Here is a 115,343-nt window from a genome sequence, read left to right as displayed (position 1 = left end):
CGGGGCGTCCGCGCGCCCACCGCGCACAGCCCCAGCGCCCGCACCTTCCCCGCCGACACCAGCTCGGCCATCGCGCCCCAGGTCTCCTCCACCGGAACCTCCGGGTCCGCGCGATGCAGCTGGTAGAGGTCGATCACCTCGGTCTGGAGCCGGCGCAGGGACGCGTCGCAGGCCCGCTTCACATAGCCGGGACGGCCGTTGGCCACGATGTGCTGCTCGCCGACCAGCAGGCCGACCTTCGTCGACACGAACGCCTGCGAGCGCCGCTCCTTCAAGGCCCGCCCGACCAGCAGTTCATTGGTGAAGGGGCCGTACATGTCCGCCGTGTCGAGCAGTGACGAGCCCATGTCGAGGGCCCGGTGCACGGTCCGCAGCGACTCGTCGCCCCGCTGCCGCGAACCGGTGTACGCCCAGCTCATCGGCATGCACCCCAGTCCGACGGCCCCCACATCGAGCGTCGCCGCACCGATCGTCCTGCGCTCCACCTGGCCGAACCCTCCCTCTCCTGGCGCCCCAACCTAACCAATGCGTCACCGCGGCCTTCGCATAGCCTCCTGACCATGACTTCCGATGTGTGGCTTCCGTTCGACGCAGACGACATCGAGGGCCTCCCGGAGGACCTCAACTACCTCTTCTGGGACGGCGACCAGGACTTTCCCGCGGACCCGGCCGAGTGTGCCTTCTACGTGGTGCCGTACATGAAGGGCCCCGACGTCGCCGTACGGCCGCTGCCCGGGATGACGTCCCTGCAAGCACTGCAGACCCTGTCCGCGGGCATCGACCACGTCGAGCCCGGCCTCAAGTACCTGCGCCCGGGAGTGCGCCTGTGCAATGCGCGCGGGGTGCACGAGGCGAGCACCGGCGAACTCACCCTGACCCTGGTCCTCGCGTCGCTGCGCGGCATCCCCGACTTCGTACGAGGACAGGACAAGGAGGAGTGGCGGTCGGGGTTCCGGCCGGCGCTCGCCGACAAGTCCGTCCTCATCGTGGGCTACGGGTCGATCGGGTCCGCCATCGAGGACCGGCTCGCGCCGTTCGAGCTCGCGCGGGTGGCGCGCGTCGCGCGCTCCGCGCGCACCACGGAGCGCGGTCCCGTGCATCCGCTCACCGATCTGCCCGCCCTGCTGCCGGAGGCCGACGTCGTCATCCTGTCCACGCCGCTCACCGAGACCACGCGTGGCCTGGTGAACGCCGACTTCCTCGGGCGCATGAAGGACGGCGCCCTCCTCGTGAACGTCTCCCGCGGCCCCGTCGTGGACACCAAGGCGCTCCTGGCCGAGCTGGAGACGGGCCGGATCACCGCGGCGCTCGATGTCACCGACCCCGAACCGCTGCCCCCGGGGCACCCGTTGTGGCACGCGCCGGGCGCACTCATCAGCCCGCACGTCGGCGGTCCCACCTCCGCGTTCCTGCCGCGCGCCAAGCGGCTCCTGGTGGCGCAGTTGAACCGTTTCGCGCGCGGGGAGCCGCTGGACAACGTGGTGCTCACCACCGGCGCGTAGGCCCCGTTCCGTTCACTCCCCGTCCGCTTCGCGCACGCTCCGCAGTCCCCCGGACGCGGGCAGTACGGGCATTCCCGCTGGTCGTCACGGAGCGTAGAGGAACTATGTCCCTGAGTGACGAGACTGGTGTATCGTCCCGACAGGGGCTGCGCCGTGCACCGTTCGGCGCCGGGGATGGACATCAGACTGTGAGGGGGGCGACGGGCGATGCACGGCCTATGGACGAACGATCCGACGCGGCGGGGCCGCCGACGGCGACCCTGGTGTGCGACGACGCGCAGACGCGGCCACAGCCACACTGGCCATCACCACCACCGCAGGCACAGTGGCCGCAGGAAGCACGCCCATCCGGCGCACCGCGACCAGCGGGACCCGGCAGCGGCACGGACCGGGTGGGCCCGGTGAGTTCCCCGCCCTCTCCCCCCACCGTCCTCGGCGGAGCGCTCCGGATGCAGCGCGTCCTGGGGACGCTGCTGGCCCAACGACCGGGTCCGGGCGGCGGGGTGGGCCTGTGTTCCCAACTCGTACTGGCCCTGGTGTGCGCGGGATACGCCGTCGGTTCCGCGCTCGGCTGGGGCTCCGCGAAGGTCGCCCTCGTCATGGGCGACTTCGGGCTGAGCGCCGCCGCGGCCACCGCGGCGGTCTCCTGCTTCCTCTACGCCCGTAGCCGGCGTATTCGCTTTCGGCCCGCGTGGCTGCTGTTCTCGCTGTCCTCCGCGATGGCGGCGCTGGGCAATCTGGTCTGGGGGTGGTACGAGGTCGTGCTCGGGATCCCCGTGCCCAGTCCCAGTTACGCGGACCTGTTCTTCCTGTGCTTCGCGCCACCCGCCATCGTGGGACTCCTCGTGCTCGCCAAGCGCCCGGTGACGAAGGCGGGTTGGGTCTGTCTGGCCCTGGACGCCTGGCTGATCGGCGGCTCGCTGCTCACGCTGTCGTGGAGTCTCGCGCTCGCCCAGGCGGCGAGGTTCGACGGACCGAGCGTCGCGCACACCGCGCTCTCGCTCGCGTACCCACTGCTGGACATCGCCCTGGTCAGCATGGTGCTCGCGCTGCACTTCAGGCGCTCGGCGGTGAACCGGTCCGCGGTCAACACCGCGATCGGCGCGCTCGCCCTGACCGTGATGTGCGACGCCCTGTTCACCTCGCCCCTGCTGCACAACAACTACCGCTCGGGGCAGCTCCTCGACGCGGGCTGGTTCGCCGGCTCCCTCCTCCTCGCCTACGCCCCCTGGGTCGGCGGCAGCGCCGGGCACCCGGACGGCGAGGGGCACACGCGCGTGGTGCACGAGCACCTCCCCGGACAGCCGCCGCCCGGCCCGCGCCGGACCGGACAGTCCCGCGGAACCCGACCCCCGCAGGGGCACACGCCCCTGCCCGGGCCCGTGCAGGGAGGTGATCACGGCCGGTACCCGGCCACCCGGCCCATCACCGGCTCGCTGGCCGCGCTCACGCCCTATCTGGCCGCCGCCGTCTGCACGCTGGGGATCCTCTACAACGTGCTCAACGGCCACAGCGTCGACCGCGTGGTGCTGATCACCGGCGGCACCGTCGTACTCGCCCTCGTCGTGCGCCAGGGCATCATGCTGCTCGACAACATCACCCTCACCCAGGAGCTGGCCCAGAAGGAGAACCACTTCCGCTCCCTGGTCCAGGGCTCCAGCGACGTCATCATGATCGCTGCACCCAACGGCATCCTCCGGTACGTGAGTCCGGCCGCCGCCGGGGTCTACGGCCGGCCCGCCGAGGATCTCGTCGGCTCCGAACTGGCCTCCCTGATCCACCCGGAGGACCTCGGCTGCGTGGTGCACGAGGTGCGCCGGTTCCTGGCCGCAAGCCACATCGAGGAACCCACCACCCGCATCGAGTGCCGCTTCAAGTCCGGCGACGGCGGCTGGCTCAACGTGGAGTCCACGGTCAACCGGCACCACGGCGGACTCATCTTCAACAGCCGTGACGTGACCGAACGGGTGCGGTTGCAGGCGCAGCTGCAGCACAACGCCGAACACGACCCGCTCACCGACCTGCCCAACCGCGCGCTGTTCACCAAGCGGGTCCAGCAGGCGCTGTCCGGCCGCCGCTCCAGCGACCGCGGCACTGCCGTCCTCTTCATCGACCTCGACGGCTTCAAGGCCGTCAACGACACGATCGGGCACCAGGCCGGCGACGAGCTCCTCGTCCAGGCCGCGCGCAGACTCCAGGACTCCGTGCGGCAGGGCGACACCGCCGCCCGCCTCGGCGGCGACGAGTTCGCGGCCCTCATCGTCGGCGACGGCACCCGTGACCGCAGCGCGCGCGAGCGCCACATCACGGAGCTCGCCGACCGGCTCAGGATCACCCTCTCGCAGCCGTACGCCATCGACGGCAACGATGTCCGGGTCGCCGCGTCCATCGGTGTCGCCTTCGCCGAACCGGGCCTGGGAGCGGGCGAGTTGCAGCGCAACGCGGACCTCGCGATGTACCGGGCCAAGGGGGCGGGCAAGGGCCGCGTCGAGCTGTACGCGCCACAGATGCAGCAGGACGTCGTACGCAAGGCGGAGCTGGCGACACGGCTGCGCGCGGCGCTCCACGACGGTGAGTTCGCGCTGCTGCACCAGCCGGTGGTGTCACTGGAGAACGGCCGGATCACATCCGTCAGCGCCCAGGCGCGCTGGCGCTCCTCCCAAGGGGTGCTCTTCACTCCCGCGGAGTTCCTGCGGGTGGCCGAGGACAGCGACCGCACGGCCGAGCTGGGCCGCTGGATGCTGGAGCAGGCCGTCCAGCAGGCCGCCGAGCGCACTGCCACCGGTCTGTGCGTGCCCGTGACGGTCCGGCTGAGCGGCCGCCGGCTGATCGACCGCTCGACGCCCCTCAGCTCCGTGGAGGCCCTGCTGACCAGGCACGGGCTCGCCTCGGGCGCCTTGGTCATCGAGTTGTCCGACATCGACCCACGGGTCTCCCTGGACGAGCTGGAGCGCCGGCTGAACGCGCTGCGGCGGCTCGGTGTCCGGATCGCCCTGGACGGCTTCGGCAGCGGCTATGCGGCCATAACGGCGCTGCGCCGGCTTCCGATCGACGTACTGAAACTCGACCGGGGCCTGGTCGAGGGCGTCGTCGAGTCCGCGCGGCTGCACAAGATCACCAGCGGGCTGCTGCGGATCGCCTCCGACCTGGGGCTGCAGTCCGTGGCCGACGGGGTGGACCTCCCGGAGCAGGTCATCGCTCTGCGCGCGATGAGCTGCACGCACGGCCAGGGCATGGCGTTCTCCGGACCACTCGACGAGTACCGGCTGCGCCGGGCGCTGTCTTCCGGCCACTATCCGGTGCCGCACGGACCGGTCGAGCCCGCTTTCGCGGGTGGCGGCGCAGGGGTATACACGAGTGGTGTGCCCGCTGTTTATGGAGGCGGTACGGCCCTCCGCTCACATAATGAGACTCCCGTCCCACCCACTTGACAGTCAGTGCGTGCCGGGGGGAGGGTCAATGCCATGCGCACCCGAATTCTCGTACTTGGAAAGCGCGTCGGCTGAAGCTGGGGCACACCGGAGGACGATCCGGAACACCCAGCGACCCGCACCCGGCGCGCTCCCCTCGCTTGCCTCACGGCACGAGGGGTTTTTTGTTGCACAGGTGCCTGTCGAGCAGTAACCGAACACCGTACAAACCTCGCAAAAACCCTCAGCATCGAGAAGAGAATGCCGATGACCGAGCAGGCCACCGGGGCCCACCATCCGCATCCGCGGCCCCGTTCCGGAGGACATCAGTCCGCTCCCGAGCACGTCACGGGTGCGAAGTCCCTCATCCGTTCTCTCGAGGAGGTCGGGGCCGACACGGTATTCGGCATTCCCGGCGGCGCGATCCTTCCGGCCTACGACCCGCTGATGGACTCGACGCGTGTGCGTCACGTGCTCGTCCGTCATGAGCAGGGCGCGGGTCACGCGGCCACCGGTTACGCGCAGGCCACCGGCAGGGTCGGCGTCTGCATGGCGACGTCCGGCCCCGGTGCCACCAACCTGGTGACCCCGATCGCCGACGCGCACATGGACTCCGTGCCGCTGGTGGCGATCACCGGTCAGGTCGCCTCCAAGGCCATCGGTACGGACGCCTTCCAGGAGGCGGACATCGTCGGCATCACGATGCCGATCACCAAGCACAACTTCCTGGTGACCAAGGCCGAGGACATCCCGAAGACGATCGCGGAGGCCTTCCACATCGCCTCCACCGGCCGTCCGGGCCCGGTCCTGGTCGACATCGCCAAGGACGCCCTCCAGGCGCAGACCGTCTTCAGCTGGCCGCCCACCCAGGACCTGCCCGGCTACCGCCCGGTGACCAAGCCGCACGCCAAGCAGATCCGCGAGGCCGCCCGGCTGATCACCCAGGCCAAGCGGCCCGTCCTCTACGTCGGTGGCGGCGTCCTGAAGGCCAAGGCCACCGCCGAACTGAAGGTCCTCGCAGAACTCACCGGAGCGCCCGTCACCACCACCCTGATGGCGCTCGGCGCATTCCCCGACAGCCACAAGCTGCACGTGGGAATGCCGGGCATGCACGGTGCGGTCACCGCCGTCACCGCGCTGCAGAAGGCCGACCTGATCGTCGCCCTCGGAGCCCGCTTCGACGACCGCGTCACCGGCAAGCTGGACAGCTTCGCGCCGTACGCCAAGATCGTCCACGCGGACATCGACCCGGCCGAGATCGGCAAGAACCGGGTCGCCGACGTGCCGATCGTCGGGGACGCCCGCGAGGTCATCGCCGATCTGGTCCAGGCCGTGCAGAAGGAGCACAGCGAGGGCCACCGGGGCGACTACACCGCCTGGTGGAAGGACCTGAACCGCTGGCGTGAGACGTACCCGCTCGGCTACGAGCAGCCCGACAACGGCTCGCTCTCCCCGCAGCAGGTCATCGAGCGCATCGGTCAGCTCGCCCCGGAGGGCACGATCTTCGCGGCGGGCGTCGGTCAGCACCAGATGTGGGCCGCGCACTACATCCAGTACGAGAAGCCCGCGACCTGGCTGAACTCCGGTGGCGCCGGGACGATGGGCTACGCGGTGCCGGCCGCGATGGGCGCCAAGGCCGGTCAGCCGGACCGGACGGTCTGGGCGGTGGACGGCGACGGCTGCTTCCAGATGACCAATCAGGAGCTCACCACCTGCGCCCTGAACAACATCCCGATCAAGGTCGCCATCATCAACAACGGCGCCCTCGGGATGGTCCGCCAGTGGCAGACCCTCTTCTACAACCAGCGGTACTCCAACACCGTGCTGCACTCGGGCCCCGGGGCGAGCGGCAAGGAGCCCAGCGCCGGCACCCGCGTCCCCGACTTCGTGAAGCTGTCGGAGGCCATGGGCTGCTACGCGATCCGCTGCGAGTCCCCCGACGACCTCGACAAGGCGATCGAGGAGGCGAACTCCATCAACGACCGCCCTGTCGTGGTGGACTTCATCGTCCACGAGGACGCGATGGTGTGGCCGATGGTCGCCGCCGGCACCTCGAACGACGAAATCCTGGCCGCCCGGGACGTCCGCCCCGACTTCGGCGACAACGAAGACGACTGAGAGAGAGCCGAGTCAGACCCATGAGCAAGCACACCCTCTCCGTCCTCGTCGAGAACAAGCCAGGTGTCCTCGCCCGGATCACCGCCCTGTTCTCCCGGCGCGGCTTCAACATCGACTCACTCGCCGTCGGTGTCACCGAGCACCCCGACATCTCCCGGATCACCATCGTGGTGAACGTGATCGAGGAACTGCCGCTCGAACAGGTGACCAAGCAGCTCAACAAGCTCGTCAATGTGCTGAAGATCGTCGAGCTGGAGCCCGCCGCCGCCGTTCAGCGTGAACTCGTTCTGGTGAAGGTGCGCGCCGACAACGAGACGCGCTCCAAGATCGTCGAGATCGTCCAGCTCTTCCGCGCCAAGACCGTGGACGTCTCCCCGGAGGCCGTCACGATCGAGGCCACCGGCGGCAGCGACAAGCTGGAGGCCATGCTCAAGATGCTGGAGCCGTTCGGCATCAAGGAGCTCGTCCAGTCCGGCACGATCGCGGTCGGCCGCGGCGCGCGCTCGATCACCGACCGGTCGCTGCGCGCGCTCGACCGGTCCGCATAAGGCCCGGACCGGTCCGCGGCCAACCGTGGACCGGCCCGCGCCCGTCGGAAACGATCCTGATCCGGGCGGCGGACGAACCGCCGGCCGCCCGGATACCGAGACCCGAGAACGTCCCTTCCCCCGCCCGCCGTACGGTGGGACGCAACACCTGCACACCAAGGAGATATCCCAGTGGCCGAGCTGTTCTACGACGACGATGCCGACCTGTCCATCATCCAGGGCCGCAAGGTCGCGGTCATCGGCTACGGCAGCCAGGGTCACGCCCACGCGCTGTCGCTGCGTGACTCCGGCGTCGACGTCCGCGTCGGTCTGCACGAGGGCTCCAAGTCCAAGGCGAAGGCCGAGGAGCAGGGCCTGCGCGTGGTGAGCCCGGCCGAGGCCGCCGCGGAGGCGGACGTCATCATGATCCTGGTGCCGGACCCGATCCAGGCGCAGGTCTACGAGGAGTCCATCAAGGACAACCTCAAGGAGGGCGACGCGCTGTTCTTCGGTCACGGCCTGAACATCCGCTTCGACTTCATCAAGCCGCCGGCCGGTATCGACGTCTGCATGGTCGCCCCCAAGGGCCCCGGTCACCTGGTGCGCCGCCAGTACGAGGAGGGCCGCGGCGTGCCGTGCATCGCGGCGGTCGAGCAGGACGCCACCGGCAAGGCGTTCCCGCTGACCCTGTCGTATGCGAAGGGCATCGGTGGCACCCGTGCCGGTGTCATCAAGACGACGTTCACCGAGGAGACCGAGACCGACCTGTTCGGTGAGCAGGCCGTGCTGTGCGGTGGTACGGCGGCGCTGGTCAAGGCGGGCTTCGAGACGCTGACCGAGGCCGGTTACCAGCCGGAGATCGCGTACTTCGAGTGCCTCCACGAGCTGAAGCTCATCGTGGACCTGATGTACGAGGGCGGCCTGGAGAAGATGCGCTGGTCGGTGTCGGAGACCGCGGAGTGGGGCGACTACGTCACCGGCCCGCGGATCATCACGGACGCCACGAAGGCCGAGATGAAGAAGGTCCTCGCCGAGATCCAGGACGGCACCTTCGCCCGTGAGTGGATGGCCGAGTACCACGGCGGTCTGAAGAAGTACAACGAGTACAAGACCCAGGACGAGCAGTCCCTCCTGGAGACCACCGGCAAGGAGCTCCGCAAGCTCATGTCGTGGGTCGACAACGAAGAGGCGTAAGCCGTACGCGCAGGGGCCGGAGCAAGCCGCTTCGGCCCCTGGGCCGACCCGGGGTAACGGTGTTGTCCATTGAGGCCAGCCACGTCCGGGTGATCCTTCCGCAGAGGCGTAAGACGACCTCCGCGGCGCCACTACACTGCCGTACTACATACGCGTCGGGCCCACAGCGTCGTGCGTCTTCCACGCGGCTACCCTCCACCGCCTGCGGCCGTCGGGACGGCCGTCCGCAATGGACTTGTGAGGACTCACGTGAGCTCGAAACCTGTCGTACTCATCGCTGAAGAGCTGTCGCCCGCGACTGTCGACGCCCTGGGCCCCGACTTCGAGATCCGGCACTGCAACGGCGCGGACCGCGCCGAGCTGCTGCCCGCGATCGCCGACGTCGACGCGATCCTGATCCGCTCGGCCACCAAGGTCGACGCCGAGGCCGTCGCGGCCGCGAAGAAGCTGAAGGTCGTCGCACGAGCCGGCGTCGGCCTGGACAACGTGGACGTCTCCGCCGCCACCAAGGCCGGCGTCATGGTCGTCAACGCCCCCACGTCGAACATCGTGACCGCGGCCGAGCTGGCCTGCGGTCTGCTGCTCGCCACCGCGCGCCACATCCCGCAGGCCAACACCGCGCTGAAGAACGGCGAGTGGAAGCGCTCCAAGTACACGGGCGTCGAGCTGGCGGAGAAGACCCTCGGTGTCGTCGGCCTCGGCCGCATCGGCGCGCTCGTCGCGCAGCGCATGTCCGCGTTCGGCATGAAGGTCGTCGCCTACGACCCCTACGTACAGCCCGCGCGGGCCGCGCAGATGGGCGTCAAGGTGCTGTCGCTCGACGAGCTGCTCGAGGTCTCCGACTTCATCACCGTGCACCTCCCCAAGACCCCCGAGACCCTCGGTCTCATCGGTGACGAGGCGCTGCACAAGGTCAAGCCGTCGGTGCGGATCGTCAACGCCGCGCGTGGCGGGATCGTCGACGAGGTCGCGCTGTACTCGGCCCTCAAGGAGGGCCGCGTCGCGGGCGCCGGCCTCGACGTGTACTCGAAGGAGCCCTGCACGGACTCCCCGCTCTTCGAGCTGGACCAGGTCGTCTGCACCCCGCACCTCGGTGCCTCCACGGACGAGGCCCAGGAGAAGGCCGGTATCGCCGTCGCCCGCTCGGTGCGCCTCGCGCTCGCCGGTGAACTGGTCCCCGACGCGGTGAACGTCCAGGGCGGCGTCATCGCCGAGGACGTCAAGCCCGGCCTGCCGCTCGCCGAGCGCCTCGGCCGCATCTTCACCGCTCTCGCGGGCGAGGTCGCGGTCCGTCTCGACGTCGAGGTGTACGGCGAGATCACCCAGCACGACGTCAAGGTGCTCGAACTCTCCGCGCTCAAGGGCGTGTTCGAGGACGTCGTCGACGAGACGGTGTCGTACGTCAACGCCCCCCTGTTCGCGCAGGAGCGGGGTGTCGAGGTGCGACTGACGACCAGCTCCGAGTCGCCGGACCACCGCAACGTCGTCACCGTGCGCGGCACGCTGAGCGACGGCCAGGAGGTCTCGGTCTCCGGCACGCTCGCCGGCCCCAAGCACCTGCAGAAGATCGTCGCCGTCGGTGAGTACGACGTGGACCTCGCGCTCGCCGACCACATGGTGGTGCTGCGCTACGAGGACCGTCCCGGTGTCGTCGGCACCGTCGGCCGGATCTTCGGCGAGGCGGGCATCAACATCGCGGGCATGCAGGTCGCCCGTGCGGCCGTCGGCGGCGAGGCCCTCGCGGTGCTCACCGTCGACGACACGGTCCCGCAGGCCGTCCTCACCGAGGTCGCCGACGAGATCGGCGCCACGTCGGCGCGGTCGGTCAACCTCGTCTGAGGTTCGCCCTACGGCTTGTCGAGGGCCGGGTCACCTTCGGGTGGTCCGGCCCTTTGCCGTGCGGTGGGCGCGCCTAGGGGGAGCTGGGCGACTCCGGCTCGATCAGGCCCTGTCGGTAGGCGATGGCCACGGCCTCCGTACGGCCCGCGGCGCCCAGCTTGGCGAGGATGTTGGAGACGTGCACGCTGGCCGTCTTGCCGCTGATGAACAGCTCCTCGCCGATCTGGCGGTTGGTGCGGCCGCGGGCGAGGAGACGCAGCACATCGTTCTCCCGGGAGGTCAGGGACGCCGCGCCCTGCGCCGGAGCGGGGGCCGGGGCGAGGCGGCCCCGCCGGATGAGCGTCTCCACGTCCTCGCGCAGGGGTACGGCGCCGAGGCGGACGGCCGTGTCGTGGGCCGCGCGGGCCTGTTCGGCGGCCTCCTCGCGCCGGTCCGCCGTCAGCAGCGCCTCCGCGAGCCGGCGTCTGCAGCGAGCCAGCTCGTACGGATCGCCGTACGCGAACGCGGCGACCGCCTTCTCCCAGGCCGCGACGTCCGGGCCGGAGCGGGCGCGGGTCCACTCGGCCTCGGCGCGGGCGAGCCAGGCGAGGCCCTCGGGACCCTGCTGGGAACCGTCTTCGCCCTTCGTCGCCGTGACGCGGGCCAGCTCGACCAGTTCCGTCGCCGTCTTGGTCCAGTGGCGGGCGCCTGCCGGGTCTCCGGTCAGGCGCAGCTCCTCGGCCCGGTCCGCGACCGCCGCCAGGGCGAGGGCGGCGAGGCGCACTCCGACATCGGGGTGGTTGGTGCCCGCCTCGTCGGTGAGGGTCGCGACCGTCGAATGCACCCGTGCGACGGCCGCTTCGGCGTCGCCCCGGAGCGTGTCGGCGTCGGTCAGCACGATGGAGGCGACGAGCGTGGCCATCCAGTCGAAAGGGCCGGCGATGAGCGCCCGGGCCCGGTCGGCGGCCCCCTGGTCGCCGCGCGCCAGTGCGACGTACAGCGCGGGACCGGTCGCGAAGCCGGCGGCCGTGGGCAGCTGATCGGCGTCGACGGCGGCCGCCCGGGCGCACTCGTCCCAGCGGCCCAGGGTGTAGAGGACCAGGGCCTGGAGGTAGCGCAGCTCCAGCGCGTACGGCGAGGCGAGGGCGCGGGCGCGGCCCGCACGGTCGAGTCCGTCGGAGAGCCAGGTCAGGCACTCGTCCAGCTCACCCGATTCGTAGCACCCGATGGCGAGGTTGAAGAGCGCGCGCATCTCGACGGAGACGTTGCCCGCGCTCCGGGCCAGCTCGCGGGCCTCGCCCAGCCGGACCCGGCCTTCCGCGGCACGTCGGTTGCGGCCCTCCAGGCCGACCTGGGAGATGATCAAGTCGGCCTGGGCGTCGCGCAGTTGCAGCTCCTCGGCGACGATCAGGGCCTGGCGGGCGACGCGCTGGGCGTCCTCCTCGTGGCCCATGTGCCGCGCCGCCATGACATGGGTGGCGGCGGCCCACACCCACGTACGCGACGGCGGTTCGGCGGGGATCATGGCGAGCGCCTCGCTGCTGTACGTGAACGCCGCCTTCAGGCTGTCGACCCGCATCAGGTTGCCCGCGAGGGTGTAGCGGACGCGGGCGGCCAGCTCCGAGTCCGCGTCCGAGCCCGCCCGGGCGAGTGCGGCCCGGGTCAGGGAGACCGCTCGGTGGGACTCGCCGGCGTGCGCGGCCGCACCGGAGGCGCGCAGGGTGAGGGTCACCGTGTCCAGGCCCTCCTGGGGCCGCTCTTCGGGGGCGACCGCGGGCCACAGGTCGAGGGCCGCCTCCAGATGCCGCAACTCCTCGGCGGGGGCGCCGACTCGGGCCGCGTGGTCGGCCGCTTCGAGCGAGGCGGTGAGCGCGTCGGCCAGGTCGTGGCTCTCCCGTGAGTGGTGGGCGCGCTCCGCGCTCTCGGCGGACCGGCCGCGAGCGGCGAGCAGCCCGGCGAAGGCGCGGTGCAGCCGGACCCGCTCACCGGGCAGCAGATCGGCGTACACGGCCTCGCGGGTGAGGGCGTGCCGGAAGGTGTACGTGCCGCCCTCGGCGGGGACGAGGAGCTGTCTGCCGACGGCCTCGCGCAGCGCCGACTCCAGCTCCTCCTCCGGCAGTTGGACGGCGTCGCGCAGCAGCTCGTGCTCGACGCGGCGGCCGGCCACCGCGGCGGTGCGCAGCACCTGCTGGGCCGTGGCGGACAGCTGCTCGAAGCGGATCAGGAGAACGTCGGCCAGACCGCTGGGCACGGCACTGCCCTCGAGGCCGGGCTCGCCCGGTACGGCGTCGGCGGTGGCGGCGAGCAGCTCCTCCGCGTAGAACGCGTTGCCCTCGGCGCGCTCGACGATGCGGCGGACCGTGGTGTCGGGCACGGGGTCGGTGTGCAAGGCGCGCACCAGGCGCGCCACCTCCGCGTCGGCCATCGGCCGCAGCTCCAGGCGGTCGACGGCCGGCAGCCGGACCAGCTCGGCGAGCAGCGGGCGCAGTGGGTGGCGGCGGTGGAGATCGTCCGCCCGATACGAGGCGAAGATCGCCAGGCGGGGTGCGCCGCCTCTTCGGGCGGGGGCGCCGGCCACCGTGGGCGTCCCGCTCGCGCGGGCCGGGCCGAGCGCCTGGGGGCGCTGCAACACCCCGCGGCTGAGCAGGAAACGCAGCAGGTCGCGGGAGGACTGGTCCGCCCAGTGCAGGTCCTCCAGGACCAGCAGCAGGGGGGCGACCTCGGCCGCATCGGCCAGCAGCCCGGCCATGCCCTCGAACAGGCGCAGCCGGCCGCCCGCGTCCGAGCCGCCGTCCGCTCCGCTGCCCAGCAGCCGGTCGACCGCGGGGTGCGCGGCGAGGGCGGGTGCGAACCGCTCGTCCGCGGCGAGGAGGCCGAGGATCTCGGTGAACGGCAGATACGGCAGGCCGACGTCACCGAGGTCGACGCAGTGGCCGGTGAGGACGGTCATGCCGGTGTCCGTGGCGTGCGCGGCGGCTTCCGCCAGGGTGCGGGTCTTGCCGACGCCGGCGTCTCCGGCGACGAGGACGGCGCGGGGGTCGCCTGCGTGGGCGCGGTTCAGCACGCCGGTCAGCCGGGCGAGTTCGTCTGCCCGGCCGATGAACGGTGTACCGAAGGTCTGTGACACGTGACCCATCCTGGCATGCGGCACTGACACGGCACCCCTGCGTTTTGGGGTGGCCACCTGGGGCTCCTCGGTGTGCCCACCCGGGGGCTCCGCCCCCGGACCCCCGATCGGCCTGGACGGCCTTGTCCTCAAGCGCCGGACGGGCTGAAACCTGTTCGGCCGGGGCTGGATGGTTGCGGTTGGCCCGGGTGCCGTCGGGTCGGCCTTGTCCTCAAGCGCCGGACGGGCTGAAACCTGTTCGGCCCGGGCTGGATGGTTGCGGTTGGCCCGGGTGTCGTCGGGTCGGTCTGGACGGCCTTGTCCTCAAGCGCCGGACGGGCTGAAACCAAACCCGCTCGGCCGGGCTGGGGCGTCCAGCCCAGCCCAGCCCGGCCCGGCCCAGAGCGTCCCAGGTTCCCGCAATGCGGCGAGCGGGCTCGTCATACGAGGGCCTCGGTCGGCTCGGGAGCCGTGGGCTCGGCCTCGGGCTCGCGTACGTGGACCTTCCGCAGTGTCGCCGTCGCGAGGGCGGCCGCGCCGAGCAGGAGCAGCGCGCCGGCGATGGCCGCCGCGTTCATTCCACTGGTGAAGGCGGCCCGGGCGGCCGTCGTGAGGGCGTCGCCGGTGCGGCCCGGCAGTTGTCCGGCCACGGCCAGTGCGCCGCCCAGCGTCTCGTGGGCCGCGGCCGGGACGCCCGAGGGGATGTCGTGGCGGTAGACGGCCGTGCCGATGGAACCGAGCACCGCCATGCCCAGCGCGCCGCCGAACTCCGCGCCCGTCTCCAGCAGGGAGGAGGCGGAGCCCGCGTTGCCGACGGGGACCGTGCCCAGGGCGAGGTCCATCATCTGGGACATCACGCTGACGATTCCGGCGGCGAGGACACCCGCGCCGGCGAGGACCAGCCACATCGAGTCCGTACCGGCGAGCGTGAGCAGCCCGTAGCCGCAGGCGGCGACGACGAACCCGCCGGAGACGACGTGGGCGCGGTGCACGCCCCGCTGCACCAACTGCGCGGCGACCGGGGCCGCGACGCCGACCAGGACCGTCGGCAGCAGCGCCCACAGCGCGGCCTCCATCGAGCTCTTGCCGAGGACGGACTGGAGGTACTGGGTGGTGAAGTACGCCGAACCCATCATCGCGAACGAGGAGATGAGGTTGAGGACGACGGCCGGCGCGAAGCCGCGGCCGCGGAAGAGGGCGGGGGAGATCAGCGGGGACTCGGCCGTGCGCTGGCGGTGGACGAAGAGGGCGGCGAAGACCAGACCGACGGCGATCGAGACGACGTACAGCGGCTTCCAGCCCTCGGAGGGGATCTCCTTGACGCCGTAGATCACGGGCAGCACGGCGGCCATCGACAGCGGCACGCTGAGGAAGTCGAAGCGGCCGGGCTCGGGGTTCTTGGACTCGGGGAGCAGGACCGGGCCGAGGGCCAGCAGCAGCACCATCGCGGGCAGGTTGACCAGGAAGACCGAGCCCCACCAGAAGTACTCGACGAGGACACCGCTCATCACCGAGCCGAGCGCGATGCCGCCGGTCATCACGCCGGACCACATGCCGATCGCCTTCGCCCGCTGGCCGGGATCGGTGAACATCGTGCGGATGATCGCCATCGTGGACGGCATCAGGGTCGCGCCGCCGATGCCGAGGAGGGCGCGGGCCGCGATCAGGGTCTCCGGGCTGTTGGCGTACGCGGCGACGACCGAGGCGGTCCCGAAGGCGGCGGCGCCGAACAGGAGCAGCTTGCGGCGGCCGATGCGGTCGCCGAGCGAGCCCATCGTCATCAGCAGACCGGCGAGCACGAACGCGTAGATGTCGAAGATCCACAGCTGTTGGGTGCCGCTCGGCTCCAGGTCCGCGCTGATCGAGGGGATCGCGAAGTAGAGGACGGAGACGTCCATCGAGACCAGCAGCAGCGGAAGCATCAGGACGCCGAGGGCGGTCCATTCACGGCGCCCGGCGCGGGTGCCCGGTGCGGGGGAAGTGCTCGTCGTGCTCGTCGAGTTCGTCATGACAGGGACTGTACGAGCGTCTTAAACGCTTGTCTAGAACGACTGTCTAATACATGCGTCTGGTACGAGCGTCTGAATCGAAGGTACGCTGGCCCGCATGGGACACCGTGAGGATCTGCTCGAAGGCGCCAAGCGCTGCCTGCTGGAGAAGGGGTTCGTGCGCACGACGGCGCGCGACATCGTGAAGGAGTCGGGGACGAACCTCGCGTCCATCGGTTACCACTACGGATCGAAGGACGCATTGCTGACGCAGGCCTTCGTGGAGTTGATCCAGCAGTGGGGCGACCGGTTCGACCCGCCGTCGGCGCGTGAGGCCGAGCCCGGGGGTTCCGTCGAGCGGTTCCAGAACGTGTGGGCGCGGATGCTGGAGTCCTTCGACGACTTCCGCCCCCTGTGGGCGGCGAGCATGGAGATCGCGACGCAGGGGGACAGGGTGCCGCAGCTCCGGGACCTGATGGCGAAGACCCAGGTCGAGGGGCGGTCCGGGCTCGTCGCGATGTTCACCGGGCTGGAGGAGGAGACGCTCGACGAGCGGACCGTGCAGTCGCTCGGCGGCTTCTACCAGGCGCTGCTCAACGGCCTGATGGTGCAGTGGCTCTTCGACCCGGCGAGCGCGTCCTCCGCGGAGGATCTGACGGAGGGTCTGCGCCAGGTGATCGACGCGGCGTCGGTGCCGCGGTCGCGCGACTGAGCCGTACCCGGGCACACAGCCCGAGCGGTTCGTCGGCGCACCGTGCGGGCTTCGGTCCCGGACGACTCGGCCGGTGCCCCGCCGGCGAGTCGTCACACGACCCGACGCTGCCCGCGCCCGTCTCGGTCGCCCGGTCGGTGAAGTGCCGGACCGGGCTCAGTGCCCTCGTCTCGGCGACCTGCTCAACGCGCTTCAGGCGCTGGGTACTTGGGCTCGGTCGACGGTGGCCCTGTCGGGTGGGCTGGGCCGACTGGGCGGGCCGGAGTCGAGCCGGGTGCCGAGAGGGGCGGCGCCGAATCCCGGGGCGCCGACGTGGACGCGCGTACGGCCGAGCCGGCGGGCTCTCGCACGGGGATCCCGTACCAGCGGGCGGCGGTCGTGCCGAAGACCGCCTCGCGCTCCTCGGCGCCGAGGCCTTCGGTGAGGGTCTCGGCGACGGCCAGCACCTCGTCGTACTCGGCCGCGAGCAGGCATACCGGCCAGTCCGAGCCGTACATGAGGCGGCCCGGGCCCAGCGTCGCGAGCAGTACGTCCGCGTAGGGGCGCAGAGCGGCATGGGCCGGCGTCTCCGTGGTCCGGGTGACCAGGCCCGACAGTTTCACGGCGACGTTGGGGCAGTCGGCGAGTTCGGTCAGCGGCGAGGTCCACGAGGCGAGGCCGTCGCCGCCCACGACCGGATTGCCGGCGTGGTCCAGGACGAAGCGGACGTGCGGGAGTTCGCGCACCGCCCGTACGGCGGCGGGGAGTTGGTCCGGTCGGACCAGCAGGTCGTGGACGAGGCCCGCGGCGCCGACCGCCTCGATGCCGCGCCGGACGTCGGGACGCGCCGTCCAGTCCGGATCCGCCTCGTCCTGGATGCCGTGCCGGATGCCGACGAGCGCGGAACCCCCGGGCCCCTCGCGCAGCTCCGCGAGCCGGTCGGCGATGCCGGGGTCCGTCAGGTCGGTCCAGCCCACGACCGCCCGGATGTGCGGATCCCCGGCCGCAAGGGCGAGCAGTTCAGGTGTCTCCCCGGGTACGGCAATGGTCTGTACGACGACGGTGGCGTCGATCGCGTTCCGGTCGAGCGCGGGGCGCAGTTCGGCGGCGGTGAAGGTCCGGCGGAGGACGGGTAGGCCCCGGGTCCACGGCTGGTCCCGGACTTCGAGATCCCAGAGATGGTGATGAGCGTCGATGCGCACCGTTTGATCCTTGGGGATGGGGGGCGGATTCGTAGGGAGACGGATTCCGGAGGTGCGGGCGCGGCGGACGGGGAGTGGCCGGAGGCGTACGGGCTTTGAGGTACGGGCCCGAGGTACGTGCCGTCAGTCGAGGTGGAAGATCTCCTCGGCCGGGGCCCACCACTGTCCCTCGCTCACGGTGTCCAGCGGCTGCTGGCACGGGTCGGTCAGCGCCCACCAGTCCCGGGTGACGGGATCGGCCGCGATCGCCGCGGTGTCGGCGGCGTAGTCGGTCCCCGTGTATTCGAGGTAGCTGAACAGCAGTCCGTCGCGGAGGAAGATGGAGTAGTTGCCGATCTTGGCCCGCTTGAGGGCGGCGAGTACGTCCGGCCAGGCGACGGCGTGGAGTGCGCGGTACTCCGACTCCTTCTCGGGGCGCAGCCGGATCACGGCGGCGAAGCGTTGCATCGTGGTCAGCTCTCCTTGTGCGTTCTCGAAGTCCCGCCGCGTGGGGCGCCGGTGGGCCGCACGGGCCCGCGCTCCGACGGCGGCTCGCGCCGGACGAGGTGCTGGTGGCAGTCGTGCGGCGGGCCGTCCCGGGCGCCGCCGCTCCCCGTTGCGCGAAGAATCTGATTCATCCGGCAAGGATCTGCTTCATCCGACAGGCAGGACCTTAAGGATGGGATCCATCCTGTGCAAGAGTTTCGACGATATGCGGCTTTAGTTGGCTTAAGGAGTAGTTCAACAGGCCCATTAATTAAGTTCTGTTCGCAGTCTTCTCAACGTGTAACACCGATGTCATAGTGGCCACCGCCGATGAACCTGATTAATCCGAACGGACAAGAGGGGGGTACGCAGTGGCCGAACCAGGACAGGTCCCTGGCGAAGGAGATGGCGAGGCGTCGCGTCCTTACCGGCCGGGGTACGAACTGGTCGCCGAGCAGCTGCTGAACTACATCGCCGAACAGAACCTGCGGTCCGGCGACCGGCTCCCCACCGAACAGGGCCTCGCCCAGATCCTGGGCGCCTCCCGCAACGTCACCCGCGAGGCGGTGAAGGTCCTGGCCGCCATCGGCCGGCTGAGCGTGCGGCGCGGCGCCGGAATCTTCGTCGCGGACTCGGCCGGCGGCCTGGTGGACGACCAGCTCTCGCACTTCCGGCCGACGAGCATGGAAGACGTCCTGATGCTCCTGGACTACCGGACGGTGATCGAGTCGGAGACGGCCCGCCGTGCCGCGTCCCTGGCCACGCCGATCGAGGTCCGGACCATCCGGGAGAGTGCCGAGACCTCCCTGGTGGCGGCCGGGAAGGACGACGGGTACGCCTTCGCCAAGGCCGACGCCGCGTTCCACGACGCGGTCGGGGCCGCCTCGCACAACGTGTTCCTGAGATCGAGCGTCGCCGGCGTGCGCCGCCTCGCGTCCCAGTCCGATGTGCTGCTCTTCCACGGCGACGCGCCCGGCTCGCTGGAAGTCGCCGCACGTCAGCATCTCGCCATTGCGGAGGCGGTCGCCGCGGGGGAGACCGACCGCGCCAGTGAGCTGATGGTGGAGCACATCGCCACCACGCAGAGCCAGTTCGAGCGGAAGATCCGCGACCGGCTGTTCAGCCTCGACGACCGCGGCGCCTCCGGGCCGCCCCCGCGCCCTTCGAGGAACACCGACGCCGGGGACCCACCCCTGTCCCCGGAGACAACAGCCTCGTAGACCGGCACCACACACGCAGGCCCCCGCCACGGCAAGAGCACCGAGCACCCGCCGTGGCACGAGCACCGAGCTTCACCCACGCGCCACGGCAAGAACACCGAACCCCCCGCCGTGGCACGAGCACCGAGCTTCACCCACGCGCCACGGCGCGGGCACCGAGCACGTTGCCCGCGCCACGGCTCCCGCACCGAGCCGCTGCTCAACCGAGCCGCTTCGGCACCGAGCCCCCAACGCCCTGGGACCCCGGAGGACGACCGGGTTCCCAGACATCACTCCCCTCAGGCGATTGGATTTCCGTGTCTCTACCGTCTGCTCGCGGGGGCATGTTCGCGCCCCTGCGAAGATGCCTCATAGCCGCCGTGTCCCTGGCCACGGTGGCGGCACCGCTGGCCCTCGCCGTACCGGCCCAGGCCGCGCCGAAAACGTCGGACCTCGACGTCTACGTCTCACCGGCCGGCCGGGACTCCGGCACCGGCACCGCCGCACATCCCTTCAAGACGCTGGAACACGCACGGGACTATGTGCGCGACGCCAGGAAGAAGGTCGGCGGCGACGTCCACGTACGGCTGCTGTCCGGTACGTACCAGCTCAGCCGCACCTTCACGCTGACCGCCCAGGACTCCGGAAGCGACGGGCACAAGGTGGTCTACGAGGCCGCCCCCGGCGCGCACCCGGTGATCAGCGGGGGCAAGCAGGTCACCGGCTGGACCCCGGCCGACTCGGCGGGGAAGGTCTACAAGGCCAAGGTGGGTGACATCGACACTCGCCAGCTCTACGTGAACGGCGAGTTGGAGACCCGGGCGCGTGGCGGCAAGAACCCGTCCGGGTTCAGCAAGACGTCCACCGGCTACACCTTCACCGACACCAGTCTCAGCAGCTACAAGCGTCCCTCGGACCTGGAGGTCGTCAGCAGCTGGGGCTGGAAACTCATGCGCTGCCCGGTGGAGTCGATCTCCGGCACCACGATGACGATGCAGCAGCCCTGCTGGCACAACGCCAACCTCCAGTCGGGCCAGGAGATCACCAACCCGACCTGGCTGGAGAACGCCCGCGAGCTGCTGGACACCCCCGGCGAGTGGTACCTGGACAAGGGCCGGGGCGAGATCTACTACATGCCCAAGGCCGGCCAGAACCTGTCCACCGCGACCGTCACGGTGCCGCGCGTGCAGGACCTCGTCGACCTGAACGGCACCAAGGCCGACCCGGTGAGCAACGTGTCCTTCGAGGGCATCACCTTCTCCTACTCCACCTGGCTCGCCCCCAGTTCGTCCGAAGGCCTCATCGAGGGCCAGGCCGGCTTCCGGATGGTCGGCAACGACCCCGACTTCGACGCCACCCGGCTGAAGTGGCAGAAGACGCCCGGCGCGGTCAACGTGAGCCACGGCCACAACGTCGGCTTCCAGGACAACACCTTCACCCATCTCGGCGCGGTCGGTCTCAACCTGAACACCGGTACTCAGGGCACCGACATCACGGGCAACGTCTTCCGCCAGATCGCCGCCACCGGCATCCAGATCGGCGGCGTCGAGGTGATCGACGCCCATCCGGACGACCCGCGGGACATCACCAAGGACACCACGGTCGACAACAACGTGGTCACCAAGGTCGCCGACCAGTACAACGGCTCGCTCGGCATCCTGGCCGGCTACACCGACCACACGGTGATCACCCACAACAAGGTCTACGACCTGCCCTACTCCGGCATCTCCGTCGGCTGGGGCTGGGGCCTGACCGACAAGGGCGGCGACACCAACTACCCCGGCAACTCCGGCGTACCGGTCTGGGACACCGACACCATCAGCCGGGACAACAAGGTCACCGACAACGACATCTCCGACATCATGAAGTCGCAGGCCGACGGCGGCGCCGTCTACACCCTCAGCACCAACCCCGGCGGCGTGGTCTCCGGCAACTACATCCACAGCGTTCCCACGCCGGCCTACGGCGCCGTCTACCACGACGAGGGCAGCCGCTACTGGAAGAACACCGGCAACGCCTTCTGCGACGTGGCGTACCAGTGGCTGCTGATGAACCACGGCATGGACATCACCGCCACCGGCAACTTCACCACCCAGCCCGCGTTCACCACCCAGGCCAACAGCACGGGCAACGACGTGAGCGGCAACATCACCGTCGGCTCCTGCGACCAGCTTCCGGCCTCGGTCGTCAACAACGCCGGGCTCCAGCCGGGTTACCGTCACCTCGACCCGGGCCCGGCCGTCACCGACACCAAGGCGCCCACCGCGCCCGGCACCCCGGCCGCGGTCACCGACTTCCCGACCGTGGCGGACCTCAGCTGGCCGGCGGCGAGCGACGACACAGGTGTCACGGGCTACTCGGTCCACCGCGACGGCACACTCGTCAGCGCCACCGGAAAGACCTCGGTACGTCTGTCCGGGCTGACGGCCGGGAAGACGTACAGCTTCCGGATCACCGCCCGTGACGCGGCCGGCAACGAGTCCGCGCCGAGCCCGGCACTGCAGGTCACCATGCCCGCCGGCTCCGACCTGGCGCTGAAGAAGCCGGTCACGGCCTCATCGGACTCCGAGGGCAACGTCCCCGAGAAGGCCGTGGACGGTGACCTCTCCACCCGCTGGGCGCAGGGCCTCGGGCTGCCCGACCCGTCCTGGATCCAGGTGGACCTCGGCGCCTCGTACGACGTGAACGGCGCCATCACCACCTTCGAGAAGAGCAGCGGCTACAAGTACCGCGTCGAGGTCTCCCCGGACGAGGTCCACTGGAAGACCCTGGCCGACCACACCTCCGCGAGCACCACGGCGATGACCGACTACGCCCACACCGCCGACCCGGTCGCCGGCCGCTTCGTGCGGCTGACGGTCACCGGCTCCAGCGGCAACGGCGGCAGCATCTTCGACCTCCAGGTCTACGGCACGCCCAGCGCGCCCAGCTCCGACCACACGGCCCCCGCGGCGCCCGGGAAACCCACCGTCAAGCCGCTGCTGCCGAGCCTGGTGGACGTCAGCTGGCCGGCCGCGACCGATGAGACCGGCGTGACCAGCTACGTCGTCTACCAGGACGGCAAGCGGATCGGCGTCACCGACGCCACGACGCTGCGGGTCTCCAAGCTGACCCCGGACAAGGAGTACTCGTTCACGGTCGTCGCCCGCGACGCCGCTCTGAACGCCTCCGACCCGAGCAGCGCGGCCGTCGTCACCACCCCGGCCGACAACGACCTGGCGCTGAAGAAGCCGGTCACCGCGTCGTCGGACTCGGAGGAGAACTTCCCCGAGAAGGCGGTGGACGGCGACCTGTCCACCCGCTGGGCGCAGGGCCTCGGGCTGCCCGACCCGTCCTGGATCCAGGTGGACCTCGGCAAGGACACCAGTGTCTCCAGCGCGGTGACCACCTTCGAGAAGTCCAGCGGCTACAAGTACCGGCTCGAGTACTCCGCCGACGGCGTCAACTGGTCCACGTTCGAGGACCACACCTCCGAGAACACCGTCTCCGCGGCCAACTACTCGTTCAACGACCAGCCCGTCACCGCCCGTTACCTGCGGCTGACCGTCACCGGATCGAGCGGGAACGGCGGCAGCGTCTACGAGCTCCAGGTGTACGGCGACTTCTGAGCCGCCGGCCCCCTGGGCCGGTCGGCAGTCCCCCACAGAAACGAAAGCCAGGAATGAAGATCACCCATGTCGAAGTTCACCGGATCGATGTTCCGGCGGCCAGCCCACCCTTCCGCTGGCGGAACGGGCTGAGCGGTAGCGCTCCGGTGGGCGACGGCGCGGTCCTGCACATCGGCACCGACGAAGGAGCCGAAGGGGTGGCCCTGTTCGCCAGGCCGGGAGCCTTCACCACCCTGCGGGAACTGGTGGACCGGGTCTTCCGCGAGGAGTTGGTCGGAGCCGACCCGTTCCAGCGGGAGTGGCTGTGGCACCGGGTGTGGGAGCTGGACCGTATCCACGAACTCCCGCTCCCCACCCTGGGCCTCATCGACACCGCCCTGTGGGACCTGGCGGGCCGGTACCACGGCCAGCCGGTCTGGCGCCTGCTCGGCGGCTTCCGCGAGGCGATCCCCGCCTACGCCTCCACCTCGACGTTCTCCAGCATCCCGGAGTTCCTCGACGTGGCGGACCAGTGCCTGGCACTGGGCTACGTCGGCATCAAACTGCACGCCTGGGGCGACGCCCGCCGTGACGCGGAGCTGTGTCTGGCGCTGCGCGACCACGTCGGTCCGGCGGTCCCTCTCATGTACGACGGGTCGGCCGGCTTCGACCTGCCCGACGCGATCCGCCTGGGGCGGGCGCTCTCGGAGGCGGACTACCTCTGGTACGAGGAGCCGATGCGCGAGTTCAGCATCTCCGCGTACCAGAGGCTGGCCGAGGCCGTGGACATCCCGCTGCTGGTCGCCGAGACCTCCGACGGGGCGCACATGAACTCGGCGGACTTCATCCGGGCCGGTGCCGCCACCTTCGGTGTGCGGGCCGGCACCACCCTCCGGGGTGGGATCACCGGCGCCATGCGCACCGCGCACCTCGCCGACGCCTACCGGCTACGGGCCGAGGTGCACGGTTCGGACATCCCGAACCACCACCTGTGCATGGCCATCTCCAACACCACCTACTACGAGTCCCTGGTGACCGCGACGAACGTCGTCCGCGAACGCCATGTGGACGACCAGGGCCTGGTGCACGCCCCCACGGGGCCCGGCATAGCCCTCCCCCTCGACTTCGGCTACGGCAGGGAACTCCTGCCGTTCGTCGAACAGACGCGCTGACCGGGCGGTGGCTGTCCGCCAGGACGACCACCGCAGCCGGCGCCCCCCATCCGGCGCGCCACCCGTCTCCCGCAAGAACAGAAAGGCAAGACAATGAGGTCTTCCGGATCTCCGAGAGCCGCCCGACGCCGCACCGTGCTGCGCACCGCGGCGGCCGCGCTCTCCCTGGCCACGGCAGCGGTGCTGACCGGCTGCGCGAGCGCCGACACCGCCACCGAGCCCTCCTCCTCGCAGGCGGCGTTCAAGCCGGCCACGCAGAAGGACGGTTCGCGGATCACGGTCTGGGCCGACTCCACCCGGCTGCCGTCGGTGCAGGCGTACCAGAAGGCAAATCCGGACGTGAAGATGAAGATCGTCACGTACGACGGCGGCGCCGACGGTTCGACGTACCTCCAGTCGAAGGTGCAGCTGTTCGACCGGACCGGCAGCGGCTGGCCGGACGTGGTGTTCGGCTCACCGACCGACGTGACCTGGGCGTCGGAGGCCACCAAGTCCGGCGCGCAGCCGTTCGCCGCGCCGCTGGACGACAAGCTCGTCCCGCAGAGCACGCTGGACGGCTTCGCCAAGGGCTCCCTCACGCCTTGTGAGTTCAACGGTCACACCTACTGCCTGCGCAACGACATCGCGCAGGTCGTGCTCTGGTACAACCAGTCCCTCATGGACAAGTGGGGATACAAGGTCCCCACCACCTGGGAGGAGTACGAGGCCCTCGGCAAGAAGGTCGCCAAGGAGCACCCCGGCTATCTCGTCGGCTCGGTCGGCGACACCAACTCCCACGAGTCGTACTTCTGGTCCGGCCAGTGCCCGGCGTTCCAGCTGACGAAGCCGGACACCCTGCGCAGCGATCTCCAGGACCCGAAGTGCACCCGGACGGCCAAGCTGCTGGACGGTCTGATCGACGCCAAGGCCGTCACCACCAAGGGCTTCTTCAGCCAGGGTTTCGCCAAGGACAGCGGCAGCAAGGTCCTGATGGCGTACGGGCCGTCCTGGTACGGCCAGTACCTCTTCAAGGCCGCCTTCAAGACCCCGGCCAAGCAGATCGCCGCGGCGTCCCCGCTGACCTGGAAGGGTGAGACCACGGCGGCCACCGGAAACGTCGGCGGCGGCGTGTGGATGGTGTCCTCGCACAGCGCCAACCTCAAGGCGTCCACGGACCTCGCGACGTGGCTGACCACCTCCGACGAGAACCAGGCCGCCGCGCCCACCTACCCGGCCTACACCAAGGCCGCGCAGGCCTGGCTTGCCAACCCGGCCAACAGCGACTACTTCGCCAACGACGTCAGCAAGCCGTTCCAGGAGGCCGCGAACGAGGTGTGGACCGGCTGGTCGAACACCAAGTTCCCGGACGCCACCGCCTGGTCCAGCGTCGTCCTGCCGGCCCTGACCGCCGGCAAGAGCCTGACCTCGACACTGCCCGCCTGGCAGCAGGAGATCAGCAACGAGGCGAAGGCCCAGGGATACAAGGTGGTCAATCAGTGACTCTGCTGGAGACCGAGCGCGTCGCCGTCTCCCCCCTCCGCCGCGGCAGCACGCCGCGCCGGAGGGGCCCCGGTCTCGCGGGCTACATCTTCGTCGCCGGATACGCGGTGCTGCTGCTCGCCTTCGGCGTCTTCCCCACCGGTTACTCGTTCTACCTGGCGCTCACCAACGACCGGGGGCAGTTCACCGGCCTCAACCAGTTCGTGAAGGTCGCCCAGGACTACCGGTTCGTGCCGGCCTTCACCCACATGCTGATCTACCTGTCGCTGTGGCTGGTCGTCCTGGTGGTCCTGGTGGTCCTGGTCGCGGTGGTGCTGCGCGGCCGGGTGCGTCCGGGTACGTCGGCGCTCTTCCGCTTCCTTTACTACATCCCCGGCGCCCTCGCCGGAGTGGCGAGCGTGCTGGTCTGGCTGTTCATGCTGGACCCGGACGTCAGCCCGGTGTCCTGGGTGCTCAAGAGCATGGGGCTGCACACCTTCGCGGCCGTGCTCGCCCCCGGCAACCTGCCGCTGATCCTCATGCTGATCGCCTTCTGGACCGGCGCCGGCGGCTGGATGGTCGTGATGTACGGGGCGCTGAACAACATCCCCGACGAGGTGCTGGAAGCCGCCCGGATGGACGGCGCGGGGCCCTGGCGTACCGCCTGGCACATCCAGATCCCGATGATCCGGCAGTGGATCGTCTACATGACGATCATGGCGTTCGCGACCGGCACCCAGTTGTTCGTCGAGCCCCAACTGCTCCAGACCGCCAGCCTCGGCCGGGTGAGCCCCACCTGGTCGCCCAACCAGCTGGCCTACGTCTACGCCTTCCAGCAGGGCGACTTCAACGGCGCCGCCGCCATCGCCGTCTTCCTGCTGGCCGTGGGACTGCTGGCCGCCGGACTGCTGGTCGCCCGATCGAACCTGTTCAAGTTGGATGAGAAATGACGCAATCCACTCTCCCCTCGGCAGCCGTGCCCCGGCACGTCCGGCCTTCCAGGGCCCTCTCCTTCCTGGTGGTCGGCGTCCTGCTCGCCGTCCTGCTGGTGTTCTTCGTGCTGCCGGTGGTCTGGCTGCTGCTCGCACCGTCCAAGACCGCCGGCGAAGTGGTGCGGGACAACCCGCTCTCCTTCGGGTCGTTCCAGCAGATCGGCGCCGCCTGGCGACACCTGTTCGCCTTTCAGGACGGCGTCATGGTCACCTGGCTGCGCAACTCGGCGATCTACTCAGGCGGTTCGCTCGTCCTGACGCTGGCCGTCAGCGTGCCGGCCGGCTACGCGCTCGCCCTCACCAAATTCCGGGGGCGCAAGACGCTCCTCATGATCACTCTGGTCACGATGATCATGCCGCAGGCCACCCTGGTGCTGCCGGTCTTCCTGGAGCTCAACCGCTTCCACCTGATCGGCACCATCTGGTCGGTGATCCTGCCCTTCTCCTTCTACCCGTTCGGCGTGTACCTCGTGTACATCTATTTCGGGAGCAGCCTGCCCAGGGATCTGCTGTCCGCCGCGCGGATCGACGGCTGCACGGAATGGCAGCTCTTCTCGCGCATCGCGCTGCCGCTGGCGAAGCCGGTGGTCGGCCTGGTCGCGTTCTTCAGCTTCGTGGGCAACTGGAACAACTTCTTCCTGCCCTACCTCGTCCTGCCGAACAGCGAGCAGTTCCCGGTCCAGGTGGGCCTGAACCAACTGCTCACCTCCACCCCGTCCTTCAACCCGGTGGCCGGCGCCGGTCTGAACATCACCATCCCGGAACTGGCTCTGGCGATCATCGTCGCCATCCTGCCTGTGCTGGTGCTCTTCCTGTTCTCGCAGCGCACACTCGTCTCCGGGATGCTCGCCGGAGCGACCAAGGAATGAGCGCCCTCCGGCCGCTGGCGCGGTCGCGGGAAGCCGCTCAGAGCCGCGCCCCCTTCAACGCCATGTGCAACAACAGCCGGTCCTCGCCGTCGTCCAGGTCCAGCCCCGTCAGTTGCTCGACACGCGACAGGCGGTAGTAGAGCGTCTGCCGGTGGATGCCCAGCTCCGCCGCCGTGCGGCCGGCTTGCCCCGCGCAGTCGAGGAACACCTCGGCGGTACGGGCGAGTTCGTGGTGGGCGGGGGCCAACAGAGTGCGTACGGCAGGGTCCTGGGCCGCCTCCGGGGGCAGCGAGGTCAGCAGGCGGAAGGGGCCGATGGACGCCCACTCGGCGACCGGGCCGAGGCGCGGCTCGGCCAGCGCGGCGCGCGCGGCGGCGGATGCCTCGTGCCAGGCCGCGCCCAGCTCGGCGAGGCCGACGCGGGCGGCCGCGACTCCGGCCGCCGCCCGCCCCCCACCACGGGTTCCAGCCGCACGGCCACCCATGGCCGCCTTGCCTCCGCCCGCGGCGCCGACGCCTCCGACGGCTGCTTTGCCTCCGCCCGCGGCTGCTTTGCCTCCGCCCGCATCACCCACGCCAACGCCCCCGGCCCCCGGACCCGCCGGGGAGCCGGTGCCGCCGGCCGTGCCGCTTCCGGCGCCGCCCCCCGTGCCCCCGCCGGTGCCGACCCCCTCCCTCAAGCGTGCCCCGGGCGGGTTGTCAGCCTCGCGGACGAAGCGGGCCGCGGCCGAGAGCGCCGGGGTCAGTACGTCCGGGGACCGCAGCCGTACCAGCAGCGCCAGGCTCTGCCCGGCCGCGCCCCACGGCACCGTGCACAGCGCGGTCGCGCCCGGCACCGTACGGACCGAGGGGGCGTCGTCCGGGTCGGCCGAGGGCCAGGGGGCGACACAGACGACGGTGTGCAGTCCGTCGCCGCGCGGGCCGAGGGCCGTGCGCAGTTCGGCCACCGCCATGTCCCGCTGCCAGCCGCGCTCGGCGGTGAGCACGGCCCGCAGCTCACGGGTGAGGTCCGCGCCCGCCTGTGCCTCGTCCCCGAGCAGCGCGCCGATACGGGCGGCGACCTCCATGGCGGCACCCAGCTGCTCGTCCGTGGGCCCGGGATCGTCGTCCAGGAGCCACACGTAACCCAGCACCACCCCCCGATGGCGTACGGGCAGACAGATACGTCCCCGGTACACCCCCGCCTCCGGGGTCGGCGGGATGCGGACCGGGCCGCTCGCGCGGGCGATGCCGAAGCCCTCGAACCAGGTGCGGACCGCCGAGGTCGAGCGGCGCGTGAGGATCGAGCGGGTCCGCACCGGGTCGAGGGAGCCCTCGTCGAAGTCGCGGTCGCTGTCGTAGGCGCCGAACGCGATCAGCTCGAAGTCCCGGTTCTCCAGCGTCGCGGGGGCGCCGAGCAGCGCCGAGATCTCGTCGACCAGCTCCTGGTAGTCACCGCGGCCGTCCGCCCTGCCCGCCTTGAAATCACCCGTCACACGGGCATTCTCCCCTATTTCCCAAGCCCCTTCATACAGATGTCTGAGATCCAGGGCACGGATGCGTGACAGCTGTCGATGGCCCACGATCGGAGGGATCCTTAGGTTTCACGGTGGTTCTCCGTGCCGTACCCGGGCGTTCCGCCTCCGGGGTCCGCGGCCGTCCGTACTTTCCGTGGAGGTGCCCCGTGCTGGGTCCCGTGATTCTCGCCGCATCGCGCAGCGACCGGATGCGCCGCTTCGTGTCGGCCGCCCCCGGCACCAAGCAGGTGGTGGCCCGCTTCATCGCCGGCGAGAACGTCGACCAGGTCGTCCCGGTCGTCCAGGACGCCGTCGCCAAGGGCCTCGCGGTCACCCTCGACGTGGTCGGCGAGGACATCACCACGCGTGAGCAGGCGTACGCCGCCCGGGACGCGTATCTCGAACTGATCGAGCGCCTCCAGTCGCTGGACCTCGGCACCCGGGCCGAGATGTCCGTCAAGCTGTCGATGTTCGGCCAGGCGCTGGAGGACGGCCACGAGCTGGCCCTCGCCAATGTCCGCCCGGTCGTCGAGGCCGCCGCCGCCATCGGCACCACCGTCACGCTGGACGCCGAGGACCACACCACCCTCGACTCGATGTTCACCATCCACGAGGAGCTGCGGAAGGACTTCCCGCAGACGGGCTGCGTCATCCAGGCCTACCTGTTCCGCACCGAGGCCGACGCCCGCCGGCTCGCCGCGAGCGGCAGCCGCGTGCGTATCGTGAAGGGGGCCTACAAGGAGCCCGCCGAGGTCGCGTACCAGGCAAAGGCCGAGGTCGACAAGGCGTACGTTCGGGTGCTGCGCATCCTGATGGAGGGCGACGGGTACCCGATGATCGGGTCCCACGACCCCCGGCTGATCTCCATCGCCCAGGAGCTCGCCCGGCGCGCCGGCCGCAAGCTCGACGAGTACGAATTCCAGATGCTGTACGGCATCCGCGGCGAGGAGCACCTGCGGCTCGCCGCCGAGGGCCACCGGATGCGTGTGTACACCGCGTACGGCACCGACTGGTACGGCTACTTCATGCGCCGCCTCGCGGAGAAGCCGGCCAACCTGCTCTTTTTCGCACGCAGCATTCTGACCAGAAGCTGAAAGATGACGATTGCTGGAGCTTTCGGCCGGGGGTCCGGCCCGCGGCGCAGCCGCAATGGGACACCGCGTCCCCCGGAAAGGCACAGCGCCCGCTCGATCCTCACCAAGGGCTGACCCACCGCTCAGTTAAGGAGTCTCGGAAACCATGGATGCCGTAACCCAGGTCCCCGCCCCCGTCAATGAGCCGGTGCACGGCTACGCGCCCGGCTCGCCCGAGCGCGCCCGCCTGGAGGTCAAGCTCAAGGAGCTGGCCGAGAACCCGATCGAGCTGCCGATGACCATCGGCGGCGAGAAGCGGCTCGGCGGCGGTGAGCGCTTCGAGGTCGTGCAGCCGCACAACCACAAGGCCGTCATCGGCACCGGCGCCCACGCCACCCAGCAGGACGCGCAGGACGCGGTCGACGCGGCCCTCGCCGCCGCTCCGGCCTGGCGCGCGATGTCCTTCGACGACCGCGCCGCGATCATCCTGCGCGCCGCCGAGCTGCTCGCCGGCCCCTGGCGCGAGACCCTCGCCGCCTCCACCATGCTCGGCCAGTCGAAGACCGCCCAGCAGGCCGAGATCGACTGTCCCTGCGAGCTCGTCGACTTCTGGCGCTTCAACGTCAAGTACGCCCGTGACCTGCTCGCCGAGCAGCCGCCGGCGAACTCCCCGGGTGTCTGGAACCGTCTGGACCACCGCCCGCTCGAAGGCTTCGTCTACGCGATCACGCCGTTCAACTTCACGGCGATCGCGGGCAACCTGCCGACCGCGCCCGCGCTCATGGGCAACGTCGTCGTCTGGAAGCCGTCCCCGACGCAGACGCACGCCGCCGTGCTGCTGATGCAGCTCCTGGAGGAGGCGGGCCTGCCCAAGGGCGTCATCAACCTCGTCACCGGCGACGGCATCGAGGTCTCCAAGGTCGCCCTGGAGCACCGCGATCTCGCGGGCATCCACTTCACCGGCTCGACCAAGACCTTCCAGTACCTGTGGAAGACGGTCGGCAACAACATCGAGAAGTACCGCTCCTACCCGCGTCTGGTCGGCGAGACCGGCGGCAAGGACTTCCTGGTCGCGCACCCGAGCGCCGACCGCGCCGTCCTCAAGACGGCGCTGACCCGCGGTGCCTTCGAGTACCAGGGCCAGAAGTGCTCCGCGACCTCCCGCGCGTACGTCCCGGCCTCCATCTGGAACTCCGGTTTCAAGGAGGAGTTCGCGGCCGAGGTCGACTACCTGACCATGGGTGACGTCACCGACCTGTCGAACTTCGTCGGCGCGGTCATCGACGAGCGTTCGTTCGCCAAGAACAAGGCGGCCATCGACCGGGCCAAGTCCGACCCGACCTGCACGATCGTCGCGGGCGGCGAGTACGACGACTCGGTCGGCTACTTCGTGCGCCCGACCGTCGTCGAGTGCTCGGACCCGGAGAACGAGGTCTTCAAGACCGAGTACTTCGGCCCCTTCCTCGCGGTGCACGTCTACGAGGACGACGCGTACGACGAGATGCTGACCCAGATGGAGTCGGCCTCGGACTACGCGCTCACGGGCGCCGTCGTCTCCAACGACCGTGCGGCGGCCGCGTACACGATGGAGAAGCTCCGCTACGCGGCGGGCAACTTCTACATCAACGACAAGTCGACCGGCGCCGTCGTCGGCCAGCAGCCCTTCGGCGGCGGCCGGGCCTCCGGCACCAACGACAAGGCCGGCGCCCCGCAGAACCTGATGCGCTGGACGCTGACCCGCGCCATCAAGGAGACGCTGGTCCCGCCGACCGACTACACGTACCCGCACATGGGCTGACCGCTACCGCGTGAGGTTCCGGGCCAGGAAGTCGCCGATCAGGGCGGCTGCCTGGCCCGCGTGCGTCTCCAGGGCGAAGTGGCCCGTCGGCAGCAGGTGGATCTCGGCCTCCGGAAGGTCGCGGAGGAAGGCGAGCGCGCCCGCCGGGACGAAGATCTCGTCATGGGCGCCCCAGACCGCGAGCAGCGGCACCCGGCTGCTGCGGAAGTACTCGTGGAAGGCGGGGTAGAGCTCGAAGTTGGAGCCGTAGTCGGAGATCAGGTCGAGCTGGATCTCCGGCTGCCCGGGGCGGGCCATCAGCGCGGCGTCGTACTGGTACGCGTCGGGGCTGACCTGATCCTGACGGTCCTCCGGAACGCCGTGCAGGTACTGCCACTTGATGCCGTCCGGGCTGCTGATCTCACGGACCGGTGCCTCGGTCTCGGGTGTGCGCTCCGCGATCAGCGCGCGGACCGGCGCCCAGGCCTCGGTGCCGAGCCCCTCCTCGTACGCGTTGCCGTTCTGCGTGATGATCGCCGTCACCCGGTCCGGGTGCGCGAGCGCCAGCCGGAGGCCGATGGGCGCGCCGTAGTCCTGGACGTAGAGCGCGTACTCCTTCAGGCCGAGCTGCTCGGTGAACTCGCCGGTGATCTCCGCCAGTTGGGCGAAGGTGTACGGGAACTCGGTGGCCGGCGGGGTCGCCGAGCGGCCGAAGCCGAGGTGGTCGGGGGCGATCAGCCGGTAGCGGTCGGACAGCAGCGGGATCAGGTCGCGGAACATGTGCGAACTGGTCGGGAAGCCGTGCAGGAGCAGCAGGACCGGCGCGTCGGCGGGGCCCGCCTGGCGGTAGGCGATCTCGTGACCGCGGACGGTGGCGGTGCGGTGGCGGACCGGGCGGAGGCTCAGGGTGCTCATGGCTGCTAACCCCTCAAAGTTGTTTTGACGGTTAATGCGATGTGCTGAGTCCATCACGTCAGGGCTAACCGGTCAAGATGATTTAGAGGGTTAGCTGGGGACTGGGGGTGCCGACGCGGTCAGGGGTGGATGTCGGTGGTGGCCGCGGGTGGTGGCTGCCAGGGGTGGATGTCGGCGGTGGCTGCCGGTGGTGGCTGGCAGCGGCGGACGTCGGTGGCGGAAGCCTCGGCGGTCGTAGGGGCTCGCGGGAATACTGAGGCGATGACCACGCGACTGCGTACCGCCCACACGGCGGATCTCACCCCCGCCGAGCTCCGCGCCGCCCGCACCCTCCTGGACGCCGCCTTCGACGGGGGCTTCGCCGACGAGGACTGGGACCACGGCCTCGGCGGCATCCACGCCCTGGTCCACGACGAGCGGGGCCTCGCCGCCCACGGCTCGGTGATCCAGCGGCGCGTCCTGCACGACGGGCGTTCGCTGCGGGTCGGTTACGTCGAGGCGGTCGGTGTACGCCCCGACGCCCGCCGTACCGGCCTGGGCGGGCAGGTCATGGCCGCGCTGGAACGGGTCGTCGACGGCGCGTACGACCTCGGTGCGCTCTCCGCCAGCGAGGACGGCGCCACCCTCTACGCGGCCCGCGGCTGGCAGGTCTGGCCCGGCCGGATCTGCGCGCTCGGCCCGGAGGGCGTCGTCCGGCTGCCCGCCGAGGAGGGCACCACCTTCCTGCGCCCCGCCTCCGCGGGGCACCTCGACCCGGCGCACGAGCTGGTCTTCGACTGGCGGGACGGCGACGTGCTGTGACGGATCGCGGGCGGCGGTCCGTCCGCTGTCGTCACGGTTCGAGAGCTGCGGTCCGTCCGCTGTCGTCACGGTTCGCGCGCTCCGGCTCGCCCCCTGCCGTCAGGGCGTTTGCGACGCGTCGCGCACGATGATCTTGCCGGTGTTGCCGCCGTGCAGCATCGACAGGAACGCCTCCACGATCCGCTCGAAGCCGTCGACGACCGTCTCGTCGAGCGCGAGCCGCCCGCTGCGCAGATGCGGTACGGCGAACTCGTACAACTCCTCCTGCACGTCGAGGTGGTTGCGCACCAGGAAGCCCTCGATGCGCAGACTCTTCTCCACGACGTCGGCGTGGTTGAACAGCGCGAGGGGCGCCTCCGGGGTGTTGTACTGGCCGACCGTGCCCACCCGCACCACCCGGCCGCGCTCGCGCAACGCGCCGATCGCCGCGCCGAGATGGTCGCCGCCGACGTTGTCGACGAACACGTCGATGCCGTCGGGCGCGGCCCCGGCCAACAGGTCGGCGACGGGGCCCGCGTGATAGTCGAAGGCCGCGTCGTAGCCGACGTGTTCCTTCAGATACGCCACCTTCGCCGGGCTGCCCGCGCTGCCGACGAGGCGTCCCGCGCCCATCAGGCGGGCCAGCCGGCCGGTCGCCGTGCCTACGCCGCCCGCGGCGGACGAGACGAACAGGTCGTCCCCCTCGCGGAGCCGGGCGATCCGCGTCAGGCCCACGTACGCGGTGAGGCCGGTGCCGCCGAGGATGCTCAGATACGCGGAGAGCGGCACGCCCTCGTGGTGCGGGAGCCGTCTGGTCTCCTCGGGGCGCACGACCGCGTGCGTGCGCCAGCCGTGCCGGTGGAAGACGATCTCCCCCTCTTCGAGCGCCGGGTCCCGGGACGCGATCACCCGCCCGAGCGCGCGGCCCTCCAGCGGGGCGTTCAACTCGAAGTCCCCGTCCATCATTTCGCGGTGGTACGGGTCGACGGACCAGTAGAGGTTCTCGACCAGGACGGTGCCCGGCGCGGGCTCGGGCACGGGGGACTCGACGAAGCGGAAGTGGTCAGGGGCGGGGAAGCCGGTGGGACGGGCGATCTGGTGGACGGTGAGAGCGGTGCGGGTGCGGGTGTTGGTAGCGGGGTCGGTGCTCGTACGGGTGCCCGTATCCGTGCCGGTGCCCGTGCCCGTGCCGGCACCGGTCTTGGTGGCGGGGTCGGAGGGGGTGCCCGTGGCCGGCGTGGCGGGGTGAGTGGCGTTCGTGGCGGGGTGAGTCGCGTTCATGAACGCGACCGTAGGCAGGAATGCGGGGCCCGGGCAGACGGTTGCGCTCATGGAACGGTCGCATCCATGAGCCGTCCTCATACCGCCAGGCGGGAGCCCCGATGACCACACCCGACCTCGCCCCGCGAGAGCTGCGGACCTTGGTCGCCGTCGCGCGGGAGGGCGGCTTCTCGGCGGCGGCGGGTTCACTCGGCACGACCCAGTCGGCGGTCTCGCACGCGGTACGCGGCATCGAACGCAAGCTCGGTGTCGTGCTGTTCGAGCGCGGGCGGTACGGGGCGCGGCCCACGGTCGCGGGGGAGCGGGCGGTCAGCCATGCCCGACGGGTGCTGCGGATGCTGGAGACGCTCACCGCGGAGACGCAGGGGGCCGGGGCGGGGCCGGGCGGACGGGACACCGTGAGCGGGCCGCTGCGCATCGCTGCGTTCCGCAGCGCGGCCCTGTACCTGCTGCCGCCCGCGCTGGAACGGCTGGCCGTCCGTCACCCGGGGGTCGAGCCCACCGTGCGCGTGGTGCGCGAGGTCGGCCCCGGCGCGGCGGGGGAGGTGGCCGAGGGCAGGGCGGACATCGGGATCGCCACGATCGGTACGAGTGCGCCCGTGCCGCCGGAGCTGGTCGGCGACGTGCTGCTGTCGGAGCCGTACGCCCTGGTCCATCCGGCCGGGCACCGGGACCCGCGGTCGCTCCCGCTGGTCGACTGGACGGAGAACTGCTCGTCCTACACCCGGACCTGGTGGGACGCGCAGGACTGGATCCCGTCCGCGACGGTCCGTGCCGAGGACGACGGAGCGGTGCTCTCGATGGTGAGCAGTGGTCTCGGAATGGCCATCATGCCCGCCCTCTCCCTCACGAGTGCACCGCTCACCACCGAGATCACCGACCTCGGCCCGGAACGCCCGACCCGCTCCGTCGGCTACGTCACCACGCCCGAACTGGCCCCGACGGTCGCGGTCCGCGCACTGATCCGAGAGCTCCGGGCACTGCATCCCCGACGGGGATGAGCACCGCTCGCGGGAGAGAGCGGTGCTCTGCGGTGGCAGCGGTGCTCTGCGATGAGAGCGCTGATCTGTAGCGAGAGCGCTGCTCTCGATCGCCCGTCGCGCTGATCGTCGGCCTGGGCGTGGCCGTCGCGACCGTCGCGCTGCGCGCCGGTGCGGTGCTGACGGACGCCCCGGGTTCGGCGTATTCCATGGCGTTTGTGGTGATGGGGGCGGTCTGTCTGCTCGCGACCGTCGGGGCGCTGCGGTTGCATCCGGCGGCCGGAGATGTGGTGCGAGGCGTCGTCGCAGGTCAGGACGGTGTGACGCAAGTCGCCGTCTCAGATAGTAGGAAGTCCGAGTAATTGTGGAGACAGGAGCCCGGTCCTCGCATAGCTTTGTAGAAGCCGAACGTCTCGCTCGATCAAGCGAATGGCGGTCGTGAGCCGGGCCCCGAGCAGGCAACCCCTGCGGCCAGCGCTCCCCGCCCCTTCCGGCGTCTCGTATCCCTCACCGCACTTCCGGTCGGTATGTACCGGAGGCAAGGAGTCGATCATCATGGCCGAGACGACCGTCCGCCGAGTCCGTCACGTTTCCCGTACGAGTGAGTCCGACCGCAAGAACGCCGCGGCGGCCCTGCAGCGCGCCCTCGACCGCCGGGACAACGGCGGAGCGACGGGCCACTGAGGCCCGTTCCGAGCAGCAACATCAGCATCAGCAACGTAAGCATCAGCAACACCAGCACGCGCGGGGCCGTCCCACCTGAAATCGCAGCGCACGCAGTCGCACCACCCGAGTGCCGGGAGCCGCGCCCGCGCGGGGTGCGGCGCGGGCTCACCGTCCGCGCCGCACCTCGAAGTGGTCGATGCGCTCTCCGCTCTCGGCGAGCGCCGACACCCTGAGCCGGGGATCGGCGCCCGCCTGCGCCTCCACCGAGAGGAACGAGAAGCCGGTGTACCGCACCCGGGACCACTCCACGGTGTCGCGGTTGCGCTCGCGTGCCTCGGTCCAGTGGAAGGTGTCCACGGACTCGCGGTCCGCCACCTTGCCCTCGTAGCTGTCCTTGACCCCTTCGGGGAAGCGGTACAGGTCCTTGCCCGCGCCGCCCGCCGTGACGTACACGATCCCGTCCCGGGTCGGATCGGTCGACGCGCCCACCGGTATCGCCTTGCCCACGGCGCCGCCCTTGATGGCGTCGGTCCGCTCGTACACGTGGTTGTGTCCGTTGATCACCAGGTCCACCTGGTGCTTGGTGAAGAGCGGCAGCCAGGCGTCGCGCACGCCCCCGTCGGAGGCGTGGGTCGACGTCGAGTAGGCGCAGTGGTGGAAGAAGACCACGACGAAGTCGACCGTCCCGCGCAGTTCACCGAGCCGCTTGTCGAGCCAGGCCGTCTGCCGGCCGCCCGTGCAGCCCTTGTTGGCGGGGATCTCGTACGACACGTCGTTCGCGTCCAGCGCCACGATCCCGACGTTGCCGTACGTGAACGAGTAGACGCCCGGGGCGTTCCGCGCGTCGAAGCCGCTGTCCGGGAGCGACCAGCGGGCCGCCTGGCCCCCGTAGCCGTTCGGCGAGTACCAGGCCTCCATGTCGTGGTTGCCGGTCGTCACCATCCACGGCACCGACTTCGCCACCGACTCGGTCTGGGTGAGGAACTGGTCCCAGACGGTGGGGTCGTAGACGTCCGAGTCCTCGCCGTGGCCGGTCGTGTCCGCGTAGCAGATGTCGCCCGCGTGCAGATGGAAGGACGGGTGCCGGGCGAGGATCACCCGGTCGTTGGCCAGCGCGTGGGAGCTGACGCCCTGGTCGCCGAAGGCGGTGAACACGAACGTCTCGGGAGCGGCGGGCGCCGTACGGAAGGTGCCGACCGTCGACAGCCGGGTCCGGGACGCGGGGTCGAAGCCGTCGTGGCCGACGCCGTAGTAGTACGTCGTGCCCGGCCGCAGGCCGTCGAGCGCGGCGTGCAGGTAGTACTGGTCCACCGCGAACCGCCGGCCCTCGAGCCCCGGCGTGTGCAGGTCGCGGATCTCGGCCTCGATCTTCCGGCTCAGCTCCTCGGGCTTCAACCCCACCCGCACATACGGCTTCCTGACCGCGAAGGGCACCTGCCAGGAGAGCCGCATCTGGGTCTTCGGGTCGGCGCCGAACGCGAGATGACGGCCGAACGGCGCGGCGACGGATCCGTGCACCTGACCGGTGGCGGGGACCGAGCCCGGCGCGGACGACCGGGTTCCGGTGGCCGTGCCGGACCCGGAACAGCCGGTCAGCAGTCCGCCGGCGACCGCGCCCGCGGTCACCAGCGCGCGTCGCCGGGACAGCTTCGTACGCAGGTACTCGTGCTGCTCCGCCATGCTCATCCGGCGCGCGAGCTGCTCCGGAATGCCGACGTCAGGGGTGTCCATGCCGGGAAACTTCCCAGCAACCCCCAACAACTGTCCAACACCCGGGTGAACACGAGCTGACGGATCGGTGCGCCGCCGGCCGAGGTGAGGTCCCGCCCACGCCCGACGGATCTGTCGCCCGCGGTCGGGGGCCCATCGTCCGCAGTTCGCCGCCGTCGACGGTGTCCGCATCGCGGACACCCCGTGTCATCCCATGGGACAAGGAGTACGGTGCCGTCATGGCTCGCAGCATCAATCTCGCAGTGATTCCCGGTGACGGCATCGGCCAGGAGGTCGTGGCCCAGGGGCTGAAGGTCCTCTCCGCCGTCCTTCCGCAGGATGTGAAGCTGGAGACCAGAGAGTTCGACTTCGGCGCCAAGCGCTACCACGCCACCGGTGAGACCCTCACCGACGCCGACCTCGACGCCCTCAAGCCGCACGACGCGATCCTGCTCGGCGCGATCGGTGACCCCTCGGTCCCGTCCGGCGTCCTGGAGCGCGGCTTCCTGCTCAAGCTCCGCTTCGCCTTCGACCACCACGTCAACCTGCGTCCGTCGAAGCTCCTCCCGGGTGTCGCCACCCCGCTGGCGGGGCAGCCGGAGATCGACTTCATCGTGATCCGTGAGGGCACCGAGGGCCCGTACACCGGCAACGGCGGCACGATCCGCAAGGGCACCGAGCACGAGGTCGCCACCGAGGTCTCCGTGAACACGGCCTTCGGTGTCGAGCGCGTCGTCCGGGACGCCTTCGCCCGCGCCCAGGCCCGTCCGCGCAAGAAGCTGACGCTGGTCCACAAGAACAACGTGCTGACCTTCGCCGGCCACCTCTGGACGAACGTCTTCAACAAGGTGGCCGAGGAGTACCCCGAGGTCACCACCGACTACATCCACGTGGACGCCGCGACGATCTACCTCGTCACGGACCCCGCCCGCTTCGACGTGATCGTCACCGACAACCTCTTCGGCGACATCATCACCGACCTCGCCGCGGCCGTCTCCGGCGGCATCGGCGTCGCCGCCTCCGGCAACATCAACCCGAGCGGCGACTTCCCGTCGATGTTCGAGCCCGTGCACGGCTCGGCGCCGGACATCGCGGGTCAGGGCAAGGCCGACCCCAGCGCCACCGTCCTGTCCGTGGCCCTGCTGCTGCGCCACCTCGGCTACGAGGCCGAGGCCGCCCGCATCGAGGACGCCGTCGCCGGCGACCTGGCGGAGCGGGTCGGCGGGCCCGCCCGTACCACCGACGAAATCGGCGACGCGCTCGCCGTACGAGTAGCCGGCTGACCCGCCGCGCCACTCAAGGCCCTGTCCGGGCCGAATCACCGGACAGGGTGTAGCCGCCGGGGAGCTGCCGCTCCCGGCGGCTTTTCCTATGCCCCGCCGGGGTGTCACCATCATCCCCTGGGCCCGCATTCCCACTGTTTTCGTCCCTGGCTCCGCTCGCGCGATAATCGGACGGGAGCCGCCGCATGACGGAATGCTCGGACGTCCACGTACTGGCCACGGTCAGTACGGACGTGAGCGCGGCCCGTCAGGCACAACCGCTACCGCACCACCCGGGGAGCAATCCCCGGACCCCCGGCCGCAAGAACGGGGTTGCCCCAACGTCCGCCCGGGACATACGCGAAGGACAACCACTCATGACGACGCGCACAATCGAGCTCAAGCCCTCCTCGCAGCCCCGCTCCGCCGCGGAGCGCGCGGCGGTCCTGGCCAACCCCGGGTTCGGCCGCCACTTCACCGACCACATGGTGACGATCCGGTGGACGGAAGGCAGGGGCTGGCACGACGGCCAGCTCGTCCCGTACGGTCCGCTCTCCCTCGACCCGGCGAACATGACCCTGCACTACGCGCAGGAGATCTTCGAGGGACTCAAGGCGTACCGCCAGCCCGACGGCTCCGTCGCCACCTTCCGCCCCGAGATGAACGCCAGGCGCTTCCAGGCCTCCGCGCGCCGGCTCGGCATGCCGGAGCTGCCGGTCGAGACCTTCATCGAGGCCTGTGACGTCCTCGTCCAGCACGACCGCGCCTGGGTCCCGGAGCACGGCGGCGAGGAGTCCCTCTACCTGCGCCCGTTCATGATCGCGACCGAGGTCGGTCTGGGTGTGAAGCCCGCCAACGAGTACCTCTTCCTGGTCATCGCCTCGCCCGCCGGCGCGTACTTCGCCGGGGGCGTGCGGCCCGTCTCCATCTGGCTCTCCGAGGACCGCGTCCGCGCCGTCCCCGGCGGCATGGGCGACGCCAAGACCGGCGGCAACTACGCCGCGTCGCTGCTCGCGCAGGCCGAGGCGGCCGCGAAGGGCTGCGACCAGGTCGCCTACCTCGACGCCGTGGAGCACAAGTGGGTCGAGGAGCTCGGCGGCATGAACCTGTACTTCGTGTACGGGGACAAGATCGTCACCCCTGAGCTCACCGGCTCCCTCCTCGCCGGCGTCACCCGCGACTCCCTCCTCACCGTCGCCCGTGACCTCGGCTACGAGTCGCACGAGAGCCGGGTCTCGATCGACCAGTGGCAGCGCGACACCGAGAACGGCACCCTCACCGAGGTCTTCGCGTGCGGCACCGCCGCTGTCATCACTCCGGTCGGCACGGTCAAGCGCGCCGGCACCGAGTGGCAGCAGTCGGGCGGCGAGCCCGGCGAGGTCACCCTGAAGCTGCGTGAGGCGCTCCTCGACATCCAGCGCGGTGTCACCGAGGACCGGCACGGCTGGATGCACCCGCTGGCCTGACGGACGTGAACGCCGGACGTCAACGCCGCCGGACGTGAACGCCGACGGACGTGAAATGGCCCGCCCCGGATGACCAGGGCGGGCCTTCGCGCGGTGCGGCACCCGCTTCGGCACCACCGCATTTGCGCTGTGCGCCCCCGCGTTACGACACCACCGAGGCCGGCGAGGCCTCCGTGTCCGTGGGTGCCGGGGTGCGCGCCGCCCGTGCCGTCAGGGCGAGGTAGGCCGCGCCGCCCACCAGCCCGGACAGCAGGAAGCTGCAGTCCACCCCGCCCGTCAGCGACAGCAGCGGGCCCTCGTACGACGGCAGGGACACGGCGAGCAGTCCGACCAGGGCGCCCAGGGCCCAGGCCCCCGTGGCCCGGAGGTTCCAGCCGCCGCGGTACCAGTAGATCCCGCCCTGGGAACGGCGGTTGAAGACCTGGAGGGCGTCGGGGTCGTAGACGCCGCGGCAGCGCGCGAAGCCGATCAGGGTGATGACCGCCCACGGGGTGCCGATCGCGGTGAGCAGCAGCACGAAGGACGTCATCGCGGACTGCGCGTTCCAGGCGTAGTGGCCGACGAAGACGCAGACCGTGGCGACGACGGCGACCGTGAGCGTGGCCTTGGCCCGGGACGCGCGCGGCAGGATCGCGTCCAGGTCCAGGCCCATGGAGTAGAGCATCAGACCCGCGTTGCCGACCGAGCCCGCGGAGGCGGCGAGCAGCAGCGGGACCAGGTACCAGGCGGGGGAGGCCGAGACCAGCCCTCCCGCGTAGTCGAGGGCGGCGCGGGCCGCGTACGCCGTGAAGGTGCCGAAGAGCTGCGGGACCAGCAGGCCGGCGATCAGCCCCAGCCAGGTCGCGTGCAGGACCTTGCGCGAGGTGTGCCGGGCCGGCGAGATGTAGCGCGTGTAGTCACCGAGGAGCGTGATGAACGCGATGGGTCCGGAGAGGCCGGCCGCGACCGCCGCGAGCAGCCAGGTCGGCCAGAAGGAACCGAGCAGGTACCCGCCGGCGTCCGGCAGGGCGGCCGTGGTGAAGTGCGGCGCGTAGGCGATCACGCCGACGATCAGCAGCCCCGTCATGCCGACCGCCAGGACCCGCGACATCGCGAGCAGCACCCGGTAGCCGTAGACCGCGCCGGCCACCGTCGCCGCGGCCAGCACCGCGTAGACCACCGCGTACGAGACCCCCGAGGCCGGCAGGCCGACGAGGCGGTGCAGGACGCCGACCATCACATCGCCGCCGATCCAGACGGTCAGCGCGGTGTAGCCGAGGGCGAGCAGCAGGCCGACGACCGAACCGACCAGCCGGCCGCGCACACCGAACTGGGCGCCGGAGGACGTCGAGAGGTTCGTCGCCGTGCGCAGGGACACCAGGGCGAGCGGCGCCGTGACCGCCGTGCCGAGGACCGTTCCCGCCACCACCGAACTCACCGACGCCCACCAGTCGAGCCCGAAGGACGGCGGCAGCCAGCCGAAGATGATCACGCCGAGGCACAGGTTGGACCCGAGCAGGATCGAGACGAGGTCGCGCGGCCCGCTGGTGCGCTCCGCGTCGGGGATGGTGTCGACTCCGCGCTGTTCTATCGGCATGGCTGGTCTCCTTCGATCGGCCGCCTGCGTGCTCGCAAAAGTTTGAGCGACGTTCAATGTGACGTGAGCAGAGGTCGCTCGTCAATGTTTCCGTTTCATGAATCTCGCGGTTAGAGTGATGTTCTAAACCAGGGAAGGCAAGGAGGTGTCGCGTCGTGAGACTGACCCCCACGGAACGTGACCGGCTGCTGCTCTTCGGGGCCGCGGAGCTGGCCCGCGCCCGGCGGGCCCGCGGCCTCAGGCTCAACGTCCCGGAGGCGACCGCTCTCATCGCCGACACCGTCTGCGAGGCCGCCCGCGACGGGCGGCGCCTCGCCGAGGCGATCGCGGCGGCGCGGGCCGTGCTCGGCCCGGACGACGTCCTGCCGGGCGTCGCCGACGTCGTCACCGAGGTCCACGTCGAGGCCGTCTTCGACGACGGCTCGCGGCTCGCGGTGGTCAGCGACCCCATCGGCGCCGGCGCCGGGCTCGGCGACCGGGCTCCGGGTGGGCTGCTGCCGGGACCCGCGCACACCGAACCCGAGGCGGACGTGCGGATCCTGGTCACGAACACGGCCACCGTCCCGGTCTCCGTCACCTCCCACTTCCACTTCTTCGAGGCGAACCCGCGGCTCGACTTCGACCGGGCGGCCGCCTACGGGAAGCGGCTCGCCGTACCCGCCGGGTCGTCGGTCCGCTTCGGGCCGGGCGAGAGCGTCGAGGTCGGACTGCTGCCGATCGGGGGCGAGCGGATCGCGATCGGCTTCGCCGGCCTGGTCGACGGACCGCTGGATGCGCCCGGAGCGCGGGAAGAGGCCCTCCGCAGGGCCGCCGCCTGTGGATATCTCGGAGCCGAAGGAGCCGGCCGATGAGCATCGACCCCTACGCGTACGCAGCCACCCACGGCCCCCGCGCCGGCGACCGGGTCCGCCTCGGCGACTCCGGGCTGACCGTCCGCGTCGAGTCCGACGCGCAGAAGTACGGCGACGAGTTCCTCGCCGGCTTCGGCAAGACCGCCCGGGACGGACTGCACCTCAAGGCGGCCGCCGTCCGCGACACCTGCGACGTCGTGATCAGCAACGTCGTCGTGATCGACGCGGCGCAGGGGATCCGCAAGGTCTCCATCGGCATCCGCGAGGGACGCATCTGCTCGATCGGACGGGCCGGGAACCCCGACACCCTCGACGGGGTCGACGTGGTGGTCGGCACGGGCACGTCCATCGTGTCCGGCGAGGGACTCATCGCCACCGCCGGTGCCGTCGACACGCACGTCCATCTGCTGTCGCCGCGCATCATGGAGGCCTCGCTCGCCTCCGGGGTGACCACGATCATCGGCCAGGAGTTCGGGCCGGTGTGGGGCGTCGGCGTCAACTCGCCCTGGGCGCTGCGGCACGCGTTCAACGCCTTCGACGCCTGGCCGGTCAACATCGGCTTCCTGGGCCGGGGTTCGTCCTCCTCCGACGCCCCCCTGGTGGAGGCGCTCGCCGAGGGCGGTGCCTCCGGCTTCAAGGTCCACGAGGACATGGGCGCCCACACCCGCGCGCTGGACACCGCGCTGCGGGTGGCCGAGGAGCACGACGTCCAAGTCGCCCTGCACAGCGACGGGTTGAACGAATGCCTGTCCGTCGAGGACACGCTGCGGGTCCTCGACGGGCGCACCATCCACGCCTTCCACATCGAGGGCTGCGGCGGCGGCCATGTGCCGAACGTGCTGAAAATGGCGGGAGTTCCGAACGTCATCGGGTCGTCCACCAACCCGACCCTGCCGTTCGGCCGGGACGCGGTCGCCGAGCACTACGGGATGATCGTCTCCGTCCACGACCTGAAGACCGACCTGCCCGGTGACGCGGCCATGGCCCGCGACCGGATCCGGGCCGGGACGATGGGCGCCGAGGACGTGCTGCACGACCTGGGCGCCATCGGGATCACCTCCTCGGACGCGCAGGGCATGGGCCGGGCCGGCGAGACCGTCCGCAGGACCTTCGCGATGGCCGGCAAGATGAAGGCCGAACTGGGCCCGCTCGACGGCTCCTCGGACACCGGCGACGACAACGCGCGCGTCCTGCGGTACATGGCCAAGCTGACCATCAACCCCGCCCTGGCCCACGGCCTCGCCCACGAGGTCGGCTCGATCGAGGTCGGCAAGCTCGCCGACATCGTGCTGTGGCGGCCGGAGTACTTCGGCGCCAAACCGCAGCTCGTGCTCAAGTCCGGCTTCCCCGCGTACGGCGTCGTCGGCGACCCGAACGCCGCGACCGACACCTGCGAACCCCTCGTCCTGGGACCGCAGTTCGGGGCGCACGGCACGACGCCCGCCGACATCTCGGTGGCCTTCGTGGCGCAGGCCGCGGTGGACCAGGGCAACGACCAGATGCCGACCCGCCGCCGCCGGGTCGCCGTCCGCGGCACCCGCGGCATCGGACCGGCGGACCTGCGCCTCAACTCCCGTACCGGATCCGTCGACGTCGACCAGCGCACCGGACTGGTCACCCTCGACGGCGACCCGTTGCGCTCCGAGCCGGCCGACTCGGTCTCCCTCAACCGCCTGTACTTCCTCTGATCTCCACAGCCTCTAAGGACCCCCCGATGTCTGCTGTCGCCGACGGCTTCCGAATGCCCGCCGAGTGGACCCCGCACGAGCGCACCTGGATGGCGTGGCCGGGACCCAACCCCACCTTCGACAACCCGGACGACCTCGCCGAGTCGCGCGCGGCCTGGGCGGCGGTGGCCCGGACCATCCGGCGCTTCGAACCCGTGACGGTGGTGTGCGGGCCGGGGCAGTCGGCCGAGGCGCGGCGGCAGCTGGGCCCGGACGTCGACACCGTCGAGCGGGAACTCGACGACGCCTGGATGCGGGACATCGGCCCCACCTTCCTCACCAACGGCAAGGGCGAACTGGCCGCCGTGGACTGGACGTTCAACGGCTGGGGCGCCCAGGACTGGGCCCGCTGGGAGCACGACTCCAAGATCGGCGCGTACGTGTCCGACCTGGCCGGAGCGCGGACGTACGCCTCGAAGCTGGTCAACGAGGGCGGCGCCATCCACGTCGACGGCGAGGGCACGGTCCTGCTCACCGAGACCGTGCAGCTCGGTCCCGAGCGCAATCCGCACTGGACGCGTGAGCATGTCGAGGCGGAGATCCACGGCCACCTCGGCACCCGCAAGGCGATCTGGCTCCCGCGCGGGCTCACCGGCGACTATCCGCCGCACGGTTTCGGCACGCTCGGCCATGTCGACATCGTGGCCGCCTTCGCGCGCCCCGGTGTCGTCGTCGCCCACTCCCAGCCGGACCCGGCGCACCCCGACCACGAGGTCACCAAGGAGATCATCGGGCTGCTCAAGGCCCAGACCGACGCGCGTGGCCGCCGGCTGGAGGTCGTCGAGGTCCCGGCCCCGACGGTTCTGGAGGCCGACGGACACTGGGCCGACTACTCGTACATCAACCACTACCTCTGCAACGGCGGTGTGGTGCTGTGCGGCTTCGACGACCCGCGCGACGAGATCGCGGCCGGGATCTTCCGCCGGCTGTTCCCCGACCGGACGGTCACGCTCGTGGACGCACGTACGATCTTTGCGGGTGGGGGCGGTATCCACTGCATCACCCAGCAGCAGCCGAAGATCTGAGGAGAACGGGATGGCCGGTGCGCGGAAGAACGCACCTCCGCGTGAGGACGTGCTCGCGGCCGCCATGGACATGATCGCCGAGCGCGGTCTGGAGAAGCTGACCATGGCGGCGCTCGGCCGCGAGGTCGGCATGAGCAGCGGCCATCTCCTCTACTACTTCCGTTCCAAGGACGAGCTGCTGCTGCGCACCCTGGAGTGGAGCGAGGGGCGGCTCGGCGCCGAGCGCGGCCGGCTGCTCGCCGGGCGCGGGTCGGCCCGCTCCCGCCTCGACGCGTACGTCGACCTGTACGTTCCCGACGGCCACCGCGACCCGCACTGGACGTTGTGGCTGGAGGTGTGGAACCGCTCGCAGAACGCCGACGACGACGCCCGCGAGCGCCAGGTCGCCATCGAGAGCGCCTGGCACCGCGACCTGGTGGCGCTGCTCGCCGAGGGGGTCTCGCGCGGGGAGTTCCGCGCCCTGGACCCGGACCGTTTCGCCGCCCGCCTCCGGGCCCTGCTCGACGGCTTCTCCATCCATGTGGCGATCGGCCTGCGCGGCACGGACCGTGGCCAAATCCTTTCCCACGTACGGGAGTTCCTGGACGAGTCACTCGGCTGACGGCCACTCGCGGACTGTCGATCAACGGCCCGGGACTTCGGCCGCCACCAACCTCGTCCCCGGCGACACCAACGGCGTCGCCGACGTCTTCGTCAAGGACCTGGCGACCGGCGCCGTGGAGCGGGTGAGCATGGCCGCCGACGGCACCGAGGCGAACGGCGCCACGAGCACCGCGTCCCTGAGCCGCGACGGCCGGGTCGCCTTCGCCGCCCCGGCCACGAACCTCGTGCCCGGTGACACCAACGACGTGGCGGACGTCTTCCTGCGCCGCACCCGCTGACCGGCCGCGACGCACCCGTGGGGCCCGCGAATCCCCGGCCCCCGGCGTGACGTGCCGCACCCGCTGACCGGCCGCGACGCACCCGTGGGGGCCCCGATCCCCGGTCCCCGGCGTGAAGACGGCGCGTGCCCGCTGTGAACGCACTGAAGAGAATCCGGGCGCCCCTTGCCGGGCCCGGACACAGCGGGCACGTTACGGATCATGGGACGAGAGCAGTGGAAGAAGATCTGGGTCGGCTCGGCCGGCAACATGGTGGAGTGGTTCGACTGGTTCGTGTACGCCAGCTTCGCCACCTACTTCGCGGGGTCGTTCTTCCCGGACGGCAACCCCACGGCCCAGCTCATGAACACCGCGGGCATCTTCGCGGTCGGCTTCTTCATGCGCCCGGTCGGCGGCTGGCTGCTCGGCCGGGTCGCCGACCGCAAGGGCCGCAAGACCGCGCTGACCCTGACCGTCACGCTGATGTCGGTCTCGGCCGTTCTCATCGCGATCGCGCCGACCTACGGGGTCGCCGGGTACGGCGGCGCGGCCGTGCTGCTCGTCGCCCGTCTGCTGCAAGGACTCTCCGTCGGCGGTGAGTACGCGGCCAGCGCGACCTACCTCACCGAGGCGTCCGACCCGCGGCACCGCGGGTTCGCCTCCAGCTTCCAGTACGTCTCGATGACCGCGGGCCAGATCATCGGCCTCGGCCTGCAGATCGTCCTCCAGCGCACGCTGTCCGACGACGCGCTGCACAGCTGGGGCTGGCGCATCCCCTTCATCGTGGGCGCACTCGGTGCCGCGGTCGTCTTCTATCTGCGGCGCGCCATGCTGGAGACCGAGGTCTACGAGGAGGCCGCGGACCACACGGCCGCCGAGGACAAGGGCACCCTGCGCGCGCTGTGGCAGCACCGGCGGGAGGCCTTCCTCGTCATGGCCCTCACCATGGGCGGCACGGTGGCGTACTACACGTACACGACGTATCTGACCAAGTACCTGTCGAACTCGGCGGGTCTGTCCAAGGAGACCGCCACCCTCGTCTCCTTCACCGCGCTGATCGTCTTCGCCGCTCTCCAGCCGCTCGCGGGCAAGCTCTCCGACCGGATCGGCCGCCGTCCGCTGCTGATCACCTTCGCGGTCGGCTCGACGTTCCTGACGGTCCCGATCATGACGATGCTGCGGCACGTGGGCGGCTTCTGGCCCGCGCTGGGCCTCGCCCTGCTCGCGCTCGTCGTGGTGACCGGGTACACCTCCATCAACGCCTGTGTGAAGGCGGAGCTCTTCCCGACCGGCATCCGCGCCCTCGGCGTCGCCCTCCCGTACGCCCTCGCCAACGCGCTCTTCGGCGGCACCGCGGAGTACGTCGCCCTCTGGTTCAAGGACGCCGGCGCCGAGTCCGGCTACTACTGGTACGTGGCGGGCTGCGCGGCGGTCTCCCTGATCGTCTACCTGACCATGCGCGAGACCCGGGACCTGGATCTGAACCGGGTCGGCGATGGCCGGAAGACGTCCCCGGAGCCGGTGGCCCCGCTCGCATCCTGAGACGACCGGGAGCACGGGGGCCGTGCTGTGCCAGACTGCCTCCGTGCTCTCGTTCGCCACGATTATTGGCAGCAGGCGCGCCGGTCCGCAGTGACCGCCACGTACCACCACGTACGGGCGGGCACCGTCGTCTTCGACCCGCGCGCAGACCTCTCGCACCCGCGAGGGGTTTTTCGTTTTCCTGGCCCACCCCAAGCCGGGAAAGGAGCGCGAGGGATCATGGGAGGACGGTGGAGCCGGTCATTCCGGTACAGACCGAGATCCAAATCCTCAGGAGCCAGAGACCATGACGGACACCAGCGAACTCGACGATTCGTTCCACGTCTTCGACACGACGCTGCGCGACGGCGCACAGCGCGAGGGCATCAACCTCACGGTCGCGGACAAGCTGGCCATCGCACGGCACCTGGACGACTTCGGGGTGGGTTTCATCGAGGGCGGCTGGCCCGGCGCCAACCCGCGTGACACCGAGTTCTTCGCCCGCGCCCAGCAGGAGATCGACTTCCGGCACGCCCAGCTCGTCGCCTTCGGCTCCACCCGCCGCGCGAACGCCAAGGCCGCCGAGGATCCGCAGGTCAAGGCTCTTCTGGACTCCGGCGCACCGGTGATCACGCTCGTCGCGAAGTCCCACGACCGGCATGTGGAACTGGCGCTGCGCACCACCCTCGACGAGAACCTGGCGATGGTCCGCGACACGGTCTCCCACCTGGTCTCCCAGGGCCGCCGGGTCTTCGTCGACTGCGAGCACTTCTTCGACGGATACCGCGCGAACCCCGAGTACGCGAAGGCGGTCGTACGGGCCGCCGCGGAGGCGGGCGCCGACGTCGTGGTCCTCTGCGACACCAACGGCGGCATGCTCCCCGCGCAGGTCCAGGCCGTCGTCGCCACCGTCCTCGCCGACACCGGCGCCCGGCTCGGCATCCACGCCCAGGACGACACCGGGTGCGCGGTCGCCAACACCCTGGCCGCGGTGGACGCGGGGGCGACCCACGTCCAGTGCACGGCGAACGGCTACGGCGAGCGGGTGGGCAACTCCAACCTCTTCCCGGTCGTGGCGGCCCTGGAGCTGAAGTACGGCAAGAAGGTGCTCCCCGAGGGCGCCCTGCGTGAGATGACCCGGATCTCGCACGCCATCGCCGAGGTCGTGAACCTCACCCCGTCCACGCACCAGCCGTACGTCGGTGTCTCGGCCTTCGCGCACAAGGCGGGCCTGCACGCCTCGGCGATCAAGGTCGACCCGGACCTGTACCAGCACATCGACCCCGAGCAGGTCGGCAACACCATGCGGATGCTCGTCTCCGACATGGCCGGCCGCGCCTCGATCGAGCTCAAGGGCAAGGAGCTCGGCATCGACATCAGCGGCGACCGCGAGCTGGTCGGGCGGGTCGTCGGGCGGGTGAAGGAGCGTGAGCTCGAGGGCTACACGTACGAGGCGGCGGACGCGTCCTTCGAACTCCTGCTGCGCGAGGAGGCCGAGGGCCGGGCCCGCTCGTACTTCCAGGTCGAGTCCTGGCGGGCGATCGTCGAGGACCGCCCGGACGGCAGCCACGCCAACGAGGCCACGGTCAAGCTCTTCGCCAAGGGGGAGCGCATCGTCGCCACCGCCGAGGGCAACGGCCCGGTCAACGCCCTCGACCGCGCCCTGCGTGTCGCCCTGGAGAAGCTCTACCCCCAGCTCGCCAAGCTGGAGCTCGTGGACTACAAGGTCCGCATCCTGGAGGGCAAGCACGGCACGTCCTCCACGACCCGCGTCCTGATCTCCACCTCCGACGGCACCGGTGAATGGTCCACGGTCGGCGTAGCCGAAAACGTCATCGCCGCGTCCTGGCAGGCCCTGGAGGACGCCTACACGTACGGCCTCCTGCGAGCCGGGGTGGAACCGGCGGCGTAGGCCCCCTCCCCACCCGGGGCTCCGCCCCGGACCCCGCTCCTCAAACGCCGGAGGGGCTGAATCTCTCCCCGACCCGGGTGGAGGTCTTCAGCCCGTCCGGCGTTCGAGGACGAGGCGGTTCAGGCCGATACGCGAGCCTGGCCGGCGGCTAGGCGCCGGTCACTGCAGATGCCACTTCTGATTGGTCGCGCCCGTGCAGGTCCAGATCTGCGCCCGCGTTCCATTGGTGGACGAATTGCCGGTCACGTCAAGGCACTTGTTGGCTGCGGTGTTGACGACGTCGCCGGTGGTGGCGTTGTACGTCCAGCGTTGGGCGTTCGTGCCGTTGCAGTCGTAGAGCTGGACCTTCGCGCCGTCGGCGGTGGAGGCGGAGGTGACGTCCAGGCACTTGCCCAGGGCCTGGACGGTCCCGTCGGCCTTCACGGTCCACTTCTGGGCCGTCGAGCCATTGCAGTCGTAGAGCTGGACGGCGGTGCCGTTCGCGCTCGAAGCGCCCGCCAGATCAAGGCACTTGCCCGCGAGACCGACGAAGGACCCTGACTGGTCCCCGCCGCCGGACTGCGTGCCCGACCAGGTGAACGTCGCCGAGGTCTTGCCGGGCAGTGAGTAGGTCGCGTGCTGCCCACCCCAGTTGATCGTCACCGTCTTCGCCGTGGACGCGTCGTTGTACGCGATCAGCGCCTTCGACCCGTCGGGGTTGCGCCACGCGACGTTCGGCACGGACGAGCTGGCCGTGGAGGCGATGCGCTGCGCGCCCGGCTTCACGAACTTCGTGAGGTGCCCCATCGTGTAGTACTCGATGTTGTAGTCGACCGTCCCGCTCGCGCCGTCCCCGTTGTGGACGGTGATCAGGCCGGTGCAGGTGCCGCAACCGCCGTTGTGCGGCCCCATGTTCTGGTCCACCGCCAGCGACCACTTCGTCACCGACTTCGCCCAGTTCCGGGTGTAGTCGACGATGTTGAGCATGTCCTCCTTCTGCTGATTGGCGATCCAGGTGCCGCCCGAGTGCTCGGTGCCGAAGGCGTCCACCGTCGGGTACTGGTTGTGGACGGTCGTCTGCTTGTTGACGTCGCCGCCGTAGCCGTGCCACGCGATCCCGCCGAAGTTGGGGTGCGAGCGGACGGCCGCGTCGTCGACGGTCGGGGCGGCGTACGAGTCGTACGTGTCCCAGTTCCAGTCGAGTGCCAGCACCTTCGTCGACAGCCCGGCCGCCTGGAGCTTCGGCAGCAGCTCGCTCTTCGTGAAGTAGGCGAGCCCGGAGCCGTTCCAGCTCATCGACGGATAGCCCGAACAGCACGTGGGCTCGTTCTGCACCGTCACGTACTGCACCGGCACGCCCTGGCTCTGGTACGCCTGGAGGTACTTCACGAAGTACGAGGCGTACACCCCGTAGTCCTCCGACTTCAGCCAGCCGCCGTTGAGCGACCCGCTGTCCTTCATCCAGGCCGGCGCCGTCCACGGCGAGGCCATCACGGTCAGCGCCGGGTTGAGCTGCTTCGCCTGCTTGGTCAGCGGCACCACATCGGCCAGGTCGTGTGCGATCGAGAACTCGGAGAGGTCCGCGTCGGTCTGCCCGGCCGGCACGTCGTCGTAGCTGTAGCCGTAGCGGGCCAGGTCCGACGCGCCCATCGGATTGCGGGTGAAGGACAGCCCGATGCCGTCCGTGGGTGAGAACAGCTTCTTCATCGTGGCGTCGCGCGTGGCCTGTGACAGCGCGCCGCTGCTGTTCATCAGCCAGGCCGCCGTGTCCGTGAAGGACGCGCCGCCGCCGGTGAACGTCTGGTAGCGCGTGTTCTCGTCCACGGTGATGTTGTCACCGCTGCCACCGCTGCCGGCCTGGAAAGCGAAGGGAGTTTGCGCCTGCAAGCCGCGGGTCACATGGCGGCCACCGCTGTCGTCGGTGGTGGTCAGCCAGGCCGTGACCTGCTCGCCCGCGGCGTTCGCCGTCGGTACGCCGACGGCGCTGAGCCCGGCGGTGGTCAGCAGACAGGCCAGCAGCAGCCGGGCCGACCGTGCGGGTCTTCTCAGGATGGTCATGGTGCACAGCCCTTCTGGGAGTGGGGGAGTGGGGCGTGCGTGGCGTGAGTAAATGACGGCGCGGAAGGCGCGTCAAGGGGTTGAGCGTTCAGAAAGCGAAGAGACAACGGCCCTGATCCGGCGGGTGATTGGGCGTGTACCGGTTCTGGTGTGAAGTCTTGACGGCTTCCCGTGGCACCAGTTAACTCACGCCGTGATCTAAGTCGTAAATGTATGTCTGAGGATTACGAGAGCCGAGGGAAGGTCCATGCGAAGAACCGCCCTGCTCGTCTCCGCCGCCGTGCTCACCGGGCTGCTGCCGCTGGCAGTTACCGGTGCGGCCGCCGGGGCCGAGGATCCCGCCTCCGCCACGGTGGACGCCTTCGAGGGCGAGGTTCCGTTCGCGAACCCGCCCGCCGAAGGCATCTTCACGTGGGGTGGCGACACCGACGACCCGCCCCGACTGGCCCTGACGGCCAGGGCCGACGCCCCCGAGGGCGCCCAGGTCCTCGCCGGTGACTACGACATCAGCGGATACGGCGGTTTCACCCACGACTTCGCCTCCGGCAAGCCGGCCCACGACTGGTCCGCGCGCCAGGGCATCCGCTTCTGGTGGGACGGACAGAACAACGGCAAGAAGATCAGCTTCGAGATCAAGGACGGCGGCGCCAACGGCGAGGCCTCCGAGCTGTGGACGACGTCCTTCACGGACGACTTCACCGGCTGGAAGCAGATCGAGATCCCCTTCACCGACTTCACCTATCGCACGGACTACCAGCCCGTCGGCGGGATCGACCAGGTGCTCGGCCTGACCGAGATGTGGGGGTACTCCGTCACACTCCCGTCCGGTACCAAGGGCCGCTTCGCCCTGGACGGCGTCGAGTTGTACGGCACGGCCGACCCGGCGCGGAACGCCGGCGTCGTCACCGACTCCGTCATCCACACGGTGAAGGAGGGCGACAAGGCCGCCGTCAAGATCTCCGTCGCCACCACCGGCTCCGTACCGACCGAGGGCCCGGTGACCGTCGCGTACGAGACGGCCGGCGGCACCGCCGCCTCGGGCAAGGACTACACGCCGGTCAAGGGTGAGCTGACCTTCCCCGCGGGCACCGCCTCCGGCGCCTCGCGCACCGTCGAGGTCCCCACCCTGCGCGACAGGTCCGCCGAAAACGCCGAGACCATCCCCCTCAAGCTGACCGTCACCGGAGCCAAGGCGCCGGCCGAGACGCCGCAGGTCGTCATCGACGCCCACGGACTCCCGTACCTGGACCCGAAGTTGTCCGTGAAGAAGCGGGTCGCCGACCTGGTCTCCCGGATGTCCCTGGAGGAGAAGGCCGGGCAGATGACCCAGGCCGAGCGCGGCGCGATGACCTCGCCGGGCGACATCGCCTCCTACGACCTCGGCTCGCTCCTGTCCGGCGGCGGCTCGACACCGACCCCGAACGTGCCCGAGGCGTGGGCGCAGATGATCGACTCCTTCCAGCTCAGGGCACAGGCCACCCGCTTCCAGATCCCGCTGATCTACGGCGTGGACGCGGTGCACGGCCACAACAACCTCATCGGCGCGACGGTCATGCCGCACAACATCGGCATGGGTGCCACCCGGGATCCCCAACTCGCGGAGAAGACCGGCGCGGTGACCGCCTCGGAGGTCCGGGCGACCGGCATCCCATGGGACTTCGCCCCCTGCCTGTGCGTGACGCGCGACGAGCGCTGGGGCCGGTCGTACGAGTCCTTCGGTGAGGACCCGGCCCTCGTCAAGTCCATGGAGACCGTGCTCCAGGGCCTCCAGGGCGCCCGCAACGGCAAGGACCTCAAGGACGACGACAAGGTGCTGGCCACCGCCAAGCACTTCGCCGGCGACGGCGGCACCGTCTACGGCTCGTCCACGACGGGCAAGTACACGATCGACCAGGGCGTCACCAAGGTCACCCAGCAGGAGCTGGAGGCCGTGCACCTGGCGCCGTTCCAGACCGCGGTCGACCGGGGTGTCGGCACGGTCATGCCGTCCTACTCGTCGGTCGACATCATCGGCGACGACAAGGCTCCGGTGAAGATGCACGCCGACGCCGCGCTGATCAACGGTGTGCTCAAGGACCGCATGGGCTTCGACGGCTTCGTCATCAGCGACTGGAACGGCATCGACCAGATCCCCGGTGACTACGCCTCCGACGTCCGTACGTCCATCAACGCGGGCCTCGACATGGTCATGGTCCCGTACGCCTACAAGGACTTCCGAACGACGCTGGTCGACGAGGTGAAGGCGGGCCGGGTCGGCGAGAAGCGGATCGACGACGCCGTCTCGCGCATCCTCACGCAGAAGTTCAGGCTGGGCCTCTTCGAGAAGCCGTACGCGGACACGAGCGGTGCCTCCGACATCGGTTCGTCCGCGCACCGGGCCGTCGCCCGCAAGGCGGCAGCCGAGTCGCAGGTGCTGCTGAAGAACGCGGGCGGTGTGCTGCCGCTCAAGAAGAACCAGAAGGTGTACGTCGCCGGGTCCAACGCGGACGACCTCGGCAACCAGAGCGGTGGCTGGACCATCACCTGGCAGGGCTCGTCCGGGAAGATCACGGACGGGACCACGATCCTCCAGGGTCTGAAGAAGGCGGCACCGGGCGCCACCATCGACTACTCCAAGGAGGCCTCGGCCCCGACCGTCGGATACGACGTGGGCGTGGTCGTCGTCGGTGAGACCCCGTACGCCGAGGGCGTCGGCGATGTCGGCAACGGCAACGACCTGGAGCTGACCGCCGCCGACAAGGCCGCCGTCGACAAGGTGTGCGGCGCCATGAAGTGCGTGGTGCTGACCGTCTCCGGGCGGCCCCAGCTGATCGGCGACCGGCTCGGCGACATCGACGCCCTGGTGGCGTCCTGGCTGCCGGGCACGGAGGGTGACGGCGTCGCTGACGTGCTTTACGGGAAGCGGGCCTTCACCGGTCAACTCCCGGTCACCTGGCCGAAGTCGGAGTCCCAGCTGCCCATCAACGTGGGCGACGCGTCGTACGACCCCCAGTTCCCGTACGGCTGGGGCCTGACGACGCTGACCAAGGTCCCGGAGGGCGGCTCGGGCACTCTCAAGGCCCTGGCCCTCGTGGCCACGGCGGCGGAGCGCACAGGCGCCGACGAGATCGGCCGTGCCGTCGTGAACAAGGCGCGGCTGCTCGTCCAGCAGAAGGTCGGCTCGGGCATCACGGCAGCGACCGCGAAGCCCTTCGCCGACGCCGACCACCTGCTGCTCACCGGCCGCTACGGAGCCGCGCTGGCCAAGCTGACGGAGGCATACCGGGCAGCGTGACAACGCGGGGCCGCTCACGAACGCCGGACGGGGTGCAGTCAGCCCGTCCGGCGTTTGGAGTTTTCAGCCGGCCGGGGCTGGAGATCTTCAGCCCGTCCGGCGTTTGAGGACGAGCGCGCAAGCGCGATACGGGGGTCTGGGGGCGGAGCCCCCAGGTACGGGAAGGGCAGGGGCGGAGGGGGCGAAAACCATCCACCCCGATGCCCACCTTTGTGCACCTTCGGGTAGCTTCGAAGTATGAAGGCCGTGCTCACCCGGGGCCTCCCGGGACTGCTGATCGCGCTGACACTCGCCGCCCTCGCGGCGCTCTGGGGCCCGGCGCCCCGAGCCCACGCCGCCACCGACGTCTCCACCGTCGCGGACGCCCTCCGCAAGAACCCGGTGTACGTCGACCCGGCCGCCTCCGGGCAGCTCTCCACGGCGGACGCCGACGCCCTCGCCGCGAAGATCGAGAAGGCGGACAAGCCGGTCTTCGTGGCCGTCCTGCCCACCGACTTCCCCATCAAGAACCTCTTCCAGAACCTGCGCACGTCCACCGGCGTGACGGGCCTGTACGCGGTGCGGCTCGGCGACCGGTTCGACGCCCGCGCCGACTCCTCGGTGATGTCACGCACCGCCGTGCAGAACCTGGTCACCAGCGTGCAGGGCGAGGACACCAACGCCCAGCTGAACGACTTCGCCGACCGCGCGCTCGCCAACATCGGCGGCTCGGCGCCCGCGAGCTGGGGCTCCGGCGGCGGCGGGGACGGCGTCTCGGCGGGCGCGCTGATCGGGGTCGGCGCCGTCGTCGTGGCGGGCGGCGCCGGTGCGTACACCCTCGTACGGCGCAACCGGCGGCGTAAGGAGGAGGAGCAGCGGGCCGCGCTCGACAAGCTGCGCGTGGTCGTCGACGAGGACATCACCGCCTTCGGCGAGGAGCTGGACCGGCTCGACTTCCATCCGGCCGAGGCCGGCGCGGACGACGCGATGCGCGCGGACTACGAACGCGCGCTGGACGCGTACGAGCGGGCGAAGGCGTCCATGGCGGCCGCCGGGCGCCCCGAGGGCGTCCGCCCGGTGACCGAGGCCCTGGAGGACGGCAGGTTCTCGCTCGCCGTACTGGCCGCCCGCCGCGAGCGGCGACCGCTCCCCGAGCGCCGCGCCCCCTGCTTCTTCGACCCGCGCCACGGCCCCTCGGTCGCCGACGTGACCTGGACGCCGGCCGGCGGCGCGACCCGCGAGGTCCCGGTCTGTGCGGCGGACCGGGCCCGGCTGGCCGACGGACTCGACCCGGCCGTCCGCGAGGTCGACACCGAGTACGGGCGCCGCCCCTACTGGGACGCCGGACCGGCCTACGGCCCCTGGGCCGGCGGCTACTTCGGCGGCGGCATCCTCCCGGGTCTGCTCGTCGGCACGCTGCTCGGCAGCATGATGGCCACCCCCTCCTATGCGGCCGACTACGGCTCCGGCTACGGCGACTTCGGCGCCGGCGGCTACGACGGCGGCGACGTCTCGGGCTCCGACTTCGACCCCGGCGACTTCGGCGGCGGCTTCGGGGACGGCGGCGGAGGCGGCGACTTCGGTGGCGGCGGCGACTTCGGCGGCGGCTTCTGAGACCACGCGCCGTCCGACCACTGCCTCCGTCCGGCGACCCGGCCCAGCGGGCGCACCTCGCCCGACCCCTTGGCGGAATCCACGCCACCGCCCCACGATGAGAGCGTGACGAGTCTCCACGAACACGCCGGGGGCGCATCCCCTGCGCGAAGTCCCGCACTGGGACTGGTAGTTCGACCGGGACCGACGGCCGCGCGGAGCGGGCCCCGGCGCCCGCTCGGGGCCGGCCGCCTCACGCCAGCCGTGGCACGACCAGACCCGTCTCGTACGCCGTCACGACGGCCTGGGTGCGGTCGCGCAGGCCCAGCTTGGACAGGACGCGGCTGACGTGCGTCTTCACGGTCTCCTCGCCCACGTGCAGCCGGACCGCGATCTCGGGATTGGACAGCCCCTCCGCCAGCAGTCGCAGTACCTCCGTCTCGCGCGGGGTGAGGACGCCGAGCGCCCGCTGCGTGGGTGCCCGCGGTTTGAGGCGGGCGAATTCGGCGATCAGCCGCCGGGTGATGGCGGGCGCGAGCAGCGCCTCTCCGCCGGCGATGACACGTACGGCCTCGAAGAGCCGTTCCGCGGTCACGTCCTTGAGCAGGAAGCCGCTCGCACCGGCGGCCAGGGCGTCGTACACGTGCTCATCGAGGTCGAAGGTGGTCAGGATCAGCACGCGCGGGGCGTCCGGGCCCACGAGATCGGTGGTCATCAGCTCCGCGGTCGCCCGGATCCCGTCCATCACCGGCATCCGTACGTCCATCAGCACGACGTCCGGCCGCTGCTCCCGGCAGATCCGCACCGCCTCGGCACCGTCGCGCGCCGTGCCGACGACGGCGAAGTCCGGCTGGGTGGCGAGGAGTCCGGCATAACCGGCGCGGACGACCTCGTGGTCGTCGGCGACGACGATACGGACGCACCGGCCGGCTGCGGTGTCGGCGCCCGGGCCGGTCCCGGAGGAGGGGTGGTTCGGCGTGGTGGGGTCCGTCATACGAGCACCTCCGCCGCGCCCAACGGCAGGCGGGCCTCGACCAGGAAGCCGCCGCCGGGCGCGGGCCCCGTGTGCAGGATGCCGCCGACCGTGATGGCACGTTCGCGCATGCCGAGCAGCCCGTGACCCGTCGGCGCACCGGCCGCCCCCGGCCCGTTGTCGCGCACGCGTATCGCCAGGTCGGCCGCCGCGTAACGGAGTTCCACGTCCACCGCGGCACCGGGCGCATGACGGCGGGCGTTGGTGAGCGCCTCCTGGACGATGCGGTACGCGGTGACCTCGATGCCCGGATCGAGCCGGGCGACCGGGCCGCTGACGATCAGCCGGGTGCGGGAGCCTGCCGCGTCGCGGGACTCGTCGACCAGCTCCATGAGCTGGTGCAGTCCCGGCTGCGGGCGCCGCGTGACACCGGCGTCGGCGTCCTCCCGCAGTACGCCCAGCAGCCGGCGCATCTCCGTCAGCGCGGTCCGCGCGGTGTCGCCGATGGCGAGCAGCCGGGTGGCGCCGTCGGCGGGCAGTCCCGGTGTCGTCAGCCGGGCGGTCTCGGCCTGTACGGCGATCATCGAGATGTGGTGCGCGACGACATCGTGCAACTCGCGTGCGATCCGCGCCCGTTCACCGCGCGCGGCATGCGCGAGGAGCGTGTCGGCGAACGCCCGCTCGGTGGCACTGTGCGCCAGGGCCGCGCTGCGCACCCGACGGGTGATCCCGGTCGCGGCCGCCGCCGAGGCGAGCGTGGTCACCAGGACAGCCACGACCCGTGTGGTGGAGTCGTCCCGGCTGCCAAGCGCCAGCGCGACGTACGGAAGCACCAGCGCCACGCTCAGCCGCGGCGCGCCGGCCCGCCCGAGCCAGTACACACACGCCAGCTGGGCCACCACTCCCGCGAGGGTCAGCGCCCGGAACGGCGCCAGCGCGAGCACCCCGGCCGCGGTCACGGCGACGGCGGCCCCGCCGCGTGCCACCGCCCCCCGCCCGGTCCCGAGGACGAAGGCGAGCGGCAGGGTCGTACAGAGCCCGAGCAGCAGGGCGAGCCCCAGGTTCTCCCGCAGGCTCCCGGCACGGGCGAGGATCTCGACGCAGGCGAGGACGGCCAGACCGCCCGGGTACGAGACCCAGGCCGGTAGTCCGCGCACCCACCGCCACGGCACCGCGCTGCGCCCTGTCCGCTCCCCGCTCACGCCCGCTCCCCGTTCACGCTCGCCATTGTGCCGTCGCGAGCGGCGCACCGCGTCACCCTCGGGTGTCCCTCACGTGGGGGAGCCGTCCCCCGCGCCAGGGGCACGCAAGACGGCTCCCCGGCGGGACGACGCCGCGGTCCCCGGTCCCTAATGTCGCTGACCATGAGTGACGCAACCATCGAAGTCCGCGATCTGCGCAAGCGGTTCGGGAGGACCGTCGCGGTCGACGGGCTCTCCTTCACGGTCGAGCCGGGGCAGATCACCGGCTTCGTCGGCCCCAACGGGGCGGGCAAGTCCACCACCATGCGAGCCGTCCTCGGCCTGGACACCCCCGACGAGGGCCACGCGCTCGTCGGCGGCCGTCCCTACCACGCCCTGCGTTCCCCGCTCCTTGAAGTCGGCGCCCTGCTGGACGCCGCCGCCCTGCACCCGAGCCGCCGCGGCCGTGACCATCTGCGCTGGCTGGCGCACTCGCACGGACTGTCCCTGCGCCGCGTGGACGAGGTGCTCGAACAGGTCGGCATGGCCAAGGCCGCCCGCCGCCGCGCCGGTGGCTACTCGCTCGGCATGCGCCAACGCCTCGGCATCGCCGCCGCGCTGCTCGGCGACCCTCCGGTCCTGCTCCTCGACGAACCGGTCAACGGCCTCGACCCCGAGGGCATCCAGTGGATCCGCGGCCTGCTCCGGCACCTCGCGTCGGAGGGCCGGGCCGTCCTCGTCTCCAGCCATCTGATGAGCGAACTGGAGGACACCGCCGACCACTTGGTGGTCATCGGCCGCGGTCGCCTGATCGCCGACACGGCCGTCGCCGACCTGCTCGCCGCCGCGTCCGGCGACCGGGTCGCCCTGCGCACCGGCGCCCGTACGGAGGCCATGGAACTGCTCGCCCGCGAAGGGGGCAAGGTCGCCGTGACCGGCCGCGACACGCTCACGGTCACCGGCCTGCCGGCCGAGCGGATCGTGGAGCTCCTCGGCGGGTCGAGAATCCCGTTCGCCGAAATCGGCTCGCACCGGGCCACGTTGGAGGAGGCGTACATGGAACTCACCAGGGACGCGGTCGAGTTCCACGGTGCCCCGCAGGACGACGAGGTGTCCCCGTGACACCGCCGCCGACCCTGACCCCGTACCGCTCCCAACTCCAGCCCGCCCGCGACGGCTTCGGACATCTGCTGCGCGCGGAGTGGACCAAGTTCTGGACGGTGCGCACCTGGCCGGCCGGTCTCGTCCTCGCCGCCGTGGCCACGGTCCTGATCTCCCTGCTCGGCGCCGGTGGCGGCACCGACGATTCCAACGGCGATCCCGGCCTCACCCTCGGCCCGGACGGCACCCGCGTCAACGACACCTTCCGCTTCGTGCACCGGAAGCTGACCGGTGGCGGCAGCGTCACCGTCCGCGTCTCGGACCTCAAGGGGCGCGACGGGGTGGTGGACGCGGAGCCCTGGGCGAAGGCCGGCGTCCTCGTCAAGCAGGGCACCGAGCCGGGCAGCCCGTACGCGGCGCTCATGGTCACCCCGGACCACGGCGTACGGTTCCAGTGGAACTTCACCCACGACGAGGCCGGCAGCACGGCCCCGGGGGACGCGCGCTGGCTCCGGCTGACCCGTGCGGGCACCCGGCTGACGGGGTACGAGTCCGCCGACGGCAGCCACTGGACGAAGGTGGGTTCGGTGACGCTCGCCGGCCTTCCGCGCACCGCCGAGGCCGGCCTCTTCGTCGCGTCTCCCCTGCACAGCACTCTGCGCCGCTCCTTCGGCGGCACCTCGGAGACCGCGGGCACCACGGCCGTCACGGCGCACTTCGACCAGGTCGCCCTGCGCGCCGACGGTGACGCGAAGGACACCTCGTGGACCAGTACGGACGTGGGAGCCGCGGGCCCGGACAGTCCCGACAACCCGCAGTCCGGCCCCGCGCGCCGCGAACCCGGCAGCACGACCGTCTCCCCGGCCGGGGTGTACACCGTGACCGGCGCGGGCGACATCGCCCCGGACGAGACCGGCGGCGACATCGTCCAGATGAGCTTCCAGGGCGTCTTCGTCGGGGTGCTGTTCATGGTCGCGCTGGGGGCGCTGTTCATCACCTCCGAGTACAAACGGAACCTGATCCGTACGACGTTCACGGCGAGCCCGCGCCGGGTCCGGGTGCTGACGGCGAAGGCCCTGGTGACCGGCGGCATCACCTTCGCCGTGGGACTCGCGGCGACGGCGGTCACGTTCCCCCTCGCCCAGAGCGCCATGCGCTCCCACGGCTTCAAGCCCCCGGCCTATCCCGATCTGTCCCTGTTCGACGGGCCGGCCCTGCGGGCGGTGGTCGGCAGCGCGGCGCTGCTCGCACTCGTCGCGGTCCTCGCGCTCGCGGTCGGCGCGACCCTCCGCAGCAGCGCGGGCGCGATCACGGCGGTCGTGGTCCTGGTGATCCTTCCGCAGATCCTCGCCTTCGCCCTGCCGCTGCCGGTCGCGCACTGGCTGCTCCGGGTGACCCCGGCGGCGGCCTTCGCGATCCAGCAGGGTGTGACGTACTACCCCCAGGTCGATCACAACTGCCTTCCGGAGAGCGGCTGTTACCCACTCGACCCCTGGAACGGCCTCGCCGTCCTGTGCGCGTACGTGGTGGTGGCGCTGGCCCTGGCGGCGTGGCGTCTGCGCAGGAGGGACGCGTGACGCCCTCGCTCCCCGCCCGCACCGGGTCGTCCCCGCGCGCCGACACGAAGTCACCGCCCCGGGCCGGGATGACATCCTCGCTGCACGCCGAATGGACCAAACTCCGTACGCTGCCCAGCAGTTGGCTGCTGCTCGCCGCGGCCGTCGTCCTGACGGTCGCGGTGGGCACGGCGGCCGTCTCCGCGGTGACCACGCGGGTGTGCGAGTCGGCGGCCGCCTGTCACGAGGACACCGTGAAGCTGAGCCTGACGGGCGTATGGCTCGGCCAGGCCGCGGTGCTGGTGCTGGGCGCGCTGTCGATGGGCGCGGAGTACACGACGGGCACGATCCGTACCGCGCTGACGGCCGTCCCGCGCAGAGGGACCCTCCTGACGGCGAAGTCGGCGGTCCTCGCCGCGCTGACAGCGGCGGCGGGAGCGGTGGCGGTCTGCGCGTCGCTCCTGACCGCCCGCCTCATCCTCCCCGGCAACGGCTTCACCCCCGAGGCGGGCTACCCGCTCCCGTCACCGGCCGACCTCACGACCCTGAGAGCGGCCCTCGGCTCGGTCCTCTGCCTGGTCCTCATCGCCCTGCTGGGCCTGGGCCTGGCCACCCTCCTCCGGGACACCACGCGCGCCATCACCACGGGCCTCGGGCTCCTCTACGTCGTCCCGCTGCTCGCGGACCTGCTGGGCGACCCGGCCTGGAAGGACCGTCTCGAACGCTGGGCCCCCATGCCGGCGGGCCTGGCCATCCAGGCGACCCGGGACCTCGCCCGCCTGCCGATCGGGCCGTGGCCGGGCCTCGGCGTGCTGGCCGCGTACGCGCTGGGGCTGCTGTGCGTCGGCGCGGCGGCCTTCCGGCTGCGGGACGCGTAGAGGTCGTACGACGGTGGCGGACCCCCGGGTCCGGGGCTCGGCCTCCGCCCTCGGGCGCCAAGAAGCGCCCGCCCTCGGACACGGGGAGTCACGAGGGCGGGCGCGTCCGGGGTGAGGCCGCGCGAACGTACCGAACCGGCGTCAGGCGCTCTTGATCGCCGAGATGTCGAAGTTCAGCTTGATCTTGTCCGAGACGAGGACGCCACCCGTCTCCAGCGTGGCGTTCCAGGTGAGGCCCCACTCGGAGCGCAGGATCTCGGACTTGCCCTCGAAGCCCACGCGCTCGTTGCCGAACGGGTCCTTCGCGGCGCCGTTGAACTCGACGTCGATGGCGAGCGGCCTGGTGGTGCCCAGGACCGACAGGTCACCCGTGATCCGGTAGTCGTCGCCGCCCAGCGCCTCGACCTTGGTGGAGCGGAAGGTCATCGTCGGGAACTCGTCGGTCTTGAAGAAGTCGGCGCTCTTGAGGTGGCCGTCGCGGTCGGCGGACCCCGTGTCGACGCTGTCCATCTTGATGTCGATGGTGGCGGTGGACTTGGCCGGGTCGCTGCCGTCCAGGTGCAGCGTGCCCTCGACGTCCTTGAAGCTGCCCTTCACGTTCGTCACCATCGCGTGCCGGGCGACGAAGCCGATCGTCGAGTGCGCCGGGTCGATCGTGTAGTCGCCGGTCAGCGCTGCCAGATCCGCGGAGGGAACCGTGGCGGCGGCCGCGGCGGCCGGAGTGTCGGTGTCGGTCTTGCGGCCGAAGATGCCCATGTCGTGCTCCTTGGGGGGACGAGTCGCGTTCCACCCGGAACCGCGACTACGGAGTCTGTTTAACTTTCAACGAGGTCAACAAGGCCGACCGTAGACCTATTCCGTTCAAGTTTCAACATCATTGCCCGCGTGTTGATGGCATTACGGAGTGTTTTGCCCGGGGCGTCTCGGACGCTCACCGGTCGTTCACCGATCGCCCTCTGGTGGACACGCGTAGACCTCGGGCACCATCGCCTTGCTCCACCTGCACAGCCGCTCCTCAGGAAGCCCGGTCACCAGCAGGAAGGACACCCATGAAAATCCGCTCCGCCCTGACCGCTCTCGCCCTGCTCCTCGCTCCCGGCGTCGCCGTCGTCGGCAGCGCCGGCGACGCCTTCGCCGTCACCAAGGTCAGCCACGCCACGGCCACCTCGATGTTCCGCCAGGTCGGCATCACCTGGTCCTCCTCCGGCAACTGCTCCGACCGCAACAACTCCACCTGTACGTCCTTCGAGCAGCTCAACCTCGCCACCGCCCAGGGCGCCCAGACCCTCAAGGGGGCAACGGGCTGCGCGCTCAACATCACGGGCGGCACCGAGACCGGCCACGCGAGCGGCACCTACTCGCACTGGAACGGCTACAAGCTCGACTACGCCAAGAGCACCTGCGTCACCAACTACATCAAGAACACCTTCACTTACATCGGCCTGCGCGGCGACGGCGCACCGCAGTACAAGTCCGGCTCCGGCAACATCTACGCGGACGAGGGCAACCACTGGGACGTCCTCTACTACAACTGCGGCGGCTGCTAGCAGCCGCACCGCGACGCCTGGTTCCCCCGCGGAGGGTGAGGTGGTAGACGGCATGGACATGACTCCCACGCGCCGTACGTTCCTGCTCGCGGCGGCCCTGACGGCCACCGTCATCGCCTCACCCCCCGCGGCCGCCGCCGCGGCAGCGGCCGACGAGTACGACACCCTGCGCCTGCGCTGGCTGGGCATCGCCCTCGGCGCCGGCTACGACCCGGCCGCCGAGCCGTACGCCTCCCGGCTCCGCGAGACCGGTGAACTCGCCCGTGGCTTCCGCGCGACCATGGCGCCGACGGCCGCCTCCCTGTGGCCGGGCCAGCCCTTCGACCCGCCGGCCGGCATCACCCAGAGCTACAGCAGGCTGTGGACGATGGCCCAGGCGTACGTTCAGGACGGCACGGGCTCGACCGGCGACGCGGCCCTGCTCGCGGACGTGATCCGGGGCCTCGACCACCTCACGGCGACGGTCTACAACCCCTCCACCACCCGCTACGGCAACTGGTGGGAGTGGCAGATCGGCAGCCCCCGCCTCCTCATGGACATCGTCGCGGCCCTCCACGACGAGCTCACGGAGCCCCGGCGGGCCGCCGCCTGCGCCGCCGTCGACCACTTCGTCCCGGACGCGATGCTCGGCGACTACACGGGCACCTCGACCGGCGCCAACCGTGTCGACCTGTGCCGCTCGGTGGCGCTGCGGGGCATCCTCGGCCGCGACCCCGGCAAGATCGCGCTCGCCAGGGACGCCCTCTCGCCCGTCTTCCCGTACGTGACGAAGGGGGACGGGCTCTACGCGGACGGCTCGTTCGTCCAGCACACCTGGATCGCCTACTCGGGGACGTACGGACAGGTCATGCTCGACGGACTCGGCCGGCTCTTCGCGCTGCTCGCGGGGTCCGGCTGGGAGGTCACCGACCCGAACCGCAGGATCGTCCTCGACGGCGTCGAGCACGCCTACGCGCCCCTGATCCACGACGGTCTGGTGATGGACGGCGTCAACGGCCGAGCCATCAGCCGCGGGTACCTCAAGAGCGACGACCAGCACGTCATGCGCAGCGACCACTTCCACGGTCAGGGGCTGATCGCCGCGATCGCGCTGCTGGCCGCCGGCGCGGACCCGGACGCGCGGGAGCGCTGGCACGGGCGGATCAAGGGGTGGATCGCCCGCGACACGGTGACCCCGGTCCTGACGGCTCCCCAGTTCGGGGTCGCCGACCTGGCGCGGCTGCACGCCGTCGCCGACTCCGCCACCGCACCCGCCCCCGAGCCCACCGGGCACCGGCTCTTCGCCGCCATGGACCGGGCCGTGCACCGCGGCGCCGGCTTCGCCGCGCACCTCTCCATGGCCTCGGAACGGATCGCCCACTACGAGTGCGGCAACGGGGAGAACCCGCGCGGCTGGCACACCGGGGCCGGGATGCTGCTGTGGTGGGCGGGGGACTCGGGCCAGTACACGGACTGGTACTGGCCGACGGTGGACTGGTACCGGCTGCCCGGCACCACCGTCTCCACCCGGCGGCTCGCCGACCGGGCGGGCGGCGAGTGGGGCGAGCCCAAGCCCGCGGTGCGCTGGACCGGTGGGACCACGGACGGCACCTTCGCGGCCGTCGGCCAGCACCTCAAGGGGCTCGGCTCGACCCTGGAGGCCCGCAAGTCGTGGTTCTGCGTCGCGGACTCCGTGATCTGTCTGGGCGCGGGCATCACCGCCACCGACGGCGTGCCCGTCGAAACGGTGGTGGACAACCGCAACCTCGGCGAGAACGGCGCCCAGCGGTTCACGCACGCCCGCGGCTGGGCCCACCTCGAGGGCCACGGCGGCTGGGTCTTCCCCGGCCGCGGCGGTACGACGGCCCTGCGCACCCTGCGCGAGGACCGCACCGGCGCCTGGGCCGACATCAACACCACGAGTACGACCGAGCGGCGCACCCGGCGCTGGCAGACGCTCTGGCTCGACCACGGCACCGACCCCGCCGGTGCCACGTACGCCTATGTCCTGATGCCCGGCGCCTCGCCGCGCGCCGTCGCCGCCCGCGCCGCCGACCGTCACTGGCTGCACGTCCTCGCCAACGACGTCCGGAGCCAGGCCGTCCATGTCGACTCACTGGGGCTGACCGCAGCGAACTTCTGGGAGGGCGGTACCGCCGGTCCGCTCACCGCCTCGGCGGGCGCGAGTGTGCTGGTCCGGCGCAGCGGGCGCACCGCTACGGTCTGCGTGAGCGAGCCCCCGCGCACGGGAGGTCCCCTGGAGATCGTCTGGGACCGGCCGGTGCGCGGGGTAGTGCGAGCGGATCCGTCGGTCGATGTACTCGCCACGGGCCGCCGTCTGCGGCTGCGCGTCACCCCAGGGATGGCATGTGCCACTCACGAATGTGAGGTGACTCTCAGCTGACCTCTTTGTGTGACCCCTACAAGCCGACAGGCCCCTGAGCAGTCAGATCGCCTGCATGTGGCTGTGGTTCTGTTCAGGGGTACCAGGAAAACGGGCCGGAGACTGTACGGAGTCGACGGCCCGCTTTCCTTGGTGGACTTCGTAAGGTCGCTACATGACCGTTTTGGACGAGGCTGAACCCACCGGGGGCGAACCCACGGACGCGCGCGGGCGTGTGGCCGAACTGCACGCGATCCGTGCGGAGGCGCTGCGTGGACCCAGCGACAAGGCGACCGAGGCGCAGCACGCCAAGGGCAAGCTGACCGCCCGGGAGCGCATCGAGCTGCTGCTCGACCCCGGGACGTTCCAGGAGGTCGAACAGCTGCGCCGGCACCGGGCGACCGGATTCGGCCTGGAGAACAAGAAGCCGTACACCGACGGTGTCATCACCGGCTGGGGCACGGTCGAGGGCCGCACGGTCTTCGTCTACGCCCATGACTTCCGCATCTTCGGCGGCGCGCTGGGCGAGGCCCACGCCACGAAGATCCACAAGATCATGGACATGGCCATCGCGGCCGGGGCGCCGCTGGTCTCCCTCAACGACGGCGCGGGCGCCCGTATCCAGGAGGGCGTCTCCGCCCTCGCGGGCTACGGCGGCATCTTCCAGCGCAACACCAGGGCGTCCGGCGTCATCCCGCAGATCTCGGTCATGCTCGGCCCGTGCGCGGGCGGCGCGGCCTACAGCCCCGCGCTGACGGACTTCGTGTTCATGGTCCGCGAGACCTCGCAGATGTTCATCACCGGACCGGACGTCGTCAAGGCGGTCACCGGCGAGGAGATCACCCAGAACGGCCTGGGCGGCGCGGACGTGCACGCCGAGACGTCGGGCGTCTGCCACTTCGCCTACGACGACGAGGAGACGTGCCTCGCCGAGGTGCGCTACCTGCTGTCGATGCTCCCGCAGAACAACCGGGAGAACCCGCCGACGGTCGCCTCCGAGGACGCCGCCGACCGCCGCTCGGAGGTCCTGCTGGACCTGGTCCCCGCGGACGGCAACCGCCCGTACGACATGACCAAGGTCATCGAGGAACTCGTCGACGACGGCGACTACCTGGAGATCCACGAGCGCTGGGCCCGCAACATCATCTGCGCGCTGGCCCGTCTCGACGGCCAGGTGGTCGGCATCGTCGCCAACCAGCCGCAGAGCCTCGCCGGTGTCCTGGACATCGAGGCCTCCGAAAAAGCTGCGCGCTTTGTCCAGATGTGTGACGCTTTTAACATCCCGATCGTGACGCTTCTGGATGTCCCCGGGTTCCTCCCGGGCGTCGACCAGGAGCACGGCGGAATCATCCGCCACGGCGCCAAACTGCTGTACGCGTACTGCAACGCGACCGTGCCGAGGATCTCCCTGATCCTGCGCAAGGCCTACGGAGGTGCGTACATCGTCATGGACTCCCAGTCCATCGGTGCCGATCTCACGTACGCCTGGCCGACGAACGAGATCGCCGTCATGGGCGCCGAAGGTGCCGCCAACGTCATCTTCCGTCGTCAGATCGCCGAGGCCGAGGACCCCGAGGCCATGCGGGCCCGCATGGTCAAGGAGTACAAGTCCGAGCTGATGCACCCGTACTACGCGGCGGAGCGAGGCCTGGTCGACGACGTCATCGACCCGGCGGAGACCCGCGAGGTGCTCATCCGCTCCCTGGCGATGCTGCACAGCAAGCACGCGGACCTGCCCTCCCGCAAGCACGGCAACCCCCCGCAGTAACCCTGCGGATCCTCCGCGGTACCACCGCGGAAACCTCTCTCACGGAGACTGACACCCATGAACACCCCTGACATCCGCGTCGAGAAGGGCCACGCCGAGCCCGAGGAAGTGGCTGCCATCACGGCCATCCTGCTGGCTCGCGCCGCCACCGCCCCGGCCGATGCCCCGGCCCACCGCGGCCGCCTCAAGGCCGGCTGGCGCCGCCTGGAGCGCGAGCCCGGCTTCCGGGCCCCGCACAGCTGGCACGGCTAGGCCGCGCCGGCAGCAGCGCTACGAAGGTGGCCCCCTCCGATCCGTCGGAGGGGGCCACCTTCCTGTCTGCCGGGCTCCCTGACGGCCTGGACGGCGCCGTGCGTCACGGCATGCAGATGGGCCCCTCCGGTGACCGGAGGGGCCCATCAGTACGAGCGGGGGCGGTGCGCGCGAGGTGTCAGCGCAGGCGAGCCATCAGCGCGTGCTCGACCAGCGTGATCAGCGCGCTCTTGGCGTCGGCGCGGTGCCGGGCGTCCGTCGTGATGATCGGGGTGTCCGGGCCGATCTGGAGCGCCTCGCGCACCTCGTCGGGGTTGTACGGCTGGTTGCCGTCGAAGCCGTTGAGGGCGATGACGAACGGCAGACCCGAGTTCTCGAAGTAGTCCACAGCCGGGAAGCAGTCGGCGAGCCTCCGGGTGTCGACCAGCACGATGGCGCCGATGGCGCCGCGGACCAGGTCGTCCCACATGAACCAGAAGCGGTCCTGGCCGGGGGTGCCGAACAGGTACAGGATCAGGTCCTGGTCCAGGGTGATGCGGCCGAAGTCCATGGCGACGGTCGTCGTCGTCTTGTCTCCGGTGTGGGTGAGGTCGTCGATGCCCGCGGACGCGGACGTCATGACGGCCTCGGTGCGCAGCGGGTTGATCTCCGAGACGGCCCCGACGAACGTGGTCTTGCCCACGCCGAAGCCGCCCGCCACCACGATCTTCGCGGACGTGGTGGAGCGGGAAGGCCCTCCGCTAGAGCTTGCGAAGTCCACTGAGCACCCTTTCGAGCAATGTCACGGCTGGCTGGCCGCCGGCGCTCTCGTCGCCGCCCGGCTGATGAATGGCGACCAGGCCCGCCTCCGCCAAGTCGGCGACGAGAATCCTGGCCACACCGAGAGGGATGGTCAGCAGGGCCGAGATCTCGGCCACCGACTTGATCTCCCGGCAGAGATTGCAGATCCGCTGATGCTCGGGCAACTGGCCCTGCATCTGGTGCGGTTGAGCTGTGGTGTGCACCAGCGCCTCGATGGCGAGCTGGTAGCGGGGCCTGGTACGGCCACCCGTCATGGCGTACGGACGGACCAGGGGATTGCTCGCGGCCCCCGCGGGGGCCGCCTCAGGGGTGCGTCGCTGCGGCTGCACGGGCTGGATGCGCGGCGCCGCGGGCTGGTCGTACGGCGAGGGCCCGGGGCCCTGGGGCGCGTACGGCTGCTGCCGGCGGTGGCTCGGCGCGGAGGGGAAGTTGTACCGGTTCGGGTTCTGCGAACCGTCACCCTGGCCGCCCTGCCCCTGGCCGGGACCGTACGACCAGTTGCCCGAAGACGAACCGCCTGGGGGTGTTGCCACTTTCTCCTCCTCCGACTGTGCCGGGCACCCATCACTGTGGGACCGCGTCCCGAAACCTTACGGCCACGGAACGCCAAAACGCACCGTCCGTCTGTTAGTTGAGAAGGCTCCCCTGGAGCTCCGCACGGAGATCCGGGGTCAGGACCGTACCTGCGCGGTCCACCAGAAGTGCCATCTCGTACCCGATGAGACCGATGTCCGCCTCGGGGTGTGCGAGGACCGCGAGCGACGAACCGTCGGAAACGGACATGATGAAGAGGAATCCCCGCTCCATCTCCACAACCGTCTGGTTCACGCTGCCACCCTCGAAGATGCGGGAGGCACCCGCCGTCAGCGAGGTCAATCCTGATGCGACGGCCGCCAGCTGGTCGGCACGGTCGCGGGGAAAGCCTTCGGACATCGCCAGAAGGAGTCCGTCGGCGGAGACCACCACCGTGTGGGACACCCCGGGGGTGTTGTCCACGAAGTTGGTGATCAACCAGTTCAGGTTCTGCGCCGCCTGGCTCATCGGGCTCACACTAACGCTCCTGGTTGTAGGTGCTGTCAGGACCGAGGCCCTGGCCGTTCGTCTCACTGCCTGCGTTCCGCCCCCGCTGCACACCCCGGCGCAGGTTGCTCAGCCTGCCCCGGACGTCCTCGGGAGCGCGGGAGACCTGGGGGCCGCCCTGAGGGGTCGATTCCGCGGTGCCCTCGACCAGGTTGGCCTTGGGTACCCGCCGCGGCAGACCGGACGAGGTGACCCCGCCGGCCTTGGGCTTCTTGAGCTGTTCGGCGCGCTGCCACCGGTCGTCGTTCGACGAGCGCCAGTCACCGTTGCTCTGCGCGACCGGGGCCGGAGCCGGGGTCGGAGCCGGTGCCGGCTCCTGGGCCGCGCGCTGCCGACCGTCATTGCCGCTCGCGGTGGATCCGCGGCGGGGCAGCCCGGCATCGGTCAGCGCGTGGGCGGCGGAGGGGGCCGGACCCGGACGGGTGAAGCCTACGCGGTCCTGCTCACTTGCGTCAGCGGCCTGTGGGGATTCCGTTTCCGGAGCGTAATCGGACCGGTACCCACTCTGGTAGCTGTCCTGGCGCGGCCAGTCGTCCTGGTAGGACTGCTCTTCGAAGGCAGAGAACGGCTCCGGGGCGGCGGTGTGGCCGGCCGGGCGCTCGTCCTGCGCCGGCTCCGCGTAAGCGGGTTCCGGATAGCCGCCGTTCGGCGCGAAGTACGTCTCGTCGTACGCAGGCTGCTGCTGCTCCTCGTACGCCGTCTGCTGGTCGTACGCCGCCCGCTGCTCCTCGTACGGGCTCTGCCCGTTGTCGTAGGCAGGTCCGGTCTCGTACGACGGCTGTCCGCTGTCGTAGGACGGTTGTCCGTTGTCGTACGCGGGCTGCTGCGCGTCGAAGTCGTCCTGGTACCGGGGGGCCTCGATGGCCTCCTGGCCCTGCGCCTGGGCCTCCAGGGCCGCACGGCGCTCCTCACGCATCAGCGAGCGCCCGACGGGGTCCAGCTCCCGTATGTCGTCCGGGACCTCGGTGTAGCGGCTGTCGTCGAAGCCGAGCTCGGCGGCTGTCCGCAGGGGCTCCTGGGCCTGGAAGGGCTCCGGCTGGAAGGACTGCTGCTCCGGCATGATCTGCGAGACGGTGAACTCGTCGCGCTGGAGCTGCTGCTCGCCGCCACCACCATGGGTGATCGCGTCGGGGAGCATGACGAGCGAGGTCGTACCGGCCTGCTCGCCCGAGGGGCGCAGCTGGACGCGGATGCCGTGCCGGTCGGACAGCCGGCCGACCACGAACAGGCCCATGCGCTGCGAGATCGCGACGTCCACGGTGGGCGGGTTGGCCAGCTTGTGGTTGATGTCCGCGAAGTCCTCGGCGGTGAGGCCGATGCCCTTGTCGTGGATCTCGACCATGATGCGGCCGTCCGGCAGCCGGGTCGCGGTGACGCGGACCTTGGTCTGCGGGGAGGAGAACGTGGTGGCGTTCTCCAGGAGCTCGGCGAGCAGGTGTACGAGGTCGGTCACGGCGCGGCCGTGGATCTCGGCCTCCGGGACACCGGACAGCTCGATGCGCTCGTACTGCTCCACCTCGGAGGAGGCGGCACGCAGCACGTCGACCAGCGGCACCGGCTGGTCCCAGCGGCGGCCCGGCTCCTCGCCGGCGAGGACCAGGAGGTTCTCGCCGTTGCGGCGCATACGGGTCGCGAGGTGGTCAAGCCGGAAGAGGTTCTCCAGCTGGTCCGGGTCGGCCTCGTTGTTCTCCAGGTCGGTGATCAGGGTCAGCTGGCCCTCGATCAGCGACTGGTTGCGGCGCGAGAGGTTGGTGAAGATCGCGTTGATGTTGCCTCGCAGGAGTGCCTGCTCGGCGGCGAGTCGTACGGCCTCGCGGTGGACCTGGTCGAAGGCGCGGGCGACCTCGCCGATCTCGTCCGTGGTGGTGATGGGGATGGGCTGCACCCGGGTGTCGACGCGGCCCGGATCCGTGCGCGAGAGCTGGTCGACCAGCATCGGCAGCCGCTGCTCGGCAACGCTGAACGCGGCGTTGCGCAGCTGGCGCATGGCGCGGCTCATCTGGCGGGCCACCATGCCGGCCAGGATGAACGCGGCGAGCAGGGCGACGACGACCGCGGCACCGGTGATGAAGGTGGACCGCTTGGCGTCGTCGGCGATACCGGCGGCCTCGGTCACGGCCTTGTCGGCGAGGTTCGACTCGATCGTGCGGTAGGCGTTGAACTTGCCCGTGTTGACCGCCCACCAGTTCTGGGCGGTGATGCCCTTCGCGGCGAGCGTCTGGCGGGCGGCGGGCTCCGTGGACTGGAGGTTGGCCAGCGCGGAGACCATCTGGGTGGGGTCGGACGGCGGCGGGACGTAGGTCTGACCCTTGGCCGCGGCGGCCGCGGCCGCCTCCTTGGCCTGGGCCGCGCCGTCGGACTTCAGCTTCTTGGTGGCCGTGTCGAGCGTGGCCGCGTCCTCCGCGGTACCACCACCGACGTACTCCTCGACGGAGATGCCTTCGAGGTACGCGTACGAGGAGATGGCGAGCCGCTGGCTGGCCAGGCTGCCGTCACCGGGGCCGGGCTTGACCAGCAGGTGCATGCCGATGGAGCGCTCCAGGGAGAGCGCCGCCTTCGCCAGCGAGATCGCATAGACGGTGCGGCCGTAGCTGGTGATGTTTCCGGTGCCCAGACCGAGCTCGTTGGCGAACTCCATCAGCGGGTGCTGGATCTGGACATAGCTCTCCTCGGTCTTCACACCGGGGAGCTTGGAGGTGTACGCGGCCTTGCGCAGTCCGTCCAGGCCGGGCTCGACCTTGCGGAAGAGAGTGAGACGGCGCTCCAGACCAGCCTTGTTCGGCATGTTCCGGGCAGCTGCGTCGAATGCGTCGGCGGCCTTGTCCGTGGCGGCACGTGCCTTCACGACGGTCGCGTCCTTCTGTCCCGCGCCGGACAGCAGGGGAGCGGCGGTGACGTCGCGCTCCTCGATGAGCTGGTTGGCGTAGGACAGCGAGGCCTGCACGAGCCGTGCGGTCTTCTCGGCGTCCTGGGCTTCCTGCCAGGTGTCGACCGAGCCCTTCACCTGGAAGCCGCCCATGACCAGGCCGACCAGCACGGGTATGAGCAGAATCGCGTTCAGCCGGGTCGGCACGCGCCAGTTGCGGGGGGAAAAACGTCCGCCGCTCGGAGCCGGCGCCGCAGTCGGCTCCGGGCCGGACACTTGTGCGGGCGCCGCTCCGCGCGGCGGCGGGGTGAAGTTGCCCCGTGCCGACGGCTCGGGACCGTTCTTGCTTCGCCTCACTCGACCAACAACCTCTCGGCGTCGGCACCTACGTTGTGCCGCGGTGTCTCAGCGCCCTCGTCTACTGGGCAGTTCAGGCATTCCAGCACGTCAGGCAGCGCTCTTCCAAACACTCGGAACCGAACATTCCGAGTGATGCATGCCCTAGATAAAACGGTCATAAAGAACGAGCCCCGCCAAAAGGCGGGGCAACCATGAGCGCAGTGACACCGACTGACCGCGACGCGTTGCGGTGCCAGTGGATTTCTCTGTCGAAACGTTATGAACACTGAGGCCGACCGTGTCAAAAGACACAGTCGGCTCCAGAGTATCTACGACAACTGCCGTATTGCGTTACCGACTTGAGTGCTGTGTGACCGCTCCGCTACCTCAAGCGAGCCATCAGCGCGTGCTCGACCAGCGTGATCAGCGCGCTCTTCGCGTCGGCGCGGTGCCGGGCGTCCGTCGTGATGATCGGTGCGTCCGGGCCGATCTGGAGCGCCTCGCGCACCTCGTCGGGGTTGTACGGCTGGTGCCCGTCGAAGCCGTTGAGGGCGATGACGAACGGCAGACCCGAGTTCTCGAAGTAGTCGACCGCGGGGAAGCAGTCGGCGAGCCTGCGGGTGTCCACCAGGACCACCGCGCCGATGGCGCCGCGGACCAGGTCGTCCCACATGAACCAGAAGCGGTCCTGGCCGGGGGTGCCGAACAGGTACAGGATCAGGTCCTGGTCCAGGGTGATGCGACCGAAGTCCATGGCCACCGTGGTGGTGGTCTTGTCCCCGGTGTGGGTGAGGTCGTCGATGCCCGCGGACGCGGACGTCATGACGGCCTCGGTGCGCAGCGGGTTGATCTCGGAGACGGCGCCCACGAAGGTGGTCTTGCCGACGCCGAAGCCACCCGCCACCACGATCTTGGCGGAGGTGGTCGCGCGGCCCCCTCCGTCAGAGCTTGCGAAGTCCACTGAGCACCCTTTCGAGCAGTGTCACGTCCGGCGCGCCGCCGTTGCTCTCGTCGCCACCAGGCTGGTGGATGGCGACGAGTCCGGCCTCTGCGAGGTCCGCGACAAGAATCCTGGCCACACCCAGAGGCATGGACAGCAGGGCCGACACCTCGGCCACCGACTTCACCTCTCGGCAGAGGTGGCATATTCGCTGGTGCTCGGGGAGCAGCCCCATCAGCTGCGCCGGGTCGGCCGTGGTGCTGATCAGCGCCTCGATGGCGAGCTGGTAACGCGGCCGGGTCCGGCCGCCGGTCATCGCGTACGGACGTACCAGCGGCTGGTCGCCCTCTTCCTCGTACGACGGTGCGTACGGATCATGAGAGGCGTTGGGCGGGGTCATGAATCCTCCGGGCGGGACAGCAAGTCGGTCAGTCGAGCCGTCTAGAGAGGGCCGGTGGGGGGATTGTGGCGGCCGGACGGTGATTGCGTGAGTTCGCTGGAACCAGAGCCGTCAGTGGAGCAGACTGCCCTGTAGTTCGGCGCGCAGGTCGGGCGTGAGCACAGCGCCCGCGCGGTCGACGAGCAGTGCCATCTCGTAGCCGACAAGGCCGATGTCGCACTCGGGGTGGGAGAGGACCGCCAGCGACGATCCGTCCGAGACGGACATCAGGAAAAGAAAACCGCGTTCCATCTCGACGACCGTCTGGGCCACCGTGCCGCCCTCGAAGATCCGGGATGCCCCGGCCGTCAGTGAGGTGAGCCCGGACGCGACCGCCGCGAGCTGGTCGGCGCGGTCGCGCGGGAATCCTTCGGACATGGCCAGAAGGAGTCCGTCGGCGGAGACCACCACTGTGTGGGACACCCCGGGGGTGTTGTCCACGAAATTGGTGATCAACCAGTTCAGGTTCTGTGCCGCCTGGCTCATCGGGCTCAACTAGTGCTCCTGCTGGTGAGTGGGGCTGGGGAAGCTGCCGGTCTGGCCGGTACCGGCCTGGCGACCCTGCTGGATGCCCCGACGGAGATTGGTCAGCCGGCCGCGTACGTCATCGGGCGCACGCGAGACCTGCGGACCGGGCTGGTGCTGTTGCTGCTGAGCCGTGCCCGCGACGAGGTTCGCCCGCGGGACCCGGCGCGGCAGGCCGGAGGTGGTGACCCCGCCCGCCGACGGCTGACGGACGCGCTCTGCCTGCCGGACGAGATCGTCGTTCGGCGAGGTGCGCCAGGAGGAGGATGCGGCGGCCGGAGTGGCGGCCGGTCGCGAAGGTACGACCGGAGCCTGCGGCGCCTGCTGCTGGAAGGGCTGCGAGGGGCTGCTCTGGGCGCCGTTCTGCCGGGCGCCGTTGCTCTGCGTGCCGTTGCCGCCCTGGACACCTTCCGGCCGGCCGCCGGTGCTCTGGCCGTCCTGACCCTGGTGGAACCAGTTGGTCTCGAGGGTGTCGTACAGCGGCGTACGCCCGTCGCCGGGGCCCGTCGCAGGCGGCAGGGCCTCGGGCTCCTGCGGACGCGCGGGCCGCTGCTGCGGCGCCTGCTGGCGCTGCGGGAACGGCTGGCGGGGCGCACCGAAGTCGGCCGCGTTGCCGGCCTGCGGCCGTGCGAACTGGCCGGTGGCCGACGGGTCCTGGCGGTTGCCGGTGCCCGGGGCCGCGAACTGGCCGGTGCTTGACGGGTCCTGGGAGGCGCCGTAACCCGGGGCCGGGAACTGGCCCGTCGAGGACGGCGACGTCTGGTCCGGGGTGCCGAAGACGTCCGGTCGGACATATCCGCCGGTGTTCTGCGGAGCGGTCGTGCCGGGACGCTGGGCGTTGAAGTCGGGGCGCGCGAACTCCGAGGTGGAGCCGGGACCCTGGCGGTCGTCGATCCGGGGGATCTCCGAGGTCGCACCCGGTCCCTGACGGTCGTCGACACGCGGCATCCGCGAGGTCGAGGACAGGGAATCCGGCTCCTCGTGGCCCCGCGGGGTGTCGAGCGAGGCGCGCGGCACCGGCGGCTGGGCGTTCTCGTCGCTCCAGCTCGGCACGCGCTGCTGCGGGCTGCCACCGGGCAGCTCGGCGCGCGCACCACCACCGCGGCCGGGCAGCTGCGGCCTGCGGCGGCGCGACTCCTTGGCCGGCTGCGGGGGTGCGGCCGCGGGGTTGCCCTGGTGCGTACCGGACCCTCCGTCGCCGAAGCCGCCCTGCTGGGTACCGGATCCACCGTCACCGAAGCCGCCCCGGCGGGTGCCGGTTCCGGGCTCGTTGTAGCCCTGGGGCGCGCCGGTCCCGGCGGCCTGCAGACCCTGCGGGGCGCCCGGCGCGCTCTGGCCGTAGCCACCGGCGCCGGCACCGGCCGGAGCCGGCCTGCCCTGCGACGGGTTGCCCTGGGGCGGCAGACCCTGCGGTCCACGCGCGCCACCCGGTGCTCCCGGGCGACCGCCCTGGTTGCTGCCGGGCAGTGCGGCTCGCGGACCCTGGCCCGCGCCCACCTGGCCGCGCTGCGGCGGGGCGCCGAGAAGTCCGCCGCCGGCGGCGGGAGCGCCGCCGAGGGCGGGGCCGCCCGGCTGGGCGCCACGGCGTGCCGCGGCGACACCGGCGGCTGCCTGCGCGGCGGCCGGACCGCCGACGCCGGGGGCACCCTGACCGGCCTTGCCCGGAAGCTTCTTGCCGCCCTGGGCGACATCGACGGGGAGCATGACGAGCGCGGTCGTACCGCCGGAGTCGGACGGGCGCAGCTGAATGCGGATGCCGTGGCGCTGCGACAGCCGGCCGACCACGAACAGACCCATGCGGCGGGAGACGGAGACGTCCACGGTGGGCGGCGAGGCGAGCCGCTCGTTGATCGCCGCGAGGTCCTCGGGGGACAGGCCGATACCGGTGTCGTGGATCTCGATCAGCACCCGGCCGTCGGGCAGCGCGTGACCGGTGACCTTGACCTTGGTCTGCGGCGAGGAGAACGAGGTCGCGTTCTCGAGCAGCTCGGCGAGCAGGTGCACGAGGTCGTTGACGACCCGGCCGGCGACCTCGGTCGTCGGGACCGAGGAGAGTTCGATGCGCTCGTACTGCTCCACCTCGGAGGCGGCGGCGCGGAGCACGTCGACCAGCGGGACCGGACGGGTCCAGCGGCGGCCGGGCTCTTCACCGGCGAGCACCAGGAGGTTCTCACCGTTACGGCGCATGCGGGTCGCGAGGTGGTCGAGCTTGAAGAGCGAGGACAGCTGGTCCGGGTCGGCCTCGCGCGACTCCAGCTCGGAGATGAGCGAGAGCTGGCGCTGGATGAGGCCTTGCGAGCGGCGCGAGAGGTTGGTGAACATCGCGTTGACGTTGCCTCGCAGGAGGGCCTGCTCGGCGGCGAGTCGGACGGCCTCGCGGTGCACGTCGTCGAAGGCCGCGGCCACCTGGCCGATCTCGTCCCGGGAGTGCACACCGACCGACTCGACGGAGGTGTCGACGTCCTGCGGGTCCGACTCCGAGAGCTGCTTGACCAGCTCGGGCAGCCGGTCCTGGGCGACCTTGGTCGCGGTGTCCTGGAGGCGGCGCAGCGAGCGGATCATGGACCGGGCCACGACGAAGGCGCCGACGAGCGAGACACCGAGGACGAGCAGGATCAGCGCACCGGAGATGATCGCTTCGCGCTCGGACTCGCTGCGCAGCTCACGAGCCTTCTGCTCCATCTGGTTGAGCAGGGTGAGCTCGATCTTGGTCATCTGCTCGATCTTGGCCGAGTCGTCGTCGACCCAGTCCTTGTACGAGCGCTTGTCCTGCGAGCGCATACCGGTCTCGGTGCCGAGCACCCGGTCGGCGTAGGTGTCCGCGGCGACGATCGTCGGGTTGTTGCCGTCGATGGGCTTCGTCAGGTCCTCGGCGCCGTCGCCGTAGATGTTGTCGAAGCTCTCGAGTTCGGACTTCTGGCTGCTCTCGGCCGAGAGCGCGTACTGCCGGTCGTTCTCGGACAGCGAGCCGAAGGTCTTGTCGCTCGCGGGCAGCGCGGCCGCGATGACGGCGCGCTGGACGGAGGCGTACTCCTTGGCGGTGGAGAAGGCCGACAGCGCGCGGGTGCGCTGGATCATGTCCGGGTTGCTGGTCGCCTCTGCCATGTCCTGCGAGAGGTTGAGCAGCTGGGAGATCAGGCGGTGGTACGCCTCGACGGTCTGCGTGGAGTTCTTGGGGTCGTTGAAGGCGTTGTTGCGGACCGTGCTGAGGCTGCCCAGCTCGCTCGCGATACCCACGATGCTGTCGCGGACGCCGGTCAGCTGACCGTTCCCGCTCGCGTCGTCGATCTCCTGGGTGCCCTGGAGGAACGCGGTACGGGCGGTGTCCGTCTTCTCGCGGGCGCCCTTGACGGTGAAGTCGGAGGCCGCGGCGCCGTGCGTGAGCGGGCCGGCCGACTGGTCGCGCTCGTCCTGGAGCGCGGACGCGAGCTCGGTCGCCTGCTTGGTCATGTCCGTCAGCAGCTTCATGTTGTCGAGCTGCTGGATGCTGTCCATCGACTGGTTGATGCGCAGTGCGCCGAGCGAGGTCGCGGCGACCACGGGGAGCGCGAGCAGCGACACCAGGCGGGTGGAGATGCGCCAGTTGCGCAGCGCTATTCGCGAGCCGGGGCCTTCCGGACCCTGCGGCTTCGCGGCCGGCTTGGCGGAACCCGCCGTGCCGGGGCGCGCGGAGCGCTCACCGCTGCCGACGGTCCCTCCCGGTCCCTGGTTCTGGGCGTGCTGGGGCGAGGAGCCGGCTGCCATCGGGCCAGTCCCGCCGTGCGGCTCCGACTCCGCCGAAGCGCTGCCATCCCTCTTGAAACGTCCCTGCACTAGCGTCGCAACCTCTGGACCAGGCGCCTCTCCGTGAAACGGCGAGGCGGTGTCGGCGTCGTTCAGGGGCGCAGTGCGCCCCCTGGTGGTCGTGAGTGACCGGCGCTGCTTCCCCCTTTCCGCCGCCACCCGGCGCTGCGTTGCGCCCTTGCGCGCCGGATCGATCCCGCGGCGGTCCGTGGAATTCCAGCACAGTGCCGGATCTCCAACAAGGCCCGAGTGTCAGGCTGTGACCTCCGTGACAGCTTGTGAGTGGCGCGTCACGAGACGTAGAAAGCGACCCCGCCCATATGGGGCACATGCCTACGAACCGCCGGGCCGGGGCGGGTGTCCCAGTCGACATGATCAGGAGCGGAATGCGACCTTCAGTGGAGCAATGTCCGTTTCGCCGGGCTGGATTGGGGGTCTGAATTGACCTTTTTGCCCACTACGCCGTGAGCAAACTCACACGGAAATCATGGCGTCTTCACGTCTTCGCCAGGGAATTGGATGTTTAGCCTGACGCTTTACAGGGATGGCGAATCCGACAACCAGCGCTTGTGCGACGGCCCTTGGGGCCCGCCCGGCGCCCACACCGACAAGGTCACGAACAACAGTGAAGACGACGATGATGTTCCACAACATAGCCAACCCGCGGCGCACGACGCTGGCGCACCTCACCGACGCGGAGGAGCTGCAGACGCCGGAGCAGCCGGAGCACTCCGTCGACCTTCCCATGCAGACCGCCAATCCCCGTCGCACCGTTCTGATGGAAGCCCCCGTCGCGGTGGCCTTCACGGAGTAGTACGCGGCGGGACCGCGGTCCGCTCACTCCGCCGAGCGCACTCCGGCCCCTCGCCGACCGCACTCCGGCGGGGCGCCCGTGTCACTCCGGCGGGGCGCCGCGGTCGCTCCGGTGGGCCGGCCGCCCGCGGATGTGCGCGAGGTGACCGCCCCTTGCCGCGTTAGCCTGGAGCGTCAGACTTCAGCCAGCTCAGTGAGGGGCGCAAGGATCCCGTGCGCATCGCCAGATTCTCCATCGACGGCAACGTCGCGTTCGGCGCGGTCGAGGGCGACAAGCCGGACGAGCTCGTCCTCGACATCATCAAGGGCATCCCGTTCACGGACTTCGAGCTCTCCGGTACGAAGGTCCCGCTGAGCAAGGTCCGGCTGCTGCCGCCCGTGCTCCCGAACAAGGTCGTGGCCTTCGGCCGCAACTACGCGGAGCACGCGAAGGAGCTGGGCAACGAGGTGCCCGACGCCCCGTTCGCCTTCTTCAAGCCGTCGACCTCCGTGATCGGCTCCGGCGACGAGATCGCCTACCCCTCCTTCTCGAACGACCTGCACCACGAGGCGGAGCTGGCGGTCGTCATCGGCCGCATGTGCCGCGAGGTCCCGCGCGAGCGCGTCAAGGACGTCATCCTCGGTTACACCTGCGCCAACGACATCACCGCGCGTGACGTCCAGAAGCGCGAGAAGCAGTGGGCGCGGGCCAAGGGCTTCGACACCTCCTGCCCGCTCGGCCCCTGGGTGGAGACGGACCTCGACCCGAGCGACCTCACCATCCAGCTCACGGTCAACGGGCAGCAGCGCCAGCTCGGCCGCACCAGCGAGATGATCCACTCCATCGAGGATCTGATCGTCAACATCACCGAGGCCATGACGCTGCTCCCGGGCGACGTGATCCTCACGGGCACTCCGGCTGGGGTCGGCCCCCTGAACGTCGGCGACGAGGTCGCCGTCTCCATCGAAGGCATCGGCACTCTCACCAACAAGGTGATCAAGCGTGGCTAACGCGAACGTCCGCGTACGTTTCTGTCCGTCCCCGACCGGCAACCCCCACGTGGGCCTGGTCCGCACCGCCCTGTTCAACTGGGCGTTCGCCCGGCACAACGAAGGCACTCTGGTCTTCCGCATCGAGGACACCGACGCGGCCCGCGACTCCGAGGAGTCGTACCAGCAGCTGCTCGACTCGATGCGCTGGCTGGGCTTCGACTGGGACGAGGGCCCCGAGGTCGGTGGCCCGCACGCGCCGTACCGCCAGTCGCAGCGCATGGACCTCTACCAGGACGTCGCGCAGAAGCTCCTGGACGCCGGTCACGCGTACCACTGCTACTGCTCGACCGAGGAGCTGGACGCCCGCCGCGACGCCGCCCGCGCCGCCGGCAAGCCGTCCGGGTACGACGGCCACTGCCGCGAGCTGACCGCCGAGCAGAAGACCGCGTACGAGGCCGAGGGGCGGACCCCGATCGTCCGCTTCCGCATGCCCGACGAGGCGATCACCTTCACGGACCTGGTCCGCGGCGAGATCACCTACCTCCCGGAGAACGTCCCGGACTACGGCATCGTCCGCGCGAACGGCGCCCCGCTCTACACGCTGGTCAACCCGGTCGACGACGCCCTGATGGAGATCACCCACGTCCTGCGCGGCGAGGACCTGCTCTCCTCCACCCCGCGGCAGATCGCCCTCTACAAGGCGCTGACCGAACTGGGCATCGCCAAGGAGACCCCGGCCTTCGGCCACCTGCCGTACGTCATGGGCGAGGGCAACAAGAAGCTCTCCAAGCGCGACCCGCAGTCCTCCCTGAACCTCTACCGGGAGCGCGGCTTCCTCCCCGAGGGCCTGCTCAACTACCTCTCCCTGCTGGGCTGGTCGCTCGCGGCGGACCGCGACATCTTCGGCATCGACGAGATGGTCGCCGCGTTCGACATCGCGGACGTGAACCCCAACCCGGCCCGCTTCGACCTGAAGAAGGCCGAGGCGATCAACGCCGACCACATCCGGCTGCTCGACGTGAAGGACTTCGCGGAGCGCTGCGCGCCCTGGCTGAAGCCCCCGTTCGCCCCCTGGGCCGAGGCGGACTTCGACCAGTCCCTCTTCGACGCGATCGCGCCGCACGCCCAGACCCGCCTCAAGGTCCTCTCCGAGATCACGGACAACGTCGACTTCCTGTTCCTCCCGGAGCCGGTCTTCGACGAGGCGTCCTGGACGAAGGCCATGAAGGAGGGCAGCGACGCCCTGCTGCGGACGGCCCGCGAGAAGCTGGCGGCCGCCGACTGGTCCTCGCCCGAGTCCCTCAAGGAGGCCGTCCTGGCCGCCGGTGAGGAGCACGGCCTGAAGCTCGGCAAGGCCCAGGCCCCGGTCCGGGTCGCCGTCACCGGCCGCACGATCGGCCTGCCGCTCTTCGAGTCCCTGGAGATCCTGGGCAAGGAGAAGACCCTGGCCCGCATCGACGCGGCCCTGGCCCGGCTGACCGCGTAACCGTACGACCTGTACGAAATGGGGCGGCGTCCGGACCGGACGCCGCCCCATTTCGTTCTCGTGCGAGCGGCGGACACGGGTGCCCGTCCGGAGTTACCGTCGGCTCATGAGCATCAGGGCCGTGGTCTGGGACGTCGACGACACGCTCTTCGACTACACGGCCGCCGACCGGGCGGGAATGCGCCGGCATCTGTCGGCCGAGGGACTCCTGGAGCGGTACGAGACCGTCGAGCGCGCCCTCGCGCACTGGCGGGAGATCACCGACCAGCAGTGGGCGCGGTTCTCGGCGGGCGAGACCGACTGGGTGGGCCAGCGCCGCGACCGCGTCCGTGTTTTTCTCGGATCCCCCGGATCCCTCGGCCGGTCCCTGACCGACGCCGAGGCCGACGCCTGGTTCGACCGCTATCTCGCCCACTACGAATCGGTCTGGGCCCTCTTCCCCGACGTACTGCCGGTGCTGGACGCCCTCGCGGACACCCACCGGCACGCGGTCCTGTCCAACTCCAGTCTCCTGGTGCAGGATCGCAAGCTGCGCGTCCTCGGTGTGCACGACCGCTTCGAGGCGATCCTGTGCGCGGCCGAGCTCGGTGTCTCCAAGCCGGCCGCGGAGGCGTTCCACGCGGCCTGCGACGCGCTCGGGCTGCCACCGCACCAGGTCGCGTACGTCGGTGACCATCCGGAGATCGACGGCCGCGGCGCCTCCGACGCCGGACTGCTCTCGATCTGGATCGACCGTGACAGCGCTCACACCGTCACGGTCGCCGCGTCCGGCGGCCCGCGCCGGATCGCCTCGCTGGCCGAACTCCCCGCGATCCTCGGCGCGGATACCCGTTTTGGAGCGCCGTCCACCTTCGGGTAATGTTCTTCCTGCGCCGCCGGAGAGCGGGCCGAAAGGCCGGAACCCGGAGGCGCAAACTAAAACAAAATCCCCGTAGGGGGTTGCGTTTCAGTGGCCTATGGTGTAATTGGCAGCACGACGGTTTCTGGTTCCGTTAGTCTAGGTTCGAGTCCTGGTAGGCCAGCTCGCAGAGCTTATCTGCATCGCAGAGGCCAACTCTGCAAGGCCCCCGTTGTGTAGCGGCCTAGCACGCCGCCCTCTCAAGGCGGTAGCGCCGGTTCGAATCCGGTCGGGGGTACAGATCCTTCCCAGGGGGACAGTCCGGGTCGCACCCGCTGACTCTCATGCAGGATCGCTAGGGCCCCCGTTGTGTAGCGGCCTAGCACGCCGCCCTCTCAAGGCGGTAGCGCCGGTTCGAATCCGGTCGGGGGTACGCGGTGGTCTAGACCACCATTGGGCTATGGTGTAATTGGCAACACGACGGTTTCTGGTTCCGTTGTTCTAGGTTCGAGTCCTGGTAGCCCAGCTGGATCACTTGTGGTCCTTGCCCCCGTTGTGTAGCGGCCTAGCACGCCGCCCTCTCAAGGCGGTAGCGCCGGTTCGAATCCGGTCGGGGGTACGCGAATCGATGGCCTCTCACTTCGGTGAGGGGCCATCGTCTTTTGTGCGTCAACTCCGCTTACGGCGCAGTGAGTTCGTCATCCGCCGTACGTCTCCGCCATGAGCCATGAGCCATGAGCCATGAGCCAGGCGTCGCCCGTCGTCCGGGGGAGGGCCTGCCGCGGCGTTGAGGCGGCCCGATCCCGGCGTGGGTCAGCCCGTGCGGCGCAGGGCCTCGGAGAGGCGGCCGGCGGCGTCGATGACCGCCTGGGCGTGCATCCGGCCCGGGTGGCGGGTCAGGCGCTCGATCGGTCCGGAGACCGAGACGGCGGCGACCACGCGGTTCGACGGGCCGCGGACGGGGGCGGAGACGGACGCGACGCCCGGCTCGCGCTCGCCGATCGACTGGGCCCAGCCCCGGCGTCGTACGCCCGAGAGGGCCGTCGCGGTGAAACGGGCGCCCTGGAGGCCGCGGTGCAGGCGCTCCGGCTCCTCCCAGGCCATCAGGATCTGGGCCGAGGAGCCGGCCTTCATGGTGAGCGTGGAGCCGACCGGGACGGTGTCCCGAAGGCCGGACAGGCGCTCGGCCGCGGCGACGCAGATACGCATGTCGCCCTGGCGGCGGTAGAGCTGCGCGCTCTCGCCCGTGAGGTCGCGCAGATGTGTGAGCACCGGTCCCGCCGTCGCCAGCAGGCGGTCCTCGCCGGCCGCCGCCGCGAGCTCGGCGAGCCGGGGACCGAGAATGAAACGGCCCTGCATGTCGCGCGCCACCATGCGGTGGTGTTCCAAGGCCACGGCGAGGCGATGTGCCGTGGGTCGTGCCAGCCCGGTCGCCGCGACCAACCCTGCGAGGGTGGCCGGACCGGACTCCAGTGCGCTCAGGACAAGGGCTGCCTTGTCCAGAACTCCTACGCCGCTACTGTTGTCCATGAAACGATACTCGCGTCTCACTCTGTGAAACGCAAGTTCAATTTTCCCGGGAACGCGCCACCCTTGTACGCATAGCGGCCCGCAGACCAACGGGCCCGGCGGAAGACGTCCGGTACGAGGGGTACGAACGCTGCCGCCCCGGAAATCTCTAGTTGGGCCGGCGCCACACAGGCCGGCCGGAGGGAAAGCGATGGGTAGGACACTCGCGGAGAAGGTCTGGGACGACCATGTCGTCCGGCGCGCCGAGGGCGAGCCCGACCTCCTCTTCATCGATCTGCACCTGCTGCACGAGGTGACCAGCCCGCAGGCCTTCGACGGCCTCCGCCAGGCGGGGCGCCCCGTGCGCCGTCTCGACCTCACCATCGCCACCGAGGATCACAACACCCCGACCCTCGACATCGACAAGCCCATCGCGGACCCGGTCTCCCGGGTACAGCTGGAGACGCTGCGCAAGAACTGCGCGGAGTTCGGCGTACGGCTGCACTCCCTCGGCGACGTCGAGCAGGGCGTCGTCCACGTCGTGGGACCGCAGCTGGGCCTGACCCAGCCGGGTACCACCGTGGTCTGCGGCGACTCGCACACCTCCACGCACGGCGCCTTCGGCGCGCTGGCATTCGGCATCGGCACCTCGCAGGTCGAGCATGTGCTGGCCACCCAGACGCTGCCGCTGGCCCGCCCCAAGACCATGGCCATCACCATCGACGGTGAGCTGCCCGAGGACGTCACCGCCAAGGACCTGATCCTGGCGATCATCACCCGGATCGGCACCGGCGGCGGACAGGGCTACATCCTGGAATACCGCGGCTCGGCCATCGAGAAGCTCTCGATGGAAGCCCGGATGACCATCTGCAACATGTCGATCGAGGCGGGCGCCCGGGCCGGCATGATCGCCCCGGACGAAACCACCTTCGACTACATCAAGGGCCGCGCCCACGCCCCCGAGGGCGAGGACTGGGACGCCGCGGTGGCGTACTGGAAGACCCTGAAGTCCGACGACGACGCGGAATTCGACGCGGAGGTCGTCATCGACGCCACCGAGCTGGCGCCGTTCGTCACCTGGGGCACCAACCCGGGCCAGGGCGCGCCGCTTTCGGCGTCCGTCCCCGATCCCGCTTCGTACGAAGACGCTTCGGAGCGCTTCGCCGCCGAAAAGGCCCTGGAATACATGGGGTTGAGCGCCGGACAGCCGCTGCGCGACATCAAGGTCGACACCGTCTTCGTAGGTTCGTGCACCAACGGCCGTATCGAGGACCTGCGGGCCGCGGCCGCGATCGTCGGGGGCCGCAAAGTCGCCGACGGTGTACGGATGCTGGTCGTTCCCGGTTCCGCGCGGGTCGGTCTGCAGGCCGTTTCCGAGGGCCTGGACGTGGTTTTCAAGGAGGCCGGCGCCGAATGGCGGCACGCGGGCTGCTCGATGTGCCTGGGCATGAACCCCGACCAGCTGGCCCCCGGTGAGCGCTCCGCGTCCACCTCCAACCGCAACTTCGAGGGCAGGCAGGGCAAGGGCGGCCGTACGCATCTGGTCTCGCCGCAGGTCGCCGCCGCCACCGCCGTGCTGGGCCATCTGGCCTCCCCGGCCGACCTGTCCGACGCCGACGCTCGTACGCCCGCTGGAGTCTGATCAGTCATGGAAGCATTCACCACGCACACCGGCCGGGCCGTCCCGCTGCGCCGCAGCAATGTGGACACCGACCAGATCATCCCTGCTCACTGGCTCAAGAAGGTGACCAGGGACGGCTTCGAGGACGGCCTTTTCGAGGCCTGGCGCAAGGATCCGTCCTTCGTCCTCAACCAGCCCGAGCGCAAGGGCGCCACGGTGCTGGTCGCCGGGCCCGACTTCGGCACCGGTTCCTCGCGCGAGCACGCCGTCTGGGCGCTGCAGAACTTCGGCTTCAAGGCCGTCATCTCCTCCCGTTTCGCCGACATCTTCCGCGGTAACTCGCTCAAGAACGGCCTGCTCACCGTGGTTCTGGAGCAGAAAATCGTGGACGCGCTGCAGGAGCTGGCGGAGCGCGACCCGGGGGCCGAGATCACGGTCGACCTGGAGGCCCGCGAGGTACGCGCCGAGGGCGTCACCGCCGCCTTCGAACTCGACGAGAACGCCCGCTGGCGGCTGCTGAACGGCCTGGACGACATCTCCATCACCCTCCAGAACGAGGGCGACATCGCCGCGTACGAGGCCAAGCGCCCCGCTTACAAGCCGCAGACCGTGCAGGTCTGACGGGCGAGCGCCCCGCACGGGCGATCGCACGGCTGATTTCAGCCACCGCAACACCCCTCTGTACCCCCAATCGTGGACGGTTGGGGGTACAGCTGTATCTGCCTCCCGGCGGCCGTGCGGGCCGCCGCCGGAGCCCTCAACTGCCCACGTTACGGCGGAGTTTGGCGGGGTACGCGAACTTCGAAGCCGCGTCGCGCCGAAGCGTTCGAGAGGCCGTCGGAGGCCGCAGTTGCCCCCTGCGCAGGCGACAACTCGCCCCAGATGGCACAATCTGTGCATGGGACACGACGGCCAACTCGAGCTCTATGCGGCAGTCGCGGCCCAACTCAAGGAAGCGCACACAAGAGTGCGCGCACTGCAAGTCCCGGAGGGCGTACGGATGGCGCTGACCCGGAAGCTGCTGGTCATTACGGCCGCGGCCAAGCACGATCTCGCCGATGCGACAAGGCGTCTGGAGCGGTTCACCACCGACCTCGACGAGGGTCGATTCCTCGAAGAGGAACGCTGAGTTACTCCACGACAGTCCGAGTTCGTTGCGGCACAAGGGTGATTAGCCCGTTTCGTGTTTGATTTGCGGTATATATCTGCCTAACGTGCGAAAAAGCTTGAACACTTTCGTTCTGGCAATGTCTCCGAAGGGGAAGACGTGAACAAGGCGCAGCTCGTAGAAGCGATTGCGGACAAGGTCGGCGGGCGTCAGCAGGCCGCCGAGGCGGTCGACGCCGTACTGGACGCCATCGTCCGTGCAGTTGTCAGCGGGGAAAGGGTCTCGGTCACCGGCTTCGGTTCCTTCGAGAAGGTCGACCGTCCGGCCCGTTACGCCCGCAACCCGCAGACCGGGGAGCGTGTTCGGGTCAAGAAGACCTCCGTGCCGCGCTTCCGTGCCGGCCAGGGCTTCAAGGACCTGGTGAGCGGCTCGAAGAAGCTCCCGCGCGGCGGCGAGGTCTCCGTCAAGAAGGCGCCCAAGGGCAGCCTGACGGGTGCGGCTTCGGCGACGGTCAAGAAGGCCGCGGCCAAGAAGACCACCGCCAAGAAGGCGACGGCGAAGAAGACCACCGCCAAGAAGGCGACGCCGGCGAAGAAGACCACGGCCACGGCGAAGAAGGCCACGGCGAAGAAGACCACGGCGACGGCGAAGAAGACCACCGCCAAGAAGACCACCGCCAAGAAGGCGACGGCCAAGAAGACCACCGCCAAGAAGGCGACGGCCAAGAAGGCTCCGGCGAAGAAGGCGACGGCCAAGAAGGCCCCCGCCAAGAAGTCGACGGCGCGCAAGACCACCGCCAAGAAGGCCACCGCCCGCAGGTAGTAGGGGCGCGAGGGCACCTCACGCACCGGGCCGGACTCCCACTGGGAGCCCGGCCCGCGGCGCGTTCAGGGGCGGCCCGGCCGCGCCCTGCGCCCGCTCAGAACGTGTGCAGGGTGACGAGGGTGATCCGGCGGGCCTCGCCGTCGCCCTCGACGTCGACGCGCACCCGCTGCCCGGGCCGCAGCAGTCGCAGTCCGCCCGCGTCGAACGCCGGCGCGTCGAAGGGCACGGGCGTGCCGTCGTCGAGCAGCACCTGGCCGCTGCGGGTCTCGGGGTCGTAGGTGTACGCGGTCGCCTGCATGAGGGGAAGCCTAGGGCCTGTTCCGGTGGCGCACTTCCCGGGGACCTGCGGCCGGTTCGCCCGCGGGTGAGCGGCCGGGGCGTCCGGGATCAGCAGCCGGACTGCCCGGGGATCAGCAGCCGTGCGGCCGCCGCGGCCGTGCGCGGGCCCACGCCCAGCGCCAGCGCCGCCCGCAGATCGTCCCCCGTGTCCACGTCCTGACGTACGGAGTCCACGGCGTCGAGGCCCAGTTCCACGGCACCCGAGGCGCGGTGGCGGGCGCGGGATGCCGTGCCGAATGCCGGCAGCAATTCCCGGCCCGGCGCGGCGGCCAGCAGAGTGGTGCCGATTGCGGCGGCATCGGGGAGAAAAGAGCGGGGGAATTCCGCGGCCGCGTCCAGTACCCGGGCCAATTCCAACGGGCGCAGCGCCGGGAGATCGGCATTCAGGGCCGCCACGGCGCTTTCGGGACTTCTGGAGCGTACGACCGAGGCCGCGTGCGCCAGAGCCGCGTTCAGGCCGCCTTCCGGCTCGTCGGGGACGATTCGGGCGCCCAGGGCGGCCAGCTCCCGCCCGGCCAGCGAATCGTCCGTGACGACCGCCACATTCCGCACCGCGGCGCAGGCCAGCGCGGCTGCCACGGTGTCCTGCGCGAACGCGAGGGCGAGCCCGGGGCGCAGTCCGTCCCCGGCGGTGTCCGCGAGCCTGCTCTTGGCTCGCGCCAGGGCTTTGAGGGGTACCAGCAAGGTCCACTGCACAAGCGCTCCGTCCCTCCCTTGTCGCGCCCATTGTGACCCGGCGCCCGGGGCGGGCCCGCGCCCGGGGCGTACGGTGTTCTCGACAGACCGGCGGCCCGGGGCGACACTTGTGCGGGCCCCCAGGCCCAAGAGGAAGGTGTCCGCGTGTCCCGCCGCAGAATCGGCTTCTGGTACCGCTTCGCAGCGGTCCTGTGCAAACCGCCCCTGGTGGTTCTGATCAAGCGGGACTGGCGTGGAATGGAGAACATTCCGGCTGCGGGAGGATTTATCACCGCGGTGAACCACAATTCGCATGTGGATCCCTTCGCGTACGCGCACTATCAGTACAACACCGGGCGGGTTCCGCGATTCCTGGCGAAGGCCGCGCTTTTCAAGAAGGGGTTCGTGGGGGCCGCCATGCGCGGCACCGGGCAGATCCCCGTCTACCGGGAGAGCACCGACGCGCTGAGCGCCTTCCGCGCCGCGATCGATGCCGTGGAGCGCGGCGAATGCGTGGCGTTCTACCCCGAGGGCACCCTCACCCGCGATCCCGACGGCTGGCCGATGACCGGCAAGACCGGTGCCGCCCGGGTCGCCCTGCAGACCAAGTGCCCGGTGATTCCGGTCGCCCAGTGGGGCGCCAACGAACTGCTGCCGCCGTACGCCAAGAAGCCCAACATCCTTCCGCGCAAGACCAGCCACGTCCTCGCGGGTCCGCCGGTCGACCTCTCCCGCTTCTACGGCCAGGAGATGAGTCCGGACGTCCTCAAGGAGGCCACCGAGGTCATCATGGCCGCCATCACCACGCTGCTGGAGGAACTCCGCGGCGAGCGGGCGCCCGAGAAGCCGTACGACCCGCGCACGGTGCGCGTCGAACAACGCCGCAGGGCCGCGGCGAAGCAGAAGGCACAACAGGAAGAGGGGCAGGGCGCGTGAGCAAGCCGGTCAAGGCGGCCGTCTTCGGGACCGGATCGTGGGGCACGGCCTTCGGGATGGTGCTCGCCGACGCGGGGTGCGACGTCACCCTGTGGGCGCGCCGCGCCGAACTCGCCGAAGCGGTCAACTCGACGCGTACGAACCCGGACTACCTCCCGGGTGTCGAACTCCCGGCGAACCTGCGGGCCACCGCGGACGCCGCAGAGGCCGCGCGCGACGCCGACTTCACCGTGCTCGCCGTGCCCTCGCAGACGCTGCGCGCAAACCTCGCCGAGTGGGCGCCGCTGCTCGCCCCCGACACGGTTCTCGTCTCGCTCATGAAAGGCGTCGAACTCGGTTCCGCCATGCGGATGAGCGAGGTGATCGAGGACGTCGCCAAGGTCGGCGCGGACCGTATCGCCGTGGTCACCGGACCCAACCTCGCCCGGGAGATCGCGGCGCGCATGCCGGCCGCCGCCGTGGTCGCCTGCAGCTCCGAAGCCGTCGCCCGGCGACTCCAGGGCGTCTGCCACACGCCGTACTTCCGCCCGTACACCAACACCGACGTCGTCGGCTGCGAACTCGGCGGTGCCGTCAAGAACGTGATCGGTCTCGCCGTCGGCATCGCGGACGGCATGGGCCTCGGCGACAACGCCAAGGGCTCGCTCATCACGCGCGGCCTCGCCGAGACCACCCGACTCGGCCTCTCCATGGGCGCCGAACCGCTGACGTTCTCCGGACTCGCGGGCCTGGGCGACCTGGTGGCCACCTGCTCCTCGCCGCTGTCGCGCAACCACACCTTCGGCACCAATCTGGGCAAGGGCATGACCCTCCAGGAGACCATCGCGGTCACCAGGCAGACCGCCGAGGGCGTCAAGTCCTGCCAGTCCGTGCTGGATCTGGCGCACCGGCACGGTGTCGACATGCCCATCACGGAGACGGTCGTGGACATCGTCCACGAGGGCAAGCCGCCGGTCGTCGCCCTCAAGGAGCTGATGTCGCGCAGCGCCAAGCCGGAAGTGCGCTGACCGACGCCGAAGGGGCCGCCGCCCACGCGGCTGCCGACGCCGAAAGCACCGCCGGCCGCCCGGCGGGGCGACGCTCCGCGACCGTCCGTACGACGCTGAGCAACGCCCGCCGTGGGGCGCTGACTCACCGCCTACCACCGGGTACGCTCAACGCGATATGAGCACCGAGAACCTCCCCCAGAGCCCCGAGCAGCCGCCTCGTAAGCCGCGCGTGGCCGTCGTCTTCGGCGGACGCAGCTCCGAACACGGGATCTCCGTGGTCACGGCCGGCGCCGTCCTGCGCGCCATCGACCGTACGAAGTACGACGTACTGCCGATCGGCATCACCCAGGACGGCCGCTGGGCGCTCACGGCGGACGAGCCGGAACGCATGGCGATCATCGACCGCAAGCAGCCGAGCGTCGACCAGCTCGCCGAGTCGAGCGAGGGCGGCGTGGTGCTCCCCGTCGACCCGGCCAGCCGCGAAGTCGTCTACTCCGAGCCGGGTTCGGTCCCCAAGGCGCTCGGCGAGGTCGACGTCGTCTTCCCCGTGCTGCACGGCCCCTACGGCGAGGACGGCACCCTCCAGGGCCTGCTGGAACTGTCCGGAGTTCCGTACGTGGGCGCGGGCGTGCTCGCGTCGGCGGTCGGCCAGGACAAGGAGTACATGAAGCGGGTGTTCACCTCCTTCGGGCTGAAGGTGGGCCCGTACGTGGTGATCAGGCCGCGAGAGTGGGAGCTTGACGAGCCGGGTGCCCGCAAGAAGATCGTCGACTTCGCGGGCGAGCACGGCTGGCCGCTGTTCGTGAAGCCCGCCCGCGCCGGCTCCTCGATCGGAATCACCAAGGTCGACGACCTCGGCGGTCTGGACGAGGCGATCGCGGAGGCACAGCGCCACGACCCGAAGATCATCGTGGAGGCGCTGCTGCGCGGCCGCGAGATCGAGTGCGGGGTGCTGGAGTTCGAGGACGGCCCGCGGGCCAGCCTGCCCGCCGAGATCCCGCCGGCGCAGTCGCACGCGTACTACGACTTCGAGGCGAAGTACATCGACTCGACGCCCGGCATCGTGCCCGCCCCGCTGACGCCCGAGGAGACCGCCGAGGTCCAGCGGCTCGCGGTCGAGGCCTTCGACGCCGTGTCCTGCGAGGGTCTGGTGCGCGCGGACTTCTTCCTCACCGAGGACGGGGAGTTCGTGATCAACGAGGTCAACACCATGCCCGGCTTCACGCCGATCTCGATGTACCCGCAGATGTGGCAGGCCAGCGGGGTCGAGTACGCGGAACTGGTGGACCTCCTGGTGCAGGCGGCGCTGCGGCGGTCGACGGGACTGCGCTAGCCGTCCACCGGTGCGTCAGTCGGCGATCCCCTTCGGGATCGCCTTCTTGACGGACGCGGCCAGGTCGACCAGCACGCCGGAGGTGTCCCGTCCCTTCGGCACACTCACCTCGACGTACGCCAGGCGCGACGCCGTGGTGAAACGGACCGAGCCGTCGTCCTGCTTCTCCATCAGCCAGTCGACGCCGTTCACGCCGCCGCCGACCGCGTCCGGATCGTCGCCGAGCGCCACCTTCGGATCGACCATCTTCGGGGGCCGCTCGACACCGCAGCGCAGTATGATCGCCGGGCTTCCCCAGCCCGCGGTCAGTGCGGACCGGGGCTCGGGATCCTCCCGACCGAGGCCGTCCACCTTCTTCGGCAGCACCTTGTCCAGGTTCTGGCACAGCTCGGTGACCTTCGTGTCCGGGCTGGGAACCGCAGTCGAGGCGTTGTCGTCTGCTGAGGAGCAGCCCGTGGCGCCGATCAGCAGTACGAGCACGGGCAGCCCGAAGAAAGTGTTGAGCCGGTGACGGAAGAAGTTCACCGGCCAAGGGTAGACGGGGGCTAGAGGTGCACGACCGGGCAGGTCAGAGTACGGGTGATGCCGTCCACTTGCTGGACCTTCGCGACCACCATGCGGCCGAGTTCATCGACTGTGTCGGCCTGGGCGCGCACGATCACGTCGTACGGTCCTGTCACGTCCTCGGCCTGAATCACCCCCGGGATCTTGCTGATCGTGTCAGCGACGGTCGACGCCTTGCCGACCTCCGTCTGAATCAGGATGTACGCCTGTACCACGGAACCTCCAGGGCGGCCACGAGGATCATGTGGGGAAAAGGAACGCCACGGTATCGCGTCGCCGCTCGCCGCGGGGAGACCTGCGGGGGCCGTGGCTTGCGCGCCGAGGTGCACGGACTGCACAAGTTGACGGTCAACTCGACCGTACCGAGTACAGAGACGGCTCGCGACCGGGCACCGGTCGTGGCAGAGGGAGCAGTACGACGATGCTGTGTCTTCCCGGGGGACCACCCCCGGACCCCCGGCCGAACAGCAGGTTGGAAGGGGTCGGCCGGGATGAAAGGAACAGGTGAGAACCGGTGAAGGGAACCGTGGGCGAGTTGGGGGAGTTCGGGCTCATCCGAGAGCTCACCTCGCGTCTCACCACCACCCCGGCGGTCCGGGTCGGCCCCGGTGACGACGCCGCGGTGGTGGCCGCGCCCGACCGCAGGGTCGTGGCGAGCACCGACATTCTCCTGGAGGGGCGGCACTTCCGCCGTGACTGGTCCACGGCGTACGACGTGGGACGCAAGGCGGCCGCGCAGAACCTCGCGGACATCGCCGCGATGGGTGCCGTACCGACGGCGCTGCTGCTCGGCCTGGTCGTCCCCGCGGAACTCCCGGCCACCTGGGCCTCCGAGCTGATGGACGGTCTGCGCGACGAGTGCCAGGTCGCGGGCGCGGCCGTGGTGGGCGGCGATGTCGTACGCGGCGAGACGATCACCATTGCGATCACCGCGCTCGGCGATCTGCGCAACCACGAGCCGGTGACCCGGGGCGGTGCGCAGCCCGGCGACGTGGTCGCCGTCACCGGCTGGCTGGGCTGGTCCGCGGCCGGGTTCGCGGTGCTCTCGCGCGGCTTCCGCTCGCCGCGCGCCTTCGTCGAGGCCCACCGGCGGCCCGAACCGCCGTACCACGCGGGTCCCGCGGCCGCCGGGCTCGGCGCGACCTCGATGACCGACGTCAGCGACGGGCTGATCGCGGACCTCGGGCACATCGCCGAGGCCAGCAAGGTGCGCATCGACGTGCGCTCCGGTGACATCGACATTCCCTCGCAGATGAACGACATCGGGCAGGCCGTCGGTGTCGACCCGATCCAGTGGGTGCTCAGCGGCGGCGAGGACCACGCGATCGTGGCGACCTTCCCGCCGGACGTGAAGCTGCCCGCCCGGTGGAAGGTCATCGGCGAGGTGCTCAACCCGTCGGCGCTGCCGCAGGTGACGGTCGACGGGGCGCCCTGGACCAGCAAGGGGGGCTGGGACCACTTCGGCGACATCGAGCCGTGATGCCGTGGGCCGGTGATGTCGCTTACGCGACCGGGTAGTTCCGCAGTTCGACGTCGGTGGCCGCCTTCTCGGTGAGCTTCTTGAAGAAGCCCGCCAGAAGGCGCGAGCCGAGCAGCCGGTACATCCGGTCGCGGCTGCGGATCCTCCTCTCGGTCGACGGGGCGAAGAACGGGCCCGCGTTGCCGGAGATTTTCTGGCACCCCTTCGCGAAGTCCCGGATCAGGGACTCGTACTCGGCGAAGGCGGTGCGGTGGTCGCCGTCGGCGAGGGCCAGTTCACCGGCGAGGACATACGCGCCGACGAGCGCGACCCCGGTGCCCATGCCGCCCATGGTGGCGCCGTAGCCGGCGTCCCCGAGCAGCACCACGCGCCCCTGGGTGAGGCGGTCGACATGGATCTGGGCGATCGGGTCGAAGTAGAGGTCGTCGGTCTGTTCGAGGGCCTTGAGGACCCTCGGCGCCTCCCAGCCCATGCCGGCGAACCGTCCGGCGAGGATCCGTTTCTGCGCCGCGACGTCCCGGCGGTCGTACGTCAGCAGCTCGGAGTGGAAGACGAGCAGTGCTCCCGCGCGGTCCGGGTCGCCGTCGGAGTTGCCGAGGCAGACCGCCCGGCCCGGTTCGCTGTAGAGGCGTCCCGTGCGGTTCAGGCCGAGGTGGTTGGGGACGGGGAAGGCGGCCACGTAGTAGCCGAGGAAGCGCAGGTAGCGGGACTCGTCGCCGAAGGCCAGGCGGCGGGTGAGGGAGTGCAGTCCGTCCGCTCCCACCACGAGGTCGAAGCGCCGGGGCGCCCCGCGTTCGAAGGTCACCTCGACGCCGTCGGGTGACTCGGTGAGCGTGGCGATCGAGTCGCCGAAGACGTACTCCACGTTGTCCTTGGTGCGTTCGTACATGATCCGTGCCAGCTCGCCGCGCAGGATCTCCACGTCACCGCTCATCAGCTCCGCCGGGAGGTCGACGCGCGGGGTGCCGTCGGCGTCGACGACGGTCTGGCGGCCCATACGGGTCTGGTGGGCGTGGACCTCGTCCAGGATGCCCATCGCGGTCAGCACGGTCCGGTGGACGTGCCCCCGGAAGTCGACGGCGAAGCCGCCCCCGCGCAGATCGGGTGCCTTCTCGACGACGGTGACGCGGGCGCCGTAGCGGGCGAGGTTCAGGGCGAGGGCCGGTCCGGCGATACTGGCACCGGAGACCAGGACACTGAGGTGGGTCAGGTTCTTCGTCATACGCAGCAGCCTCGGGGGAGGCGCTGACCGGGCTCCTACCGCTCGCTGACCGTCGCTGACCGTCCTCCGGGCGGTCGCTCACGGCCCTCGGAGTCCGCCGTCGACGGTCCCTTCGTACCCTCCGTGACGGCCACCGCTCCGAGCCTTCGGCCCTGGGCGAAGGCCTTTTCATACGCCTCGGAGGAGACCGCTGCGCGGATCTCGCGTGCGGTGCGTACGGCTTCGGGGTCGCCCTGGAGTGCGGCCCCGCGCAGGGCCACGGCGGCACCCAGGAGGACGGCGGCGCGTTCGGGGGAATCTGCGACACACGCCAACGCTTCGGCGGCATCGGCCAGTTCGAGGGTGCCGGGGCTCTCGACGGCGAGGGCGGCCGCCTGCCGGAACCAGTCGCGGGCCGCGTCGGCGTCGCCCTCGGCGAGCGCCGTACGGCCGAGGCCGATGAGGATGCGTACGCTCTCGCCGATGCTGAACCAGTTGGCCGCACAGGCCTCCAGGGCGCTTTCGTACTGCACGCGCGCGTGGGCGGTGTCTCCGGACAGCCGGGCGGCGTCGCCCAGACCGCGCCGGGCACTCGCCACCTTGTCGGGCGCGCCGGCGGTACGGGCGAGGGGCAGCGCCCGGGCGAAATGGGCCGCCGCCTCCGTGAGTTCGCCCCGGTGCAGCAGGACGGTCGCCCGGATGCGCAGGAGATCGGCGGTCTCCTCCGGAGCGGCCAACTCCCGCACGTATGCCAGCCCTTCGTCGAGCAGTGCCAGGGCGCGGTCGTGTTCGCCGCGCCAGTCGGCCCACATGCCGAGCGGATCGAGGCAGTTGGCCATGCCCCAGCGGTCACCGGTCGCCCGGAAACCCTCCAGGGCCCGGGCGAACGACTCCGCGGCCGCCTCGGGTCGCCCGGTGAACTGCTCCTGGTAGCCCGTGCCGACATCGAGGAGCGCCCGCCCCCAGGCGCCGTCGCCGACCTGGGCGCGTACGCGTTCGTCGGCGACGGGCTGCGGGCCGCCCGCCACCGACCACAGCACGACGGTGAACGGCAGGCGCAGCGGCCCCTCCAGCGCTGCCAGCGTGGTCTCCACGCGCGCGAGGCGGTTCCGGTCCGCCGGGTCACCGCCGGCCCCGTCCCCGGAGACTGCGTTGATCGCGCACAGGACGTACTCCTCCGCCAGGCCCTCGGGCGGCTCGTCGCCCACGGCCGCCAGCAGGGCACGGGCGAGCGGCACGTGGGCGCCGTACAGCCCGCGCAGCCGCCAGAACCAGGAGAGCTCGGCCATGAGCCGCAGCGCGCTGTGCGGGTCGGTGCGCACGAGGTGGCGCAGTGCCGAGTCCAGGTTGCCCTGCTCGGCGGTCAGGAGGGCCAGCCACGGGAGCTGGTCGCCGCCGCGCAGGAACGGCTCCGCCCGCTCGGCGAGCCGCCGAAAGTACCGGGCGTGGACGTCCCGCAGCCCGTCCTCCTCGTCCGTCCGGGCAAGGTGCTCGGCGGCGAACGCGTGGATGGTCCGGAGCATCCCGTAACGGCCTTCCGTCACCTCCAGGAACGACTTCTCCACCAGAGAGGCCAACACGTCCTCCGGATATGGCACCCCGCACACCGCTTCCACGGCCTCCGCCGTCGCGCCTCCGGAGAACACGGTCAGCCGCCGGGCGAGCTCCCGCTCCTCCTCGTCCAGGAGGTCCCAGCTCCACTCCACGACAGCGCGCAGTGTGCGGTGGCGTGGGGCCTTGGTGCGGTCTCCCCGCGACAGCAGGCGGAAACGGTCGTCCAGGTGAGCACCCAGCCGGTCGGCGAGCTCGTCGGGTGTCAGGGTGCGCAGCCGGGCCGCGGCCAGTTCGATGGCCAGCGGCAGCCCGTCGAGCGCGGCGCAGATGTCGGCCACGCGCGCGTGGCCCTCGAAACCGGGCCGTACGGCCGCCGCCCGGTCCAGGAACAACCGGGCCGCCGGCTCCGGCGGCAACGGCGGCACCGGGCACAGCTCCTCACCGGTGATCCCGAGGGACTCGCGGCCGGTGGCGAGGATCCGCACGCCGGGACAGGCGCCGAGCAGCAGCACCGCCGTCCGCGCCACGTCCTCGATCAGGTGCTCGCAGTTGTCGAGGACGAGCAGCAGCTCGCGGTCCTCCAGAGCGGCGAACAGCCGTTCCGTGGTGTCCGTCGCCGGGCCGCGGAAGCCGTCACGGACTCCGAGCGCGGCGAGAACGGCATACGGGACCTGGGATCCGTCGGTGAGAGGAGCCAGCTCGACATAGCAGACACTGCCGCCGTAAACGCTTGCGCAAGCGTTTACGTGGCTGTGGGCGACCTCGATGGCGAGCCGCGTCCTGCCCGCGCCGCCGGGACCGGTGAGCGTGACCAGCCGGGCCTGCACGAGCAGTTCCCGGATCCGGCGGAGCTCGGTGTCGCGGCCGATGAAGCGGGTCAGCTGGGCGGGCGGACGGCGCTCCGTGGTTCCCGCGGGTCCGGCGCCGCGGAGCAGCTCCACATGGAGCGCGGACAGCTCGGGCGACGGATCGGCGCCCAGCTCGTCCGCGAGCGTGCGCCGCGCCTGCTCGTACACCGACAGCGCCTCCGCGGGCCGCCCACCCGCGTGCAGGGCCCGCATCAACTGCCCGTACAGCCGCTCGCTCAGTGGATGCGCCCCGATCAGTGCCCGCAGCTCCGGCACGAGCTCCGGGCCGCCACCGAGCGCGAGATCCGCATCGACCCGGTCCTGTACGGCGGTCAGGCGCAGTTCTTCGAGCCGGGTGACGTGGGCCCGTGCGTCCGGGAGGTCGATGAGGGCCGGGCCGCGCCACAGGGCGAGCGCCTCCCGCAGCAGCGTCGCGGCCTGTGCGGGGTCGCCTCGGGTGAGGGCGGTGTGCCCGTCACGTGCCAGCCGCTCGAAGCGATGGGCGTCGACGGAGTCGGGAGATACGGCGATCCGGTATCCGGCCGGGGAGGTTGCCACCTCCGCATGCGGGCCCAGACGTCTGCGCAGCCGCGAGATCTGGGACTGCAGGGCGTTGGCGGCCCCGGCGGGCGGCCGGTCGCCGTACAGCCCGTCGGTGAGGCGCTCCGTGGGGACGGTGCGACCGGCGTCGAGGAGCAGCAGCGTGAGCAGGGCGCGGGGGCGGGGGCCGCCCGGGTCGAGCGGGGTGCCGTCTTCGGTGCGGATGTCGAGGGGGCCGAGGATGCCGAAGCGCATTCGGCAGATTCTGGCAGGTGCGGGAGCGGACGGCGGCGGTGCCGGTCCCAGCTGGGCCCGGCGGTGTCGGTCCCAGCTGGGCTCAGGGGTGCGGGCTCATGCCTGTGATCACGCGCCGTCTCACGTCGATGCCCGTGAGCCCCGGCCCATGAGGGTGGGCACAGCAAAAAGCCGGTCCACGGTGAAGTGGACCGGCTCAGAGCAGCGAACCGGCATGGCCGCGCGCTTGGCGTGGTGTCAGCGCGAAACCTTGCCGGCCTTGATGCACGAGGTGCAAGCGTTCACGCGCTTCGGCGTCCCGCTCACTACGGTACGGACGCGCTGGATGTTCGGGTTCCAGCGACGGGACGTACGGCGGTGAGAGTGCGAGATGCTGTTGCCGAAGCTCGGCCCCTTGCCACAGACGTCGCAGTTGGCAGCCACGGGTCACTCCAAAGACTTCAGATGCTCTTACGGTGGATCCCGGCATGCCGGGATCAAGATCTAGGATCTGAGTGGCGGTGCCAGGGGGAAGGCCCGATCGGATCGGGCAACTGGAGCAGCATACAACGACTGCGTCCGGAGAACGAAACTACCATGGCTGCCCGGGGCCCCGGCCCGGCTCCCGTCAGGCCCCCTACCGCCAGTAACCCCGCTCTGGGTCTACGCTGCGTCCCACGTCCAGCAGCTTGAGGAGGCCCAGGTGCCGCAGGTGCCGCAGACATTGGACGCTCTCGCGGTGCGGACCTGGTGCGGTCTCGCTCTGGAGGCGCTGGGGCGGGCGCGCGAGGAGATCGACGCCATCAATGTCTATCCCGTAGCCGACGGGGACACCGGGACGAACCTGTATCTGACCGTGGAGTCGGCGGCCGCGGCGGTCGAGGCGGTCTTCGCGGGGCACGAGGCGGTCTCCGCGGGCGCAGGACACGACGCGGTCGCCGAGGGCGCCGGGGGCGACTCGGCTTCCGTACGGGTCGGCGGCCCCTCTCTCGCCGAGGTGACGCGGGCGATGGCGCACGGAGCGCTGATCGGTGCACGGGGGAACTCGGGGACGATCCTCGCCCAGCTGCTGCGCGGCATGGCTCAGGTGCTCGCGGCCGACAGCAACACGGGCGGTGCCGGCGGCCGTGACGCCTCTCACACGGACGCGCAGGGACTGCGGCTGGCGCTGCGGCACGCGGCCGACTCCGCCCGGCAGGCCGTCGCGCATCCCGTCGAGGGCACGGTTCTCACCGTCGCCTCGGCCGCCGCCGACGCCGCCACGGGCGCAGAGGGCGACTGCGGGACGGTGGCGCGGGCGGCGTACGAAGGTGCGCGGGCGGCCCTGGCGGCGACGCCCGGGCAACTGGCCGTCCTGGAGCGTGCGGGTGTCGTCGACGCCGGCGGACGGGGTCTCGTGGCCGTGCTGGCGGCGCTGGTGGAGACGTTCACCGGGGAGGCGCCGCGCGGCAGCGCGGCGGTCCCCGTGCTGGCCCCGCACACGGTGGACGCCACCGCGCCGGCTGCGTGGGACGACCTCCACACGCGCGTGAACGACGAGGTCCACGCGCGCCGGGGCGAGGCGACCGGCGTCGGGGGAGCCCACCCCGAGGCGTGCGCCGACGGGACCCCGGGCAAGGACGGTCCCGCGTTCGAGGTCATCTATCTCCTGGAGGCGGACGACGCGGCCGTGGCCCGGCTGCGGGACCGCCTCGACCGGCTGGGGGACTCCCTCGTGGTGGTCGGCGGGGACGGGCTGTGGAACGTCCACGTGCATGTCGACGACGCCGGTGCCGCCGTGGAGGCGGGCGTCGAGTCGGGCCGGCCGTACCGGATCCGGATCACGCACTTCGGGGTCGGAGACGTCCACACAGGGGGCGCCGGTGTGCGGCGGCCGCCTCGGGAGCGGGCGCAGCGGGCCGTCGTGGCGGTCGTGCCCGGCGAGGGACTGGCCGGGCTGTACACGGAGGCCGGGGCGACCACCGTGCTCGCGCGGCCGGGGGAGCCGCCCGCCAGTGGGGAGCTCGTCGAGGCGGTGCGGCGGGCCCACGCGCGCGAAGTGATCCTGCTGCCGAACGACGGGGATCTGCGTCATACCGCCGCGGCGGCCGCCGAGCAGGCGCGTACGGAGGGTGTCCGGGTCGCGCTGATCCCGACCCGTTCCGCGGTCCAGGGGATCGCCGCGCTCGCCGTGCACGAACCGGACCGCCGCTTCGACGAGGACGTCGTCGCGATGACCTCGGCCGCCGGCGCGACCCGCTACGCCGAACTCGCCGTCGCGGAGCGGCAGTCCTGGACCATGGCGGGGATCTGCCAGGCCGGGGACATCCTCGGCCTCATCGACGGGGACGTCGCGGTCATCGGATCCGACCTCACCGAGACGGCCGAGACCGTCCTCAACCGCATGCTCTCCGCCGGCGGCGAGATGGTCACCCTCGTCCTGGGCGACGACGCCCCCGACTCCATCGCCCCGCACCTGGAAGCGCGTGTTCGGGAGTCCTACCTGGCGGTGGACACGGTGGTGTACCGGGGCGGCCGGCAGGGAGCGCTGCTGTTGATCGGGGTGGAGTAGGGGTGGTTCAGCCCCTCCGGCGTTTGAGTATTTGAGGAGCGGGGTCCGGGGCGGCGCCCCGAGCCGGGACGGCAGGGGGCGCCGGGGCCCGGGCGGACCCCCGCCGTCACCCCTCCGAAGGCGCCTCCGCCAGCCCCCGCATGCGCTCCGCCTCGGACCGCCGTGCCTCGGGAAGCTCCCCCGCCATCCCCGCGTACGCGGAAAGGACGGCACGCGCGCGTGCGGCAGCCGCCGCAGGCCGCCGCAGGTCGGCCTCCAGCCACCCGGCGGAGAGTTCGGCCCCCGTACGAAGATCGAGCCCACCCTCCCCGAGCGAGCCGAACGCGGTGATCGCCTGCGTGACGTGGGCCAGGGCCTCCTCGAACGCGGCGCGGGCGTCGGCCTCCTCCGCTTCGTCGGAGACGGACCGGGCGACAAGGTCCCCGAACTGCCGGTGGGTCTGCCCGAGTTCGGCGAGCAGACGCTCGCGCGCCTCTTCGTCCTCGGGGGAGCGGGACGGGCCGGTCGAGCCGGGAGAGCCGGATGCGCCCGAGACCTCCACGAGCGCCCGCTCGCACTCCCGTACCGCCTCCGCCATCAATTCCCGGCCCCCGTCGAGCCCCGCCTCGCCGCGGGCCGCGAGCCACGCGCGGGCGCGCAGGGAGCGGATGAGCCCGTGGACGTTGCCCAGGGAACGCCAGAGGTCGCCGGCACGGGCGTACGCCTGGTCGGCCTGGGCGGGCAGTTCGGCCTGCCCGAGGGCCTCGGCCGCGAGGTGGGCGAGCATCGCGTGGTCGCGCTGCTCGGGCCAGTGCCGGGCGATGTCGGCGGCCTGCAGCCAGCGTTCGGCGGCACCCCGGTGCTCGCCGAGTTCGGTGAGGCAGTCGCCGAGCCACCACTGGGTCTGCACAATGGCACCGTCGCCGTGCGTCTCGGCCGTCAGATCGGGCAGTGCCGACTCCAGCACCTCCGCGGCCTCCGCCCAGCGCTCCTGGCGCAGCAGGAAACCGCCGAGCCGATGCCGGGCCCACGCGCCGAGCGTCGCTCCCTGGCCCCCCTCGTCGGCCCAGTGCGCCGCCTCCAGGGCGTGTTCCGACGCGGGCCGGAACTGTCCGGTGGCGGCGAGCGTGTCGGCCAGTTGCAGGTGCAGCTGGGCGTGACCGGCCGGCTCCAGGCGGCGGCCGCCGTACTCCAGCGCCGCCCGTACCGCCCGCTCGGCGGCCTCCGCGTCGCCGACGTGCCGCGCGATCCCGGCGAGCCGGGACTGGTACTCCACCGCGAACCACGGCAGCCCCGCCGCCACGAACGCCCGCGAGGCCTGCGTGAACAGCTCGGCGGCCGTCTCCACGTCCCCGCCGTGTGCGGCCAGCTCCGCGAGCATCGCCCGCGCCTCGGCGGCCCGCGCGGCGAGCCGTACTTCACCGGTGCACGGCTCTTGGGCCCCGACGACCGCGGCCGTCTCCACCGCATCCGTCGCCCCGGCTTCAGGCACCCGTGCCGCGTCGAGCCGTATTTCACCGGTCTCCGGGCCGACGGGGCCCCGCGTCCCGTCGGCTGCGCCTGCCGTCTCCGCGTCCGCCGCCCCGGCCCCAGGCACCCGTGCCCCGTCGAGCCCAACAGCCCCGCCGGTGTACGGCTCGACGAGCGCCAGCAGCTCTCGTGCGCCCGCCTCGGCCTCCCGTACGGCCTGCTCAGCGGCGGCCTGCGCCGCTTCGGTGTCCGTCTCCGCCCCGGCCTCCTCCGCCCTGCCTGCCTCCGCCCCGGACTCGTGCACCCGCAGCATCAGAATCCGGGCGCGTGCCACCAGCACGGACGCCGTCTGGCGCACCCCGGTGCCGTCCGCGGCGAAGAGCGCGAGGACCTCGTCGTAGGGCTCCTGGACGGACTCCAGGGCCTCCTGGGTCCGGCCGGTGCCGGCGTGCGCGTACGCACCCCGCGCGCGTGCCGCCAGCGCCTCACCCGGGTCACCGGCCTCCGCGTACAGCTGGGCCGCCCGTTCGAAGAGTGCGATGCCCTCGGGGCCGCGGCCCATCGCCTCGTGGTCCGCGATCTCCGCGCGGTCGCGGGCGCCAAGTTGGCCGTCCTCGGCGGCGCGCGCCACCGCGGCCCACGCCTCGACGGCCTCGGGGTCCATCGACTCGGTCAGCCGTCGCGCGACCACGAGCAGCGCGGTCAGGTCCGGCTCGGTGGCCGCCGCGGTCTCCGCCACCGGGGGCCGCTTCGGGTCGGTGACGGGACGGGCACTGCGTACGCCCAGCGGCAGCCGGTCGATCAGCGGACGCCGGTCCATCCGGGCGCGGGCGCGCTCGCTGACGTACGACGTGCCATTGCGCTCGTCGAAGCGCGCGGCCAGCGACAGCGCCTCCACGCGCGCGTGGAGGGCGAGTTCGCGGGCGGTCCACGCGCGCCCCGCCGGGCCGGGGACCGTCTGCTCACCCAGTCCGCGCTCGGTGAGGCGGTCCATCAGCAGCGCCACCACGGCCATGAAGTCGAGCCGGCTGCGCGGCTCCCCGGAGTCCGTGAAGTACGCGGGCCGCTCGGCCAGCAGCTCCAGGGCGCGCGCCTCGTTGCCGCTCAGCGCACAGAACTCGACGTGGTCCGCGTACGCCCCGCGCATGCTCTCCATCGCGCGGACCAGCCGGAAACCACGCAGGTGATGGGCGCGCGCCTCGTCCGCGCGGCCCAGCCTCAGCAGTGGGAGCAGCGAGGACGCCAGGACCGCGTGCGGCTCGTGGGCGCAGGTGTACTCGCCCTCCAGGACCGGCCGCCACAGCTCCAGCGCCTCCGCGTCCGCCCCCCGTTGTACCTGCCACCAGCCCTGGTCGTGCAGCTCGCAGGCGTGGCAGTCGGCCATGGTGTCCCGGTCCGCGGCCAGCCACGCGGCGTACGCCCGCTCGGCGCGCGCCAGATCCCCGATGTGGTGCGCCACGCTGAACTCGGCGCCGCGCACGGCCCGTTCGGAGTGCCCGGCGAGGCGGTAGCGGTGCTCCATCTCGCCGAGCCACTTCTCTATGGAGGCGAGGGGAATGTGCGGCTGGCCCAGCATGCCGGCCGACATCCACTTGAAGACCCAGTGCAGGGAGTGGATCTCGTACTGGTCGAAGTCCTCCGGGCGTTCGTCCCACATGCGCAGCAGGCGCGCGAAGGGGACGAACATCTTGCCCTTCTCGGAGCTGTAGTTGTAGACCTTCAGCTGGTGTCCGAGCGCCTCGATCACCGCGAGCGGGATGTTCAGCTTCTCGGCCTCGGCGAGCAGTTGCTCCGCGCGGGCGTTGCGGGCCGGCCCCTCGGGCTGCTCGTAGTTCTCGGCCATGGCCTGGCGCAGGGTGTCGAAGTCCGTGATCCCGCTCATCGGCGGCCGCCCTCCCCGGAGTCGGTGTGCGTGGCCCATTCGAGGAGGCCGATGAAAGCGCGGTTGAGCAGGGCGCTGTCCGCGGGCCGCAGCGGGCGCTGCGCCATCAGCAGGGCCTGCCCGTAGAGGGACTCCGTGGCCGTGCCGATCAGCTCGGGGTCGTTCAGTGAACTGATCCTGCGGATCAGCGGGTTGAGGTGGTTGAGCACCAGCCGCGCGCGGGGCGCACTGCCGCGCAGCGAGCCGAGGATGCCCGCCCACAGGTCGTCCGCCTGCTCCTCGGCGTCCGCGCGGGCCTGCTCGTGGCGTGCCGCCCGGTCGTCCAGGTGCAGCGCGGGCACGGAGAGCGGATGGAAGGCGCGCAGCGTGACATCGCAGCCCAGGGGGTCGAGCTTCGCCCGGGCCGCCCCCAGGAAGCCGGCCAGGGCCAGTTCCTCGGCCGGGTCGACCGCGTCCAGATGCGCCGTCACGGTGTCGGCGTCCAGTTCGGCCACGACCGTGCCCGGACGCACCGACGGGAGGGCCTCCACGAGCTCGCTGTCGTACGTGTAGCCGCCATTGACGACGCCGACGCCCTGCGCGGACGCGATCGGCGCGACCTGCCGGTACTCCTCCACGGTCCGCGTGAAGTGCACCACCGGGTGGCGCTGCGCGAACTCCTCCAGGGAGAGCCGTCCGTCGGTCGTCTCGAAGGGCAGCCACGGCAGCATCGTGCGCAGCATCTCGCTGTCGTGCCGGGCCAGCGACTTCACGCCCAGGTAGTGCACCGACAGGAAGGCGGCCAGCCGCTCCGGATCGCCCGCGGCGAGCCCGGTCAGCCAGCCGCGGATCCGCTCGCCCAGCGCCTCCCGTACGGCCGCCAGGGTCTCGTCCTCGTACAGCGACTCGCGTGACGCGGTGGGCCGCAGGCTGTCCGTGTCGAGGACGCAGCGCACGAAGAACGCCCAGTCGGGCAGCAGTTGTTCGCCCCGCTCGGTGAGCAGCATGCCCTTCAGGTGCACGCGGTGCCCGGCGCGCTGGGCCGGGCTGACCGAGGACGGGAGCACGTACGCGACACCCCGGATCCCCGCCAGTGGCACGTCCAGGTCGATCGAGTCCAGCGGTGTGAACCCGAACAGTTCGTGACAGTGCCGCGCCAGGGCCACTCGCCGGGTGGCGGGACTCGGGTGGGCGCGGTCCCAGGGCGCCGGCAGATCCGTGATCGCCTCGTCGCCGACCCGGACGTCGTACGGCAGCAGTGAACCGAAGTCCCGGGCCAGCGACCGCACCCGGTCCTCGGTGAGCCAGTCGCCCGCCCCCGCGCGCGCGACCAGGTGCACGGTCGTGCCCGGTTCGGGGCGGGCCTCGTGAGGCAGCGTCCGCACGGTGTATGAACCGTCGTCCGTGGCCGTCCACTCCACGGGGGGCGCATCGGGTGTACGCGCGCTGCGGCTGACGACGCGGATGCGCTCGGCGACGACGAAACAGGCGAGCAGACCGATGCCGAACTGCCCCAGGAAGTCGGAGCGTGCCGACTCCAGACCCTCACCGCGCTTGGAACTGCGGCCGATGGTCGCCAGGAGGCTGTGCACGTCCGACTCGGTGAGCCCCACGCCGGAGTCCTCGACGCGCAGCACGCCACCGCTCTCGGCGTACAGCCGGACCGTGGCCGGCGCGTCCGGCTGCTCGTTGCGGCGCGCGGTGATGGCGTCCACGGCGTTCTGCAGCAGCTCGCGCAGATAGACCTTGGGACTGGAGTACAGGTGATGGGAGAGCAGGTCGACGAGACCGCGCAGGTCGACCTGGAACGTATGAGGTGACTGAGGTGACTGGGATGACTGAGAAGTCTGAGAGTCCATCGTCGCAGCGCCGGTGGGGGGACGGGCGACGGCGCGGGGTCGGGCGGTCCCACGCGAGGGTGACCGCGAAGAGGGAGGGGCGCGCCATCCTAGGCCTCGAACGACCTGCCTGACCAGCGGATTTCCCGGACGTATACGGCATTGTCAGTCCTGTGGTGTGCAATGGATCTCGTGCCCGCGCTCGAAGAACCACTGAAGAAGACGCTCGGACCCGCCACCGCGAAGGTGATGGCCGAGCACCTCGGCCTGCACACGGTCGGCGACCTGCTGCACCACTATCCGCGCAGGTACGAGGAGCGCGGGCAGCTCACCCACCTCGCCGACCTGCCCATGGACGAGCATGCGACGGTGGTCGCCCAGGTCGCCGACGCGCGCCTGCTCACCTTCGCCTCCTCCAAGGCGCCCCGGGGCAAGGGCCAGCGTCTCGAAGTGACCATCACGGACGGCAGCGGCCGCCTCCAGCTGGTCTTCTTCGGCAACGGCGTGCACAAACCCCACAAGGACCTCCTGCCGGGCACGCGCGCGATGTTCTCCGGCAAGGTCTCGGTCTTCAACCACCGCCTCCAGCTGGCCCATCCGGCATACGAGCTGCTGCGCGGCGACGGCGACGAAGCGGCCGAGACGGTCGACAGCTGGGCCGGATCCCTCATCCCGATCTACCCCGCCACCGCCAAGCTGGAGTCCTGGAAGCTCGCCAAGGCCGTGCAGACGGTCCTGCCGAGCGCCCAGGAGGCCGTTGACCCGCTGCCCGAATCGCTCCGTGACGGCCGGGGCCTCGTCGCCCTCCCCGAGGCCCTCCTGAAGATCCACCGCCCGCACACCAAGGCGGACATCGCCGACGCCCGCGCCCGCCTCAAGTGGGACGAGGCCTTCGTCCTCCAGGTCGCCCTGGCCCGCCGTCGGTACGCGGACGCCCAACTCCCCGCGGTGGCCCGCAGACCCGAGCCCGACGGACTCCTCACCGCCTTCGACGCCAAGCTGCCCTTCACCCTCACCGAGGGCCAGCAGAAGGTGTCCAAGGAGATCTTCGACGACCTCGCGACCGAGCACCCGATGCACCGGCTGCTCCAGGGAGAGGTGGGCTCAGGGAAGACGATGGTCGCCCTGCGCGCCATGCTCGCCGTCGTCGACGCCGGCGGGCAGTCCGCGATGCTGGCGCCCACCGAAGTGCTGGCCCAGCAGCACCACCGGTCGATCACGGAAATGATGGGCGAGCTGGCCGAGGGCGGCACGCTCGGCGGCATCGAGCACTCGACGAAGGTCGTACTGCTCACCGGCTCCATGGGCACGGCCGCGCGCCGGCAGGCGCTGCTCGATCTGGTCACCGGCGAGGCCGGCATCGTCATCGGCACGCACGCGCTGATCGAGGACAAGGTCCAGTTCCACGACCTGGGCCTGGTCGTCGTCGACGAGCAGCACCGGTTCGGGGTGGAGCAGCGCGACGCCCTGCGGAGCAAGGGCAAGCAGCCCCCGCACCTCCTGGTCATGACCGCCACGCCGATTCCGCGCACGGTTGCGATGACCGTCTTCGGTGACCTGGAGACCTCGGTCCTCGACCAACTCCCCGCCGGGCGTTCGCCGATCGCCAGCCATGTCGTCCCGGCCGCCGACAAGCCGCACTTTCTTTCGCGCGCGTGGGAGCGCGTGCGCGAAGAAGTGGAGAACGGCCACCAGGCGTACGTCGTCTGCCCCCGCATCGGTGACGAGGAGGACGAGTCCAAGAAGGGCGCCAAGAAGAAGTCCCCCGAGGACGAGGCCGAGAAGCGGCCGCCGCTCGCCGTAATCGATGTCGCCGCCCAGCTCGTAAAGGGCCCTCTCCACGGGCTCAAGGTCGAGGTCCTGCACGGGCGGATGGCGCCCGACGACAAGGACGCCGTGATGCGCCGCTTCGCCGCCGGCGAGACGGACGTCCTCGTCGCGACGACGGTGATCGAAGTCGGGGTGAACGTACCGAACGCGACGGCGATGGTGATCATGGACGCCGACCGGTTCGGCGTCTCCCAGCTCCACCAGCTGCGCGGCCGGGTCGGCCGTGGTTCCGCGCCCGGTCTCTGCCTCCTGGTCACCGAGATGCCCGAGGCGAGCCCCGCGCGCCAGCGGCTGACCGCGGTGGCGTCCACGCTCGACGGCTTCGAGCTCTCCCGCATCGACCTGGAACAGCGCCGCGAGGGCGACGTCCTCGGCCAGGCCCAGTCCGGAGTCCGCTCCTCGCTGCGCATGCTCACGGTCATCGACGACGAGGAGATCATCGCCGAGGCCCGCGAGGAGGCGGCCGCGGTCGTCGCCGGGGACCCGGAGCTCGAGCGGCTCCCCGGGCTGCGCACGGCTCTGCAGGCCCTGCTCGACGAGGACAGGGAGCAATACCTGGACAAGGGGTGAGCACACGCCCCCTTCAGGGGTGCGGGGCTGTGTCGATATGCGGCTCCACCGGCTGGGCGCGAGGAACCAGCGCGAGCGCCGGTACGACCCCCCGGCCGCCCCCGCCGCACAGCACCCCCCGCCCCCGCCTGCCAGACTGGATCCGTAACCGCCCCTCGAACAAGGACCCCAGATGACCCGCGTGATCGCCGGCACAGCCGGCGGACGCCGCCTAGCCGTCCCGCAGGGAACCCGCACCCGGCCCACCTCCGACCGGGCGCGCGAGGGCCTCTTCTCCACCTGGCAGTCCCTGCTCGGCGGCCCCCTGGAGGGCGAGCGCGTCCTCGACCTGTACGCCGGCTCGGGCGCCGTCGGCCTGGAGGCCCTCAGCCGCGGTGCGGGACACGCCCTGCTCGTCGAGGCCGACGCCCGGGCGGCCCGCGTCATCCGGGAGAACGTCGGCTCGCTCGGTCTGCCCGGCGCCGAGGTCAGGCCGGGCAAAGCGGAACAGATCGTCCAGGAAACGGCGCCCGCGGAACCGTACGACCTGGTCTTCCTGGATCCCCCGTACGCCGTCACGGACGGCGATCTTGGCGAGATCCTCCTCACACTCCGCACCGGGGGCTGGCTCGCGGACGAAGCCCTCGTCACCGTGGAGCGCAGCACCAGAGGCGGGGAATTCCGGTGGCCGGACGGCTTCACAGCGCTCCGGTCCCGGCGTTACGGCGAGGGAACGTTTTGGTACGGTCGCGCCGCCTCTACGTGCGAAGACGCACGATGACCGGACCGGAGAGCGAGGGACCACAGTTGCGCCGCGCCGTCTGTCCCGGGTCGTTCGACCCCATCACCAACGGACACCTCGACATCATCGCCCGCGCCTCCAGGCTCTACGACGTCGTGCACGTCGTGGTGATGATCAATCAGTCGAAGCAGGGCCTGTTCACCGTCGAGGAGCGGATCGACCTGATCCGCGAGGTCACCGCCGAGTTCGGCAACGTCCAGGTCGAGGCCTACCACGGCCTCCTCGTCGACTTCTGCAAGCAGCGCGACATCCCCGCCATCGTCAAGGGCCTGCGCGCGGTCAGCGACTTCGACTACGAACTCCAGATGGCCCAGATGAACAACGGCCTCTCGGGTGTCGAGACGCTGTTCATCCCGACCAGCCCGACCTACAGCTTCCTCTCCTCCTCGCTCGTGAAGGAGGTCGCCCAGTGGGGCGGCGACATCTCCCACCTGGTGCCGGAGGTCGTCCTGGAGGCGCTCAAGGGGCGGCTCGGGAAGAGCTGAGCACCTGACGGTGCGTCACCAGGTGTCGGGCGGGGCGGGTGTGGTCGTACAGTCGATCCGTCCGTCTCCATCACAGCTGTAGAGAGTGGCGAGCACACGGTGGACGTGCAGAAGAAGCTCGATGAGATCGTCTCGGCGGTCGGCAGCGCCCGCTCGATGCCCATGTCGGCCTCGTGCGTGGTCAACCGCGCCGACCTGCTCGCGATGCTCGAAGAGGTGCGCCAGGCCCTGCCCGGCTCCCTCGCCCAGGCGCAGGAGCTGATCGGCGGCCGGGAACAGCTCGTCGAGCAGGCCCGCCAGGAGGCCGAGCGGATCATCGAGACCGCCCACGCCGAGCGCGGCTCCCTGATCTCCGACACCGAGGTCGCCCGCCGCTCCCAGAACGAGGCGGAGCGCATCCTCGCCGAGGCCCGCCAGGAGGCCGAGGAGGTCCGCGCCGAGGCCGACGACTACGTCGACTCCAAGCTCGCCAACTTCGAGGTCGTCCTCACCAAGACCCTCGGCTCCGTCGGCCGCGGCCGCGAGAAGCTCCTCGGCACCGGTCCCGGCGTCGACGAGCAGGGATACGAGGACGAGGACGCCCCGGAGCGCAGCCACGACCCGGAGACGCTGCGCCGCACGGCCGACGACTACGTCGACGTCAAGCTCGGCGCCTTCGAGGCCGTCCTCGCCAAGACCCTGGAGGCCGTCGGCCGCGGCCGGCAGAAGCTGCACGGCCGGATCGCCAGCGACGACCTGGGGCTCCTCACGGACGACGACGGCGCGCCCGTCCAGCACGCCAACGACTCCGACTACCTCGCCGGCCTCGCCGTCGCGGAGGCCCCCGAGCAGCCCGCGCAGGTCCCTGAGGTGCCCGCCCAGCCGTCCTACGGACAGCAGGACCAGTACGCGTACCAGCAGCAGCCCGATCCGTACGGCTACCAGCAGCAGCAGTACGTCCAGCAGGACGCCTACGGCTATCAGCAGGCCGACCCGTACGCCGCCTACCCGCAGCAGTCGTACGACCAGCAGGCGCAGCAGGCCGCGTACGACCAGGCGCAGCAGCAGGCGTACCAGCAGCAGACGCACGCCCTCGACGAGACCAGCCTCTTCGACACCGGCATGATCAGCGCGGAGCAGCTGCGGGCGTACGAACAGGGGCGCGGCGGCCACTGACCGCGGGGAGCGCACACCGGATTGGGCCGTGAGCGAAAGGTCCAGTATCCTGGCTCTTCGGTCGCGCGTACGTCCGTGATCACTGCTGCCCGGAACATCAGGGCGGCGCCCCCCAAGCATCGAACAAGCATCGAAGATCGAAAGCAGGAATGGTTCTGAACGCCCACCTCGACCACCGAAACCCCCTCGTGTTCGACACACACGAGCTGGGTCGGCGTCCTGGTGCGCTGCAGCGCCTGACCCGCACGATCGACGCTCCCAAGGACCTCGGTCTCCAGGGAGTCATCGGAGTGCCGGAAGGCGCTCCGGTGAAGCTCGAACTCCGGCTCGAGTCGGTCATGGAAGGGGTGCTTGTCACAGGCACCGCCCGTGCATCGGCCGAGGGGGAGTGCGTAAGGTGTCTGGAGCCGCTTGAGCAGCAGCTCGCAGCGGACTTCCAGGAGATGTTCTCGTACCCTGACGCCGACGACCGGGGCCGTGTCAAAGCGGAGCCGGCCGACGACGCCGAGGGATCCGCAGAAGACGAGGACAGGCTCTTCATCGAGGACGGCTTGTTCGACCTCGAACCCGTGCTGCGTGATGCGGTGGTGCTCGCACTGCCGATGCAGCCGGTGTGCCAGGACGACTGCCCCGGCCTGTGCTCCCAGTGCGGAGTTCGGCTCGCGGACGACCCGGACCACCACCACGACGCCGTCGACATCCGTTGGGCGGCACTGCAGGGACTCGCTGGTTCATCCGGAGACGGCGAGAAGGACGAGTTGAGCGGCGGCGCGCTTCCAACAGCGCACGTCGACGAGAAGCAGGAGAAGTAGCCGTGGCTGTTCCGAAGCGGAAGATGTCGCGCAGCAACACGCGCCACCGCCGGTCGCAGTGGAAGGCTGCGGTCCCCACCCTGGTTGCGTGCGAGCGCTGCCACGAGCCCAAGCAGCAGCACATCGCCTGCCCTGCTTGCGGCACCTACAACAAGCGCCAGGTCCTCGAGGTCTGAGCGGCCGGTGAGAGGTCTGATGTCTGACGCCAAGGCGGATTCAAACGCCAAGAACAAGGCGGACACAGCCTCGTCCCACACGCTTCTGGAAGGGCGGCTCGGCTACAAGCTGGAGTCCGCCCTTCTGGTGCGTGCGCTGACCCACCGTTCCTACGCGTACGAGAACGGCGGCCTGCCCACCAACGAGCGCCTGGAGTTCCTCGGGGACTCCGTCCTTGGCCTCGTGGTGACGGACACGCTGTACCGCACCCACCCCGACCTCCCAGAAGGCCAACTGGCCAAGCTGCGGGCCGCGGTGGTCAACTCGCGTGCGCTGGCGGAAGTGGGCCGCGGCCTCGAACTCGGCTCCTTCATCCGGCTCGGCCGGGGCGAGGAAGGCACGGGAGGCCGGGACAAGGCATCCATCCTCGCCGACACCCTTGAAGCGGTGATCGGCGCGGTCTATCTCGACCAGGGTCTGGACGCGGCGGGCGAACTCGTCCACCGGCTCTTCGATCCGCTGATCGAGAAGTCCTCGAATCTGGGTGCGGGCCTGGACTGGAAGACCAGTCTCCAGGAGCTCACCGCGACCGAGGGGCTCGGCGTTCCCGAGTACCTGGTCTCGGAGACGGGCCCGGACCACGAGAAGACCTTTACTGCTGCCGCCCGCGTCGGAGGCGTCTCGTACGGCACCGGCACCGGCCGCAGCAAGAAGGAGGCGGAGCAGCAGGCCGCGGAGTCCGCGTGGCGCTCCATCCGCTCCGCCGCGGACGAACGTGTGAAGACGGCGGCCGCCGAGGCCGCCCAGGCAGCCAAGGTCCAGGCAGCCGAAGCCGTTCAGGCGGCCGAGGTCACCCGGGACGCTGAAACCGCTCAGGCGGCCGAGGCCGCCCGGGACGCTGAAACCGACGCCGCCGAGCACGACGAGGCGGACGCCGACGCCTCCTCGACGTCCGCCTGACAAGTCGACCGAGCGCCCGCCCCGCAAGGGGCGGGCGCTATGGTGCGTGGGGGAGCCCGATATGCCTGAACTGCCCGAGGTCGAGGTCGTACGGCGCGGACTGGAGCGCTGGGTCGCCCACCGGACCGTCGCCGAGGCCGAGGTGCTGCATCCGCGTGCCGTCCGGCGCCACACCGCGGGCGGCGACGACTTCGCGCACCGGCTCAAAGGGCAGCGCGTCGGCACCCCGAGCCGCCGCGGCAAGTACCTCTGGCTGCCGTTGGAGACCACCGGCACCGCGATCCTCGCCCACCTCGGCATGAGCGGTCAGCTGCTGGTGCAGCCGCACGAGGCCCCCGACGAGAAACACCTGCGCATCCGTGTCCGGTTCGCCGACGCCCTCGACACCGAGCTTCGCTTCGTCGACCAACGCACCTTCGGCGGCCTCTCGTTGCACGAGACCACCCCGGACGGTCTGCCGGACGTCATCTCCCACATCGCGCGCGACCCCCTCGACCCGCTCTTCGACGACGGCGCCTTCCACGAAGCGCTGCGCCGACGCCGTACGACCGTCAAACGGGCCCTGCTCGACCAGTCGTTGATCAGTGGCGTCGGCAACATCTATGCGGACGAGGCGCTTTGGCGCGCGCGGATCCACTACGAGCGCCCCACCGCCGGCTTCACCCGCCCGCGCACGGCCGAACTCCTCGGCCACGTACGGGACGTGATGAACGCGGCCCTCAGCGTGGGCGGCACCAGCTTCGACAGTCTGTACGTCAACGTGAACGGCGAGTCGGGCTACTTCGACCGCTCGCTCGACGCGTACGGCCGTGAGGGACTCCCGTGCCGGCGCTGCGCCACCCCGATGCGGCGGCGCGCCTGGATGAACCGCTCCAGCTACTTCTGCCCGAAGTGCCAGCGGGCGCCACGCATCACGGCTTAGACGCCTGCGCCGCGCATCACGCCTCAGACCCTTGCGGCGCGCCTCGCGTCGTAGCGCTTCCGCGCCTCCAGCACGTCGTCCATCCGGCCCTCCATGAAGCGGATCAGGGTCAGCAGACGCTCGGCGACCTCGTGTCCCAGCGGCGTCAGTTCATAGTCCACGCGCGGGGGGTTCGTCGGCTGCGCCTCGCGGTGCACCAGACCGTCCCGCTCCAGGGCGTGCAGCGTCTGGGAGAGCATCTTCTCGCTGACCCCGTCGACCCGGCGGCGCAGCTCGTTGAAGCGGAACGGTCCCTCATGCAGAGCTCCGAGGGTGAGTGCGCCCCAGCGGCCGGTGACGTGCTCCAGCGTGCCGCGGGACGGGCAGCTGCGCGCGAACACGTCGTACGCCAGGTCGGGACACTCGCCGCTCTCGGTGACCTCGTCGGCCTGTGCGTTGGGTTCCATGGTCGCGAGCATACTCCGGCGCAGCGCCAACCACGGGGTTGCGCTAACTCTGAGTTAGCGCAGCCCTGCGACTGTCCAAAGTGAAGGCAAGGGCGGGGGCAAGTGAAGGCGACGCAAACGCCTCGGGGGGCGGCAACAACTTTGCCACCACTCTCCTCCGTCCAAGCGCCCACTTCTCTCCACCAAAATCCTCCGCCCCCCCGAGGAACTACA

The 115,343-nt window shown here is 70.8% G+C and carries 89 protein-coding genes, 5 tRNA genes and 2 pseudogenes (1 of these 96 only partly in view); 63 read left to right on the top strand and 33 right to left on the bottom strand.

From position 1 onward, the window contains the following. Positions 1 to 485: the start of an aldo/keto reductase gene (locus ACFWM2_RS20875; protein ID WP_383281737.1), read on the bottom strand. Its footprint begins 514 nt before the window's first position; 485 of the gene's 999 nt are visible here — the first part of the coding sequence; the start codon lies at positions 483 to 485; its stop codon lies off the left edge, out of view. Positions 486 to 560: 75 nt separating this feature from the next. Between ACFWM2_RS20875 and ACFWM2_RS20870 the strand changes: the two genes are divergently transcribed. The 6 genes from ACFWM2_RS20870 to serA all read left to right on the top strand — a co-directional run bounded on the left by ACFWM2_RS20870 (position 561) and on the right by serA (position 10,590). Beyond that, positions 561 to 1,502, top strand: a complete 942-nt coding sequence (locus tag ACFWM2_RS20870; protein ID WP_383281734.1) for a 2-hydroxyacid dehydrogenase — start codon at positions 561 to 563, stop codon at positions 1,500 to 1,502. Positions 1,503 to 1,903: 401 nt separating this feature from the next. Beyond that, positions 1,904 to 4,933: a putative bifunctional diguanylate cyclase/phosphodiesterase gene (locus tag ACFWM2_RS20865; RefSeq protein ID WP_383281731.1), complete on the top strand. Its 3,030-nt coding sequence runs from the start codon at positions 1,904 to 1,906 to the stop codon at positions 4,931 to 4,933. A gap of 240 nt (positions 4,934 to 5,173) precedes the next feature. Next, a complete protein-coding gene (locus ACFWM2_RS20860; protein ID WP_383281728.1) occupies positions 5,174 to 7,030 on the top strand; it encodes an acetolactate synthase large subunit in 1,857 nt (618 codons plus the stop codon). Positions 7,031 to 7,050: 20 nt separating this feature from the next. Then, on the top strand, positions 7,051 to 7,578 hold the full coding sequence (ilvN, locus tag ACFWM2_RS20855) for an acetolactate synthase small subunit (RefSeq protein ID WP_383281725.1): 528 nt from the start codon (positions 7,051 to 7,053) through the stop codon (positions 7,576 to 7,578). A 171-nt stretch (positions 7,579 to 7,749) separates the two neighbouring features. Further along, complete coding sequence (ilvC, locus tag ACFWM2_RS20850) at positions 7,750 to 8,751, top strand: ketol-acid reductoisomerase (protein ID WP_383281722.1); 1,002 nt, start codon at positions 7,750 to 7,752, stop codon at positions 8,749 to 8,751. A gap of 249 nt (positions 8,752 to 9,000) precedes the next feature. After that, positions 9,001 to 10,590: a phosphoglycerate dehydrogenase gene (gene serA / locus ACFWM2_RS20845; RefSeq protein WP_383281719.1), complete on the top strand. Its 1,590-nt coding sequence runs from the start codon at positions 9,001 to 9,003 to the stop codon at positions 10,588 to 10,590. A 73-nt stretch (positions 10,591 to 10,663) separates the two neighbouring features. On the opposite strand, the gene ACFWM2_RS20840 is transcribed toward serA, so the two are convergent. After that, positions 10,664 to 13,705, bottom strand: coding sequence for an AAA family ATPase (locus ACFWM2_RS20840; RefSeq protein WP_383281716.1), 3,042 nt, complete (start codon positions 13,703 to 13,705; stop codon positions 10,664 to 10,666). 410 nt (positions 13,706 to 14,115) lie between these two features. Next, positions 14,116 to 15,684, bottom strand: coding sequence for an MFS transporter (locus tag ACFWM2_RS20835; protein ID WP_383281713.1), 1,569 nt, complete (start codon positions 15,682 to 15,684; stop codon positions 14,116 to 14,118). Positions 15,685 to 15,781: 97 nt separating this feature from the next. Between ACFWM2_RS20835 and ACFWM2_RS20830 the strand changes: the two genes are divergently transcribed. Next, the gene (locus tag ACFWM2_RS20830; RefSeq protein ID WP_383281710.1) at positions 15,782 to 16,375 is read left to right on the top strand and encodes a TetR/AcrR family transcriptional regulator; all 594 of its coding nucleotides are present in this window, start codon (positions 15,782 to 15,784) and stop codon (positions 16,373 to 16,375) included. Between the two features lie 353 nt (positions 16,376 to 16,728). Here the strand turns inward: ACFWM2_RS20830 and ACFWM2_RS20825 are convergent. After that, positions 16,729 to 17,556, bottom strand: a pseudogene (locus ACFWM2_RS20825) (amidohydrolase family protein); the annotation flags it as partial. Between the two features lie 123 nt (positions 17,557 to 17,679). Continuing rightward, positions 17,680 to 18,003, bottom strand: a complete 324-nt coding sequence (locus ACFWM2_RS20820) for an L-rhamnose mutarotase (protein WP_383281707.1) — start codon at positions 18,001 to 18,003, stop codon at positions 17,680 to 17,682. A gap of 389 nt (positions 18,004 to 18,392) precedes the next feature. Here ACFWM2_RS20820 and ACFWM2_RS20815 point away from each other — a divergent pair, with 389 nt between their 5' ends. The 6 genes from ACFWM2_RS20815 to ACFWM2_RS20790 all read left to right on the top strand — a co-directional run bounded on the left by ACFWM2_RS20815 (position 18,393) and on the right by ACFWM2_RS20790 (position 27,298). After that, positions 18,393 to 19,241 carry a FadR/GntR family transcriptional regulator gene (locus ACFWM2_RS20815; RefSeq protein WP_383281704.1) on the top strand — a complete coding sequence of 283 codons (849 nt, stop codon included), beginning with the start codon at positions 18,393 to 18,395 and terminating at the stop codon, positions 19,239 to 19,241. 323 nt (positions 19,242 to 19,564) lie between these two features. Further along, the gene (locus ACFWM2_RS20810) at positions 19,565 to 22,828 is read left to right on the top strand and encodes a discoidin domain-containing protein (RefSeq protein WP_383281701.1); all 3,264 of its coding nucleotides are present in this window, start codon (positions 19,565 to 19,567) and stop codon (positions 22,826 to 22,828) included. A gap of 53 nt (positions 22,829 to 22,881) precedes the next feature. Further along, the gene (locus tag ACFWM2_RS20805; RefSeq protein ID WP_383281698.1) at positions 22,882 to 23,979 is read left to right on the top strand and encodes an enolase C-terminal domain-like protein; all 1,098 of its coding nucleotides are present in this window, start codon (positions 22,882 to 22,884) and stop codon (positions 23,977 to 23,979) included. 93 nt (positions 23,980 to 24,072) lie between these two features. Further along, positions 24,073 to 25,458, top strand: coding sequence for an ABC transporter substrate-binding protein (locus ACFWM2_RS20800; RefSeq protein ID WP_383281695.1), 1,386 nt, complete (start codon positions 24,073 to 24,075; stop codon positions 25,456 to 25,458). Further along, the gene (locus tag ACFWM2_RS20795; RefSeq protein WP_383281692.1) at positions 25,455 to 26,387 is read left to right on the top strand and encodes a carbohydrate ABC transporter permease; all 933 of its coding nucleotides are present in this window, start codon (positions 25,455 to 25,457) and stop codon (positions 26,385 to 26,387) included. The genes ACFWM2_RS20800 and ACFWM2_RS20795 overlap by 4 nt, the downstream gene beginning before the upstream one ends. Continuing rightward, on the top strand, positions 26,384 to 27,298 hold the full coding sequence (locus ACFWM2_RS20790) for a carbohydrate ABC transporter permease (RefSeq protein WP_383281689.1): 915 nt from the start codon (positions 26,384 to 26,386) through the stop codon (positions 27,296 to 27,298). Before ACFWM2_RS20795 ends, ACFWM2_RS20790 begins: the two co-directional genes overlap by 4 nt. Before the next feature lie 37 nt (positions 27,299 to 27,335). Here the strand turns inward: ACFWM2_RS20790 and ACFWM2_RS20785 are convergent, their stop codons facing one another. Further along, on the bottom strand, positions 27,336 to 28,790 hold the full coding sequence (locus ACFWM2_RS20785) for a PucR family transcriptional regulator (RefSeq protein ID WP_383282000.1): 1,455 nt from the start codon (positions 28,788 to 28,790) through the stop codon (positions 27,336 to 27,338). A 170-nt stretch (positions 28,791 to 28,960) separates the two neighbouring features. On the opposite strand from ACFWM2_RS20785, the gene ACFWM2_RS20780 reads away from it, so the two are divergent. After that, on the top strand, positions 28,961 to 29,887 hold the full coding sequence (locus ACFWM2_RS20780; protein WP_383281687.1) for a proline dehydrogenase family protein: 927 nt from the start codon (positions 28,961 to 28,963) through the stop codon (positions 29,885 to 29,887). A gap of 145 nt (positions 29,888 to 30,032) precedes the next feature. Beyond that, entirely contained in the window at positions 30,033 to 31,664 is a 1,632-nt protein-coding gene (gene pruA, locus ACFWM2_RS20775) for an L-glutamate gamma-semialdehyde dehydrogenase (RefSeq protein WP_383281684.1), read from the top strand. A 3-nt stretch (positions 31,665 to 31,667) separates the two neighbouring features. Here pruA and ACFWM2_RS20770 read toward each other — a convergent pair whose 3' ends face one another. Beyond that, positions 31,668 to 32,558 carry an alpha/beta fold hydrolase gene (locus ACFWM2_RS20770; protein ID WP_383281681.1) on the bottom strand — a complete coding sequence of 297 codons (891 nt, stop codon included), beginning with the start codon at positions 32,556 to 32,558 and terminating at the stop codon, positions 31,668 to 31,670. A gap of 261 nt (positions 32,559 to 32,819) precedes the next feature. Between ACFWM2_RS20770 and ACFWM2_RS20765 the strand changes: the two genes are divergently transcribed. Further along, positions 32,820 to 33,359, top strand: a complete 540-nt coding sequence (locus tag ACFWM2_RS20765; RefSeq protein ID WP_383281678.1) for a GNAT family N-acetyltransferase — start codon at positions 32,820 to 32,822, stop codon at positions 33,357 to 33,359. Between the two features lie 99 nt (positions 33,360 to 33,458). Here the strand turns inward: ACFWM2_RS20765 and ACFWM2_RS20760 are convergent, their stop codons facing one another. Further along, complete coding sequence (locus ACFWM2_RS20760; RefSeq protein ID WP_383281675.1) at positions 33,459 to 34,619, bottom strand: NADP-dependent oxidoreductase; 1,161 nt, start codon at positions 34,617 to 34,619, stop codon at positions 33,459 to 33,461. Between the two features lie 101 nt (positions 34,620 to 34,720). Between ACFWM2_RS20760 and ACFWM2_RS20755 the strand changes: the two genes are divergently transcribed. The 3 genes from ACFWM2_RS20755 to ACFWM2_RS20745 all read left to right on the top strand — a co-directional run bounded on the left by ACFWM2_RS20755 (position 34,721) and on the right by ACFWM2_RS20745 (position 36,283). After that, on the top strand, positions 34,721 to 35,620 hold the full coding sequence (locus ACFWM2_RS20755; RefSeq protein ID WP_383281672.1) for a LysR family transcriptional regulator: 900 nt from the start codon (positions 34,721 to 34,723) through the stop codon (positions 35,618 to 35,620). Positions 35,621 to 35,739: 119 nt separating this feature from the next. Further along, on the top strand, positions 35,740 to 35,961 hold the full coding sequence (locus ACFWM2_RS20750) for a hypothetical protein (protein ID WP_383281669.1): 222 nt from the start codon (positions 35,740 to 35,742) through the stop codon (positions 35,959 to 35,961). A 193-nt stretch (positions 35,962 to 36,154) separates the two neighbouring features. Further along, complete coding sequence (locus ACFWM2_RS20745; protein ID WP_121406138.1) at positions 36,155 to 36,283, top strand: hypothetical protein; 129 nt, start codon at positions 36,155 to 36,157, stop codon at positions 36,281 to 36,283. A 147-nt stretch (positions 36,284 to 36,430) separates the two neighbouring features. On the opposite strand, the gene ACFWM2_RS20740 is transcribed toward ACFWM2_RS20745, so the two are convergent. Continuing rightward, positions 36,431 to 37,996: a purple acid phosphatase family protein gene (locus ACFWM2_RS20740; RefSeq protein ID WP_383281666.1), complete on the bottom strand. Its 1,566-nt coding sequence runs from the start codon at positions 37,994 to 37,996 to the stop codon at positions 36,431 to 36,433. 218 nt (positions 37,997 to 38,214) lie between these two features. On the opposite strand from ACFWM2_RS20740, the gene ACFWM2_RS20735 reads away from it, so the two are divergent. Together ACFWM2_RS20735 and ACFWM2_RS20730 are read left to right on the top strand one after the other, a co-directional pair. Beyond that, a complete protein-coding gene (locus tag ACFWM2_RS20735) occupies positions 38,215 to 39,258 on the top strand; it encodes a 3-isopropylmalate dehydrogenase (RefSeq protein ID WP_383281663.1) in 1,044 nt (347 codons plus the stop codon). A gap of 356 nt (positions 39,259 to 39,614) precedes the next feature. Further along, positions 39,615 to 40,703, top strand: a complete 1,089-nt coding sequence (locus ACFWM2_RS20730; protein WP_383281660.1) for a branched-chain amino acid aminotransferase — start codon at positions 39,615 to 39,617, stop codon at positions 40,701 to 40,703. Between the two features lie 142 nt (positions 40,704 to 40,845). Here the strand turns inward: ACFWM2_RS20730 and ACFWM2_RS20725 are convergent, their stop codons facing one another. Then, positions 40,846 to 42,279, bottom strand: a complete 1,434-nt coding sequence (locus ACFWM2_RS20725; RefSeq protein WP_383281657.1) for a cytosine permease — start codon at positions 42,277 to 42,279, stop codon at positions 40,846 to 40,848. Between the two features lie 155 nt (positions 42,280 to 42,434). Between ACFWM2_RS20725 and ureA the strand changes: the two genes are divergently transcribed. The 7 genes from ureA (at position 42,435) to cimA (ending at position 50,175) form a co-directional block, all read left to right on the top strand. After that, the gene (gene ureA, locus ACFWM2_RS20720; protein ID WP_383281654.1) at positions 42,435 to 43,130 is read left to right on the top strand and encodes an urease subunit gamma; all 696 of its coding nucleotides are present in this window, start codon (positions 42,435 to 42,437) and stop codon (positions 43,128 to 43,130) included. Next, positions 43,127 to 44,818, top strand: coding sequence for an urease subunit alpha (locus ACFWM2_RS20715; RefSeq protein ID WP_383281651.1), 1,692 nt, complete (start codon positions 43,127 to 43,129; stop codon positions 44,816 to 44,818). Before ureA ends, ACFWM2_RS20715 begins: the two co-directional genes overlap by 4 nt. Positions 44,819 to 44,844: 26 nt before the next feature. Further along, a complete protein-coding gene (locus ACFWM2_RS20710) occupies positions 44,845 to 45,882 on the top strand; it encodes an agmatine/peptidylarginine deiminase (RefSeq protein WP_383281646.1) in 1,038 nt (345 codons plus the stop codon). Between the two features lie 10 nt (positions 45,883 to 45,892). Continuing rightward, the gene (locus ACFWM2_RS20705; RefSeq protein ID WP_383281643.1) at positions 45,893 to 46,483 is read left to right on the top strand and encodes a TetR/AcrR family transcriptional regulator; all 591 of its coding nucleotides are present in this window, start codon (positions 45,893 to 45,895) and stop codon (positions 46,481 to 46,483) included. Next, positions 46,431 to 46,763: a hypothetical protein gene (locus ACFWM2_RS20700; RefSeq protein WP_383281640.1), complete on the top strand. Its 333-nt coding sequence runs from the start codon at positions 46,431 to 46,433 to the stop codon at positions 46,761 to 46,763. Before ACFWM2_RS20705 ends, ACFWM2_RS20700 begins: the two co-directional genes overlap by 53 nt. A 201-nt stretch (positions 46,764 to 46,964) precedes the next feature. Further along, a complete protein-coding gene (locus ACFWM2_RS20695) occupies positions 46,965 to 48,284 on the top strand; it encodes an MFS transporter (RefSeq protein ID WP_383281639.1) in 1,320 nt (439 codons plus the stop codon). A gap of 286 nt (positions 48,285 to 48,570) precedes the next feature. Beyond that, positions 48,571 to 50,175 (top strand): citramalate synthase, encoded by a 1,605-nt coding sequence (gene cimA, locus ACFWM2_RS20690; protein WP_383281636.1) that lies wholly within the window; start codon positions 48,571 to 48,573, stop codon positions 50,173 to 50,175. Between the two features lie 159 nt (positions 50,176 to 50,334). Here cimA and ACFWM2_RS20685 read toward each other — a convergent pair whose 3' ends face one another. Then, on the bottom strand, positions 50,335 to 52,212 hold the full coding sequence (locus ACFWM2_RS20685) for a ricin-type beta-trefoil lectin domain protein (protein WP_383281633.1): 1,878 nt from the start codon (positions 52,210 to 52,212) through the stop codon (positions 50,335 to 50,337). Between the two features lie 247 nt (positions 52,213 to 52,459). On the opposite strand from ACFWM2_RS20685, the gene ACFWM2_RS20680 reads away from it, so the two are divergent. Together ACFWM2_RS20680 and ACFWM2_RS20675 are read left to right on the top strand one after the other, a co-directional pair. After that, a complete protein-coding gene (locus ACFWM2_RS20680; protein ID WP_383281631.1) occupies positions 52,460 to 55,486 on the top strand; it encodes a glycoside hydrolase family 3 N-terminal domain-containing protein in 3,027 nt (1,008 codons plus the stop codon). 237 nt (positions 55,487 to 55,723) lie between these two features. Then, the gene (locus ACFWM2_RS20675; RefSeq protein WP_383281628.1) at positions 55,724 to 57,079 is read left to right on the top strand and encodes a hypothetical protein; all 1,356 of its coding nucleotides are present in this window, start codon (positions 55,724 to 55,726) and stop codon (positions 57,077 to 57,079) included. Between the two features lie 232 nt (positions 57,080 to 57,311). Here ACFWM2_RS20675 and ACFWM2_RS20670 read toward each other — a convergent pair whose 3' ends face one another. Next, positions 57,312 to 58,052 carry a response regulator gene (locus ACFWM2_RS20670; RefSeq protein WP_383281625.1) on the bottom strand — a complete coding sequence of 247 codons (741 nt, stop codon included), beginning with the start codon at positions 58,050 to 58,052 and terminating at the stop codon, positions 57,312 to 57,314. Next, the gene (locus ACFWM2_RS20665; RefSeq protein WP_383281997.1) at positions 58,049 to 59,188 is read right to left on the bottom strand and encodes a sensor histidine kinase; all 1,140 of its coding nucleotides are present in this window, start codon (positions 59,186 to 59,188) and stop codon (positions 58,049 to 58,051) included. Before ACFWM2_RS20665 ends, ACFWM2_RS20670 begins: the two co-directional genes overlap by 4 nt. A 207-nt stretch (positions 59,189 to 59,395) precedes the next feature. Here ACFWM2_RS20665 and ACFWM2_RS20660 point away from each other — a divergent pair, with 207 nt between their 5' ends. Genes ACFWM2_RS20660 through ACFWM2_RS20650 form a run of 3 tightly spaced genes read left to right on the top strand, consistent with a single transcriptional unit; the run spans position 59,396 to position 62,747 of the window. Continuing rightward, the gene (locus ACFWM2_RS20660; RefSeq protein ID WP_383281623.1) at positions 59,396 to 60,334 is read left to right on the top strand and encodes an ABC transporter ATP-binding protein; all 939 of its coding nucleotides are present in this window, start codon (positions 59,396 to 59,398) and stop codon (positions 60,332 to 60,334) included. Further along, on the top strand, positions 60,331 to 61,890 hold the full coding sequence (locus ACFWM2_RS20655) for an ABC transporter permease subunit (protein ID WP_383281620.1): 1,560 nt from the start codon (positions 60,331 to 60,333) through the stop codon (positions 61,888 to 61,890). The genes ACFWM2_RS20660 and ACFWM2_RS20655 overlap by 4 nt, the downstream gene beginning before the upstream one ends. Then, positions 61,887 to 62,747, top strand: a complete 861-nt coding sequence (locus ACFWM2_RS20650) for an ABC transporter permease subunit (RefSeq protein WP_383281617.1) — start codon at positions 61,887 to 61,889, stop codon at positions 62,745 to 62,747. Before ACFWM2_RS20655 ends, ACFWM2_RS20650 begins: the two co-directional genes overlap by 4 nt. Positions 62,748 to 62,888: 141 nt before the next feature. On the opposite strand, the gene ACFWM2_RS20645 is transcribed toward ACFWM2_RS20650, so the two are convergent. Further along, complete coding sequence (locus ACFWM2_RS20645; protein WP_383281615.1) at positions 62,889 to 63,503, bottom strand: YceI family protein; 615 nt, start codon at positions 63,501 to 63,503, stop codon at positions 62,889 to 62,891. A gap of 293 nt (positions 63,504 to 63,796) precedes the next feature. Between ACFWM2_RS20645 and ACFWM2_RS20640 the strand changes: the two genes are divergently transcribed. From ACFWM2_RS20640 to ACFWM2_RS20625, 4 genes are all read left to right on the top strand, one after another. Further along, positions 63,797 to 64,294, top strand: a complete 498-nt coding sequence (locus ACFWM2_RS20640; protein WP_383281612.1) for a hypothetical protein — start codon at positions 63,797 to 63,799, stop codon at positions 64,292 to 64,294. A 52-nt stretch (positions 64,295 to 64,346) separates the two neighbouring features. Then, positions 64,347 to 66,677 carry a polysaccharide lyase 8 family protein gene (locus ACFWM2_RS20635; RefSeq protein WP_383281610.1) on the top strand — a complete coding sequence of 777 codons (2,331 nt, stop codon included), beginning with the start codon at positions 64,347 to 64,349 and terminating at the stop codon, positions 66,675 to 66,677. A 154-nt stretch (positions 66,678 to 66,831) separates the two neighbouring features. Beyond that, on the top strand, positions 66,832 to 68,424 hold the full coding sequence (locus tag ACFWM2_RS20630) for an acyl-CoA carboxylase subunit beta (protein ID WP_383281607.1): 1,593 nt from the start codon (positions 66,832 to 66,834) through the stop codon (positions 68,422 to 68,424). Between the two features lie 57 nt (positions 68,425 to 68,481). Then, positions 68,482 to 68,676 carry an acyl-CoA carboxylase subunit epsilon gene (locus tag ACFWM2_RS20625; RefSeq protein ID WP_383281605.1) on the top strand — a complete coding sequence of 65 codons (195 nt, stop codon included), beginning with the start codon at positions 68,482 to 68,484 and terminating at the stop codon, positions 68,674 to 68,676. 178 nt (positions 68,677 to 68,854) lie between these two features. Here the strand turns inward: ACFWM2_RS20625 and ACFWM2_RS20620 are convergent, their stop codons facing one another. From ACFWM2_RS20620 to ACFWM2_RS20585, 8 genes are all read right to left on the bottom strand, one after another. Next, positions 68,855 to 69,436, bottom strand: coding sequence for an ATP/GTP-binding protein (locus tag ACFWM2_RS20620; protein WP_026248371.1), 582 nt, complete (start codon positions 69,434 to 69,436; stop codon positions 68,855 to 68,857). Then, positions 69,417 to 70,010, bottom strand: a complete 594-nt coding sequence (locus ACFWM2_RS20615) for a DUF742 domain-containing protein (protein WP_383281602.1) — start codon at positions 70,008 to 70,010, stop codon at positions 69,417 to 69,419. The genes ACFWM2_RS20620 and ACFWM2_RS20615 overlap by 20 nt, the downstream gene beginning before the upstream one ends. Before the next feature lie 94 nt (positions 70,011 to 70,104). Next, positions 70,105 to 70,518 carry a roadblock/LC7 domain-containing protein gene (locus ACFWM2_RS20610; protein ID WP_005479603.1) on the bottom strand — a complete coding sequence of 138 codons (414 nt, stop codon included), beginning with the start codon at positions 70,516 to 70,518 and terminating at the stop codon, positions 70,105 to 70,107. A gap of 10 nt (positions 70,519 to 70,528) precedes the next feature. Next, on the bottom strand, positions 70,529 to 73,780 hold the full coding sequence (locus tag ACFWM2_RS20605) for a nitrate- and nitrite sensing domain-containing protein (protein WP_383281599.1): 3,252 nt from the start codon (positions 73,778 to 73,780) through the stop codon (positions 70,529 to 70,531). A gap of 364 nt (positions 73,781 to 74,144) precedes the next feature. Continuing rightward, a complete protein-coding gene (locus ACFWM2_RS20600; RefSeq protein ID WP_383281597.1) occupies positions 74,145 to 74,723 on the bottom strand; it encodes an ATP/GTP-binding protein in 579 nt (192 codons plus the stop codon). Beyond that, positions 74,704 to 75,102 carry a DUF742 domain-containing protein gene (locus tag ACFWM2_RS20595; RefSeq protein ID WP_383281594.1) on the bottom strand — a complete coding sequence of 133 codons (399 nt, stop codon included), beginning with the start codon at positions 75,100 to 75,102 and terminating at the stop codon, positions 74,704 to 74,706. Before ACFWM2_RS20595 ends, ACFWM2_RS20600 begins: the two co-directional genes overlap by 20 nt. 111 nt (positions 75,103 to 75,213) lie before the next feature. Further along, entirely contained in the window at positions 75,214 to 75,627 is a 414-nt protein-coding gene (locus ACFWM2_RS20590; protein WP_010984127.1) for a roadblock/LC7 domain-containing protein, read from the bottom strand. A 9-nt stretch (positions 75,628 to 75,636) separates the two neighbouring features. After that, complete coding sequence (locus ACFWM2_RS20585) at positions 75,637 to 79,479, bottom strand: nitrate- and nitrite sensing domain-containing protein (RefSeq protein ID WP_383281591.1); 3,843 nt, start codon at positions 79,477 to 79,479, stop codon at positions 75,637 to 75,639. Positions 79,480 to 80,074: 595 nt separating this feature from the next. On the opposite strand from ACFWM2_RS20585, the gene ACFWM2_RS20580 reads away from it, so the two are divergent. From ACFWM2_RS20580 to ACFWM2_RS20540, 9 genes are all read left to right on the top strand, one after another. Then, a complete protein-coding gene (locus tag ACFWM2_RS20580) occupies positions 80,075 to 80,263 on the top strand; it encodes a hypothetical protein (protein WP_383281588.1) in 189 nt (62 codons plus the stop codon). Between the two features lie 212 nt (positions 80,264 to 80,475). Beyond that, complete coding sequence (locus ACFWM2_RS20575; RefSeq protein WP_383281585.1) at positions 80,476 to 81,252, top strand: fumarylacetoacetate hydrolase family protein; 777 nt, start codon at positions 80,476 to 80,478, stop codon at positions 81,250 to 81,252. Further along, a complete protein-coding gene (gene gltX, locus ACFWM2_RS20570) occupies positions 81,245 to 82,720 on the top strand; it encodes a glutamate--tRNA ligase (RefSeq protein ID WP_383281582.1) in 1,476 nt (491 codons plus the stop codon). The genes ACFWM2_RS20575 and gltX overlap by 8 nt, the downstream gene beginning before the upstream one ends. 106 nt (positions 82,721 to 82,826) lie before the next feature. Beyond that, positions 82,827 to 83,579 (top strand): HAD family hydrolase, encoded by a 753-nt coding sequence (locus tag ACFWM2_RS20565; protein WP_383281579.1) that lies wholly within the window; start codon positions 82,827 to 82,829, stop codon positions 83,577 to 83,579. A gap of 91 nt (positions 83,580 to 83,670) precedes the next feature. Then, positions 83,671 to 83,742: transfer RNA gene (locus tag ACFWM2_RS20560), tRNA-Gln, on the top strand. 41 nt (positions 83,743 to 83,783) lie between these two features. Beyond that, positions 83,784 to 83,856, top strand: a tRNA-Glu gene (locus tag ACFWM2_RS20555). Between the two features lie 62 nt (positions 83,857 to 83,918). Continuing rightward, a tRNA-Glu gene (locus tag ACFWM2_RS20550) sits at positions 83,919 to 83,991 on the top strand. Positions 83,992 to 84,012: 21 nt separating this feature from the next. Next, positions 84,013 to 84,084 (top strand) — tRNA-Gln (locus ACFWM2_RS20545). Positions 84,085 to 84,104: 20 nt separating this feature from the next. Beyond that, positions 84,105 to 84,177: transfer RNA gene (locus ACFWM2_RS20540), tRNA-Glu, on the top strand. A gap of 194 nt (positions 84,178 to 84,371) precedes the next feature. Here the strand turns inward: ACFWM2_RS20540 and ndgR are convergent. Beyond that, positions 84,372 to 85,088 carry an IclR family transcriptional regulator NdgR gene (ndgR, locus tag ACFWM2_RS20535; protein WP_006383662.1) on the bottom strand — a complete coding sequence of 239 codons (717 nt, stop codon included), beginning with the start codon at positions 85,086 to 85,088 and terminating at the stop codon, positions 84,372 to 84,374. Positions 85,089 to 85,278: 190 nt separating this feature from the next. Between ndgR and leuC the strand changes: the two genes are divergently transcribed. From leuC to ACFWM2_RS20515, 4 genes are all read left to right on the top strand, one after another. Continuing rightward, on the top strand, positions 85,279 to 86,709 hold the full coding sequence (leuC, locus tag ACFWM2_RS20530) for a 3-isopropylmalate dehydratase large subunit (protein WP_383281575.1): 1,431 nt from the start codon (positions 85,279 to 85,281) through the stop codon (positions 86,707 to 86,709). Between the two features lie 6 nt (positions 86,710 to 86,715). Then, positions 86,716 to 87,309, top strand: coding sequence for a 3-isopropylmalate dehydratase small subunit (gene leuD / locus ACFWM2_RS20525; protein ID WP_383281572.1), 594 nt, complete (start codon positions 86,716 to 86,718; stop codon positions 87,307 to 87,309). 277 nt (positions 87,310 to 87,586) lie between these two features. Beyond that, complete coding sequence (locus ACFWM2_RS20520; RefSeq protein WP_365428986.1) at positions 87,587 to 87,817, top strand: hypothetical protein; 231 nt, start codon at positions 87,587 to 87,589, stop codon at positions 87,815 to 87,817. Positions 87,818 to 87,955: 138 nt separating this feature from the next. Continuing rightward, the gene (locus tag ACFWM2_RS20515) at positions 87,956 to 88,618 is read left to right on the top strand and encodes an HU family DNA-binding protein (protein ID WP_383281569.1); all 663 of its coding nucleotides are present in this window, start codon (positions 87,956 to 87,958) and stop codon (positions 88,616 to 88,618) included. A gap of 97 nt (positions 88,619 to 88,715) precedes the next feature. Here the strand turns inward: ACFWM2_RS20515 and ACFWM2_RS20510 are convergent, their stop codons facing one another. Then, positions 88,716 to 88,919, bottom strand: a complete 204-nt coding sequence (locus tag ACFWM2_RS20510; protein WP_383281566.1) for a hypothetical protein — start codon at positions 88,917 to 88,919, stop codon at positions 88,716 to 88,718. An 89-nt stretch (positions 88,920 to 89,008) separates the two neighbouring features. Continuing rightward, positions 89,009 to 89,656, bottom strand: a complete 648-nt coding sequence (cofC, locus tag ACFWM2_RS20505) for a 2-phospho-L-lactate guanylyltransferase (RefSeq protein WP_383281563.1) — start codon at positions 89,654 to 89,656, stop codon at positions 89,009 to 89,011. 144 nt (positions 89,657 to 89,800) lie between these two features. Here cofC and ACFWM2_RS20500 point away from each other — a divergent pair, with 144 nt between their 5' ends. The 3 genes from ACFWM2_RS20500 to ACFWM2_RS20490 all read left to right on the top strand — a co-directional run bounded on the left by ACFWM2_RS20500 (position 89,801) and on the right by ACFWM2_RS20490 (position 92,893). Further along, the gene (locus tag ACFWM2_RS20500) at positions 89,801 to 90,571 is read left to right on the top strand and encodes a lysophospholipid acyltransferase family protein (protein WP_383281560.1); all 771 of its coding nucleotides are present in this window, start codon (positions 89,801 to 89,803) and stop codon (positions 90,569 to 90,571) included. After that, positions 90,568 to 91,578, top strand: a complete 1,011-nt coding sequence (locus ACFWM2_RS20495; protein ID WP_383281557.1) for an NAD(P)H-dependent glycerol-3-phosphate dehydrogenase — start codon at positions 90,568 to 90,570, stop codon at positions 91,576 to 91,578. Before ACFWM2_RS20500 ends, ACFWM2_RS20495 begins: the two co-directional genes overlap by 4 nt. A 157-nt stretch (positions 91,579 to 91,735) precedes the next feature. Beyond that, on the top strand, positions 91,736 to 92,893 hold the full coding sequence (locus ACFWM2_RS20490; RefSeq protein WP_383281554.1) for a D-alanine--D-alanine ligase family protein: 1,158 nt from the start codon (positions 91,736 to 91,738) through the stop codon (positions 92,891 to 92,893). Positions 92,894 to 92,908: 15 nt separating this feature from the next. Here the strand turns inward: ACFWM2_RS20490 and ACFWM2_RS20485 are convergent, their stop codons facing one another. Both ACFWM2_RS20485 and ACFWM2_RS20480 read right to left on the bottom strand, forming a co-directional pair. After that, positions 92,909 to 93,418 (bottom strand): DUF3515 domain-containing protein, encoded by a 510-nt coding sequence (locus ACFWM2_RS20485; RefSeq protein ID WP_383281552.1) that lies wholly within the window; start codon positions 93,416 to 93,418, stop codon positions 92,909 to 92,911. Positions 93,419 to 93,438: 20 nt separating this feature from the next. Beyond that, the gene (locus tag ACFWM2_RS20480) at positions 93,439 to 93,672 is read right to left on the bottom strand and encodes an Lrp/AsnC family transcriptional regulator (RefSeq protein ID WP_017947604.1); all 234 of its coding nucleotides are present in this window, start codon (positions 93,670 to 93,672) and stop codon (positions 93,439 to 93,441) included. A gap of 299 nt (positions 93,673 to 93,971) precedes the next feature. Between ACFWM2_RS20480 and ACFWM2_RS20475 the strand changes: the two genes are divergently transcribed. Next, entirely contained in the window at positions 93,972 to 94,937 is a 966-nt protein-coding gene (locus ACFWM2_RS20475) for a thiamine-phosphate kinase (protein ID WP_383281547.1), read from the top strand. A gap of 22 nt (positions 94,938 to 94,959) precedes the next feature. On the opposite strand, the gene ACFWM2_RS20470 is transcribed toward ACFWM2_RS20475, so the two are convergent. From ACFWM2_RS20470 to rpmB, 3 genes are all read right to left on the bottom strand, one after another. Next, positions 94,960 to 96,159, bottom strand: coding sequence for an FAD-dependent monooxygenase (locus tag ACFWM2_RS20470; protein ID WP_383281545.1), 1,200 nt, complete (start codon positions 96,157 to 96,159; stop codon positions 94,960 to 94,962). Between the two features lie 35 nt (positions 96,160 to 96,194). Continuing rightward, a complete protein-coding gene (locus ACFWM2_RS20465) occupies positions 96,195 to 99,335 on the bottom strand; it encodes a BTAD domain-containing putative transcriptional regulator (RefSeq protein ID WP_383281542.1) in 3,141 nt (1,046 codons plus the stop codon). A gap of 237 nt (positions 99,336 to 99,572) precedes the next feature. Further along, positions 99,573 to 99,758, bottom strand: coding sequence for a 50S ribosomal protein L28 (rpmB, locus tag ACFWM2_RS20460; RefSeq protein ID WP_107021922.1), 186 nt, complete (start codon positions 99,756 to 99,758; stop codon positions 99,573 to 99,575). A gap of 259 nt (positions 99,759 to 100,017) precedes the next feature. On the opposite strand from rpmB, the gene ACFWM2_RS20455 reads away from it, so the two are divergent. Continuing rightward, the gene (locus ACFWM2_RS20455; protein ID WP_383281539.1) at positions 100,018 to 101,865 is read left to right on the top strand and encodes a DAK2 domain-containing protein; all 1,848 of its coding nucleotides are present in this window, start codon (positions 100,018 to 100,020) and stop codon (positions 101,863 to 101,865) included. A 106-nt stretch (positions 101,866 to 101,971) separates the two neighbouring features. Here ACFWM2_RS20455 and ACFWM2_RS20450 read toward each other — a convergent pair whose 3' ends face one another. Beyond that, a complete protein-coding gene (locus ACFWM2_RS20450; RefSeq protein ID WP_383281536.1) occupies positions 101,972 to 105,196 on the bottom strand; it encodes a tetratricopeptide repeat protein in 3,225 nt (1,074 codons plus the stop codon). After that, positions 105,193 to 107,034, bottom strand: coding sequence for an HSP90 family protein (locus tag ACFWM2_RS20445; protein WP_383281533.1), 1,842 nt, complete (start codon positions 107,032 to 107,034; stop codon positions 105,193 to 105,195). The genes ACFWM2_RS20450 and ACFWM2_RS20445 overlap by 4 nt, the downstream gene beginning before the upstream one ends. Positions 107,035 to 107,196: 162 nt before the next feature. Here ACFWM2_RS20445 and recG point away from each other — a divergent pair, with 162 nt between their 5' ends. The 8 genes and pseudogenes from recG to mutM all read left to right on the top strand — a co-directional run bounded on the left by recG (position 107,197) and on the right by mutM (position 114,684). Then, entirely contained in the window at positions 107,197 to 109,413 is a 2,217-nt protein-coding gene (gene recG / locus ACFWM2_RS20440; RefSeq protein ID WP_383281530.1) for an ATP-dependent DNA helicase RecG, read from the top strand. Positions 109,414 to 109,579: 166 nt separating this feature from the next. Beyond that, positions 109,580 to 110,173 (top strand): annotated as a pseudogene (gene rsmD / locus ACFWM2_RS20435) (16S rRNA (guanine(966)-N(2))-methyltransferase RsmD); the annotation flags it as partial. Then, on the top strand, positions 110,170 to 110,679 hold the full coding sequence (coaD, locus tag ACFWM2_RS20430; protein ID WP_383281527.1) for a pantetheine-phosphate adenylyltransferase: 510 nt from the start codon (positions 110,170 to 110,172) through the stop codon (positions 110,677 to 110,679). The pseudogene rsmD and the gene coaD, both read left to right, overlap by 4 nt. 99 nt (positions 110,680 to 110,778) lie before the next feature. Continuing rightward, positions 110,779 to 111,834 carry an ATP synthase F0 subunit B gene (locus tag ACFWM2_RS20425; protein ID WP_383281525.1) on the top strand — a complete coding sequence of 352 codons (1,056 nt, stop codon included), beginning with the start codon at positions 110,779 to 110,781 and terminating at the stop codon, positions 111,832 to 111,834. A gap of 149 nt (positions 111,835 to 111,983) precedes the next feature. Beyond that, positions 111,984 to 112,646, top strand: a complete 663-nt coding sequence (locus ACFWM2_RS20420) for a YceD family protein (RefSeq protein ID WP_383281522.1) — start codon at positions 111,984 to 111,986, stop codon at positions 112,644 to 112,646. Positions 112,647 to 112,648: 2 nt separating this feature from the next. Further along, positions 112,649 to 112,822, top strand: a complete 174-nt coding sequence (gene rpmF, locus ACFWM2_RS20415) for a 50S ribosomal protein L32 (RefSeq protein ID WP_028802425.1) — start codon at positions 112,649 to 112,651, stop codon at positions 112,820 to 112,822. A gap of 19 nt (positions 112,823 to 112,841) precedes the next feature. Beyond that, complete coding sequence (rnc, locus tag ACFWM2_RS20410) at positions 112,842 to 113,762, top strand: ribonuclease III (RefSeq protein WP_383281519.1); 921 nt, start codon at positions 112,842 to 112,844, stop codon at positions 113,760 to 113,762. Positions 113,763 to 113,823: 61 nt separating this feature from the next. Beyond that, a complete protein-coding gene (gene mutM, locus ACFWM2_RS20405; protein ID WP_383281517.1) occupies positions 113,824 to 114,684 on the top strand; it encodes a bifunctional DNA-formamidopyrimidine glycosylase/DNA-(apurinic or apyrimidinic site) lyase in 861 nt (286 codons plus the stop codon). Between the two features lie 23 nt (positions 114,685 to 114,707). Here the strand turns inward: mutM and ACFWM2_RS20400 are convergent, their stop codons facing one another. Then, positions 114,708 to 115,130, bottom strand: a complete 423-nt coding sequence (locus tag ACFWM2_RS20400; RefSeq protein WP_383281514.1) for a winged helix-turn-helix transcriptional regulator — start codon at positions 115,128 to 115,130, stop codon at positions 114,708 to 114,710. Between the last annotated feature and the right edge of the window lie 213 nt (positions 115,131 to 115,343).

Source organism: Streptomyces sp. NPDC058371 (assembly GCF_042723265.1).
Taxonomy (GTDB): domain Bacteria; phylum Actinomycetota; class Actinomycetes; order Streptomycetales; family Streptomycetaceae; genus Streptomyces.
Note: the sequence above shows the minus strand (reverse complement) of the source record. Positions and strands in the feature narration are given on the sequence as shown.

Coding starts and splice junctions, on each gene's coding strand:
- ACFWM2_RS20870 (WP_383281734.1), top strand. CDS start 561: ATGACTTCCGATGTGTGGCTTCCGTTCGACGCAGACGACATCGAGGGC.
- ACFWM2_RS20860 (WP_383281728.1), top strand. CDS start 5,174: ATGCCGATGACCGAGCAGGCCACCGGGGCCCACCATCCGCATCCGCGG.
- ilvN (WP_383281725.1), top strand. CDS start 7,051: ATGAGCAAGCACACCCTCTCCGTCCTCGTCGAGAACAAGCCAGGTGTC.
- ACFWM2_RS20840 (WP_383281716.1), bottom strand. CDS start 13,705: ATGGGTCACGTGTCACAGACCTTCGGTACACCGTTCATCGGCCGGGCA.
- ACFWM2_RS20835 (WP_383281713.1), bottom strand. CDS start 15,684: ATGACGAACTCGACGAGCACGACGAGCACTTCCCCCGCACCGGGCACC.
- ACFWM2_RS20830 (WP_383281710.1), top strand. CDS start 15,782: ATGGGACACCGTGAGGATCTGCTCGAAGGCGCCAAGCGCTGCCTGCTG.
- ACFWM2_RS20820 (WP_383281707.1), bottom strand. CDS start 18,003: ATGCAACGCTTCGCCGCCGTGATCCGGCTGCGCCCCGAGAAGGAGTCG.
- ACFWM2_RS20810 (WP_383281701.1), top strand. CDS start 19,565: ATGTTCGCGCCCCTGCGAAGATGCCTCATAGCCGCCGTGTCCCTGGCC.
- ACFWM2_RS20805 (WP_383281698.1), top strand. CDS start 22,882: ATGAAGATCACCCATGTCGAAGTTCACCGGATCGATGTTCCGGCGGCC.
- ACFWM2_RS20800 (WP_383281695.1), top strand. CDS start 24,073: ATGAGGTCTTCCGGATCTCCGAGAGCCGCCCGACGCCGCACCGTGCTG.
- ACFWM2_RS20790 (WP_383281689.1), top strand. CDS start 26,384: ATGACGCAATCCACTCTCCCCTCGGCAGCCGTGCCCCGGCACGTCCGG.
- pruA (WP_383281684.1), top strand. CDS start 30,033: ATGGATGCCGTAACCCAGGTCCCCGCCCCCGTCAATGAGCCGGTGCAC.
- ACFWM2_RS20770 (WP_383281681.1), bottom strand. CDS start 32,558: ATGAGCACCCTGAGCCTCCGCCCGGTCCGCCACCGCACCGCCACCGTC.
- ACFWM2_RS20765 (WP_383281678.1), top strand. CDS start 32,820: ATGACCACGCGACTGCGTACCGCCCACACGGCGGATCTCACCCCCGCC.
- ACFWM2_RS20760 (WP_383281675.1), bottom strand. CDS start 34,619: ATGAACGCGACTCACCCCGCCACGAACGCCACTCACCCCGCCACGCCG.
- ACFWM2_RS20755 (WP_383281672.1), top strand. CDS start 34,721: ATGACCACACCCGACCTCGCCCCGCGAGAGCTGCGGACCTTGGTCGCC.
- ACFWM2_RS20745 (WP_121406138.1), top strand. CDS start 36,155: ATGGCCGAGACGACCGTCCGCCGAGTCCGTCACGTTTCCCGTACGAGT.
- ACFWM2_RS20740 (WP_383281666.1), bottom strand. CDS start 37,996: ATGGACACCCCTGACGTCGGCATTCCGGAGCAGCTCGCGCGCCGGATG.
- ACFWM2_RS20735 (WP_383281663.1), top strand. CDS start 38,215: ATGGCTCGCAGCATCAATCTCGCAGTGATTCCCGGTGACGGCATCGGC.
- ACFWM2_RS20730 (WP_383281660.1), top strand. CDS start 39,615: ATGACGACGCGCACAATCGAGCTCAAGCCCTCCTCGCAGCCCCGCTCC.
- ACFWM2_RS20725 (WP_383281657.1), bottom strand. CDS start 42,279: ATGCCGATAGAACAGCGCGGAGTCGACACCATCCCCGACGCGGAGCGC.
- ACFWM2_RS20715 (WP_383281651.1), top strand. CDS start 43,127: ATGAGCATCGACCCCTACGCGTACGCAGCCACCCACGGCCCCCGCGCC.
- ACFWM2_RS20710 (WP_383281646.1), top strand. CDS start 44,845: ATGTCTGCTGTCGCCGACGGCTTCCGAATGCCCGCCGAGTGGACCCCG.
- ACFWM2_RS20705 (WP_383281643.1), top strand. CDS start 45,893: ATGGCCGGTGCGCGGAAGAACGCACCTCCGCGTGAGGACGTGCTCGCG.
- ACFWM2_RS20695 (WP_383281639.1), top strand. CDS start 46,965: ATGGGACGAGAGCAGTGGAAGAAGATCTGGGTCGGCTCGGCCGGCAAC.
- cimA (WP_383281636.1), top strand. CDS start 48,571: ATGACGGACACCAGCGAACTCGACGATTCGTTCCACGTCTTCGACACG.
- ACFWM2_RS20685 (WP_383281633.1), bottom strand. CDS start 52,212: ATGACCATCCTGAGAAGACCCGCACGGTCGGCCCGGCTGCTGCTGGCC.
- ACFWM2_RS20680 (WP_383281631.1), top strand. CDS start 52,460: ATGCGAAGAACCGCCCTGCTCGTCTCCGCCGCCGTGCTCACCGGGCTG.
- ACFWM2_RS20675 (WP_383281628.1), top strand. CDS start 55,724: ATGAAGGCCGTGCTCACCCGGGGCCTCCCGGGACTGCTGATCGCGCTG.
- ACFWM2_RS20670 (WP_383281625.1), bottom strand. CDS start 58,052: ATGACGGACCCCACCACGCCGAACCACCCCTCCTCCGGGACCGGCCCG.
- ACFWM2_RS20660 (WP_383281623.1), top strand. CDS start 59,396: ATGAGTGACGCAACCATCGAAGTCCGCGATCTGCGCAAGCGGTTCGGG.
- ACFWM2_RS20645 (WP_383281615.1), bottom strand. CDS start 63,503: ATGGGCATCTTCGGCCGCAAGACCGACACCGACACTCCGGCCGCCGCG.
- ACFWM2_RS20640 (WP_383281612.1), top strand. CDS start 63,797: ATGAAAATCCGCTCCGCCCTGACCGCTCTCGCCCTGCTCCTCGCTCCC.
- ACFWM2_RS20635 (WP_383281610.1), top strand. CDS start 64,347: ATGGACATGACTCCCACGCGCCGTACGTTCCTGCTCGCGGCGGCCCTG.
- ACFWM2_RS20630 (WP_383281607.1), top strand. CDS start 66,832: ATGACCGTTTTGGACGAGGCTGAACCCACCGGGGGCGAACCCACGGAC.
- ACFWM2_RS20625 (WP_383281605.1), top strand. CDS start 68,482: ATGAACACCCCTGACATCCGCGTCGAGAAGGGCCACGCCGAGCCCGAG.
- ACFWM2_RS20610 (WP_005479603.1), bottom strand. CDS start 70,518: ATGAGCCAGGCGGCGCAGAACCTGAACTGGTTGATCACCAACTTCGTG.
- ACFWM2_RS20595 (WP_383281594.1), bottom strand. CDS start 75,102: ATGACCCCGCCCAACGCCTCTCATGATCCGTACGCACCGTCGTACGAG.
- ACFWM2_RS20590 (WP_010984127.1), bottom strand. CDS start 75,627: ATGAGCCAGGCGGCACAGAACCTGAACTGGTTGATCACCAATTTCGTG.
- ACFWM2_RS20565 (WP_383281579.1), top strand. CDS start 82,827: ATGAGCATCAGGGCCGTGGTCTGGGACGTCGACGACACGCTCTTCGAC.
- ndgR (WP_006383662.1), bottom strand. CDS start 85,088: ATGGACAACAGTAGCGGCGTAGGAGTTCTGGACAAGGCAGCCCTTGTC.
- leuC (WP_383281575.1), top strand. CDS start 85,279: ATGGGTAGGACACTCGCGGAGAAGGTCTGGGACGACCATGTCGTCCGG.
- leuD (WP_383281572.1), top strand. CDS start 86,716: ATGGAAGCATTCACCACGCACACCGGCCGGGCCGTCCCGCTGCGCCGC.
- ACFWM2_RS20520 (WP_365428986.1), top strand. CDS start 87,587: ATGGGACACGACGGCCAACTCGAGCTCTATGCGGCAGTCGCGGCCCAA.
- ACFWM2_RS20510 (WP_383281566.1), bottom strand. CDS start 88,919: ATGCAGGCGACCGCGTACACCTACGACCCCGAGACCCGCAGCGGCCAG.
- ACFWM2_RS20490 (WP_383281554.1), top strand. CDS start 91,736: ATGAGCACCGAGAACCTCCCCCAGAGCCCCGAGCAGCCGCCTCGTAAG.
- ACFWM2_RS20470 (WP_383281545.1), bottom strand. CDS start 96,159: ATGACGAAGAACCTGACCCACCTCAGTGTCCTGGTCTCCGGTGCCAGT.
- ACFWM2_RS20465 (WP_383281542.1), bottom strand. CDS start 99,335: ATGCGCTTCGGCATCCTCGGCCCCCTCGACATCCGCACCGAAGACGGC.
- ACFWM2_RS20450 (WP_383281536.1), bottom strand. CDS start 105,196: ATGAGCGGGATCACGGACTTCGACACCCTGCGCCAGGCCATGGCCGAG.
- ACFWM2_RS20445 (WP_383281533.1), bottom strand. CDS start 107,034: ATGGACTCTCAGACTTCTCAGTCATCCCAGTCACCTCAGTCACCTCAT.
- recG (WP_383281530.1), top strand. CDS start 107,197: ATGGATCTCGTGCCCGCGCTCGAAGAACCACTGAAGAAGACGCTCGGA.
- coaD (WP_383281527.1), top strand. CDS start 110,170: ATGACCGGACCGGAGAGCGAGGGACCACAGTTGCGCCGCGCCGTCTGT.
- ACFWM2_RS20420 (WP_383281522.1), top strand. CDS start 111,984: ATGGTTCTGAACGCCCACCTCGACCACCGAAACCCCCTCGTGTTCGAC.
- rnc (WP_383281519.1), top strand. CDS start 112,842: ATGTCTGACGCCAAGGCGGATTCAAACGCCAAGAACAAGGCGGACACA.
- mutM (WP_383281517.1), top strand. CDS start 113,824: ATGCCTGAACTGCCCGAGGTCGAGGTCGTACGGCGCGGACTGGAGCGC.
- ACFWM2_RS20400 (WP_383281514.1), bottom strand. CDS start 115,130: ATGGAACCCAACGCACAGGCCGACGAGGTCACCGAGAGCGGCGAGTGT.